This is a genomic window from Streptomyces sp. NBC_00637, from assembly GCF_045161545.1.
Classification (GTDB): Bacteria; Actinomycetota; Actinomycetes; order Streptomycetales; family Streptomycetaceae; genus Streptomyces.
This window is the reverse complement of the sequence record NZ_CP109046.1, coordinates 4,701,780-4,817,122: the sequence shown is the minus strand read 5'-3', so window position 1 is coordinate 4,817,122 and position 115,343 is coordinate 4,701,780. Positions and strand designations below refer to the sequence as shown.

Annotated in this window: 93 protein-coding genes and 1 pseudogene (2 of these 94 cut by a window edge); 36 read left to right on the top strand and 58 right to left on the bottom strand. The window is 72.7% G+C overall.

What is annotated here, in order from left to right:
• Together OG440_RS21175 and OG440_RS21170 are read left to right on the top strand one after the other, a co-directional pair.
• A protein-coding gene (locus OG440_RS21175; RefSeq protein WP_406008368.1) for a D-alanyl-D-alanine carboxypeptidase crosses the window boundary here: on the top strand, nt 1-2,548 show its 3' portion. Its footprint begins 8 nt before the window's first position; the window shows 2,548 of its 2,556 coding nt (coding positions 9-2,556); the start codon falls outside the window, past its left edge; the stop codon is at nt 2,546-2,548.
• A 170-nt stretch (nt 2,549-2,718) separates the two neighbouring features.
• Nucleotides 2,719-4,869: an MFS transporter gene (locus OG440_RS21170; RefSeq protein ID WP_406008367.1), complete on the top strand. Its 2,151-nt coding sequence runs from the start codon at nt 2,719-2,721 to the stop codon at nt 4,867-4,869.
• On the opposite strand, the gene OG440_RS21165 is transcribed toward OG440_RS21170, so the two are convergent.
• On the bottom strand, nt 4,870-5,721 hold the full coding sequence (locus OG440_RS21165; RefSeq protein ID WP_406011410.1) for a hypothetical protein: 852 nt from the start codon (nt 5,719-5,721) through the stop codon (nt 4,870-4,872).
• Between the two features lie 171 nt (nt 5,722-5,892).
• On the opposite strand from OG440_RS21165, the gene OG440_RS21160 reads away from it, so the two are divergent.
• Together OG440_RS21160 and OG440_RS21155 are read left to right on the top strand one after the other, a co-directional pair.
• Entirely contained in the window at nt 5,893-6,678 is a 786-nt protein-coding gene (locus OG440_RS21160; RefSeq protein WP_406008366.1) for an SDR family oxidoreductase, read from the top strand.
• Between the two features lie 138 nt (nt 6,679-6,816).
• Nucleotides 6,817-8,385 (top strand): sodium:solute symporter family protein, encoded by a 1,569-nt coding sequence (locus tag OG440_RS21155; RefSeq protein WP_406008365.1) that lies wholly within the window; start codon nt 6,817-6,819, stop codon nt 8,383-8,385.
• On the opposite strand, the gene OG440_RS21150 is transcribed toward OG440_RS21155, so the two are convergent.
• Nucleotides 8,382-9,500 carry an ADP-ribosylglycohydrolase family protein gene (locus OG440_RS21150; protein WP_406008364.1) on the bottom strand — a complete coding sequence of 373 codons (1,119 nt, stop codon included), beginning with the start codon at nt 9,498-9,500 and terminating at the stop codon, nt 8,382-8,384. The genes OG440_RS21155 and OG440_RS21150 overlap by 4 nt on opposite strands.
• A gap of 127 nt (nt 9,501-9,627) precedes the next feature.
• Between OG440_RS21150 and OG440_RS21145 the strand changes: the two genes are divergently transcribed.
• Entirely contained in the window at nt 9,628-10,155 is a 528-nt protein-coding gene (locus OG440_RS21145) for a DUF2165 domain-containing protein (RefSeq protein ID WP_406008363.1), read from the top strand.
• Nucleotides 10,156-10,188: 33 nt separating this feature from the next.
• Here the strand turns inward: OG440_RS21145 and OG440_RS21140 are convergent, their stop codons facing one another.
• The 5 genes from OG440_RS21140 to OG440_RS21120 all read right to left on the bottom strand — a co-directional run bounded on the left by OG440_RS21140 (nt 10,189) and on the right by OG440_RS21120 (nt 16,504).
• Nucleotides 10,189-10,776, bottom strand: a complete 588-nt coding sequence (locus OG440_RS21140) for a hypothetical protein (protein ID WP_406008362.1) — start codon at nt 10,774-10,776, stop codon at nt 10,189-10,191.
• A 156-nt stretch (nt 10,777-10,932) separates the two neighbouring features.
• Nucleotides 10,933-13,548 (bottom strand): bifunctional FO biosynthesis protein CofGH, encoded by a 2,616-nt coding sequence (locus OG440_RS21135; protein WP_406008361.1) that lies wholly within the window; start codon nt 13,546-13,548, stop codon nt 10,933-10,935.
• Nucleotides 13,549-13,624: 76 nt separating this feature from the next.
• A complete protein-coding gene (locus OG440_RS21130; protein ID WP_406008360.1) occupies nt 13,625-14,482 on the bottom strand; it encodes an LLM class F420-dependent oxidoreductase in 858 nt (285 codons plus the stop codon).
• A gap of 174 nt (nt 14,483-14,656) precedes the next feature.
• Nucleotides 14,657-15,448, bottom strand: coding sequence for a hypothetical protein (locus tag OG440_RS21125; RefSeq protein ID WP_406008359.1), 792 nt, complete (start codon nt 15,446-15,448; stop codon nt 14,657-14,659).
• 288 nt (nt 15,449-15,736) lie between these two features.
• Complete coding sequence (locus OG440_RS21120; protein WP_406008358.1) at nt 15,737-16,504, bottom strand: ALF repeat-containing protein; 768 nt, start codon at nt 16,502-16,504, stop codon at nt 15,737-15,739.
• A gap of 260 nt (nt 16,505-16,764) precedes the next feature.
• Between OG440_RS21120 and OG440_RS21115 the strand changes: the two genes are divergently transcribed.
• The gene (locus OG440_RS21115; RefSeq protein ID WP_406008357.1) at nt 16,765-17,244 is read left to right on the top strand and encodes a nuclear transport factor 2 family protein; all 480 of its coding nucleotides are present in this window, start codon (nt 16,765-16,767) and stop codon (nt 17,242-17,244) included.
• Here the strand turns inward: OG440_RS21115 and OG440_RS21110 are convergent.
• Nucleotides 17,241-18,083, bottom strand: coding sequence for an endonuclease/exonuclease/phosphatase family protein (locus OG440_RS21110; protein ID WP_406008356.1), 843 nt, complete (start codon nt 18,081-18,083; stop codon nt 17,241-17,243). The genes OG440_RS21115 and OG440_RS21110 overlap by 4 nt on opposite strands.
• Before the next feature lie 82 nt (nt 18,084-18,165).
• Between OG440_RS21110 and OG440_RS21105 the strand changes: the two genes are divergently transcribed.
• Entirely contained in the window at nt 18,166-18,561 is a 396-nt protein-coding gene (locus OG440_RS21105) for a nitroreductase/quinone reductase family protein (protein ID WP_406008355.1), read from the top strand.
• A 37-nt stretch (nt 18,562-18,598) separates the two neighbouring features.
• On the opposite strand, the gene OG440_RS21100 is transcribed toward OG440_RS21105, so the two are convergent.
• The 6 genes from OG440_RS21100 to OG440_RS21075 form a co-directional block, all read right to left on the bottom strand.
• Entirely contained in the window at nt 18,599-20,089 is a 1,491-nt protein-coding gene (locus tag OG440_RS21100) for an aldehyde dehydrogenase family protein (RefSeq protein WP_406008354.1), read from the bottom strand.
• A complete protein-coding gene (locus OG440_RS21095; RefSeq protein ID WP_406008353.1) occupies nt 20,086-21,816 on the bottom strand; it encodes an amidohydrolase family protein in 1,731 nt (576 codons plus the stop codon). The genes OG440_RS21100 and OG440_RS21095 overlap by 4 nt, the downstream gene beginning before the upstream one ends.
• A gap of 164 nt (nt 21,817-21,980) precedes the next feature.
• Nucleotides 21,981-23,099, bottom strand: coding sequence for an LLM class flavin-dependent oxidoreductase (locus OG440_RS21090; protein ID WP_406008352.1), 1,119 nt, complete (start codon nt 23,097-23,099; stop codon nt 21,981-21,983).
• 112 nt (nt 23,100-23,211) lie between these two features.
• Nucleotides 23,212-23,982, bottom strand: coding sequence for an SDR family NAD(P)-dependent oxidoreductase (locus OG440_RS21085; protein ID WP_406008351.1), 771 nt, complete (start codon nt 23,980-23,982; stop codon nt 23,212-23,214).
• A 91-nt stretch (nt 23,983-24,073) separates the two neighbouring features.
• Nucleotides 24,074-25,009 (bottom strand): LLM class F420-dependent oxidoreductase, encoded by a 936-nt coding sequence (locus tag OG440_RS21080; protein ID WP_406008350.1) that lies wholly within the window; start codon nt 25,007-25,009, stop codon nt 24,074-24,076.
• Nucleotides 25,006-26,268 (bottom strand): amidohydrolase family protein, encoded by a 1,263-nt coding sequence (locus tag OG440_RS21075; RefSeq protein WP_406008349.1) that lies wholly within the window; start codon nt 26,266-26,268, stop codon nt 25,006-25,008. Before OG440_RS21075 ends, OG440_RS21080 begins: the two co-directional genes overlap by 4 nt.
• Nucleotides 26,269-26,463: 195 nt before the next feature.
• Between OG440_RS21075 and OG440_RS21070 the strand changes: the two genes are divergently transcribed.
• A complete protein-coding gene (locus tag OG440_RS21070; RefSeq protein ID WP_406008348.1) occupies nt 26,464-29,442 on the top strand; it encodes an AfsR/SARP family transcriptional regulator in 2,979 nt (992 codons plus the stop codon).
• Nucleotides 29,443-29,642: 200 nt separating this feature from the next.
• Nucleotides 29,643-29,849, top strand: a complete 207-nt coding sequence (locus OG440_RS21065; protein ID WP_406008347.1) for a sigma-like protein — start codon at nt 29,643-29,645, stop codon at nt 29,847-29,849.
• Between the two features lie 79 nt (nt 29,850-29,928).
• Here OG440_RS21065 and OG440_RS21060 read toward each other — a convergent pair whose 3' ends face one another.
• Nucleotides 29,929-31,509 carry a FadD3 family acyl-CoA ligase gene (locus OG440_RS21060; RefSeq protein ID WP_406008346.1) on the bottom strand — a complete coding sequence of 527 codons (1,581 nt, stop codon included), beginning with the start codon at nt 31,507-31,509 and terminating at the stop codon, nt 29,929-29,931.
• Between the two features lie 107 nt (nt 31,510-31,616).
• On the opposite strand from OG440_RS21060, the gene OG440_RS21055 reads away from it, so the two are divergent.
• The 3 genes from OG440_RS21055 to OG440_RS21045 are packed head-to-tail and all read left to right on the top strand — an operon-like array spanning nt 31,617 to nt 33,984.
• Nucleotides 31,617-32,774, top strand: a complete 1,158-nt coding sequence (locus tag OG440_RS21055) for a lipid-transfer protein (protein ID WP_406008345.1) — start codon at nt 31,617-31,619, stop codon at nt 32,772-32,774.
• A gap of 23 nt (nt 32,775-32,797) precedes the next feature.
• The gene (locus OG440_RS21050; RefSeq protein ID WP_406008344.1) at nt 32,798-33,214 is read left to right on the top strand and encodes a Zn-ribbon domain-containing OB-fold protein; all 417 of its coding nucleotides are present in this window, start codon (nt 32,798-32,800) and stop codon (nt 33,212-33,214) included.
• Nucleotides 33,211-33,984, top strand: coding sequence for an enoyl-CoA hydratase/isomerase family protein (locus OG440_RS21045; protein WP_406008343.1), 774 nt, complete (start codon nt 33,211-33,213; stop codon nt 33,982-33,984). Before OG440_RS21050 ends, OG440_RS21045 begins: the two co-directional genes overlap by 4 nt.
• 100 nt (nt 33,985-34,084) lie before the next feature.
• Here the strand turns inward: OG440_RS21045 and OG440_RS21040 are convergent, their stop codons facing one another.
• On the bottom strand, nt 34,085-35,299 hold the full coding sequence (locus OG440_RS21040; RefSeq protein WP_406008342.1) for an amidohydrolase family protein: 1,215 nt from the start codon (nt 35,297-35,299) through the stop codon (nt 34,085-34,087).
• A gap of 118 nt (nt 35,300-35,417) precedes the next feature.
• Here OG440_RS21040 and OG440_RS21035 point away from each other — a divergent pair, with 118 nt between their 5' ends.
• Nucleotides 35,418-35,882, top strand: a complete 465-nt coding sequence (locus tag OG440_RS21035; RefSeq protein ID WP_406008341.1) for a MarR family winged helix-turn-helix transcriptional regulator — start codon at nt 35,418-35,420, stop codon at nt 35,880-35,882.
• Between the two features lie 245 nt (nt 35,883-36,127).
• Here OG440_RS21035 and OG440_RS21030 read toward each other — a convergent pair.
• The 4 genes and pseudogenes from OG440_RS21030 to OG440_RS21015 form a co-directional block, all read right to left on the bottom strand.
• Nucleotides 36,128-36,397: pseudogene (locus OG440_RS21030) on the bottom strand (hypothetical protein); the annotation flags it as partial.
• A gap of 413 nt (nt 36,398-36,810) precedes the next feature.
• Nucleotides 36,811-37,365, bottom strand: a complete 555-nt coding sequence (locus OG440_RS21025; RefSeq protein WP_406008340.1) for a hypothetical protein — start codon at nt 37,363-37,365, stop codon at nt 36,811-36,813.
• Nucleotides 37,366-37,595: 230 nt separating this feature from the next.
• Entirely contained in the window at nt 37,596-39,971 is a 2,376-nt protein-coding gene (locus tag OG440_RS21020) for a PQQ-binding-like beta-propeller repeat protein (RefSeq protein WP_406008339.1), read from the bottom strand.
• A 188-nt stretch (nt 39,972-40,159) separates the two neighbouring features.
• Nucleotides 40,160-40,882, bottom strand: coding sequence for a VOC family protein (locus OG440_RS21015; protein ID WP_406008338.1), 723 nt, complete (start codon nt 40,880-40,882; stop codon nt 40,160-40,162).
• A 134-nt stretch (nt 40,883-41,016) separates the two neighbouring features.
• Here OG440_RS21015 and OG440_RS21010 point away from each other — a divergent pair, with 134 nt between their 5' ends.
• The gene (locus OG440_RS21010) at nt 41,017-41,652 is read left to right on the top strand and encodes a TetR family transcriptional regulator (protein ID WP_406011409.1); all 636 of its coding nucleotides are present in this window, start codon (nt 41,017-41,019) and stop codon (nt 41,650-41,652) included.
• Nucleotides 41,653-41,739: 87 nt separating this feature from the next.
• Here the strand turns inward: OG440_RS21010 and OG440_RS21005 are convergent, their stop codons facing one another.
• Complete coding sequence (locus OG440_RS21005) at nt 41,740-42,192, bottom strand: Lrp/AsnC family transcriptional regulator (RefSeq protein ID WP_406008337.1); 453 nt, start codon at nt 42,190-42,192, stop codon at nt 41,740-41,742.
• Between the two features lie 82 nt (nt 42,193-42,274).
• Between OG440_RS21005 and OG440_RS21000 the strand changes: the two genes are divergently transcribed.
• Nucleotides 42,275-42,889 (top strand): LysE family translocator, encoded by a 615-nt coding sequence (locus OG440_RS21000; RefSeq protein WP_406008336.1) that lies wholly within the window; start codon nt 42,275-42,277, stop codon nt 42,887-42,889.
• Here the strand turns inward: OG440_RS21000 and OG440_RS20995 are convergent.
• Entirely contained in the window at nt 42,886-43,359 is a 474-nt protein-coding gene (locus OG440_RS20995) for a nitroreductase family deazaflavin-dependent oxidoreductase (protein ID WP_406008335.1), read from the bottom strand. The genes OG440_RS21000 and OG440_RS20995 overlap by 4 nt on opposite strands.
• Nucleotides 43,356-44,660: an acyl-CoA dehydrogenase family protein gene (locus OG440_RS20990; protein ID WP_406008334.1), complete on the bottom strand. Its 1,305-nt coding sequence runs from the start codon at nt 44,658-44,660 to the stop codon at nt 43,356-43,358. Before OG440_RS20990 ends, OG440_RS20995 begins: the two co-directional genes overlap by 4 nt.
• Before the next feature lie 113 nt (nt 44,661-44,773).
• Between OG440_RS20990 and OG440_RS20985 the strand changes: the two genes are divergently transcribed.
• The 3 genes from OG440_RS20985 to OG440_RS20975 all read left to right on the top strand — a co-directional run bounded on the left by OG440_RS20985 (nt 44,774) and on the right by OG440_RS20975 (nt 47,747).
• Nucleotides 44,774-45,943: a thiolase C-terminal domain-containing protein gene (locus tag OG440_RS20985; protein ID WP_406008333.1), complete on the top strand. Its 1,170-nt coding sequence runs from the start codon at nt 44,774-44,776 to the stop codon at nt 45,941-45,943.
• Between the two features lie 115 nt (nt 45,944-46,058).
• Nucleotides 46,059-47,054, top strand: a complete 996-nt coding sequence (locus OG440_RS20980; protein ID WP_406008332.1) for an expansin EXLX1 family cellulose-binding protein — start codon at nt 46,059-46,061, stop codon at nt 47,052-47,054.
• A gap of 27 nt (nt 47,055-47,081) precedes the next feature.
• On the top strand, nt 47,082-47,747 hold the full coding sequence (locus tag OG440_RS20975; protein ID WP_406008331.1) for a pyridoxal 5'-phosphate synthase: 666 nt from the start codon (nt 47,082-47,084) through the stop codon (nt 47,745-47,747).
• A gap of 157 nt (nt 47,748-47,904) precedes the next feature.
• Here the strand turns inward: OG440_RS20975 and OG440_RS20970 are convergent, their stop codons facing one another.
• Both OG440_RS20970 and OG440_RS20965 read right to left on the bottom strand, forming a co-directional pair.
• A complete protein-coding gene (locus OG440_RS20970) occupies nt 47,905-48,507 on the bottom strand; it encodes a GNAT family N-acetyltransferase (RefSeq protein ID WP_406008330.1) in 603 nt (200 codons plus the stop codon).
• A 25-nt stretch (nt 48,508-48,532) separates the two neighbouring features.
• Complete coding sequence (locus tag OG440_RS20965) at nt 48,533-48,952, bottom strand: Zn-ribbon domain-containing OB-fold protein (RefSeq protein ID WP_406008329.1); 420 nt, start codon at nt 48,950-48,952, stop codon at nt 48,533-48,535.
• A 290-nt stretch (nt 48,953-49,242) separates the two neighbouring features.
• Between OG440_RS20965 and OG440_RS20960 the strand changes: the two genes are divergently transcribed.
• The 6 genes from OG440_RS20960 to OG440_RS20935 all read left to right on the top strand — a co-directional run bounded on the left by OG440_RS20960 (nt 49,243) and on the right by OG440_RS20935 (nt 58,056).
• On the top strand, nt 49,243-50,850 hold the full coding sequence (locus OG440_RS20960) for a subtype B tannase (protein WP_406011408.1): 1,608 nt from the start codon (nt 49,243-49,245) through the stop codon (nt 50,848-50,850).
• A gap of 369 nt (nt 50,851-51,219) precedes the next feature.
• Nucleotides 51,220-52,410, top strand: a complete 1,191-nt coding sequence (locus OG440_RS20955; protein ID WP_406008328.1) for a flavin-containing monooxygenase — start codon at nt 51,220-51,222, stop codon at nt 52,408-52,410.
• Nucleotides 52,411-52,626: 216 nt separating this feature from the next.
• Entirely contained in the window at nt 52,627-54,147 is a 1,521-nt protein-coding gene (locus tag OG440_RS20950) for a flavin monoamine oxidase family protein (protein ID WP_406008327.1), read from the top strand.
• 165 nt (nt 54,148-54,312) lie between these two features.
• A complete protein-coding gene (locus OG440_RS20945) occupies nt 54,313-56,538 on the top strand; it encodes an acetate--CoA ligase family protein (protein ID WP_406008326.1) in 2,226 nt (741 codons plus the stop codon).
• A 40-nt stretch (nt 56,539-56,578) separates the two neighbouring features.
• Nucleotides 56,579-57,382 (top strand): enoyl-CoA hydratase/isomerase family protein, encoded by an 804-nt coding sequence (locus OG440_RS20940; RefSeq protein WP_406008325.1) that lies wholly within the window; start codon nt 56,579-56,581, stop codon nt 57,380-57,382.
• 62 nt (nt 57,383-57,444) lie between these two features.
• Nucleotides 57,445-58,056 (top strand): flavin reductase family protein, encoded by a 612-nt coding sequence (locus tag OG440_RS20935; RefSeq protein WP_406011407.1) that lies wholly within the window; start codon nt 57,445-57,447, stop codon nt 58,054-58,056.
• A gap of 34 nt (nt 58,057-58,090) precedes the next feature.
• Here OG440_RS20935 and OG440_RS20930 read toward each other — a convergent pair whose 3' ends face one another.
• Complete coding sequence (locus OG440_RS20930) at nt 58,091-59,626, bottom strand: multicopper oxidase family protein (RefSeq protein ID WP_406008324.1); 1,536 nt, start codon at nt 59,624-59,626, stop codon at nt 58,091-58,093.
• 181 nt (nt 59,627-59,807) lie between these two features.
• The gene (locus OG440_RS20925) at nt 59,808-61,136 is read right to left on the bottom strand and encodes an MFS transporter (RefSeq protein WP_406008323.1); all 1,329 of its coding nucleotides are present in this window, start codon (nt 61,134-61,136) and stop codon (nt 59,808-59,810) included.
• 71 nt (nt 61,137-61,207) lie between these two features.
• Between OG440_RS20925 and OG440_RS20920 the strand changes: the two genes are divergently transcribed.
• Nucleotides 61,208-62,257: a GlxA family transcriptional regulator gene (locus tag OG440_RS20920; RefSeq protein ID WP_406008322.1), complete on the top strand. Its 1,050-nt coding sequence runs from the start codon at nt 61,208-61,210 to the stop codon at nt 62,255-62,257.
• Nucleotides 62,258-63,544: 1,287 nt separating this feature from the next.
• Here OG440_RS20920 and OG440_RS20915 read toward each other — a convergent pair.
• From OG440_RS20915 to OG440_RS20905, 3 genes are all read right to left on the bottom strand, one after another.
• Nucleotides 63,545-64,594 carry a Zn-dependent alcohol dehydrogenase gene (locus OG440_RS20915; protein ID WP_406008321.1) on the bottom strand — a complete coding sequence of 350 codons (1,050 nt, stop codon included), beginning with the start codon at nt 64,592-64,594 and terminating at the stop codon, nt 63,545-63,547.
• A gap of 22 nt (nt 64,595-64,616) precedes the next feature.
• Nucleotides 64,617-65,765: an acyl-CoA dehydrogenase family protein gene (locus OG440_RS20910; RefSeq protein ID WP_406008320.1), complete on the bottom strand. Its 1,149-nt coding sequence runs from the start codon at nt 65,763-65,765 to the stop codon at nt 64,617-64,619.
• A gap of 117 nt (nt 65,766-65,882) precedes the next feature.
• Entirely contained in the window at nt 65,883-66,797 is a 915-nt protein-coding gene (locus OG440_RS20905; protein ID WP_406008319.1) for an SDR family NAD(P)-dependent oxidoreductase, read from the bottom strand.
• A gap of 102 nt (nt 66,798-66,899) precedes the next feature.
• On the opposite strand from OG440_RS20905, the gene OG440_RS20900 reads away from it, so the two are divergent.
• Nucleotides 66,900-67,826 (top strand): cyclase family protein, encoded by a 927-nt coding sequence (locus OG440_RS20900; protein WP_406008318.1) that lies wholly within the window; start codon nt 66,900-66,902, stop codon nt 67,824-67,826.
• Nucleotides 67,827-68,269: 443 nt separating this feature from the next.
• Here OG440_RS20900 and OG440_RS20895 read toward each other — a convergent pair whose 3' ends face one another.
• The 4 genes from OG440_RS20895 to OG440_RS20880 form a co-directional block, all read right to left on the bottom strand.
• Entirely contained in the window at nt 68,270-68,764 is a 495-nt protein-coding gene (locus tag OG440_RS20895) for an ATP-binding protein (protein WP_406011406.1), read from the bottom strand.
• A gap of 551 nt (nt 68,765-69,315) precedes the next feature.
• Nucleotides 69,316-70,200: an acyl-CoA dehydrogenase family protein gene (locus OG440_RS20890; protein WP_406008317.1), complete on the bottom strand. Its 885-nt coding sequence runs from the start codon at nt 70,198-70,200 to the stop codon at nt 69,316-69,318.
• Between the two features lie 9 nt (nt 70,201-70,209).
• Nucleotides 70,210-71,343, bottom strand: coding sequence for an acyl-CoA dehydrogenase family protein (locus OG440_RS20885; protein ID WP_406008316.1), 1,134 nt, complete (start codon nt 71,341-71,343; stop codon nt 70,210-70,212).
• A 34-nt stretch (nt 71,344-71,377) separates the two neighbouring features.
• On the bottom strand, nt 71,378-72,574 hold the full coding sequence (locus tag OG440_RS20880) for an amidohydrolase family protein (RefSeq protein WP_406008315.1): 1,197 nt from the start codon (nt 72,572-72,574) through the stop codon (nt 71,378-71,380).
• A 291-nt stretch (nt 72,575-72,865) separates the two neighbouring features.
• Between OG440_RS20880 and OG440_RS20875 the strand changes: the two genes are divergently transcribed.
• Nucleotides 72,866-74,380: a class I adenylate-forming enzyme family protein gene (locus tag OG440_RS20875; protein WP_406008314.1), complete on the top strand. Its 1,515-nt coding sequence runs from the start codon at nt 72,866-72,868 to the stop codon at nt 74,378-74,380.
• A gap of 131 nt (nt 74,381-74,511) precedes the next feature.
• Here OG440_RS20875 and OG440_RS20870 read toward each other — a convergent pair whose 3' ends face one another.
• Together OG440_RS20870 and OG440_RS20865 are read right to left on the bottom strand one after the other, a co-directional pair.
• Nucleotides 74,512-75,024 carry an EF-hand domain-containing protein gene (locus OG440_RS20870; RefSeq protein WP_406008313.1) on the bottom strand — a complete coding sequence of 171 codons (513 nt, stop codon included), beginning with the start codon at nt 75,022-75,024 and terminating at the stop codon, nt 74,512-74,514.
• A 174-nt stretch (nt 75,025-75,198) separates the two neighbouring features.
• On the bottom strand, nt 75,199-75,579 hold the full coding sequence (locus OG440_RS20865) for an STAS domain-containing protein (protein WP_351763147.1): 381 nt from the start codon (nt 75,577-75,579) through the stop codon (nt 75,199-75,201).
• A 321-nt stretch (nt 75,580-75,900) separates the two neighbouring features.
• Here OG440_RS20865 and OG440_RS20860 point away from each other — a divergent pair, with 321 nt between their 5' ends.
• Nucleotides 75,901-76,497 (top strand): RNA polymerase sigma factor, encoded by a 597-nt coding sequence (locus tag OG440_RS20860; protein WP_406008312.1) that lies wholly within the window; start codon nt 75,901-75,903, stop codon nt 76,495-76,497.
• Entirely contained in the window at nt 76,494-77,939 is a 1,446-nt protein-coding gene (locus OG440_RS20855) for an anti-sigma factor family protein (RefSeq protein WP_406008311.1), read from the top strand. The genes OG440_RS20860 and OG440_RS20855 overlap by 4 nt, the downstream gene beginning before the upstream one ends.
• 21 nt (nt 77,940-77,960) lie before the next feature.
• Here the strand turns inward: OG440_RS20855 and purU are convergent, their stop codons facing one another.
• Together purU and OG440_RS20845 are read right to left on the bottom strand one after the other, a co-directional pair.
• Nucleotides 77,961-78,845: a formyltetrahydrofolate deformylase gene (purU, locus tag OG440_RS20850; RefSeq protein WP_406008310.1), complete on the bottom strand. Its 885-nt coding sequence runs from the start codon at nt 78,843-78,845 to the stop codon at nt 77,961-77,963.
• A gap of 108 nt (nt 78,846-78,953) precedes the next feature.
• Nucleotides 78,954-79,454 carry a hypothetical protein gene (locus OG440_RS20845; protein WP_406008309.1) on the bottom strand — a complete coding sequence of 167 codons (501 nt, stop codon included), beginning with the start codon at nt 79,452-79,454 and terminating at the stop codon, nt 78,954-78,956.
• Between the two features lie 118 nt (nt 79,455-79,572).
• Here OG440_RS20845 and OG440_RS20840 point away from each other — a divergent pair, with 118 nt between their 5' ends.
• Nucleotides 79,573-80,901: an ABC transporter substrate-binding protein gene (locus OG440_RS20840; RefSeq protein ID WP_406008308.1), complete on the top strand. Its 1,329-nt coding sequence runs from the start codon at nt 79,573-79,575 to the stop codon at nt 80,899-80,901.
• A 106-nt stretch (nt 80,902-81,007) separates the two neighbouring features.
• Here the strand turns inward: OG440_RS20840 and OG440_RS20835 are convergent, their stop codons facing one another.
• Both OG440_RS20835 and OG440_RS20830 read right to left on the bottom strand, forming a co-directional pair.
• Nucleotides 81,008-82,852, bottom strand: a complete 1,845-nt coding sequence (locus OG440_RS20835) for a hypothetical protein (RefSeq protein ID WP_406008307.1) — start codon at nt 82,850-82,852, stop codon at nt 81,008-81,010.
• Between the two features lie 213 nt (nt 82,853-83,065).
• Complete coding sequence (locus OG440_RS20830; RefSeq protein ID WP_406008306.1) at nt 83,066-84,451, bottom strand: transcriptional regulator; 1,386 nt, start codon at nt 84,449-84,451, stop codon at nt 83,066-83,068.
• Between the two features lie 347 nt (nt 84,452-84,798).
• Between OG440_RS20830 and OG440_RS20825 the strand changes: the two genes are divergently transcribed.
• From OG440_RS20825 to OG440_RS20815, 3 genes are read left to right on the top strand one after another with little or no spacing between them, the layout of a single operon-like run.
• Nucleotides 84,799-85,461 (top strand): bifunctional DNA primase/polymerase, encoded by a 663-nt coding sequence (locus OG440_RS20825; RefSeq protein WP_406008305.1) that lies wholly within the window; start codon nt 84,799-84,801, stop codon nt 85,459-85,461.
• Nucleotides 85,462-85,504: 43 nt separating this feature from the next.
• Complete coding sequence (locus OG440_RS20820) at nt 85,505-86,275, top strand: ABC transporter ATP-binding protein (RefSeq protein WP_406008304.1); 771 nt, start codon at nt 85,505-85,507, stop codon at nt 86,273-86,275.
• Nucleotides 86,272-87,879: a transporter gene (locus OG440_RS20815; RefSeq protein WP_406008303.1), complete on the top strand. Its 1,608-nt coding sequence runs from the start codon at nt 86,272-86,274 to the stop codon at nt 87,877-87,879. Before OG440_RS20820 ends, OG440_RS20815 begins: the two co-directional genes overlap by 4 nt.
• A 130-nt stretch (nt 87,880-88,009) precedes the next feature.
• On the opposite strand, the gene OG440_RS20810 is transcribed toward OG440_RS20815, so the two are convergent.
• Together OG440_RS20810 and OG440_RS20805 are read right to left on the bottom strand one after the other, a co-directional pair.
• The gene (locus tag OG440_RS20810; protein WP_406008302.1) at nt 88,010-88,966 is read right to left on the bottom strand and encodes an alpha/beta fold hydrolase; all 957 of its coding nucleotides are present in this window, start codon (nt 88,964-88,966) and stop codon (nt 88,010-88,012) included.
• A gap of 514 nt (nt 88,967-89,480) precedes the next feature.
• Complete coding sequence (locus OG440_RS20805; RefSeq protein ID WP_020130217.1) at nt 89,481-90,173, bottom strand: metal-dependent transcriptional regulator; 693 nt, start codon at nt 90,171-90,173, stop codon at nt 89,481-89,483.
• A gap of 269 nt (nt 90,174-90,442) precedes the next feature.
• On the opposite strand from OG440_RS20805, the gene OG440_RS20800 reads away from it, so the two are divergent.
• On the top strand, nt 90,443-91,198 hold the full coding sequence (locus tag OG440_RS20800; protein WP_406008301.1) for an SIS domain-containing protein: 756 nt from the start codon (nt 90,443-90,445) through the stop codon (nt 91,196-91,198).
• 10 nt (nt 91,199-91,208) lie between these two features.
• Here OG440_RS20800 and OG440_RS20795 read toward each other — a convergent pair whose 3' ends face one another.
• Both OG440_RS20795 and OG440_RS20790 read right to left on the bottom strand, forming a co-directional pair.
• Entirely contained in the window at nt 91,209-92,687 is a 1,479-nt protein-coding gene (locus OG440_RS20795; protein WP_406008300.1) for a PAS domain-containing protein, read from the bottom strand.
• Nucleotides 92,688-92,794: 107 nt separating this feature from the next.
• Nucleotides 92,795-93,250, bottom strand: a complete 456-nt coding sequence (locus OG440_RS20790) for a GNAT family N-acetyltransferase (protein ID WP_406008299.1) — start codon at nt 93,248-93,250, stop codon at nt 92,795-92,797.
• 604 nt (nt 93,251-93,854) lie between these two features.
• Here OG440_RS20790 and OG440_RS20785 point away from each other — a divergent pair.
• Entirely contained in the window at nt 93,855-94,871 is a 1,017-nt protein-coding gene (locus tag OG440_RS20785) for an isopenicillin N synthase family dioxygenase (protein WP_406008298.1), read from the top strand.
• Nucleotides 94,872-94,922: 51 nt separating this feature from the next.
• Here OG440_RS20785 and OG440_RS20780 read toward each other — a convergent pair whose 3' ends face one another.
• Entirely contained in the window at nt 94,923-96,023 is a 1,101-nt protein-coding gene (locus OG440_RS20780) for a citrate synthase 2 (protein ID WP_406008297.1), read from the bottom strand.
• A gap of 389 nt (nt 96,024-96,412) precedes the next feature.
• Here OG440_RS20780 and pdxH point away from each other — a divergent pair, with 389 nt between their 5' ends.
• Nucleotides 96,413-97,111 carry a pyridoxamine 5'-phosphate oxidase gene (gene pdxH, locus OG440_RS20775; protein ID WP_406008296.1) on the top strand — a complete coding sequence of 233 codons (699 nt, stop codon included), beginning with the start codon at nt 96,413-96,415 and terminating at the stop codon, nt 97,109-97,111.
• 137 nt (nt 97,112-97,248) lie between these two features.
• On the opposite strand, the gene OG440_RS20770 is transcribed toward pdxH, so the two are convergent.
• From OG440_RS20770 to OG440_RS20710, 13 genes are all read right to left on the bottom strand, one after another.
• The gene (locus OG440_RS20770) at nt 97,249-97,896 is read right to left on the bottom strand and encodes a TetR/AcrR family transcriptional regulator (protein WP_406008295.1); all 648 of its coding nucleotides are present in this window, start codon (nt 97,894-97,896) and stop codon (nt 97,249-97,251) included.
• The gene (locus tag OG440_RS20765) at nt 97,884-98,630 is read right to left on the bottom strand and encodes an enoyl-CoA hydratase family protein (RefSeq protein WP_406008294.1); all 747 of its coding nucleotides are present in this window, start codon (nt 98,628-98,630) and stop codon (nt 97,884-97,886) included. The genes OG440_RS20770 and OG440_RS20765 overlap by 13 nt, the downstream gene beginning before the upstream one ends.
• Complete coding sequence (locus OG440_RS20760; RefSeq protein WP_406008293.1) at nt 98,627-100,195, bottom strand: 4-coumarate--CoA ligase family protein; 1,569 nt, start codon at nt 100,193-100,195, stop codon at nt 98,627-98,629. The genes OG440_RS20765 and OG440_RS20760 overlap by 4 nt, the downstream gene beginning before the upstream one ends.
• A 42-nt stretch (nt 100,196-100,237) precedes the next feature.
• Entirely contained in the window at nt 100,238-101,383 is a 1,146-nt protein-coding gene (locus OG440_RS20755) for an acyl-CoA dehydrogenase family protein (RefSeq protein ID WP_406008292.1), read from the bottom strand.
• Between the two features lie 80 nt (nt 101,384-101,463).
• A complete protein-coding gene (locus OG440_RS20750; protein WP_406008291.1) occupies nt 101,464-103,317 on the bottom strand; it encodes an acetyl/propionyl/methylcrotonyl-CoA carboxylase subunit alpha in 1,854 nt (617 codons plus the stop codon).
• Between the two features lie 5 nt (nt 103,318-103,322).
• Nucleotides 103,323-104,921: an acyl-CoA carboxylase subunit beta gene (locus OG440_RS20745; RefSeq protein WP_406008290.1), complete on the bottom strand. Its 1,599-nt coding sequence runs from the start codon at nt 104,919-104,921 to the stop codon at nt 103,323-103,325.
• On the bottom strand, nt 104,918-106,606 hold the full coding sequence (locus tag OG440_RS20740) for an acyclic terpene utilization AtuA family protein (RefSeq protein WP_406008289.1): 1,689 nt from the start codon (nt 106,604-106,606) through the stop codon (nt 104,918-104,920). Before OG440_RS20740 ends, OG440_RS20745 begins: the two co-directional genes overlap by 4 nt.
• Entirely contained in the window at nt 106,603-107,397 is a 795-nt protein-coding gene (locus OG440_RS20735; protein WP_406008288.1) for a TIGR03084 family metal-binding protein, read from the bottom strand. The genes OG440_RS20740 and OG440_RS20735 overlap by 4 nt, the downstream gene beginning before the upstream one ends.
• A 382-nt stretch (nt 107,398-107,779) precedes the next feature.
• A complete protein-coding gene (locus OG440_RS20730) occupies nt 107,780-108,736 on the bottom strand; it encodes an EamA family transporter (RefSeq protein WP_406008287.1) in 957 nt (318 codons plus the stop codon).
• Nucleotides 108,737-108,851: 115 nt separating this feature from the next.
• Nucleotides 108,852-111,182, bottom strand: coding sequence for an ABC transporter ATP-binding protein (locus tag OG440_RS20725; protein WP_406008286.1), 2,331 nt, complete (start codon nt 111,180-111,182; stop codon nt 108,852-108,854).
• Nucleotides 111,183-111,253: 71 nt separating this feature from the next.
• Nucleotides 111,254-111,379, bottom strand: a complete 126-nt coding sequence (locus tag OG440_RS20720) for a hypothetical protein (RefSeq protein ID WP_351763093.1) — start codon at nt 111,377-111,379, stop codon at nt 111,254-111,256.
• Nucleotides 111,380-111,546: 167 nt separating this feature from the next.
• Nucleotides 111,547-112,671 carry a lipid II:glycine glycyltransferase FemX gene (locus tag OG440_RS20715; RefSeq protein WP_406008285.1) on the bottom strand — a complete coding sequence of 375 codons (1,125 nt, stop codon included), beginning with the start codon at nt 112,669-112,671 and terminating at the stop codon, nt 111,547-111,549.
• A gap of 142 nt (nt 112,672-112,813) precedes the next feature.
• Nucleotides 112,814-115,343, bottom strand: the 3' portion of a protein-coding gene (locus OG440_RS20710; protein ID WP_406008284.1) for an FAD-binding and (Fe-S)-binding domain-containing protein. 476 nt of this gene lie beyond the right edge of the window; only the last 2,530 of its 3,006 coding nucleotides appear in the window; its start codon lies beyond the right edge, outside the window; the stop codon is at nt 112,814-112,816.

Here is a 115,343-nt window from a genome sequence, read left to right as displayed (position 1 = left end):
CGAGTCCCCCGACAGGTCGAAGCAGCGCGAGTCGTCGGCAGAACCGACGTCGGGGAGCGCGAACACGGTTCCCGAGGCACGTGATCCTCGCGAATCGCGCGAAGTCCGCGATCCGCGGGTGGCCGTGGCGCGGGAGGCCGAGCCGTCGGCGTCGCGGGGCGGCGTGGACACGGCGACGCGAGTGTTCTCGGTACGCGACGTGAAGACCGCGGAGTCCGAACAGCCCGAGGACGACGGCAAGCCGGAGCCCGACGGCAAGCCCGAAGCCGTCGAGGAGGGCGAGGAGTCCGCGCGCGCCGAGGACAGCCGCGAGGCCACGGCGGGCGACTCCGCCGAGGACGCCACGGCGGCCGAGCACGCCGACACCGAGGCCGAGCCCGAAGCCGAGGCCGAGGAGCCCGCAGACGCCGAGGAGCCCGCAGAGGCCGAGAACGGCGGCACGGCCGCCGGGACCGACTCCGAGGCGGCCGAGGACGCCGGGAGCGGCTCCAGGGGCGCTCAGGACGGCCCCGAGGGCGCCGAGACCGCCGCGAGCGGCTCGGGGACCACCGAGGACGCTTCCGAGGGCGGCGACGACCGTCTGCGGCAGGCCGTGGCCCAGTGGGTGGCCTCGGCGGACGACAAGAGCCCCGCGGCGAAATCCACGGCGGGCACGACGGACGCGACGGACGGCGGGAACTCCTCGGACGAGGACACCGACGGCCGGGCGGAGGAACGTTCCGCGAGCGACGCCGAGGCAGCCGACGAAGCCGACGAGCCCGCCGACGCGAAGCCCGAGGCCGAGCCCGCTGCCGAGCCCACCTCCAGGTCCGCCTCCAAGCCGGCGCCGAAGTGGGCGTCGGAATCCGCCGAGGCACCCGTCGCGGACGAGGGGTCCGACCGGGCCCAGGACGCCGAACCCGACGCCGCTGACACCGACACCGACGCCGACACCGACGCCGCCGAGCCCGACGACTCACCCGTCGACCAGCCCACCGCCGTCTTCAAGGCCCCCCGGCCGAAGCCCGCCGTCGACCAGCCCACCACCATGCTGAAGCTGGGCGGCGCCACCCGGCCCAAGGCGGACGAGGACGCGGTCACCCCGAAGGCCGACCCGAAGGTCGACGCGAAGGCCGACGCGAAGGCGACGCCCGAGGCTCCCGCCGAGCGGACCAGTAAGTTCGTCGCGCTCAAGCCGCTCGACGAGCCCCGCCCGCCGAAGCCGGCCGACGTCACCGCCCTCGTCCCGCAGATCGGTCCCGAGCGCACCACGCAGCAGCCGCTGCCGCCGAAGCCGCCGCTGGACCTGCTGGCCGAGCTGACGAACACCCCGCCGCCCCCGCCGACCCCGCTGCGCACGCTCGGCCGACGGCTCAAGATCTGGACGCCGCTGGTCATCCTGCTGTTGGTCGCGTTTGCGATCGCGCAGGCCGTACGACCGCTGCCGGCGACCGCTCTCACGCTCACCGCGAACGACTCTTACACCTTCGAAGGCGGCAAGACGCAGCTGCCCTGGCCGGGTGAGGGGCAGGGCTGGATCGACGCCGACGGCGTCGGCACCATGGGCAGCTTCGGCAAGCAGACCCCCGTGGCCATCGGCTCGGTCGCCAAGACCATGACCTCGTACATCATCCTCAAGGACCACCCGATGAAGGCCGGGGAGGAAGGTCCGGAGATCGAGGTCGACGCGACGGCGGAGAAGGAGGGCGGCTACGACGTCTCCGGCGACGAGTCGACGCTCAACACCGTCAAGGCGGGCGACCGGCTCACCGAGAAGCAGGCCCTGTCGGCCGTCCTGATCCCCTCCGCCAACAACATCGCGCGGCTGCTCGCGCGCTGGGACGCGGGGTCGGAGGCGGCGTTCGTGGAGAAGATGAACGCCACCGCCAAGGAACTGGGGATGAGCGACACGACGTACACCGATCCCTCGGGCCTGAAGGAGACCACCGTCTCCACGGCCGAGGACCAGGTGAAGCTCGGCCGCGCGTTCGTGAAGGTCCCGGCCCTGGTGTCGATCTCCAGCGCGGCCAGCTGGACCGACCCTTCCGGCAAGTACTGGAACAACTACAACGAGCTGCCGTACAACATGGGCGCGATCGGCATCAAGACCGGCAGCACCACCGCGGCCGGCGGCAACCTGCTCTTCGCCTCCCGCAAGAAGGTCGACGGGCAGACGGTGACCCTCGTCGGCGCGATCCTCGGCCAGCACAAGCCGAAGATCCTCGAGACGGTCAACGCGGTCAGCAAGACGGCACTGCTCGCCGCCCAGGACGCGCTCACCTCGGCGAAGATCCTGAAGAAGGGTGACGTCGTCGGATATGTGGACGACAAGCTGGGCGGCCGCACGCCCGTCGTCATCACCAAGGACGTCCCCGCGGTCGGCTGGGCGGGCATGACGGTGAAGCTGTCCTTCACCGCCGACGACGTGCCGCACAAGGCGAAGGCCGGCACCCAGGTGGGCACGCTCACCGTCGGGGACGGCACCAGCAGCGCGGTGAAGGTGCCGGTCGCGCTGCAGACGGACCTGGTCGAGCCGGGCTTCTCGGACAAGCTGACGCGCATCGGCTGACCCGCGACCCCGCTCGTACGCCTACGTCACCCCGTCGGGCAGCCGCCCGGCGGGGTGCGTGCTAGCGTCACGAAACGGGACAGGTCGCCGGTCGCAGGGACGCAGCCGTGAAGCGGACGCGAACGGCATGCGGCCGAGAGCAGAAGACGGGACACGGGGAGTGCCTTCAGGTGGCCACTGCGGAGCCGACACGCGCCGACGACACCGGTCAGGACCCGGACGCCGGCGCGCGACCGAGGGTGCCCGCTCCACAGTCGGGCGACCACGACCGTGACGACCGTGACCCGGTGGTAGAGCTCGAGCGGGACGGCGTCCCGGACCCCACGGCGACGGACGGGCGCGCGGACGCGCGTGTGGACGACGGGGACGGCGTCGACGGCCGTGCGGACGCCACAGACAGCCGTGTGGACGACATCGACAGCCATATGGACCGTATGGACGGTCATGTGGACAGCGTGGACTCCATGGACGGCCAGGTGGACGGCGATCACCGTGCACCGCATGTGGACGGCAATCGCCTCGAACCGCATGTGGACGGCACGGACGGCCCTGTGGACGATGCGGATCGTGCGCGTGAGCCGTCCAGGGTGAGATCCGCGGTCGACCGGATGGGCGGGTGGTTGCGACGTCACCCCGTGCTGTCCATGACGGGACTGTCCGGCGTCCTGCACCTCGTCTGGTTCTTCACGTTCGCGAACAGTGGCGGCGACCTCGCGGCGCAGGACGCCTGGGCCGAGTTCGTCGGCCGGCATCCCGACTCCGCGTACAACCTTGCCTGGTACGGCGGCATGCACCCGGTGTCGTACAGCATGGTGTCGCCGTACCTGATGTCCCTGCTCGGCGTCCGGACGACGATGATGATCGCCGGGACGCTCTCGGCAGGGCTGCTGACACTGATCCTGCTGCGCTGCCGGCCGGTGAAGAACCCGTTGTGGCCGGCGCTGGCCGGGGTCTTCGCCCTGCTGTGCAACGCGGCTTCCGGCCGGGTGACGTTCGGGCTCGGCAACACGTTCGCGCTGGGCGCGGTCGCGGTCGTGTTCTGCTGGCCGTACCGCTGGCGCTACAAACGGTGGGCGAAGGCGCTGTGCGCCGCCCCGCTCGCCGCGCTCGCCACGATGGGTTCGCCGGTGGCGGGGCTTTTCGTGGGGCTCGTCGCCGCCGCGCTGTTCCTCCAGAAGCGGCGGCCCGGCGCGTGGGCGCTGGGGCTCGCACCGACGGCCGTGGTGGCCCTGTCGGCCTGGCTGTTCCCGTTCTCCGGCACCCAGCCGATGTCCTTCGGGTCGGCGTCCCTGCCGCTGCTGTCCGCGGTGGCCGTCTTCGTCGCCGTCCCGCGTGACTGGAAGACGGTGCGGATCACCTCGGCGGTGTACGGGCTCGGGGTCCTGCTGGTGTGGCTGATCAGCTCGCAGATCGGGTCCAACATCACGCGGCTCGCCATGCTGTTCACGGGCGTGGTGCTGATGGCGGCGCTGCCGTTCGCCGTGCCGCGCAGCCGCAAGTGGTACGTGATCGTCCTGGCGTTCCTCGGCTTCGTGGGCTGGATCGGCTTCAAGTCGGTCGACGACGTCCTGCGGACGACCCCGGCGGCGTCCTGGGCGCGTGAGCTGGCGCCGCTCGTCAACGAGCTCCAGGAGATCGGCGCGGAGAAGGGGCGGGTGGAGGTCGTACCGGCCCGCTCGCACCGCGAGGCGTCCGCGCTCGCGCCGTACGTCAACCTCGCCCGGGGCTGGAACCGCCAGGCCGACATGGAGCGCAACCCCCTCTTCTACGACGACACCCTCAACTCGGCGAACTATCACGAGTGGCTCCAGCGGTGGGCCGTGCACTTCGTCGTCGTCCCGAAGGAGGCGCTGGACGGGGACGGCGGTGAACGGGAGCGGCAGCTGGTGCAGCGGGGGCTCCCGTATCTGGTGCAGATCTGGGGCGACGCCAACTGGCAGCTGTTCAAGGTCACCGACCCCGCCTCGCTCGCCGAGCCGAACGCGGTGGTGCAGCGGGCCAAGCAGGACGAGATGACGATCGACGTGAAGAAGGCGGGGCGGATCCTGATCCGGATCCCGTACTCGCCGTGGCTGAGTGTCGTGGACGCGCAGGGCAAGAGCCTCAAGCCGCCGCAGGAGACGGACGCGTCCAAGGACCGCGCCGAGGGGGAGCCGAAGACGTACGACAACGTCGACGGATGCCTGTTCGAGACGGAGGAGGACGCGGACGGGGACAAGTGGACGATGCTGGTCGCTCCGCGGGCCGGCGTGTACCGGCTGGCCGCGCCCTACCAGCTGCCGCGTGGCACCCCCTGCCCGGACGAACTCAAGCAGCCGTGATCAGCGCAGCTCGGTCACGTACCGGTCGGTGCCCGGCACCGTCGGGATGAACGGGGCGATCAGTTCCACGCGCCCCAGGCCCGACTCCGTCACCGCCTCCTCCAGGCCGGTGAAGTGTGGGTCCCAGCAGTCCCTCGGGTCGCTCTCCAGGAACCAGAGCAGGGTCAGGCGGGTGTCGACGCCCTCGACCTGCTTGACGTAGGTCATGCGGTCGCCGGGGAGGGGGGTGGGGCGGAAGACGGTGACCATGGCCGTCGGGGAGCTCGCCACCCGCCGGGGGAGGTGGCGGGCGCGCAGCCACTCCAGGAGTTCGGCGCGCCGCTGCGCCGAGTCCGCGTCGATCACCTCGAGCACCAGGCCCGCGTACGGGTGGTCCAGGGCGTGGAAGTCGCGGGGGCCGGCGGCGCCGTCCCGGTACACGGTGGTCTCGTGGTCCTGGAACGCCGTGAAGACGTGGGTGCGGTCCTGGTAGACGCGGGCGTCCCGGTTGAGGCGCTTGTTGATGGCGACGGTCCACTTCATGTGCTCGTCGTAGCGGCCGTCGGTGATCCAGTAGGTGGAGAGGTAGCAGCCGGCGGTGACCGGCTGGGCGATCGCCGACTTCTCCGGGCGGCGCAGGAGCTGGAGGTCGCGGGTCGCGACCCATCTGCGGCCCGCGTACATCCAGGGCATCGCCATCGCGCCGGCGTAGTAGTGGTCGTCCTCGTACCAGCGGTTGTACGCGTACTCGTGGCCGGGCCGCGGTTCGACCATGGTGATCAGGGCGTGGCCGGGGCGCACCCCGTACGGGCCGACGGCGGCCAGGTCGGCGTACGTCTCGCTGCGGGTGTCGCCCCGCGTGTCGCCGTGCATGTCGCCCGGCGTGTCGCCGTGCTTGTCGCCGTGCGTCTCGGTGCGCCTGTCGCGGTGCGTCTCCTCGCTCATGCTCTTCCCCATCCTCGGTGACTGGCCCATACTCTGACGCTCCGTCAGATAATTCGCCAGAGGCAGGCCACAGGCAGGCCGGCGGCAAGGGGGCTTGCGATGTCACTGCTCACCGGCAAGACCGTCGTCGTCTCGGGAGTCGGCGCCGGGCTCGGTCACCAGGTCGCCGCCGCGGTCGTCCGGGACGGCGGGAACGCCGTGCTGGGGGCGCGGACCGAGGCGAACCTCGCGAAGAGCGCGGCCGGGATCGACCCCGAGGGGGCGCGTACCCCGTACCGGGTCACGGACATCACCGACGAGGGGAGTTGCGAGGCGCTGGCGGAACTGGCGCGGGAGCGATTCGGGGGGATCGACGCGGTGGTGAACGTGGCGGCCTGGGACTCCTACTTCGGCGGGGTCGAGGACGCGGACTTCACGACCTGGCAGTCGGTGATCGACGTCAATCTGCTGGGGTCGCTGCGGATGACGCGGGCGTGTCTGGCCGGACTGCGGGTGAGGGGCGGGTCGGTGGTGTTCATCGGGACGCAGTCCGCCGTGGCGGCCCCCTCGCAGGTGAGCCAGGCGGCGTACGCGGCCTCCAAGGGGGCGCTGACCAGCGCCATGTACTCGCTCGCGCGGGAGTGGGGGCCGCTTCGGATCCGGGTCAACACCGTGCTGCCGGGGTGGATGTGGGGGCCGCCGGTGCAGGCCTACGTCCGGTTCACCGCGCAGACGGAGGCGGTGGCGGAGGAGGAGGTGCTGGGGCGGCTCACGGCGCGGATGGCGTTGCCCGAGCTGGCGACGGACGCGGATGTGGCGGACGCGGCGGTGTTCCTGGCGTCGGACCGGGCGCGAGCGATCACCGGACAGTCGTTGCTGGTCAACGCCGGGGAGCTGATGCGTTGAGTTCATATAGATGAACGCGAACCACCATACCGAATTCCTTTACCTCCCCTTGACCTTACGGTTACTTGTCGTGTTCACGCGGCAGCGCCCACGATGAGCGCCGGGCCGAACGCCGGGCTGAACTATGGGAGGGCGCACATGAACGGTCTCGACTGGACCGTGCTCATCAGCTATTTCGGCGTGATGGTCGCGATCGGCGTCTGGTCGCACAAGCGCGTCGACGACGTGAGCGACTTCTTCACCGCCGGCGGCAAGATGCCGTGGTGGCTGTCCGGCATCTCGCACCACATGTCGGGCTACAGCGCGGTGATGTTCACCGGGTACGCGGGCATCGCCTACACCTACGGCGTCACCTCCTTCGTCACCTGGTCCTTCCCCATCGCGCTCGGGATCGCCATCGGCTCGAAGCTGTTCGCGCCGCGCATCAACCGGCTGCGGTCACGGCTCCATGTGGCTTCCCCGCTGGAGTATCTGAAGAACCGCTACGACCTCAAGACCCAGCAGGCGCTGGCCTGGTCGGGAATGCTGCTGAAGATCGTGGACGTCGGCGCGAAGTGGGCCGCCATCGCGACCCTGCTGTCCGTCTTCACCGGGATCTCCCTCAACCAGGGCATCCTCATCACCGGCGCGATCACCGCCGTCTACTGCACCATCGGCGGCCTGTGGGCCGACGCGCTGACCGAACTGGGCCAGTTCGTGATCCAGTTGCTGGCCGGCGTCGCGATGTTCGTCGCCGTCGTACTGAAGCTGAACGACAAGGGCATCGGGTTCCTGGACGCCTGGGACCAGCCGGCGCTCCAGGGCCACGACAAGCCGCTGGTCGCGCAGTACGGCACGGTGTTCCTGCTCGCGTTCCTGTTCATCAAGCTCTTCGAGTACAACGGCGGGATGCTCAACCAGGCCCAGCGGTACATGGCCACGGGCAGCCCGAAGGAGGCCGAGCGCTCCGCGCGGCTGTCGGCGGTGCTGTGGCTGGTCTGGCCGCTGGTGCTGTTCTTCCCGATGTGGATGTCGCCGCTGCTGGTGACGTCGAACAAGCCGGACGGCTCCGACTCCTACGCGCTGATGACCGAACAGCTGCTGCCGCACGGCCTGCTGGGGCTCGTCATCGTCGGCTTCTTCTCCCACACGATGGCCATGTGCTCGTCCGACGCCAACGCCATCGCCGCCGTCTTCACCCGGGACTGCGCGCCCGTGATCTGGGCCAGGGCGCGGGAGTGGAACCAGCGGTCGGGGCTGATCGCGGCGCGCGTGGCGACCGTCGTCTTCCTCGGCCTCTCCATGGCGGCGGCCACGCAGGTCAACTCCCCCGCCTTCAAGGACATCATCACGGTCGTCATCAAGTGGGTGGCCGGTCTGATGGGCCCGATGGCGATCCCGATGATGCTGGGCCTGTTGCGCCCGTTCCGCCGCTCCGGCCCGACCGCCGCCCTGACCAGCTGGTCGATGGGTCTGCTGGCCTTCTGGCTGGTCAACTACCCGATCAACTGGAACGTCGACGGCGGAGTGCCGCTCCAGTACCAGGTGTCGATCCCGCTGGCCGTGTCGCTGGTCCTCTACATCCTCGTCGGCTTCATCAAGCCCGAGGACACCCCGGAGCGCCTCGCGATCATCGAGCGGATCAACACGGACGGGGACGGCGACTCTTCGGCCGCCGCACGGCTGCCGCGCCCCAAGGACGAGGTCCCCACGGCGGTGACGGACTAACTCCCCCTGGGGTACCTGGCCAGCCAGCCCGGTGAGGCACCGGCGGGACCGTGCAGAGCGGGCCCCTGGGTCATCTCCATGGCGAAGTCGTCGGCCAGTTCCAGGATCGTGGGACGGCCCTCCAGCTCGGCCAGCCAGGCCGGCGGGAGGGCCGTCTCGCCGTGCAGGGCCCCGAGCAGACCGCCGGCGAGCGCGGCGGTCGGCCCCGAGGGCGCCCCGTGGTTCACCGCGAGCCGCAGCCCGTGCCGGACGTCCTCCGCGACGAGGGCGCAGTAGACGGCACCCGACAGCACGGCCTCCGCGGTGCCCGCCGCCGCGAGCTCCTCCACCCGCGCGGGACCCGGCAGCCCCTGCCGTACGGCACCCAGCGCGCGCTGCAAGGCCTCCGACACCACCTCGTGTCCGGGCCGCGCGGCCAGCAGGGCGAGCGCCCGCTGCACCCCGCCGTCGAGACTCTCGCCGCAGGCCAGCGCATGCACGGTGACGGCGTACGCGGCCGCCGCGAGGTAGGCCGTGGGGTGGCCGTGGGTCTGGGCCGCGCACTCGACGGCGAGCTGGGCGACCAGGTGCGGCTCCCAGCCGACGAGCAGCCCGAAGGGCACCGAGCGGGGAACCACCTCGGGCCCGGCCGCGCCGGGGCTCTTGGGCGAGTCCAGGGTGCCCATGACCTCGTCGCCGAGCCCGAGCAGCAGTGTCCGGGTCGGATCGCGCCGGGCGTACAGCCACTCCTCGTGGGCCAGCCAGCCGTCGTCCTTGCGGCGCAGGTCGGGCCCCCAGTCGCGCTGGGTGGCCGCCCATCTCAGATAGGCCCGGTGCAGATCGGTCGGCGGATGCCAGGCGCCGGTGTCCCGCCGTACCTGGGCGCGGATCAGGCCGTCCACGGTGAACAGGGTCAGCTGGGTGAGATGGGTGACCGCGCCGCGCCGTCCGTGCGCGGGGGCCAGGTCCACGACCCCCTCGGGCCCGTGGGCCTGCCGGATCTCGTCGATGCCGAGCCCGTCGACGGGCGCCCCGAGCGCGTCCCCGACGGCCGCGCCCAGCAGCGTGCCGCGCACCCGGCTGCGGAAGTCCTGCTGTTCGGTACGGCCCCAGACCGGCCCGGCAGTCGCGCCCACCAAGTCCTCCCGCACTGTCCGTACGTACGACGTTCGTCACTGTAATCGAACAGCGCTCCGTTCCGGCCCCGGGCCCGGGCTGTCCGGTGGAGGGGTGATGAAGACCTGGTGGGGTAAGGACACCGGCATGACCACCCCCACCACACGTATCCCCCACGCGTCACGCGTGCTTCCACTCACCGCCACCCTCCTCACCGGGACGGTCGCGCTCTACATGCTTCTGGTCGCCTTCGGGAACATCACCGACTTCGGCACGAACCAGCAGTTCGTGCGTCATGTGCTGGCGATGGACACGACGTTCAAGGACGACGACGTGATGTGGCGGGCGGTGACGAGCAAGGGGCTCCAGGACGCCGCCTATGTCGTGATCATCGCGTGGGAGACCGTCGCGGGAGTGGTACTGGCCGCCGGAACGTGGTTCTGGGCGCGGCGGGACCACATACGCGGTCGGGCGCTGTCGACGTACGGCCTGGTCATGCTGATGCTGCTGTTCGGCGCCGGGTTCATCGCGATCGGCGGGGAGTGGTTCGCGATGTGGCAGTCGGACACCTGGAACGGGCTGGACGCGGCGACCCGGGCGTTTCTGTTCGGCGGGGTGGTGCTGATCGTCAACCAGCTGCCGCCCGGGCGGGCGGGGGACGACGCGGGGGCGTGACGTCCGGGCGCACGGAACCCGGTCGCCCACGGCCTATTCGACGACCCTGACCTTCGTTCCCGTCTCGCCGAACGCCCACAGCGCCGTCCCGTCCGCCTTGGCCATCCGGATGCCGCCGGTCTGCGTGCCGGCGGCGGCCGGGGGCGGGGAGGACCCGTCGACGGCGTTGGAGAAGGCGATGTTGACGCCCGAGGTGGCGGAGAAGTAGACGATGTGCTCGATCGCCACGCCGTCGGAGCCCGTGGTGGCGTCCTTGCGGAGCGACACCGTGAAGCTGCCGACGGCCGGGTTCACCGTGCCGGGCCAGACCGTGAAGGTGCGGCGGGCCGTGTCGTCGGCGTCGACAAGCCAGACCCGGTGCTGCCCCAGCGAGTAGACGATCCGCCGACCGGTGCCCGAACTGCCGGGCACCTCGGCCGTCTTGGGCGTGGCCGACGGTTTCGGCGAGGCCGAGGGCCGCGCGCCCGCCGACGCCGAGGCGCTCGGGCGGTTCGCCGCCGACGCCGTCGGGTGCGGGCCCCGCTCGGCCTGTGTCGTCAGGAAGACGACCCCGGCGATCGCGCCGGCCGTCAGGCCGGTGACCCAGACCCAGGAGGGAAGCCGTCGGGCAGGCACGGGCACGCATCTCCTCAGCTACGGGACCCCTCCGGTCGGGGCCCGATCATCGTACTGCGAGGGGCCCGCCCCGCAGTCCCACCGTGGTGCCTCGGTGGCCCCTCAGCGATCCCTCGGTGGCCCTCGGTGGCCCTCGGCGGTGGCTCGGTCAGCCCGGTCAGCTCAGTCCAGTACCGGCAGCAGTTCCGGCAGGTGTCCGTCCGACGCCGTGGCCGCCCGCTGCCGCTCCTCCGGCACCTCGCCGTACAGCGTCGTCCGGGGCCTCGCCGCGCGGCCCGCCGCGTCCGCGACCGCGATCAAATCCTTGACGGACTTGTAGGAGCCGTACGACGAGCCCGCCATCCGCGAGATCGTCTCCTCCATCAGCGTCCCGCCCAGGTCGTTGGCGCCCGAGCGGAGCATCTCCGCGGCCCCCTCCGAGCCCAGCTTCACCCAGCTGGTCTGGATGTTGGGGATGTGCGGGTGCAGCAGCAGCCGGGCCATCGCCGTCACCGCCCGGTTGTCCCGCATGGTCGGGCCGGGGCGGGAGATGCCCGCCAGGTACACCGGCGCGTTCGTGTGGATGAAGGGGAGCGTGACGAACTCCGTGAAGCCGCCGGTCCGCTGCTGGATCCCGGCCAGGGTCCGCAGGTGGCCCAGCCAGTGCCGGGGCTGGTCGACATGGCCGTACATCATCGTCGAGGACGACCGGATCCCGACCTCGTGCGCCGTCGTGACGACCTCGATCCAGGTCGCCGTCGGCAACTTGCCCTTGGTCAGTACCCAGCGGACCTCGTCGTCCAGGATCTCGGCCGCCGTGCCGGGGATGGAGTCGAGCCCGGCCTCCTTCGCCGCCGTGAGCCACTCGCGGATCGACAGGCCGGTGCGGGTCGCGCCGTTCACGACCTCCATCGGCGAGAAGGCGTGCACATGCATGCCGGGGACCCGTTCCTTCACCGCCTTCGCGATGTCGAAGTAGGCGGTGCCGGGCAGGTCCGGGTGGATGCCGCCCTGCATGCAGACCTCCACCGCGCCCAGGTCCCAGGCCTGTTGGGCGCGGTCGGCCACCTGGTCGAGGGAGAGCGTGTACGCGTCGGCGTCGGTGCGGCGCTGCGCGAAGGCGCAGAAACGGCAGCCGGTGTAGCAGACGTTGGTGAAGTTGATGTTCCGCGTGACGATGTACGTGACGTCGTCGCCGACGGCCGAGCGGCGCACGTCGTCCGCGACGCGGGTCAGGGCGTCGAGGGCCGGGCCGTCCGCGTGGAGCAGGGCGAGGGCCTCGTCGTCGGTGAGCTTCGTCGGGTCGTCGGCGGCCGTCGCGAGGGCCTGGCGTACGTCGGTGTCGATGCGCTGCGGCACCATGCCGGGGGCGGCCGCCTCGCGCAGGGCGCCCCAGTCGCCGTACACCTCGTCGAAGTCGTCGCGGCGGTCGGAGGTCCGGCCGTCGGTGTCGATGGTGCGGTGCAGATCGGTGCGGCCGGACGGCACGAACACCTCCTCCGGCTCCTGCCAGGGGTGTCCCTCGACGACCGCGTCCGGCACCGCCAGTCCCGTCTCCGGGTCGGCCAGCGCGCGGACGTGCGGCAGCAGCCGCGGGTCCAGCCACGGCTCGCCGCGCCCGACGAACTCCGGGTACACGCACAGGCGTTCCCGCAGCTCGAAGCCGGCCGTCGCCGACTTCTCGGCGAGCTCGTCGATCTGCGGCCAGGGACGCTCGGGGTTGACGTGGTCGATGGTGAGCGGGGACACCCCGCCCCAGTCGTCGATCCCGGCCCCGATCAGCCGCTCGTACTCGCTGTCGACGAGGTTGGGCGGGGCCTGGAGGCAGGCGGCCGGGCCCATGATGTGGCGGGCCACGGCCACCGTCGCGACCAGTTCGTCGAGTTCCGCGTCCGGCATGCCGCGCATCGCCGTGTCCGGCTTGGCGCGGAAGTTCTGGATGATCAGCTCCTGGATGCCGTGGTAGGCGCGGGAGATCTTGCGGAGCGCGAACAGCGACTCGGCGCGCTCCTCGTACGTCTCGCCGATGCCGATCAGGATCCCGGAGGTGAACGGCACCGAGGAGCGGCCGGCGTCCTCCAGGACGCGGAGCCGGACGGCGGGCTCCTTGTCCGGGGAACCGTGGTGGGGGCCGCCGGGCTCGGACCACAGCCGGGTCGCGGTCGTCTCCAGCATCATGCCCATGCTGGGCGCGACGGGCTTCAGCCGCTGGAAGTCGGTCCACGACATGACACCCGGGTTGAGGTGCGGCAGCAGCCCGGTCTCCTCCAGGATGCGGATGGAGATGGCGCGGACGTAGGCGATGGTGTCGTCGTAGCCGTGCGCGTCGAGCCATTCCCTGGCCTCGGGCCACCGCTCCTCCGGCTTGTCGCCGAGGGTGATGAGGGCTTCCTTGCAGCCGAGGGCGGCACCGCGCCGGGCGATGTCGAGCACCTCGTCCGGCGACATGAACATCCCGTGTCCGGCCCGGCGCAGCTTGCCGGGCACGGTGACGAAGGTGCAGTAGTGGCACTTGTCACGGCACAGCCGGGTGAGCGGGATGAAGACGCTCTTCGAGTACGTGATGACACCGGGACGGCCGGCCGTCTCCAGGCCGGCGTCCCGCACCCGGGCGGCGGAGGCGGTGAGCTCCTCCAGCGCCGCGCCGCGCGCCTGGAGCAGCACGGCCGCCTCGCCGACGTCCAGGGCGACGCCGTCCCGAGCCCGTTTGAGCGCGCGACGCATGGAGTTCTCGGTGGGGCCGGGGGTCGGGCCGGGCTTCGGGCCGTGGCCGGTTCCGGAGCTCTCGGAAGTCGTCATCCACTGAGCATACGTTCGCACTGATCAGGCCCGGCGGAGAGCCCGAACCGTCCCCACGGCCGGTCGTCGCACGGTGTCACCGGCGCGCGGTCACGTACTCGCCGTACCCGTCGAGCAGGCTCAGCGCCTCCGCCTCCCCCACCGGCGGCAGCTGCACCACGACCTCCTCGATGCCCAGCTCGGCGTAGTACGCGAGCTTGCCGGGGGACGGGTGGACGGCGTACGGCACGACCTGGAGGGCGTCCGGTTCGCGGCCCGCGTCCGCCCACGCCGAGCGCAGCACGGGGAGCGCCTCGGAGAGGCCGCGGCCGCCGATCGGCAGCCACCCGTCGGCGTACTCGCTGATGTGTGAGAACAGCTTCGGCCCGGCGGAGCCGCCGACGAGGGTGCGGGGGCCGGTGACCGGGCCGCGCGGCTTCTGCACCGGCTTGGGGTAGGCCGTGCTGGCGCGGACGCTGCCGAACTCGCCCTCGTACGCCGTCGGTTCCTCCGCCCACAGGGCCTGCATCAGCCGCATCCGGTCCCGGACCAGCTCACGGCGGGTACGCCATTCGACGCCGTGGTCGGCGGCCTCCTCCACGTTCCAGCCGTAGCCGAGCCCGAGGGTGAGCCGGCCGCCCGACAGGTGGTCGACGGTGGCGATCTGCTTGGCGAGGTCGATCGGGTCGTGCTGGGCGACGAGCGTGATGCCGGTGCCGAGGCCCAGCGTCTCGGTCACCGCCGCCGCCTGGCCGAGGGCGACGAAGGGGTCGAGGGTGCGGCCGTACTCGCGGGGCAGGTCGCCGCCCGCGGGGTAGGGGCTGGTGCGCTCGACGGGGATGTGCGTGTGCTCGGGCAGATAGAGCCCGGCGAAGCCGCGCTGCTCCAGCTCACGGGCGAGGCGGGTGGGGGTGATCGTCTCGTCGGTGAGGAAGATCGTGACGGCGATGCGCATGGGGGGCCTTTCGCTGCGTACGGCTCTGTCGACGGCGTCGTCGCGGGTGACGCCCTCATCTCTACCGGCGGAACGATCGCCTGTCCATACCGACTGGTCGGCATCGACGTCGATTCGGCCTCGACATCGACATGGGGATCGGCTGCCGGCATCGACGTCTGCTTCGACACGGGCTCAGAACGCGCCGGGGGTGTCGAGCGGCCACCTGTCCGGCTCCGTCGGAGCCCTGTAGGCCATGGCCCGGTCGAGCTGTCTTCGCTGCCCGGCGTCGAGGGCGGCCTCGGCCGGGTGCGGCGGCAGACCGCGGCAGTACTGCGCGAACCGGTCCCGGCGTTCCGGCCACACGATCATCACCACCACGTGCAGGACCAGCGCGAACACCGCCCACACCAGCAGCACCAGGAACAGGGCGACCACGACCTCGACGGCGGACCCGGAGAACGCCCCGATCACGTACATGAGTTGGGCGGCGCACCAGCCCGCGAACAGTGCGGCGGTCAGGATCGCGGCGATCTGGAGGCGGTCCTCGGCATGCTCGGACCAACGCGGCCACCTGGCGTCCTCGGCCCGCAGGAAGGGGTCGCGCCGCGCACGGTGTCCGGAGTCCCCGCACAGCAGGTTCAGCGGCCACGGCCCGGCCCGGCCACGCAAGGTGGCCAGCACGGCGGCCGGTACCGGGTGCTCCGGTGTCAGGGCGGGATCGGCGCCCCTGCTGGTGACCACCGCCTGCCCGTCCTCCTCGATCCGGATCAGGCCGGCCCGCAGCAGTTCGGCGGCCCCGGCACGGTCCGCGCCGTGGAGACCGTCGACCGTGGCGGCCGCGTGGTACGGGTCGACGTCCACTCCGTCCAGACCCGCGACGACGGCCCGGTCGGCCCGGTCCGTCATCCACCACATCACCCCGAGCACGGCGTACACCCCACAGACGACCGCCGACACGGCCGCGAACAGGTCGAGTTGACTCACAGCGGGCTCCCTCTCGGACGGGGGCCGCCGACGCGGGGACGACGACGGGAACTCGGCGGATCAGTCCACTCGTCGGAGCTTCCCAACGGGCCGAACCGAAGCACGACCCCTCCCCGTTCGCATCGACTCGTGACATCTCCCTGCCCACCGACCGCCGCCCCTTCCCGCGGGCTTCTGGATGAACGCCCTTCCCGGCCGACGGAGGTCGGGGACGCGTCGGCGTCGGTCATCGGCTCGCCGTGTCGGTCCTGGCCGCCGGGAGGGTGGTGCCCGCCCGGCGGGCAGGGGTCAGCCGGCCACCTCGTACTGTCCGAACTCCAGGAAGTAGCGCAGTTGCTCCGGCGTTCCGTCGATGACCTTCTCGGCGGCCGCGCGCACGGCGGCGCTGGTCTTCGGGTCGGCCAGGATGCGGGCCACGGCGACACGGTCGTCCTCGGCCCGGGCCAGGCGGTAGCCGGTCTCCAGGAAGGCGCGCAGGGCCTCCGGGGTACCCGCGTCCAAGGCCTTGTTGGCCTCCCGGACGACCCCCTTGCCGGAGGACTTGTCCGCCAGAATGCGGCCGATGGCGACGGCGTCGTCCTCGGCCCGGGCGAGGCGGTAGCCGGTCTCCAGGAAGGCGCGCAGGGCCTCCGGGGTACCCGCGTCCAGGGCCTTGTTGGCCTCCCGGACGACCCCCTTGCCGGAGGACTTGTCCGCCAGAATGCGGCCGATGGCGACGGCGTCGTCCTCGGCCTGGGCGAGGCGGTAGCCGGTCTTCAGGAAGGTGCGCATGTCCTGCGCCGTGCCGTCGAGGGCCGCGCTCGCCTCGCGGAGGACACGAGTGCCGGAGTCGTCGTCCGCCAGGATGCGCGCGATCGCGATACGCAGCTCCTCGTCGGACATCTCGTCCACCGGCGTATCGGTCGTCACCACCGACGCCGTCGTGCTGGTCGCCGGGACCGTCGCCGCTGTGTTGGTGGCGAACGCCGGGGTGGTGAGGAGGAGGGCCGGGGTCAGGGCGGTGGCGGTGACGAGCAGGGCGGCGCGGTGCCGTCTCGGGGAGTTCATGGGGCTCATGGGTGGGTGCCTCCGTGGTCGGGCGGTCGGTACGAAGATCCTCGCCGCTCCGCGCCATCGATGTCATTGCCGGATGTCGGCACTCCTTGCCGGTTTTCGTTGCCGTACCCGCACCCGGCGGACCGCTCGCCGGGCAGCGCAACTCCCCTTGCGGGGACAGTGGTTACGTCGGAGGTAATCGCTTCGAGCCGTCCCGGCCGGTGATGATGGCAGCCTCGTCGCGTCAGTGGGACGCGGCTTGTGCAGGGAAGGGATCCACCGTGTCCTCAGCCACGCCGGCCACGTCGGCCACGCCCCTCACTCCTCGCGCCGTGGTCGGGGAACTGCTGCGCCGGATCGGCGAAGGGGACCCCGAGCACATCGCGGCGTTGTACGCCGAGCGGAGCGACTGGAAGCTGGACTGGCCTCAGGCCGAGCACGGGCGGGCCCGGAGTGCCACCCCGTGGATCCGTCGGCGGGCCACCCGTGCCGACGTGGCCGACCACTACCGCGAGCTCGCCGAACACCACGTGCCCGGGCAGGCGGCCACCGAGATCGAGCGCGTCCTCGTCGACGGCGAGGACGCGGTCGTGCTCGGCGAGATCCGTCAGACCGCCCGCTCCACCGGGCGGGCCTATCGCGCCCGGTTCGCGCTGCACCTCACGGTCGAGGACGGTCTCGTCACCCGGCACCACGTGTACGAGGACAGCCTCGCCGTCGCCCGGGCGTTCGGTTCGGAGCCGGACCGCACGACGTTTTAGACGATCGCCGTCTCCTCCTCCGCCAGGTCCGCTACCACCGCCGCGTGGTCCGAGGGCCAGACGCCGTCGACGGGGCCGAGGCCCGCCCGGCCGACGTGCCGGACGTGGCCCTCGCCGATCGGGCCGGGTGGACCCACGTGGATGTAGTCGATGCGGGCGGCGGGTTCCAGCAGGCGGGCCGCGTAGGGGTTCTCGGGGAGCCAGGTGGCGCCGGGGGCGGTCGGGTCGGCGTAGTCCCAGGCGTCGAGGAGGACCTGGCCGGGGACGGCCGGCGCGGTCCTCGTCCCGCCGAGGAGGCGCACCTCGTCGGAGTCCGGCCGGGCGTTGAGGTCACCCGTGACGACGGGCGGGAACGGCGTGCCGTGGCGGTGCCGGGCGACGAGTTCCGCGAGGGCGGTGACCTGGGCGCGGCGCACGGCCGAGGCGTGCGCGGCCGAGGTGAGGTGGGTGGTGAAGAACGGGATGTCGAAGGAGGGGGCGGCCACGCGCGCGTAGAGGGCCGCGCGGCCGTCGGCCAGGTCGGGGGGCGCGGGCAGCAGCAGCGTCTCCCGTTCCACCACCGGCCAGCGGCTCAGGACGGCGTTGCCGATGTCGACCGAGCCGGCGTCGGGGTCGGCGATCCGCCGGCGCCAGCGTTCGGGGGCCGGTGAGGGGGCCCAGGCGCAGTACAGGCCGAGTTCGTCGGCCAGCCACTCGGCGAGGTTTTCTGCGCCGGCCGCCCACACCTCCTGGAGGCCGACCACGTCGGGGTCCAGCTCGCGCAGGACGGCCAGGACGGCCTTCTGACGTTCCCGCCACGGGCCGAACCGCCACCACAGGTTCCAGGTCACCACTCGCACGTGCAGCCACCCGCTCTCGTCACGCCGACGGCGTCGGGGACCATTGAAGCAACAAACCCGTGCGCGAAGGAGCCCCCGGATCATGGCCCGTTCCAGCGACCTCCGTTTCCGCGCGACCACCGCCGTCCAGCGGTACGTCGCGAACCCGCTCATGCGCCGTCTGCCGTTCCACACCCTCCTGGAGACCACCGGCCGGGTCTCCGGCCTGCCCCGGCGCACCCCGCTGGGCGGCCGCCGGGTCGGCGACACGTTCTGGCTGGTCTCGGAGTTCGGGGAGCGGTCGCAGTACGTCCGCAACATCCGGGCCGATCCGCGGGTGCGGGTCCGTGTGGGCGGCCGGTGGCACTCCGGTACGGCCCACCTGATGCCCGACGACGACCCGGTGGCGCGCCTGCGCACCCTGCCCAAGGGCAACAGCGCGGCGGTTCGGGCTCTGGGGACGGGACTGCTCACCGTGCGGGTGGACCTGACGGACTGACGTCCGTCCTACGCTCGGCAGGACTGGCCGGGCAGGCCTAGCCCGGCCAGACGATCGACTGCACCTCGCTGTACGCGTGCAGCGCGTACGAGCCGACGTCCCGGCCGACGCCGCTGCGCTTGAAGCCGCCGAACGGGGCCTCCATGTTGCGGCCCACGGTGTTGATCCCCACGCCGCCGGCCCGCAGCTGCCTCGCCACCCGGAAGGCGCGGGCCACATCGGCCGACCAGACGTAGTCGATCAGGCCGTAGTCGCTGTCGTTGGCCAGGGCGATGCCCTCTTCCTCCTCGTCGAAGGGGACGACCGTGACCACCGGGCCGAAGATCTCCTCGCGCGCCACCCGCATGTCGTTCGTGCAGTCGGCGAGGAGCGTGGGGGCGACGTAGAAGCCCCGCTCCAGGGGCGGGCGTTCGCCGCCCGCGACGACCACCGCGCCTTCCTTGCGGCCGAGTTCGACGTACGCCTCGACCCGGTCCCGGTGGGCGGCCGAGATCACCGGGCCGACCACCGTGTCCCGCGCCCGGGGATCGCCCACGGTCAAGCGGCCCGCGTACGCGGCGAGTTGCTCCACCAGGCGGTCGTAGACCGGGCGCTGCGCAAGGACCCGCGTCGGGGCGGTGCAGATCTGGCCGCTGTAGAAGGAGAAGGTGGTGCCGATGCCGGCCACCGCCGAGGCGAGGTCCGCGTCGTCGAGGACGACCGCCGCGCCCTTTCCGCCCAGTTCCATCAGCTGGCGTCGCATGTCCCGGCCGCACACCTCGGCGATGCGCTGCCCGACGACCGTCGAGCCGGTGAAGCTCACCATGTCGACGTCCGGCGACGACACCGCCGTCTCGCCGATCCCGACGGCACGTCCGGAGACGACGTTCACGACCCCGCGCGGCACACCCGCCGCCTCCAGCGCCTCCGCCATCCGGTAGACGGACAGGGGGTCCTGCGGGGCCGGTTTCACGACCACGGTGTTGCCCATGGCGAGGGCGGGGGCGACCTTTCCGGCCGGGTTCGCCCACGGGTTGTTGTAGGAGGTGACGCAGGTGACGACGCCGACCGGCTGCCGTACGGCGACGGCGCCCATCACCCCCGCCCGCCCCATCGGCCCGGCCTCGTTGACCTGCGGCGGGATCGGCCACTCGGCGGGCTCCACGCGCGCGTAGCGCCGGAAGCGGGCCACCCCCACCCCGACCTGCATCCCGCGCGCGGTCCCGATCGTGGCGCCGGTCTCCGCCTGGGCCAGCTCGGCGTACGGCAGCAGCCGGGCGCGCATGATGTCGGCCGCCCGGGCGAGGATCGCGGCCCTTTCCTCGGGCGGGGTGCGCGACCAGGGCCCGAAAGCCTCCCGGGCCGCCGCGCAGGCGGCGCGCACCTGCTCCCGGGAGGCCTCCGGAGCCAGACCGACGGTCCCCTCGGTCGCCGGGTCGACGACCTCGTAGTGCCCGCCGTCGGGCTCCACCCAGGCGCCACCGACGAACAGTCTCTGCCCGTCGCCGCCGCCGTGGCCGCCGCCGCTGTCGTCGATCGCGTCGGTCACCTGGTGCTCACCGTCCTGGTGTCCCGGCCCGAGCGCAGCACCCGGCCCGGTACGGCGCCCGTCACGACGTCGTCCCGGATGGCCGCCACGCCGTTGACCCAGACCGCCCGTACGCCGATCGCCTTGGAGTCCAGCCGCGGACTGTCGCCCGGCAGGTCGTGCACCAGGGTGGCCTTGCCCGCGTCGATCCGCTCCGGATCGAACAGGACGAGGTCCGCGTGCCAGCCCTCCCGGATCCGGCCCCGTTCCCTCAGGCCGAAGAGCCGCGCCGGGTCGTCCGTCAGCATCTTCACCGCCTGTTCCAGGCCCGCCAGCTTGCGGCCGCGCAGACAGTCGCCGAGGAAGCGCGTGGTGTACGGCGCCCCGCACATCCGGTCCAGGTGCGCGCCCGCGTCGGAGCCGCCGAGCAGGACGTCCTCGTGGCTCCAGGTGTCCGCGCGCAGGGCCCAGGAGTCCGGGTCGTTGTCCGTCGGCATGGGCCACAGGACCGTACGCAGTTCGTCGGCGGCGCAGATCTCGACCAGGCAGGCGAAGGGGTCCAGGCCGCGTTCGGCGGCGATGTCGCGGACGACCCGCCCGGTGAGGCCCTCGTTGGCGGCGCTGTAGGTGTCGCCGATGACGTACCGCCCGAAGTTCACCAGCCGCCGGAAGACGCCCGCCTCCTTGGAGTTGGCCCGCCGCAGCAGCTCCGCCCGCACCTCCGGGTCCCGCAGCCGCTCGATCCGCTCCGGGACCGGCAGGCCGAGGACGGGCCCCCACCCCGGGATCAGGTTCAGCGCGCAGAACGTGCCCAGGGACATGTTCATCGGCGTGAGGATCGGCATGGTCAGCGCGACGACCCGGCCGCCGGCCTTCCGCGCCCGTTCGCTCGCCATGAGCTGCCGGGGCACGCGTTCCGGAACGGCCGCGTCGACGGTGAGGACGTTCCAGTTCAGAGGGCGTCCGGCGGCCGCGCTCATCTCCACGAACAGATCGATCTCGGCGTCGCTGAACTGGTCCAGGCAGCCCGCCACGATGGCCTCGATCTGGGTGCCCTCGTGTTCGCCGACGGCCCGGGACAGCGCGAGCAGCTCCTCCGGCCGGGCGTGCCGGGAGGCGACCGGCTGCCCGTCCCCGTCGGAGTGGGTCGAGGACTGTGTGGTGGAGAAGCCCCACGCGCCCGCGTCCATGGCCTCGTGCAGCAGCCGGACGATCTCGGCCAGCTGCTCCTCGCTGGGCTGCCCGCCCACCGCGTCCGCGCCCATCACGTACCGGCGCAGCGCGCAGTGCCCCACCATGAATCCGGCGTTGACGGCGATCCGCCCCTCCAGCGCGTCCAGGTACTCCCCGAAGCCGTGCCAGCTCCAGGGCGCCCCCTCCTCCAGCGCGACCAGGGACATGCCCTCCACCTTGGACATCATCCGGCGCGTGTAGTCGGCGTCCTCGGGGCGGTCCGGGTTCAGCGGCGCGAGGGTGAACCCGCAGTTCCCGGCCGCGACCGTGGTCACCCCGTGGTTCAGGGACGGGGTGGCGTACGGGTCCCAGAAGAGCTGGGCGTCGTAGTGGGTGTGCGGATCGACGAACCCGGGGGTCAGGACGAGGCCGTGGGCGTCCTCGGTCGTCCGCGCCTCCTCGGTGACCGACCCGACGACGGCGATCCGCCCGTCGCGGATACCGACGTCGGCGGTGAAAGCAGGCGCACCGGTCCCGTCGACGACGGTCGCGCCTTTGATGACGTGATCGAGCATGAGGGCTCCTTCTCGGTTCCGATGCGGTGGGCGCCCCGAAGGGGCGCGGGGCTGTGTCGATGTGCGGCTGCGCCGCGTGGGCGCGACCGGCCACGACGGACCCGCGGTCGCCCGGACCGCCCACCCCTCAGGGCGACGCGACGCCCGCGAGTCCGCTACAGCGGCTACGCGCCCTGGCGGAACCGCGTGGTCCGGTGGACGGGGTCCGTGTCGATCTTCGGGATCACATGCTCACCGATGAGCCGGATCGTCTGGAGCGTCTCCTCCTTCGGCACGCCGACCGGCAGTCCGAAGGACAGCTGGTCGGCCCCCGCCTGCTCCCACCGCTTGCACTGCCGGGTCACCTCGTCCGGGTCGCCGCAGATCAGCAGCTCCTCCTCGACGAGGAGTTCGACGAACTCGGCGTTGTACTCGGGCAGCGTCTCCGGCCAGACCGGGAAGCCCTCGGGCCGCGGGAAGGTGTCGTGGTACCGGAACACCAGCGAGGGCAGATAGTGCAGCCCGCCCTCGACGGCGATCCGGATCGCCTCGTCGTGTGTCGGCGCGCAGATCGCCGTCGTCGTCACCATCACGTTGTCGTTGACGAAGTCGCCGATCGGCTCGGCGTTCACCACGGCCGTCTTGTACTGCTCCAGCGCCCACTCCATGTCGGACACCTTCTGGATGCTGAAGCCCAGCACCCCGAGGCCCTTGCGGGCGGCCATCGCGTACGAGGGCGGTGAGCCGGCCGCGTACCACATCGCCGGGTGCGACTTCCCGTGCGGCTTCGGCAGGATCTTGCGCGGCGGCAGCTGCCAGTGCTTGCCCTGGAAGCCGACGTACTCGTCCTGGAGCCACATCTTCGGGAACTCGGCGATCGTCTCCTCCCAGATCTCCTTCGTGAAGTTCATGTCGGTGATGCCGGGGAGGAAGCCGAGGATCTCGTGCGAGCCGGCGCCGCGACCGCTGCCGAACTCGAAGCGGTTCTCGGTGAGATGGTCGAGCATGGCGACCTTCTCGGCGACCTTCACCGGGTGGTTGACCTGGGCGAGCGGGTTGAAGATGCCCGAGCCGAGGTGGATGCGGTCGGTCGCGTGGGCGAGGTAGCCGAGGAAGACGTCGTTGGCGGAGAGGTGCGAGTACTCCTCCAGGAAATGGTGCTCGGACGCCCAGGCGTACTTGAAGCCGGACTTGTCCGCCTGGATGACGTACTCGGTCTCCTCCATCAGCGCCTTGTGCTCGGCGAGCGGATCGGTCTCGGCGCGCTTGCCCACGTATCCCTGTACAAAGAGCCCGAATTCCACGGAGGTTCACCGTCCCGGTTCCTGGATCGCGATTAACTGACGGTTCGTCAGATTCAGCGGATGCCGCCGACTGTGGCACCGGGCCCCCGGATGGTCAATAGCCGACGAACGGTCAGATGACCGAAACGCCCGCCAGCCATCCCCCGTCGATCACGAACGGCTGCCCGGTGATGTACGACGAGTCCCGCGAGGTGAGGAAGAGGGCGAGCCGGGCCACCTCGTCCGCGCGGCCGATCCGGCCCAGGGGGACGAGCTTGCGGTAGAGGGAGTCGAGGGCGCGGGTCGTCTCCTCGGGGTCGGAGTCCGGCTCCAGCCGGGACGGGTTGGACATCGCGGTGTCGATCGCCCCGGGACAGACCGCGTTGACCCGGATACGGCGGGGCGCCAGCTCCAGGGCGGCGACCCGGGTGAGGCCGAGTACGGCGTGCTTGGTCGCCGCGTAGGCGCCGACCGCCGCCATGCCGGTGAGCCCGGTGTAGGAGGCGGTGTTGACGATGGTGCCGCCGTCGGACAGCTCCGGCGCGGCGGTCCGGATGCCCAGGAAGCAGCCGACCTGGTTGACCCGCACGACCTGCATGAACTCGTCGAGGGGGGTGTCGACGAGGGCGTTGAACCGCAGGATGCCGGCGTTGTTGACGAGCCCGTCCAGATGGCCGTACGCCTGCTTGGCCTCCCGCACCGCCGCGGTCCACTCCTCCTCCACCCCCACGTCGAGGTGGACGTACAGCGCGCCGATCTCGTCGGCGAGCGCCTTCCCCTGCTCGTCGAGCACGTCGGCGACGACCACCTCGGCGCCCTCCTGCCGGAACAGCCGCGCCTCCTGCTCGCCCTGGCCACGCGCCGATCCGGTGACGAGGACCACCCGTCCGTCGAGCTTGCCCATGCCGGCTCCCTTCGCATCGGTGGAGCTCGGCATCGTATCGCCGTATCTGACGAAGCGTCAGATACGTGCGCGGGGGAAGATGGCCCCCGTGTCAGCCGGCGCCGTCGAGCAGGGGCCCCACCTCGGCTCCGAACAGGGCGATCTGGTCGGTGAGTTCGGTACGGCCGCGGCAGCGGAAGCGCACCTGGATCTGGTGGACGCCCATCGCCCCGTAGGCCCGCAGCGACTCGGCGAGGGCCTCCGGCGGCCCGGTGAGGGTGCGGCGGCCCACCTCCCAGCCGGGGGCGCCGACGTACAGCGGCTCGGTGATCGCGCCGACGGTGAGGGGGGCGCCGTCCCCCCGGCCTTCCTCCCGCAGCCGTCGCAGCGTCTCGATCCGCGCGGGCAGCCGGTCCCTCGGATCGCCCTGCGGCAGCCAGCCGTCGCCCTTGAGCGCGGCCCGGCGCACGGCGGCCGGGGAGGATCCGCCGACCCAGATCGGCACCCGCGCCTGGACCGGCCGGGGCCGCTGCCCGAGCCCCTCGAAGTCGTACGACTTGCCGTGGTGGGAGGGGAACTCGTCCGGCCCGAGCGCGGCGCGCAGCGCGTCGATCGTCTCGTCGAGCACGGCGCCCCGCCGCTCGAAGTCCACCCCCAGCGCCTCGAACTCCTCGCGCACGTGACCGGCGCCGACGCCGAGGATGAGCCGGCCGCCGCTGAGGTGGTCGAGGGTCGCGTACTGCTTGGCGGTGAGCAGGGGGTGACGCAGGCCGACGACGGCGACGTGCGCGAGCAACCGGACCCGTTCGGTCACGGCGGCCAGGTGGGCGAGGGTGGCCACGGGGTCGTACCAGACGGTGCTCATGGCCCCGGCCAGCCGGCGCGGGATCGCCACGTGGTCGCAGGCGGCGACGTAGGCGAATCCGGCGCGGTCGGCGGCACGGGCGACCTCGACGAGGTCGGCGGGGCCCGCGTCCGCCTCCCAGGGCTCGGCGTAGAGCGTGGACTGGGACTGGACCGGGAGCTGGATGCCGTAGTCGAGGCTCACCGCGGGCTCCAGAGTCCGTCCGGGGTCAGCCCCAGCAGGTCGATCGCGTTGCCTCGCACGATCCGCTCCACCACGTCCGGCGCCAGGTGGCCCATCTGCGCCTCGCCGACCTCGCGCGACTTCGGCCAGGTGGAGTCGGAGTGCGGGTAGTCGGTCTCGTACAGGACGTTCCCGACGCCGATGGAGTCGAGGTTGCGCAAGCCGAAGGCGTCGTCGAAGAAGCAGCCGTAGACATGGTCGGCGAACAGCTCGGACGGGGGACGGTGGACCTTGTCCGCGACCCCGCCCCAGCCCCGGTTCTCCTCCCACACCACGTCGGCGCGCTCCAGGATGTACGGGATCCAGCCGATCTGGCCCTCCGCGTACATCACCTTCAGGTTCGGGAAGCGCTCGAACTTGCCGCTCATCAGCCAGTCGACCATCGAGAAGCAGCAGTTGGCGAAGGTGATGGTGGAGCCGACGGCCGGCGGGGCGTCGGCGGAGGTGGACGGCATCCGGCTCGACGAGCCGATGTGCATGGCCACGACCGTGCCGGTCTCGTCGCAGGCGGCGAGGAAGGGGTCCCAGTCGTCGGTGTGGACGGAGGGCAGGCCCAGGTGCGGGGGTATCTCGGAGAAGGCGACCGCGCGGACCCCGCGGGCGGCGTTGCGCCGGACCTCCGCCGCCGCCAGTTCGGCGTCCCAGAGCGGGATGAGGGTGAGCGGGATCAGCCGGCCCCGCGCCTGCGGGCCGCACCACTCCTCCACCATCCAGTCGTTGTAGGCGCGCACACACAGCAGGCCCAGGTCGTGGTCGGCGGCCTCGGTGAAGGTCTGGCCGCAGAAGCGGGGGAAGGTGGGGAAGCAGACGGCGGACTGGACGTGGTTGACGTCCATGTCGGCGAGGCGGGACGGAACGTCGAAGGACCCCGGGCGCATCTGCTCGTAGGTGATGACCTCCAGCTTGATCTCGTCCCGGCTGAAGCCGACGGCCGTGTCCAAGCGGGTGAGGGGACGGTGCAGGTCCTCGTAGATCCACCAGTCGCCGATCGGGCCGTCGTCGCCGGGCTCGCCCATGACGGGCTTGAAGCGGCCGCCGAGGAAGGTCATCTCCTTCAGCGGGGCCCGCACGACCCGGGGCCCGGTGTCGAGGTACTTCTTCGGGAGGCGGTCCTGCCAGACGGTGCTCGGCTCCACGGTGTGGTCGTCGACGGAGATGATCAGCGGGAGGTTCTCCGTGGCCTTCGCGTTCTCCGATGCGTTCTCCAGTGCGTTCTCCATGGGGGCACGGTAGCGCCGATCTGACGGATCGTCAGCTAGCGGGTGCGAAGCCGGAGTCGATCGGCTCTGTGGGGATGTGTGCGCATCGGATGTGTGGGGCGTGTGGACTCCCGTGCACCTCCCGGGCAAGCTGACGGTTCCGGCATGGACAGGGCAAACTGGGCCCGGTAACACGGATGCCTAAAGGGAGCCCTGATGGACGACCGGGTAGGACACCGCGACCCGCGTGTGCCGGAGCAGAGACGTCCCGGTTCCCCCGAGGAACCGGCGACACTGCACTTCGACGTTCTCGGCCCGGTGCGCGCACGTCGCGGCGACGAGCGGCTGGCCACCGGTTCACCACAGCAACGAGCCCTGCTGGCAGCCCTGTTGCTGCGCGAGGGCCGTACGGCGACGGCCGCCGAGCTGATCGACGCGCTGTGGGGCGAGGAACCTCCGTCACAGGCGCTGGCGGCGGTAAGGACCTACGCCTCCCGGCTGCGCAAGGTGCTCGACCCGGGCGTCCTGGTGAGCGAGTCGGGCGGCTACGCGGTGCGCGTGCCGGCCGAGGGCGCGCTGGACCTGGCGGTGGCGCAGGAGTGGGCGGCGGAGGCGGAGAAGGCCCGGACCGCCGGCGATCTCTCCCACGCGCGTGAGGTGCTGAACCGGACGCTCGGGCTGTGGGACGGGGAGGCGCTGGCCGGCGTCCCCGGGCCGTACGCGGAGGCCCAGCGCGTCCGGCTGGAGGAGTGGCGGCTGGGGCTGCTGGAGTCCCGGCTGGACATGGACCTGGAGCAGGGCTGCCACGCGGAGGCCGTCTCCGAACTCACCGCGCTCACCGCGGCGTACCCGCTGCGCGAGCGGCTGCGCGAACTGCTGATGCTGGCGCTGTACCGCAGCGGCCGGCAGGCGGAGGCGCTCGCGGTGTACGCGGACACCCGGCGGCTGCTCGCGGAGGAACTCGGGGTGGATCCGCGGGCCGGGCTGCGGCAGTTGCAGCGCCGCATCCTTCAGGCCGACCCGGAACTGGCGGAGCCGTCGGCACCCGCGGCCCAACCGGCCGTGGTACGCGTACGGCCCGCCCAGCTCCCCGCCACCGTGCCCGACTTCACCGGCCGCTCCGCCTTCGTGCGGGAACTGGGCGAGGTACTGGCGCGGGCCGGTGACGGCACCGGTGGGGGCGGCCGGGTGATGGCGGTGTCCGCGCTCGCGGGCATCGGGGGCGTGGGCAAGACGACCCTCGCCGTGCACGTGGCCCACCAGGCCCGGCCGGCCTTCCCCGACGGGCAGCTGTACGTCGACCTCCAGGGCGCGGGACCGCGGTCGGCGGAGCCGGAGACGGTCCTCGGATCGTTCCTGCGCGCCCTGGGCACGGCGGACTCGGCGATCCCCGACTCCCTGGAGGAACGGGCCGCGCTCTACCGCTCGGTGCTGGACGGCCGCCGGGTGCTGGTGCTGCTGGACAACGCGAAGGACGCGGCCCAGATACGCCCGCTGCTGCCGGGCACGGAGGGCTGCGCGGCGCTGGTCACCTCGCGGGTGCGGATGGTGGACCTGGCGGGAGCGCATCTCGTCGACCTGGACGTGATGTCCCCCGAGGAGGCCCTCGCCCTCTTCACCCGGATCGTCGGCGAGGAGCGGGTGGCGGCGGAACGCAAGGCCGCGCTGGACGTGGTGGCCGCGTGCGGTTTCCTGCCGCTCGCCATCCGGATCGCGGCCTCCCGGCTGGCCGCCCGCCGCACCTGGACGGTGTCCGTCCTCGCCGCCAAGCTGGCCGACGAACGACGCCGGCTGGACGAGCTCCAGGCGGGCGACCTGGCGGTGAAGGCGACCTTCGAACTCGGCTACGGCGCCCTGGAACCCGCCCAGGCCCGCGCGTTCCGGCTGCTCGGCCTGGCGGACGGCCCGGACACCTCCCTGGCCGCGGCGGCGGCGGTGCTGGACCTGCCGGTGGAGGACACCGAGGACCTGCTGGAGTCCCTCGTCGACACCTCCCTGCTGGAATCGGCGGCCCCGGGCCGCTACCGGTTCCACGACCTGGTCCGGCTCTACGCGCGTGCGTGCGCCGACCGCGACGAGCCGCCCGGCGAACGCGACGGGGCGCTGTCACGGTTGCTGGACTTCTACCTGGCGACGGCGGCGGGGGTCTACGCGATCGAGCGGCCCGGCGACCGCACCGTCGTCCACCTGGAACCCACCTCGTACCGGGGGCTCTCCTTCGGCGAGCGGACGCAGGCCCTCGACTGGCTCTTCGCGGAGGCGCAGTGCCTGCTGGCGTGCGCACGGCAGCAGCAGACGGGCAGCGGGCTGCGCCGTGCCGTCGATCTTCTCTGGGCCGCCAAGGACCTGGCGGAGTCGGGGGCCAACGCGAAGCAGTACGAGTGGGCGGCGACAGCCCTGCGGGACGCCGCGCAGGACGCCGCCGACATCCGCGCGGAGAGCCGTGCCCGCACGGCGCTGTCCAACGTCCACCTGGCCGCCGGACGGTACTACGAGGCCGACGAGGAGGCCGGGCGCGCGATCGAACTCGCCACGGCGGCGGACGACGCGACACCGGTCAGCTGGGCGGCGACGGACCGGGGGATCATCGCCCTCAACCAGGGACGGTACGAGGAGGCGGAGCGGCTTCTGACGACGGCTCGGGACGGCTATCGCGCCGACGGCAACCGTCCGGGAGAGGCCAGCGCGCTCTGCAACCTCGCTCAGCTGCACCAGCGCATGAACCGTGCCGACAGCGCCGTCTCGCTGGCGCAGCAGGGCGTCGAGATCTTCCAGCAGCTCGGTCTCAGCCTGCGCCTCGCGAACGGCCGCTACTCCCTGGGAGTGGCGCTCACCCGCGCCGGCCGGCTGCCGGAAGGCCTGGCCCAGCTCACGGACGCCATGCTGATCTTCGCCTCCAACCGGCAACGGCTGTGGGAAGGCACCACACATCTGCGCATCGCCCAGTTGCACCTGGCCGCCCATCGCCCCGCACAGGCCGCTCAGCACGCGGAGCAGTCCCTCGCCATCGGGGTCATCGGGGGCGACCTGATCCGGGGCAGCGTCCTGAACACGCTGGGCAAGAGTCTGCGCGCGCTGGGCCAGTCGGACCGGGCGCGCGCCTGTTGGCACGAGTCCCTGCTCCTGCTGGAGAATGCGGGAGCGCCCGAGGCCGCGGAGGTGCGCCGGCTGCTGAGCCCGCTGGACGCGTCTTAGCGGGCCGCGGACGGCGTTCATCAAACGTTTATGCCCGGTCGGCAGAATCGACTCAACGGTCCGTCGCGTCGGGGGGCAAGCGGGCCGGGGAGTCCATGGGGGTGGGCTCCGGTCCACGTCTCTGTCCGGCGATACTCGGGGGAATCGCCGGTCAGAGGCGTCCCATTCACTTGAACACCATTCACAGGGGAAGCGTGAACATGAGCAGCACCGAGAAGCAGACGCCGGACATCACCACGCTGGAGAACCACTCGCCCGTGCCGCCGGCCCTCAAGGACGCGGTCACGCAGCCGCCCACGCCGACGCCGACGACCACCACGTCCACCGCGTCGGTCGGCGACGAGATCACCACGCTCGAGAACCACTCGCCCGCCCCGCCCGCCCTGGACCTGGACGGCGGCAAGTAGGCACCGGCTCACGGGGATCGGCCGCGGTGGCGCGGAGGGGAAGCCGCCGCGGCCGAGGCGTGTCCGGGAGGACGCGCGGTCACCGGGAGCGCAGTTCGCCCTTCACCACCTTGCCGCTCGCGTTGCGGGGCAGTTCGGCGACGAACTCCACCGCCCTGGGCACCTTGTAGTTGGCCATCTCGCGGCGGGCCCAGGCGATCAGGTCGTCGGCCGTGGAGACCGCGCCGGGCCGCCGGACCACGTACGCCCTGCCCACCTCGCCCAGGCGCGGATCCGGGACGCCGATCACGGCCACGTCGGCCACGTCCGGGTGCAGGCCGAGGCGCTGCTCTATCTCCGCCGGGTAGGCGTTGAAGCCGCCGACGATGAACATGTCCTTGAGGCGGTCGGTGATCCTCAGGTTGCCGGCGGCGTCCAGGACGCCCACGTCGCCGGTGCGCAGCCAGCCGTCCTCCGTGAGGGCCTCCGCCGTCGCCGTCTCGTCCTCGTAGTAGCCGCGCATCACGTTGAAGCCGCGGACCAGGATCTCCCCGGGCCGGCCCGGGGCGGCGTCCACCCGTACCTCGGTGCCGGGGATCGCGCGGCCCGACGTCGAGGCGATGACCGTGGGATCGTCCCCGCGGCGGCACATGGTGACGACTCCGCTCGCCTCCGAGAGCCCGTACGCGGTCAGGACGGTCTCCACGCCCAGTTCGCCCCGCAGGCGTTCGACGAGCCGCAGCGGCACCACGGCCGCGCCCGTGACCACCAGCCTCAGCGCGGACAGGTCGTGCTTGTCCCGGGACGCGTGGTCGAGGAGCGACTGGTGCAGGGTCGGCGGCCCGGGCAGGACCGACACCCGTTCCGACGCCACGTTCGCGAGGACCGTGTCCACGTTGAACACCGGCTGGGGGATCATCGTCGCCCCCCGCATCAGACAGGCGATCACGCCCGCCTTGTAGCCGAAGGTGTGGAAGAAGGGGTTCACGATCAGGTAGCGGTCGCCCTGCCGCAGCCCGGCCAGGTCGGTCCAGATTTCGTACGCCCGCAGCGTCTGCGCGTGGGTGATCACCGCGCCCTTGGGGCGGCCCGTGGTGCCCGAGGTGAAGACGATGTCCGAGGGCCACTCCCCCGCGACCCGGTCCGCCCGCGCCCGGACCTCCGCCGCGCCGACGCCCTCCCCGCCCGCCAGGAAGTCCTTCCAGGTCAGGAAGTCCGCCGGGGCGTCGTCCGAGAGCACGACCACCCGCTCCAGCGCGGGCAGCCCCGGCAGCGGGCCGTCGCCGGGGCCGTCCGCCGCCGCCCGCCGCAGCGACGCCACGTACGACGTTCCCAGGAAGGTGCCCGTCACGAACAGCAGACGCGTGCCGCTGCGGCGCAGTACGTCCGCCGCCTCGATGCCCTTGAAGCGGGTGTTCAGCGGCACGAGCACCGCGCCCGCGCTCACCGCGCCCAGCGCCGCCACCATCCAGTCGAGGGAGTTCGGGGCCCAGAGGGCGACGCGGTCGCCCGCCCGCACCCCGTGCGCCAGACAGGCCGCCGCCGCGCGTTCGACGCGGGCGCCGAGTTCGCCGTAGGAGATCCGGGTGCGGCCCTCCACCACCGCCTCGGTCGTCGCGTACCGCTCGGCCGCCCAGCGGACCAGGCCGGGGATCGTCCCCCACTCCATGTCACCACGCATGAGCGGTCTCCCCACTAGCCCAGGGCCCAGTAGCTGACTGACCGTCAGATTAGCGGTAACCTGACGGACTGTCAGCAGCACTGTCGCCGTGTGGAGGTGCGTGCAGCATGCCCGCAGTGACCGGAATCAAGGACGCCACGGCCATCGTCGGAATCGGGCAGACGGCCTTCGCCAAACACCTCCCCGAGGACGAGCGGACCCTCGCCTGCCGGGCCGTCCTGGCCGCCCTCGACGACGCCGGGATCGCCCCCGGAGAGGTCGACGCGCTCGCCTCCTACACCATGGAGGAGACGGACGAGGTCGAGCTCGCGAAGGCCGTCGGCTTCGGCGACCTGAGCTTCTTCGGCAAGATCGGGTTCGGCGGCGGCGGTTCCTGCGCCACCGTCGCCCACCTCGCCACCGCCATCGCCTCCGGGCAGGCCACGGTGGGCGTCGCCTGGCGGTCGCGGAAGAGGGGCTCCGGGCCGCGCCCCTGGACCAGCACGGCCGTCCAGCTCCCCACCCCCGCCCAGTGGACCCGGCCCTTCGGGCTGCTGCGGCCCGCCGACGAGATAGCCATGCTCGCCCGCCGCTACCTGCACGAGTACGGCGCCACCCGCGACCACCTCTTCAACGTCGCCCTCGCCTGCCGCAACCGCGCCAACCAGAACCCGGCCGCCGTGATGTACGAACGGCCCCTCACCCGCGAGATGTACATGTCGTCCCGGTGGATCAGCGAGCCCCTGTGCCTGTACGACAACTGCCTGGAGACGGACGGGGCGTTGGCGTGCGTGGTCGTGAGCGCCGAACGGGCCCGGGACTGCCGCCGGGCACCGGTGTACGTCCACTCCGCCGCTCAGGGCCTGCCCGCCCAGCACCACGGCATGGTCAACTACTGGAACGACGACCCGCTCACCGGCCCCGCCTGGGCGGCCGCCCGGCACCTGTGGAAGCACGCCGACTTCACCCCGGCGGACGTCGACGTCGCGCAGATCTACGACGCCTTCACGCCGCTCGTGCCGCTCTCCCTGGAGGGGTACGGGTTCTGCGGCCGGGGCGAGGGCGGGGCGTTCACCGAGGGAGGCGCCCTGGAGACCGGCGGACGGCTGCCCCTCAACACCGGCGGCGGCGGGCTCAGCGAGGCCTACGTCCACGGCTTCAACCTCATCAACGAGGGCGTCAAACAGCTGCGCGGCACCAGCACCGCCCAGGTGCCGGGCGCCGCGACCTGCCTGGTCACCGCCGGCGAGGGCGTCCCGACCTCCGCCCTGCTGCTCCGGAACTGAACGCCCCGAGGAGTTGATCCGCGATGCTCACCCCCGTCACCGACGCCGACGGCGCCCCCTTCTGGCGGTACGCCGTCCAGGGCGAACTCCGCGTCCAGGCCTGCGCCGACTGCGGCGAACCCCGCTTCCCGCCCCGCCCCTGCTGCCCGCACTGCCAGTCCTTCGCGAGCGAGTGGCGGCGGATGTCGGGACGCGGCCGCATCTGGTCCTACGTCGTCCCGCACCCACCCCTGCTGCCCGACTACGCCGCGCTCGTCCCCTACAACGTGATCCTCGTCGAGCTGGCCGAGGCACCCCGCATCCGGATGGTGGGCAACCTGGTGACCGAACCGGGGGCCCCGCTCGGCTCGTTCCCCGCCGACCGCATCCGGATCGGCGCCCGCGTCCAGGTCGTCCTCGACGGCGACAGGCTTCCGCAGTGGGTCCTGGAGCGGCCGTGAGCGTGCGCCTGGACGCCGACAAGGACACCGGGGTCGCCGTCGTCACCCTCGACCGGCCGGCCCGGCTGAACGCCCTCGACCTCGACGCCGTCCGTGAACTCAAGGACATCTGGCGCGAGTTGCGCTTCGACGACTCGGTGCGGGCCGTCGTCCTCACCGGGGCCGGGCAGCGGGCGTTCTGCACCGGCCTCGACCGGGACGCCGTCGTGCCGCAGCCCGGCTCCCCGTACATGCAGGACGACCCGCTGCTCACCGTCGGCCCCAAGGCGAACGACCTGTGGAAGCCGGTCGTCGCCGCCGTGGAGGGGATGGCCTGCGGGGGCGCCTTCTACCTGCTCGGCGAGTGCGAGTTCATCGTCGCGGGCGCCGACGCCGTGTTCTTCGACCCGCACACCACGTACGGGATGGTCAGCGCGTACGAGTCGGTGCTGCTGGCGCAGCGGATGCCGTACGGGGAGGTCGCCCGGATGATGCTCATGGGGACGGCCGAACGGATCTCCGCCGGGCGCGCCTTCGGCATCGGGCTGGTCTCCGAACTCACCGGCACCGGGGAGGCGTCGCGGGCCGCCGTCGCCTGCGCCACCGTCATCGCCGGATACCCCGCCGCCGGGATCCAGGGCACGGTACGGGCCCTGTGGGCGGCGAAGGAGACGGCCCGCACGACGGGCTTCGCACAGGCGCCGCACCTCATCTCGCTGGGAAACCTGCCGAGCGAGGAACAGGCGCGCCTGTTCACGGGACGGTCGGCCGCCCGCCCGCGAACGCGCTGAACCTGCCGCGGTCCGGGGCGCTGCCGCCCTTCGCACTCGCCGGGTCCGCCACGCGGGGCTCACGGCGACCCGCCTCCTCCCGCATGGGATGACGCGGACGTCAGGCCGCCAGGCGGGTGCCGCGGCGCCAGACGGCGCGGGTGTTGAGGGTGTCGCCGATGGTGCTCGTCGGGTCTCCGTCGACCAGCAGCAGGTCGGCGCGGAGGCCCTCGGCGATGCGGCCCCGGTCGCCGAGGCGGAAGCGGCGGGCCGTGGTCGCGGTGGCCGCGCGCAGGGCCCGCGCGGGGGTGAGGCCGGCGGCCACGAGGTACTGCAGTTCGTGATGGAGGCTCGCTCCGTGCGCCAAGCCGCCGAAGAACGTCTCGGGCATGGAGACGTCGGACCCGGCCAGCACGTCGACACCGGCGGCGTCCAGAGCGCGCACGGTGTCGTACACGTCGTCGAGCCTGCCCTGCGGGTGGCGGTTGTAGCTGGAGCGCAAGGTCCGGTCCCACTCGCTGTCGAGGCGTGCGGCGACCCGGGGGTCGTCGGCGAGTGCGCTGCCGGTGATCCCCATCATCGAGGCGTTGAGAGTGATGCAGGGAATGACGAACATGCCCGCGTCCTTGATGATGCCGATGATCTCGACGGTGTGCGGCTGGTCCATGAACACGTGGGTGAGGCCGTCGACGCCTGCTTCGGCGGCCATCAAGGTGGCCTCCACGGTCAGTGCGTGGGCCACGGTCAGCGCGCCGTACTTCTTGGCCTCGGCCACACCGGCGTTCACGGTGGCCTGGTCGAGCGAGGGCAGTCCGGGGTGCCCCTCCACGCTGCCGTCGTCGATCATGAACTTGATGAAGTCGGATCCCCGGGCGAGGAGCTGGGGCACGAAGCGGGCCGCTTCCTCGGGGGTGGTGGAGAACGGCATCAGGGGCATCACGGGCGGGAGATCCCACTTCGGCCGGAACCCTTCGGGCATCAGCTCGCTCGGGTGACCACCGGGCGGTGTGATGGCGAAGCCGGAGGAGCGCACGTCGGCCTGGGTGTCGTCGTCGGCGATGAGCCCCCGGTTCTCCCGGGTGTTCATCCCCTGCATCTCCAGTTCGGTCGTCACCCCGAACCGCAGGGCGAGCGCCAGGGAACCCGGGGCGGAATGGACATGGGCGTCGATCAGTCCCGGCAGGAGTGTGGCACCGGCGCCGTCGACGATCTCGCTGTCGCGGGGGGCGTCGCCACCGACACGCGCGATCCTTCCGCCGTCGATGACCACGGTCTGCACACCTGTCGCCTTCTCTCCGTCGAAGATCTGCGCGCCGGTGATCGCGGTGAGGGTCATAGCGGTCCGCCTCGTTCTCTCAGGTGCCGTTTTACATACCTAATGCTATGCAGTTACCTGGCATCATGCAAATGCCGGATGGTATGCAAGTGCGCGCATCGGCCCTAGACTCGGTCCCATGAGCCGCGTGTCCTTCCCCGAACCCTCCGACGACACGGCGCTGGACCAGATCGGCCCGGCGCTGTCACGGCTGCGCCGACGCGCACCGGCATCGAGGAAGGACCTCTCCCGCAATCTCGTGCTCAACGTGATCACCGACGCGCCGGGCGAGATGACCGTCGGCAGCCTCGCCGCCGAGATGGGCGTCGCCCAGCCGGTGGCCAGCCGGACCGTGGCCGCCTGCATCGAGGACGGACTGCTGCGCCGGGCCGCCTCCCAGTCCGACGGACGCCGTACCGTGCTCGAACTCACCGAGCACGGCGAGGCCGTACGCGACCGCTTCGCCGCCGAACAGCGAAAGGCGTTCCTCGAGATCACCGCCGCCTGGTCGCCGGAGGAGCAGCTCCAGTTCGCGCGGCTCCTGGCCCGATACGGAGCCGACGCCACAGCGTGGTCCAGGAGACAGGCCACGAGCCCCGAGTGAACGGGCGCGTCCCGACCTCGGGTCACGGCCGGGAGTGCGGGCATCGGCCGCGCCGACGCGCCGGGAACCTCATCGCGCCTCCCGCCCGCGGGCGGGCCGCGCGCCCGGCCGTCGGGGCCCTCGGCTCAGCCGGCTGCGAGGAGCCGCTCCCGGGCCCGGCAGTCGCGGCAGCGGCCGGGTTCCGTCGTACGGAATCCGCGGTCGCAGCCGTCGCAGTTCCGCATGCGCACGACCGCTGGGCTTACGGCGGCCTCCAGCTCCCTCAAGGCTCGCGAGATCAGGATCTTGCCCTCGCTGAAGTGCTCACACAGTGCGGTGATGGTCACGAGGGAGCCGTCGGGCAGGGAGGAGATGTACGCCGCGACGCCGACCGTGACCGCGCTGCCGCGTCGCTGGGCGAGGGCGTTGGAGATCACCGCGAAGTCGGCGGTGAGTCGGGTGCGGACATGGATCACGCCGGAGGACGGAGCTCCGGCGTCGGCGCGCAGGGGCGCGTTAGACTGCGATTCAGCCATTGGGAAGGTTGACGCTTCCTGATCGGTCAGGCCCTCGTTCGGGATGCCAGTCCCGGCCGGGGGCCGTCCTCTGTCTGCGGTTGTCGCGGCGAACGTAGCCGCCCGTATCCCGCGCCTGCAAGCCGGTCACTCGGACGGGTGACGCGGGCTTCGCGGCCGGGGAGGGTGGGTGGGCGGGTAGTTCTTTCCCCCGGTTCTTTCAGGAGGTCAGTGGCCCGCCGGACCCTCGCGAACAAGGGTCCGGTGAGCCCGGAACGCGGACGGCGTCCGGGACCCGGCGGCCTCAGGAACGGCGGCCCGCGCAGGCCGCCGCCGCGTCGGGCGGCCGCACCGACCGCCTCCCGCGTGCCCGTGATCAGGGCGGTGTGGGCGGAGGTGCCCGTGGTGGCGTCGGTCCGCCGCGGGGCGTCCGGTCAGCGCGCCGGGGCGTACGGCTGCGGGTCGCAGTGGTCGACCTTCGTCGCGCCGGCCGGGGCGGACAGGTCGACGCGGACCGTCGCCGTGCCGTTGCCCTCGACGTACGTTTCCTCGTTCTGCTCCTCCACGCGGCCGGAACCGGCGTCGAGGAAGTCGACCGTGACGGTGAAATAGCCGCCGGTCGCGTTGGGATTGGTGACCTCGACCGTCGCGTACGGCTCGCTCGGCGTCGCGCAGTCGACCAGCTCCACCGTGGCGTCCCGCAGCGTGGTGGACGTGCTCGACGAGCCGCCGTCGCCGTAGGTGTCGTCCGTGTAGTCGTCATCGTCGTCGTAGTCGTGGTACGTGCTGCCGGACGAGCCGCCGGACGTCGAACCCGACGTCGACGACGAGCTGTCGTGGTTCTGGCTGGAGCTGCTGCACCCGCCGCCCCCGCCGCTGTGACCGCTGCTGTGGCCGCGCCCCTTGCTCGTCGTCGAGAAACCGGTCAGCGCCAGCACGACGAACACGGCCACCGCTGCGAACTTGAGTTTCTGCCCCCGTCGATCCATACCGCCAGCCTAGGCAGTGCCTGTCACGACCATGTCACCGCGTGGCGACCGGCCGGTCCCCGGCGTAGCGTCGGCGGTGGCGGCCGCCGTCCGGACCCTTCCGTGCCCCCGGCACGACGGCCGTCCCGGCGCGCGGGCCACTGCGGACGGCGGCGGCCGGCGGGCGCGCCGACCGTGGGCGGGCATGACGGCCGTCCCGTGGGCGGCCGTCCGGGCGGTGGGCGACCGGCTCAGGCCGTCCGCGCCGTGCCCGTGCCCTTCTCCGCGTCCAGCGCGTACACGCAGCGGTCCTTGCTGGAGGCGTACACGACGCCGTCGCGGACCACCGGGGAGCCGGTGATCTCGCCACCGGTCGCCAGCTTCCAGCGCAACCGGCCGTCGTCTGCCTTCAGGGTGTACAGCAGGTGGTCCGTCGAACCGAAGTGGATACGGCCCTCGGCGACCGCCGGGGCGCCCACGATGTCGCCGCCCGCCTGGAAGCGCCACTTGGGCGTGCCGGTGACCGCGTCCAGCGTGTAGAGCCCCTTGCCGCTGCCGACGTGGACATGGCCGGCGGCCACCAGCACCGGGTCGACGGACGCCCTGGCCTCGGTGGCGATGCGCCAGCGGTCGCGCCCGTCGGTGGCGTCGATGGCGTACACCGTGCCGAGGTAGTCGGCGAGGTAGACGCCGCCGCCGGTCACCGCCGGGCCGGGCACGAAGGTCGGCGGGGACAGGAACACGGCCGGAGCCTCGAAGTGCCAGCGCACCATGCCGCTCGCCACGTCGACGGCCAGGACGCGGGTACCGGCGGACAGGTAGACATAGCCGTCCGGAGCGGGGGTGACGCGGACCGGGACACCGCCGCAGGAGGCGGTGTCGCCGATCGGGTACGACCAGCGTTCCTCGCCGGTGCGGGCGTCCAGGGCTCTGAGCCGGGCGTCCTGCCAGACGTAGACCGTGCCCTCGTGCAGCACCGGGCCGGCCTCCGGGGACTCGAAGTCGGTCTGGCAGCCGCTGATCTCCCACAGCTTCTGCCCGGCCGAGGCCTCCCAGGCCTGGACCCCGCCGCCGCGCGTGCCGGTGACGACCGTGCCCCGGTCGGCCTTGAGCGAGTACACCCAGGCGTCCGTCGACAGCCGCCACAGATCGCCGCCCTCACGGGCGTCCAGGGCGAACAGGGTGGGGCCGTCGGAGGCGTGCACCCTGCCGTCGGCGACCGCCATCGACCAGGCCACGTCCCGCGTCTTGAAGCGTCGGCGGCCGGTGGCCACATCCAGGGCGTGTACCTCGAAGGAGGTGACGTAGACGAGGTCCCCGGCGACGGACGGCGTCCCCCACACATCGTTCGACATGCGGAACCGCCAGGGCCGCCAGCCCGCCGGGGTCTCCGAGGGCGCGCTCTGCGGGGCCGGCACGGTCGTGTCGGCCCCGTTGACGCCGGGCTGCGGCCGCGACCAGTTGGCGACCAGGCCGGGCTCGGCCACCGGCGCCTTCACGGCGGCCGTGGCACGGACGTCGGCGACGCGCGGACCCGGCCCGATCGGCACGGCGGCGCCCGCCAGCCGGACGGGACCGATGTCGGGGGCGCCGACGGCCGCGGGCGCGGGGCGGGAGAGGACCACCGGGGCGTGGGACGGCGGGGGCGGTACGGCCGGCACGGCGGGCCGGGCCATGCCCACGCCGCCTCCGCCGCCGCTGCGGGGGCTCGGGGGCGCCGGTTTCGCCGGACGGCCGCCTCGGCGCGTCTCGATGAGGGTGACCGCCTTCTCGGGCAGCCACGCCGACGCCGTACCGCTGTCGTCGGAGCCGGAACCGAAGAGGTGGGGGGCGAGCTGGGCCTGGAGGTCGGCCGGGTTGGGCCGGGCCGTGGCGTCCATCTGCATACAGGACTCGATGAGCGGGCGCAGCTCGTCGGGCAGGCCCTCCAGGTCCGGTCCCTCACGCAGCAGCATGAAGACCGTCTCGACCGGGTTGGCGCCGTGGAAGGGCGGGTGCCCGGTGGCGGCGAAGACCAGCATCGAGCCGAGCGAGAAGACGTCGCTCGCGCCGGTCACGCTCCGCGAGTCCTTCGCCTGCTCGGGGGACATGTAGGCGGGGGTGCCGACGGCCACGTTCGTCATCGTCAAACGCGTGTTCGAGACACCGGACGCGATGCCGAAGTCGATCACCCGGGGGCCGTCCTCGACGACCAGCACGTTGGACGGCTTGAGGTCACGGTGGACCAGCCCCGCGCCGTGGATCGACTGGAGCGCCTCGGCGACGCCCGCCGCCAGCCAGCGCACGGCCTGGGCCGGCATCGGCCCGCAGTCGTTCACTATCTCCTCGAGGGAGGGCGCGGGAACGTACGCGGTGGCCAGCCAGGGCACGGCGGCGCGGGGATCGGCGTCGACGACGGCGGCCGTGTAGAAGCCGGAGACCGCCCGGGCCGCCTCCACCTCGCGCGTGAAACGCACCCGGAAGAGCTGGTCCTCGGCGAGTTCGGTCCGGACCGTCTTGATCGCCACGCGCCGGCCCGAGGCCGAACGGGCCAGATAGACCAGCCCCATGCCGCCGGCCCCCAGCCGTCCCAGCACCTCGAACGGCCCGATCCGCCGCGGATCGTGCTGCGTCAGCTGATCCACCACTTGCCTGCCACCTCCCCGTACGAACCGCGTCACCCGCTTGTGCACACGGCCCCGTGCAGCGTCTCACCACCGCACCGCCATGGCGGCACGCACCCTGATTCTTCCTGGCCGGACGGCCGGTTGCGAACCCGGGGGCAATCGGGGTGTCTCATTTCATATCCGCGCATACAGCACGGGTACGGCACCGATCAGCGCTGGAGAAGCGCGAACGACGCCCCTTGATTGTCCGTGACGACCGCCACGATTCCGTACGAGGCGGTGAACGGACCCGCCTGGACCCGCCCGCCGAGCCGGGCCACCGCGCCGAGCGCCGCCTCACAGTCCCGCACGCCGAAGTGGACGAGGAAGTGCGGCGGCATCATCTCCGGGAAGACATCGCCGACCGGCGCCCGCCCGAAGTCGGGTTCGGCGCCCGGCCCGAACAGCGCCTCGTGGAAGAGATGGCCGTAGAAGGTGTTGGCGGCCGCGGTGTCCCGGGCGTAGAGCTGCGCCCAGGCGAAGGTGCCGGGGCGGTGCCGTACACCGAAACCGGGGTGGTCCGCCGGCTGCCACAGGCCGAAGACCGCGCCCTCGGGATCGGCGGCGAGCACCGCGGTGCCCGCCCCACCGACCGGCAGCGGCCCCATGACGACCTGCCCACCGGCGTCGCGGACGCGGCCGACGGTCCTCTGCGCGTCCGGGGTCGCGAAGTACACCGTCCAGACGGTGGGCATCCTGCCGTCCGTCTTGTGGGCGAGCGCGGCCACCGGGGCGCCCTCCAGCCGGGCCCACACCGAGGAGCCGTACGCCTCCTCGAAATCCCACCCGAAGAGCTCCCCGTAGAACCGCCTGCCCGCGTCCACGTCGGGGAGCTGCGCGTCCACCCAGCAGGGGACGCCCTCTGCGTACACCGATGCCCTGTTTTCGGCCATGCAGCCAAACTAACGGCGCCGCACGCAAGCCGCAGACCAGGCACACCCGCCTCCGCACCCCCTCGCACCCCATTTGCAGTCGGCCGAATCGCGCTCCGATCACCCCTCGGTAAGCTGACGGCATGACAGGACAAGTGCGTACCGTCGACGGCCGCGTGGCCGGTCGGCGCGGGCAGGCGACGCGGCAGAAGCTGCTCGAGTGCCTCAGCGAGATGCTCAGCTCCTCTCCGTACCGCGACGTCAAGGTCATCGACGTCGCCCGGAAGGCAGGCACTTCGCCCGCGACCTTCTACCAGTACTTCCCGGACGTCGAAGGCGCCGTCCTGGAGATCGCCGAGCAAATGGCCACCGAGGGAGCCGAGTTGACCGGCCTCGTCGCGGGTCGTTCGTGGGTCGGCAAGGCGGGCTGGCAGACGGCGCAGGAACTCGTGGACGGCTTCCTGGAGTTCTGGCGGCGCAACGACGCGATCCTCCGGGTCGTCGATCTCGGCGCCGCGGAGGGGGACAAGCGCTTCTACAAACTCCGCATGAAGATCCTCAACTCGGTGAACAACTCCCTTTCGGACGCGGTCGCCGAGTTGCAGTCCAAGGGCAAGGTCGACAAGGACGTGAACCCGGCCGCGGTCGCGGGCGCCCTCGTCGCGATGCTCGCGGCGGTCGCCTCGCACCAGAAGGGCTTCCAGACGTGGGGCGTCAAGCAGGCTGAACTCAAGCCGAATCTCGCCCTGTTGGTACACCTCGGCATCACCGGCAGGAAGCCGACGAAGTAGCCCGGCCTCCCACGGTCCTTACGGTCACGTCCTGTCTGTCAGGCGGCAGCTCACCCCGGTGAGCTGCCGCCTGCCGCGCTGTCGGCCTCAGGCGGGCAGCGCCCGGTCCTTCACCACGTGCTTCATCACCAGCGTCGACGTCAGCCGCTGCACCCCCGGCAGGGTGGCCAGGCGCTCGTCGTACAGCCGCTGGAAGGCCGCGAGGTCGGCGGTGGCCACCCGCAGCAGATAGTCGGGCTCCCCGAACAACCGCTGCGCTTCCAGGACGTGTTCCACCTCGCCCACCGCCCGCTCGAACCCGGCGACCGTGTCCCGGTCCTCCTGCCGCATCGAGACGAAGACCAGCGCCTCGAAGGTCAGCCCGACGGCGGCCGGGTCCACGACCGCCCGATAGCCGCTGATCGCCCCGGACCGCTCCAGCTCCCGCAGCCGCCGGTGACAGGGCGAGACGCTCAGCCGCACCCGCGCGGCCAGCTCGGTCACGGTCAGCCGCCCGTCCTGCTGGAGCTCGGCAAGAATCTTCCGGTCCACGTCATCCATGGGGTAGATCTTCCCCCGGATACCCGCGATCCGCGAAAACTTCGGGAACACTTTCGACCGCATCGCGCCTAATGTCCCCGGTATGGACTCGGGAACGCTGATTTCTTTCCTCGCCGTCGACCTGCTGCTGGTCTGCGTGCCGGGCGCCGACTGGGCGTACGTGATCTCCGCCGGGCTGCGCGGCCGGTCGGTGGGCGCGGCGGTGGGCGGCCTGGTCAGCGGGTACGCCCTGCACACGGTGCTGGCCGCGGCGGGCCTCGCCGTGCTGGTCGCGGGGTCGCCGGCGCTGCTCACCGGGCTGACGGTGGCGGGCGCGGCGTACCTGGTGTGGCTGGGGTGGGCCGTGCTGCGGCGGCCGGGGATCCAGGGCGCCGGGGAGGAGATCACCGCGGGCGGGACGCGGGTGTTCCTGCGCGGGGCCACGATCAGCGGCCTGAACCCCAAGGGCCTGCTGCTCTACCTGTCGATCCTGCCGCAGTTCCTCACCACGGGCGACGGGCAGCCACCGGTGGCCGTGCGGACGGCCGTCCTCGGGCTGCTGCACATGGCGTGCTGCGCCGCCGTCTATCTGACGGTGGGCGTCACGGCCCGCAGGCTGCTGGGCGCCCGCCCGGCGGCGGCCCGCGCGGTGACCCGCACCTCCGGGGCGGCGATGCTGGGAATCGGCACGTTCCTGCTGATCCAGCGCGCGTTCTAGTCCTTCGGGGTGAGCCGGAACAGCCGGATCTCCCGTTCCACCCGTGCCTGGTAGGTGGCGTACGGCGGCCAGAACGCCAGCAGCGCCTTCCAGACGGCCGCCCGCTCCTCCCCCGTCAGCAGCACGGCCGTGACGGCGATGTCCGTACCCTTCCAGCTGATCTCGGCGTCCGGGTGGGCCAGGAGGTTTCCGGTCCAGGCGGGGTGCCCGGCGCGGCCGAAGTTGGAGCCGATCAGGATCCAGCTCCCGCCGCCCTCCTCGGGCATGCAGGCCAGCGGCGCACGGCGCGGCAGCCCGCTTCTCGCGCCGGTGGACGTCAGGACCACACCGGGCAGCATCTGGGCGCTGAGCAGCACCTTTCCCCGGGTGAGCCGGTGCACGGCGCGGTCGAGGGCGGGGACGACATGCGGCGCGACCTTCGCGAAGGCCCGCGTCGAGGAGACCTTCTGCACCATCCGGACGCCGATCACACCGAGACCTCCGTCCGCTCGAAGAGCCCGGCTCCGGCGGCCGCGTGCGCCCGCAGCCGGTGCACGGGCCCGAACAGCAGTTCGTCGCCGGCGGCCCGCTTGAAGAACAGGTGCGCCTCGTGTTCCCAGGTGAAGCCGATACCACCGTGCAACTGGATCCCCTCGGCGGCGGCCCGCCGCAGCGCCTCCAGCGCTTGTGCGAGAGCCAGCCCGCCGGCCCGCTCCCCGCGACGCCCGGAGCCGATCCGGCCACCCGTATCGTCCGCACCCTCGGGACCGCCGGGACCGCCGGGACCGACTGCACCGACCGGAGCGACTGCGGCCTGCGGGCCGCTTCCGGCGCCGTGACCGCCCGCCGCCCAGGCGGCGTAGTACGCGGCGGATCGGGCCGCCTGGAGCTGCACGTACACGTCGGCCAGCCGGTGCTGGACCGCCTGGAAGGAGCCGATCACCCGCCCGAACTGCTGCCGGCGGCCGAGGTACTCGACGGTCCGTTCCAGCACCCGGTCGGCGGCGCCGACGGCCTCGCAGGCGAGGAAGGCGGCCGCGAAGTCACCGGCGTGGGCGAGGGCCTGCGGTACGCCCGTCTCCTCGTCGCCGAGCAACTCGGCCCGCACGTCACGAAGTTGGATCCGGGCCTGCGGGCGGGTCGCGTCCAGTGCCGTCTGCCGGGTGCGGACGAGCCCGACGGCGTCCCCGGCCACGACGAACAGCAGGGTGCGCGACCGCACGAACCCCCCGGCGTGGGCGGCGACCACCAGCGTCCCCGCACTGTGCCCGTCGAGCACCTGCGCGGCCTCGCCGTACAGCCGCCAGGCCCCTTCGGCCCGCCGGGCCTGGATACCGCCCGCGCGTCCGCCGCCGGCCCAGTCGCCGTCCTGGGCGCCGGTCAGGGCGAGGGCGGTGGCCAGGGCGGGCGCGGGCACGGCGAGGGCGGCGGTCAGGGTGCCTTCGGAGATCCGCGGCAGCAGGCCCGCGCGCTGGGCGTCGGTGCCGAGGGCGAGGATCAGCGGCGCGGCCAGCACCGAGGTCGCGAGGAGCGGGGAGGGGGCGAGCGCACGGCCGGTCTCCTCGGCGGCGAGGGCGAGGTCGGTGACCGGGCAGCCGACACCGCCGTACGTCTCGGGGAGCGCGAGGCCGGGCAGCCCGAGCTGCTCGGCGAGGGCCGCCCAGAGGGCGGGATCGTGCCCGCGGGGGGTGTCCAGGGCGGCACGCAGCTCGTCGGGGCCGCAGCGTTTGTGGAGCAGGTCGCGCAACGTGCGGCGGATCCCGTCCTGTTCGGCGGTGAAGCCGGGGTTCATGGCCACCCCTCTCATCCGGATCTGACGGTGCGTCATGTTAGGGCGGGGGAACGTGAATGCCCAGAGAGACGGCACCTGTCAGGGCACCGGTTATCTGATGTACCGTCAGATCCATGGCATCCGGCACCCGGAAAGTGGCCGTGGTCGGCGTCGCCCTCTCCGACTGCGGCCGAGTGGACGACGCCACCCCCTACGCCCTGCACGCCCAGGCCGCCCGGCGGGCGCTGGCGGACGCGGGGCTCGACCGGTCGCGGGTGGACGGCTTCGCCTCCGCCGGGCTCGGCACGCTGGCCCCCGTCGAGGTGGCGGACTATCTGGGCCTGCGGCCCACCTGGGTCGACTCCACCTCCGTGGGCGGCGCGACCTGGGAGGTCATGGCGGCGCACGCGGCCGACGCGATCGCCGCCGGCCACGCGAACGCGGTCCTGCTGGCGTACGGCTCGACGGCCCGCGCCGACGTGAAGGCGGGCCGCCGCACCGGCACCTTCGCCTTCGGCGGGCGCGGTCCGCTCCAGTTCGAGGTCCCCTACGGCCACACCCTGATCGCCAAGTACGCGATGGCCGCCCGCCGGCACATGCTCCAGTACGGCACGACGATCGAGCAGTTGGCGGAGGTGGCGGTCCAGGCGAGGGCGAACGCGGCCCCGAACCCCGACGCGATGTTCCGCGACCCCGTGACGGTGGACGACGTCCTGTCCGGCCCGATGATCGCCGACCCCTTCACGAAACTGCACTGCTGTCTGCGCTCCGACGGCGGCGCGGCGGTGCTCCTGGCGGCCGAGGAGTACGTACGCGACTGCCGCACGGCGCCGGTGTGGATCCTCGGGACGGGGGAGCACGTCTCGCACGCCTCGATGTCCGAGTGGGACGACTTCACGGTCTCCCCGGCGGCGGTCAGCGGCCGGCTGGCATTCGAGCGGGCGGGACTGCGTCCGGCGGAGATGGACTTCGCCGAGATCTACGACGCGTTCACCTACATGACGCTGGTGACCCTGGAGGACCTGGGCTTCTGCGCCAAGGGCGAGGGCGGCGCGTTCGTGGAGAAGGGACGGCTGACCTTGTCCGGCGCCCTGCCGGTGAACACCGACGGAGGCGGACTCTCGGCCCAGCATCCGGGCATGCGGGGACTGTTCCTGCTGGTCGAGGCGGTACGGCAGCTGCGGGGCGAGGCCGGGGAGCGACAGGTGAGGGCGCCGGACGGCGGCCTGCCCCGGCTGGGCGTCGCCTCCGGGACCGGCGGGTGGTTCTGCTCCTCGGGGACGGTGGTCCTGGGCCGGGAGTGACGGCGGGCACGGCAACCTTTCCGGACGCGGCGGTCACTGAGAAGTCGGAGGCTCTTCCGCCTCCTGGAGCCGCGTTCGCCGGACGTGCTCCGCCGAACCGCGTAAGGATTCATCCGTGGCATCCTCCTCGCACCGCCGATCCCGCCCCGAGAGGCGCGGGGGCCGTGTCCCCGTCGTCACCGTGGTCGCGGTGGCGGCCGTCGCCCTCGTCGTGTCCCTGGTCGTCGCCTTCCGTCCCGACGGCGGGGCGGCGGACGGCGGGGCGCGCGCGGTCGAGCCCGCGGCCGGCGCCCCGGTGAGCGGCTCGCCGACGGCGAGCGGGACCACCGTGTCGCCGTCGCCGAAGCCGAAGCCGTCCTCGGCGTCCCCGAGCGCGACGGCCGGTGCGACGGCCACCGCCCGGGCCACCGCGAAGGGCTCGTCGGGCACCTCGGGCACGTCGGGCGGCTCCTCGGCCGGGTCCGCCGCGCGGGCCGCGTCCGGCACGGCGCCGCAGGCGGGACGGATCCGGCCCGGGGCCGCGTACCAGGGGGTCGCCACCTCCTACGACATCGGCAACGGCGACGGCGCCTGCTCCTACGGCCCGACCTCCGACGTCATGACCGCGGCGATGAACACCGCCGACTACGAGACGTCCAAGGCGTGCGGCGCGTACGTCCTCGTCCGGGCCGGCAGCGGAACGTCGATCACGGTCCGGATCACCAACGAGTGCCCGGCGCCCTGCGAGCCCGGTCAACTCGACCTCAGCCGACAGGCCTTCGCCAAGCTCGCGCCCCTTTCGGCGGGCCGGATCGCGATCACCTGGAGCCTGCTGAGCCCCGCCACCTCCGACACGGTCTCGATCCGCTACAAGACCGGCTCCAGCCAGTACTGGTGCGGGATCCAGGCGATCGGCCACCGCAACCCGCTGGCCCGCCTCGAGGTCCGCACCGGCGCCGGCTGGACCCGCCTGGCGCGCACCGGATACAACTACTTCCTCTCCGAGCAGGGCACCGGCTGCGGCGCCGCGATCCGCCTCACCGACATCTACGGGGAGCGGGTGACGGTCGAGGGGATCGCGGTCCGGGCGAACGTGACGCAGTCGACGCAGGTCCAGTTCGCCCGGCACTGACCGCCCGGGTGACCGCATACTCGCTGCATGGCCAAGGATCTTCATGAGCTGCTGAGATCGCTGCGGGTCTGGGACCCGGAGGTGACCGACCTGCCCCCCTTCGACCCGGAGACGGCGCCCGCCGAACCGCTGTCCCTCTTCACCGACTGGTTCGCGCGGGCGGTGGCGGCGGGCGAGCGGGAGCCGCACACGATGACGCTGTCGACCTCGGACGAGGAGGGCCTGCCCGACGCCCGCATCGTGATGCTGCACGGCGCGGACGCGGACGGCTGGGCCTTCGCGACGCACGCCACCAGCCGCAAGGGCCGCCAGCTCGCCGCCCGCCCGTACGCGGCCCTCACCTTCTACTGGCCGGTGCTCGGCCGCCAGGTCCGGGTACGCGGCCCGGTCACCTCCGCCCCCTCCGAGGAGGCCCAGGCCGACCTGCACGCCCGCTCGACGGGCGCCCTGGCGGCCGCGCTGACGGGACGCCAGAGCGAGATCCTGTCCTCGGCGCAGGACCTGGCGAGGGCGTCGGAGGCCGCCTGGGAACACGCCCGCGAGCACCCGACGGCCGCGTCACCGACCTGGACGCTGTACCGACTGCGCCCGGACGAGGTGGAGTTCTTCCAGGGCGACGCCCGGCGCCGGCACGCACGCCTCAGGTACCGGCGGGGAGCCGGGGCGTGGGACAGGGAGCAACTGTGGCCGTGAGAGCGCCTTGCAGGGGGATCCCTCACGCGTAGGAGGGGGCGGCACTCAGGTGGACGTCGGGCGGCGGCGCTCCTCGCCCGTGCCCTGCCACCTCCCTGCCCCTCCCTGCCCTCACGGCCGCACCCGGGCCGGTGAGCGCCTCCGCGGCACACGACGTTCACGGCGCCTTCGGCTCCGGGTCCGTCGTCAGCCGTCCGTGCAGGTGGACGTCCCGGAAGGCGTCCCGGCGGCCCTCCTCCCACATCGCGCCGCGCAGGGTCCCCTCGTACCGGAATCCGCAGCGCTCGGCGATCCGGCAGGAGGCGTCGTGGCCGAGTGCGTGGCCCAGTTCCAGCCGGTGCAACCCGACGTCGGTGAACGCCCAGTGCGAGGCCAGGAGCAGGGAGCGGGTGGCGACATGCCGGCCGCGCGCCTCCGGGAGGACCCAGTAGCCGACCCTGGCGAAGCTGAGCACGCGGTCGATCATGTTGACGGAGATCTGCCCGAGGACCGTGCCGTCGGCGGTGTCCGTCACGCAGAACGTCCTGGAGCTCCCGGCCGTCGTGTCCGCGGCCCTGGCCGCCAGCGACGCCCGGGCGCCGGCGGTGTCGGTGATCGTCCGCAGCGGGGTGTTCCAGCGCCGGAAGCCGGGGTCGGTGTGTCCGCGCAGCCAGGCGTCCACGTCGGTGGCGGACTCCGGGTCCCAGGGTCGCAGGGTCAGTCCGTGGCCCTGGAGACCGGTGGCGGCAGGCGCCGGGTCCGGCTCGCGTATGTCGGTCATCCGGCCATTGAACACCGCCGGTCTTTCAGGGCGCGGGCCGGAACACCGGGACCCCTTCCCGGAACGCGACCGCGAGCTCCAGCCCGGCCCGCAGTCCTGCCCGCGGGTCCTCCCCCGGCTCCCCGGGGGCGGCGCCCACCACCTCCGTCGACATCCGCGGCCCCTCCGCCAGGTCGACCACCGCCGCGACGTACGGCGTCCGTTCCCCGAAGGGCGGCAGGTCGTTGCGGTGGACGACGGACCAGGTGTAGAGGGTGGCCAGGCCGCTCGCGTCCTCCCAGGCCACGTCCTCGCTCCAGCAGTGCGGGCAGAACTCGCGGGGGTAGTGGTGGGCCCGCCCGCAGGCCCCGCAGCGCCGGATCAGCAGCCGGCCCCCGGCGGCCGCGTCCCAGTACGTGCGGGTGAAGGCGTCGGCCTCGGGGATGTCATAGCGCTTCGCGGACATGAATCTGACGGTACGTCAGCGAATCGATTCCGGGAACCCCGTGCATTTCGCATGAGAGAAGACTGTGCGGCCGCCATGAACCTGTGCGCCGCCCGTGAATGCCCCGCAGATTGTTGACGATTTTGTCGGCCACACCTTACGTTCGCAACCGCAAGCCGGACGACACGCGGCGGCCGACCCCGGCAGTCGGCACCTCGTCGTCGGCGCGCACCGTCGGCTCGCAGTCAGCACGCCATCCGCGAAGGGGCAGCATCGTGAAGCACAGGGCAGTCAAGCGCAGGTCGGTCGTCTTGGGGCTCGGCGCCACCGCCGGCGTCGCGGCAGTGGGCGGCATCGCCCTGAGCGCGCAGGCCTCCAGCGACACGTCGAAGTCCTCGACCTCGGACGCGGGCGCCCTGGCCTTCGACCCGGACGCCTACACGAAGCTCACGACGACCGTCACGGACACCGCCGGCGTCGAGCACTCCGTGACGTACCACTTCTGGAAGGCGATCACCTACGTCACCAAGCCGGTGGACGCCGCCTACCAGTCCCTCGTCGTCAGCGTCCCGGTCGAGATCGACGGCACGGCGGTCGACGCGAGCAACGCGCCGATCCTGTTCGCGAACTCCGTCGGCGGCTACATGCCGTCCTCCGTGGCGGACGCCACCGGGATCGGCGCGGGGGGCATGGGCGGCGGCGGGGGGGCTCCCAGCGGTGCGCCCTCCTCGAGCGCGTCGGCCGGTGCGTCGGCCGCCGCCTCCGCCCCCGGCGCCAACGGCAACACCAACGCCACCGGCGGCGCCCTGGCGAGCAACCAGCTGCTGGCCCTGGCCGCCGGGTACGTCGTCGTCGAGCCCGGCGCGCGTGGCCGTACGAACAAGAACGCGGCCGGCGAGTACTACGGCGTGGCACCCGCCGCGATCGTCGACCTCAAGGCCGCCGTGCGGTACGTGCGGGCCAACAAGGGAGTCATCCCCGGCGACACCGACCGCATCGTGTCCGCCGGCACCAGCGCGGGCGGCGCGCTCTCCTCGCTGCTCGGCGCGTCCGGCGACAGCCCGCTCTACGCCGAGTACCTCGAGGAGCTCGGCGCGGCCGACGCCTCCGACGCGATCTTCGCGACCGGCGCCTGGTGCCCGATCACCGACCTGGAGCACGCCGACGGCTCCTATGAGTGGAACTGGGGCGGCAACGCCCTCAGCACCGGCAAGCAGGTCGACCAGACGGTGTCGAAGACGCTCCGGTCGCAGTTCGCCGAGTACCAGGCCGGGCTGAAGCTCAAGGGCCTCGGCGGCTTCGGCACGCTCAACGCCCGCAACTACGACGAGTACCTGGTCAAGCAGTACCTGGAGCCGTCGGCCACCACCTACCTGGCGGCCCTCTCCGACACCGACCGCGCGACCTACCTCGCCGCCAACACCTTCATCACCTGGAAGAACGGCAAGGCCACCTTCACCTGGGCCGACTTCCTCACCCACGTCGGCGCCCGCAAGAAGGACACCCCGGCGTTCGACCCCTTCGACCTGTCGTCGGGCGAGAACAACGAGTTCGGCACGGGCACGACCCTCGCCCGTCACTTCACGGCGTTCGGCCAGAAGAACGACACCACCGGGCTCACCTCCACGCGGCTCGACAGCGACATCCCCGAGTTGCTGCGGCTGATGAACCCGATGTACCACCTGGTCGACAAGCCCAACCAGGGCCGCACCAAGCACTGGTGGATCCGCCTCGGCACCAAGGACTCCGACACCTCGCTGACGGTCGCCGCCAACCTGGCCGCCGCCGCGGCCGGCCTCGGCGACGACGTCAACCACCTCTACTACTGGGACCAGGGCCACGGCGCCAACACCGACCCGGGCGACTTCATCACCTGGATCGCCAAGGTGACGGGCCACAGGACCAAGGTCGAGAAGTAGGTTTCCGCGCGCCTCCCCGCCCGTCCGGGAGGCACCCCGAACGCGGCGGTGCCGGTTTCCCGTCACAAGTGACCGGCACCACCGCACGCGACGACGTCCGTTTCCCGTCATGAGTCACCGACGCCGTTCGCACGCGACGCCCGACCCCAGCGCACCTGGGCCGGGCGTCGCACCGTTTTCCCACGGCATCCGCGCCGCCGCCCCACCCGGGGCCCTCGCCACGATTCCCCACCGCCTCGCCCCGTCGCACACAACCAAGTGGCCTACGTCACCGGTCCTCCCCGCACTTCCCCCATGCGTGATCGATCCGCAACCAATTCCGGTCTTGACCGAGACCCATCAACGGTCCGCGTGATTACGCTCGCGCTCATGGAAGACTCCGCACCCCGCCCGACCCCTCAGGCGATCACCACCGCGAACCCCGCCGACCGCCCCGTCTACGTCATCGGCGGCGGTCCCGGTGGTCTCGCCACCGCGTACGCGCTGCGTGCCCAGGGCATACGGGCCGTCGTCGTGGAGAAGTCCGACGGGGTCGGCGCGTCCTGGCGGCGCCATTACGACCGGCTGCATCTGCACACCACCCGGCGCCTTTCGGCCCTGCCCGGGCTGTCGATGCCCCGCCGGTTCGGCCGGTGGGTGGCACGCGACGACATGGTGCGCTACCTGGAGAAGTACGCCGAGGTGCACGAGCTGGAGATCGTCACCGGCGTCGAGGTCTCCCGCGTCGAGCGCACCCCGGACGGCACCGGCTGGCTGCTGCACGCCACCGGGGGACGGGAACTCGCGGGCTCGGCGGTGGTCGTCGCCACCGGCTACAACCACACCCCGCACCTGCCCGACTGGCCGGGGCGCGAGGCGTTCACGGGCGAGCTGGTGCACGCCGCCGCCTACCGCAGCGGCAAGGAGTACGCCGACCGGGACGTCCTCGTCGTCGGCGTCGGCAACACCGGCGCCGAGATCGCCGTTGACCTGGTGGAGAGCGGTGCGGCCCGGGTGCGGCTGTCCGTGCGCACCGCCCCGCACATCGTGCGCCGTTCGACGGCCGGCTGGGCCGCGCAGTACACGGCCGTGCTGGTCCGGCGGCTGCCGGTCCGGCTCGTGGACCGGCTCGCGCGGCCGATGGCCAGGCTCAGCGTGCCGGACCTGTCGGCGCACGGTCTGCCCCGCCCCGACAGCGGCCTCTACTCCCGCGTCAGGGAGGGGGCCATCCCGGTGCAGGACGTCGGCCTGATCGACGCCGTGCGCAAGGGCAGGGTGGAGGTCGTGGCCGCCGTGGCGGGCTTCGGGGAAAGCGGCGGGATCGTCCTCGCCGACGGCTCGCGGATCACCCCGGAGGCGGTCGTCGCCGCCACCGGTTACGTCCGCGCCCTGGAGGACCTGGTCGGCCACCTCGGGGTGCTCGACGACCGCGGCAGACCCGTCGGCCACGGCGCCCGCGCCCCGAAGGACACCCCCGGCCTGTACTTCACGGGCTTCACCACCCCCATCAGCGGCACGCTCCGCGAGCTGGCGATCGACGCGGAGAAGATCGCGAAGGCCGTACGCCGCCACCTCCGGTAGTCCGGCCCGGCAGGCCGGGGCACCGGCTCCCGCCTGCCGGCTTCCCCCGGCCTGTCCTTCCGCTCTCCTCAACTCCCGTCATCTCGCTGCCCGTTACACCTGTGTCGGATGTGGCGAGAACGTTGTCCCGTGCCCTCTCACGGAGCCAGAATGTGAGCCCTGTTCATCTTTCTGGTTCCACCCCCGCTCGCTCCCGAAGCTCGACGGAGGACGCACGTGGCAAGTGAAAGACAGCACCCCCGCCGGTCCGGTGAAGGCGGCCTGTCCCGCCGTTCCCTGCTCGGCCGCACCGCCGCCGTGGCCGCCGGCGCCACCGCTCTGACGGCGACCGCCGCCGGGACGGCCGCCGCGGCCACCACCCGGGACGTGGACGTCGCGATCGTCGGCGGCGGACTCGCCGGCCTCACCGCGGCCCGCGACCTCGTGGCCGCCGGCCGGACGGTCACCGTCCTGGAGGCCCGCGACCGCGTGGGCGGCCGGGTCGTCAACCTGCCCCTGGCGGGCGGCGGAGTCACCGAGGGCGGCGGTGAGTTCATCGGCCCCACCCAGGACCGCATCAAGGCGCTCGCCGACTCCCTGGGCGTGGCCACCTTCGCCACCTACAACACCGGCAAGAACCTCCTCTACAAGGACGGCAAGAAGACCCCGTACGCCACCGACGGCCTCCTCGGCTCGGTCCCGCCCGTCGATGTGGCCGGCCTCGCCAACGCCGCGATCGTGCAGGCCTCGCTGGACGACATGGCCAAGCAGGTGCCGGTCGACGCGCCCTGGACCGCCGCCAAGGCCGCCGAGTGGGACAAGCAGACCTTCGAGAGCTGGCTGAACGCCAACGCGGTGGTCCCGTCGGCGAAGTTCCTCCTCGACGTGGCCTGCACCTCGATCTTCTCGGCCGAGCCCCGCGAACTCTCGCTCCTCTTCGTCCTCTTCTACATCGCGGCCGCCGGCAACGCCTCGACCCCCGGCACCCTGGAACGCCTCACCGAGACCGCGAACGGCGCCCAGGAACAGCGCTTCGTCGGCGGCTCCCAGCTGGTGCCGATCAAGCTCGCCGCCACCCTCGGCGACCGGGTGGTGGTGAACGCCCCGGTGCGCACGATCACCCGCTCCGGCGGCAAGTACGTCGTCACCGCCGACGGCATCACCGTCACCGCCCGGCGGGTGGTCGTCGCCGTGCCCCCGCCGCTCGCCGCCCGCATCCAGTACGACCCGCTGCTGCCCGCCGCCCGCGACCAGCTCACCCAGCGCCTGCCGATGGCCTCGGTCGGCAAGGCGATCGCGATCTACGACACCCCCTTCTGGCGGGCGGACGGCCTGAACGGCCAGGTCGTCAGCGACACCGGGGTGATCAGCTCCACCTTCGACAACTCCCCGCCCGACGCCTCGTACGGCGCGCTGATGGGCTTCATCGAGGCCGACGAGGCCCGCAAGCTGGACGCCGCGAGCGAGGCGGAGGTCAGGGCGGCCGTACTGAAGGACTACGTGACGTACTTCGGCGAGAAAGCCGCCTCCCCTTCCTCCTTCGTCCTGCAACGCTGGAACAACGAGGCCTACACCCGCGGCGGCCCCGTCTCGATCGCCGCGCCGGGTGTCCTGACGCAGTACGGCCCGGCCCTGCGCGCACCGGTCGGCGGGATCCACTGGGCCGGGACGGAGACCTCCGTCTACTGGATGGGCTTCATGGACGGAGCCGTACGGTCGGGCGAGCGGGTGGCGAAGGAGGTGCTGGCGGCGCTGTAGTCGCGGTCCGCGTCCGCGGGCCGTCCGCTCCTTTCTGTGTGCACGACCATTCCTGACACTCCGTCAGGTATGTAATCTGACAGAGCGTCAGTTACTTGGCGGTCACTCATGACGGCCACATCCATGGCAGTCACACATGGCAGTCACACAGGAGCGGGCGGACCGATGCTTGGATCAACCCACGGCACCCTCACCACCGACTCCCGCCGGGCCCGGGTCATCGCGTGCGGCGAGCACCCCGGGCCCGCCGTCCACGGCCGGCCGGCCGAGGCGGACGACCTCGACGTCAGCGGCCGTCCGCTGTACGCGGACGTCCCCGATCTGGACCGGTTCTTCCGGCCGGAGTCGGTCGCGGTCATCGGCGCCTCGGACGCCGAAGGACGCCCGAACACCGGTGTCACCCGGCAACTGGTGGACTGGGCGGAGCGGGTGGGGGCGCGGCTGCATCCCGTGCACCCCACCCGCGCGAGCGTCTTCGGCCTGCCCTGCTCGCCGTCCGTGGCCGACCTGCCCGAACAGGTCGACCTGGCCGTCCTGCTGGTCGCCGACCCGCTGCCGGTCATCGAGCGGCTCGCCGAGACGAAGGTGAGGTTCGCCGTCGTCTTCGCCTCCGGATTCGCCGAGACCGGCGAGGAGGGCGCGGCCGCGCAGGCCCGGCTCGCGGCGGCGGTGGCCCGCTCGGGCATCCGTCTGCTCGGCCCCAACACCAACCTCAACGCCTTCGAGCGGTTCCGCGACGATCTCCCGGGCCCGTCGATCGCGCTGATCACCCAGTCCGGCCACCAGGGCCGCCCGGTCTTCGCCCTCCAGGAACTCGGCATCCGCCTCTCCCATTGGGCGCCGACCGGCAACGAGGCCGACCTGGAGACCGCCGACTTCCTCTCCTACTTCGCCGAGCGTCCCGAGGTCGGCGCGATCGCCTGTTACGTGGAGGGGCTGAAGGACGGCCGGTCCTTCCTCCTCGCCGCCGACCGGGCCGCCCGGCGCGGGGTCCCGGTCGTCGCGGTCAAGGTCGGCCGCACCGAGACCGGCGCCCGGACCGCCGCCTCCCACACCGGCAAGCTGACCGGCGCGGACGAGGTCGTCGACGCGGCGATGCGCCAGTACGGCGTGATCCGGGTGGACGGTCTCGACGAACTCCAGGACACCGCGGCCCTGTTGGCCCGCGCCCGGCCGCCGCAGGCCGACGGCGTCGTCGTCTACTCGATCTCGGGCGGCACCGGCGCCCACGCGGCCGACCTGGCGACGGCGGCGGGCCTGAGCCTGCCGACCCTGTCGGCGGACCGGCAGGCGCGGCTGCACCAGTGGATCCCCGGGTACCTGAACGTGGCCAACCCGATCGACAACGGCGGGCACCCGGTGGGCGACGAGCGCGGCCGGAAGATCATCGACGCGATCCTCGACGACCCGGCCGTCGGCGTCCTGATCTGCCCGATCACCGGCCCGTTCCCCCCGTTGAGCGACCGCCTGGTCCAGGACCTGGTGGACGCGGCGGAACGGACGGACAAGCTGGTGTGCGTGGTCTGGGGCTCGCCGGTGGGCACCGAACCGGCCTACCGCGAGGTCCTGCTGGGCTCCTCCCGGGTGGCGACCTTCCGCACCCTCGCCAACTGCGTCTCGGCCGTCCGCGCGCACCTCGCACACCACCGCTTCGTGAACGACTACCACTCCCCCTTCGACCAGGCCCCGCGCACCCTGTCCCCGTCCTTCCGCAAGGCACAGCTGCTGATGCGGCCGGGACAGCAGCTGAGCGAGCACGCGGCGAAGCAGCTGCTGCGGGCCTACGGCATCCGGGTCCCGCGCGAGCAGCTGGTGACCAGCGCGGCGGCCTCGGTGCGGGCGGCGGGGCTGGTCGGCTACCCGGTGGTGATGAAGGCGTCCGGCGGGCAGATCGCCCACAAGACCGAGCTGGGCCTGGTGAAGGTCGGCCTGACCTCGGCCAGCCAGGTCCGGGACGCCTACCGCGAACTGACCGACATCGCGCGCTACGAGGGGGTCGCGCTGGACGGCGTCCTGGTGTGCCAGATGGTCGAGCGGGGCGTGGAGATGGTGGTCGGCGTGACCCACGACGAGCTGTTCGGCCCGACGGTGACGGTGGGCCTCGGCGGGGTCCTGGTGGAGGTCCTGCGGGACGCCGCCGTACGTGTGCCGCCGTTCGGCGAGGACCAGGCCCGCGACATGCTGGCCGAACTGCGCGGAAGGGCACTGCTGGACGGCGTGCGGGGCCGTCCTCCGGCCGATCTGGACGCCCTTGTCGAGGTGATCCTGCGCGTGCAGCGGATGGCGCTGGAGCTGGGCGACGACCTCGCCGAACTCGACATCAACCCGCTGGTCGTCCTGCCCTGCGGACAGGGCGCGGTGGCGCTGGACGCGCTGGCGGTGTGCCGGTGAGGACCCTGTCACCGCCGAGAGCCGGAAACGGAGCGTGACCGTGCCCGAGTCCGATCCCGAGCCGTCGATCCTTCACCGGTCCGACGACCACGTCACCCACCTCACCCTCGACCGTCCCGCATCCCTCAACGCCCTCACCCCCGGCATGCGGGACCAGCTGATCGACCTCCTCGCGCGGGCCTCGGCCGACCCGGACGTCCGGGCCGTGGTCCTCACCGGCACCGGTCGCGGCTTCTGCGCGGGAGCGGATCTGCGGGGCGGCTCCGCGGGCGGCGAACGGGTCGCCGGGGACGTGAGCCGGACGCTGCGTCTCGGCGCGCAGCGGCTGATCTGCGCCGTGCTCGACTGCGAGAAGCCGGTGATCGCCGCGGTGAACGGCACGGCGGCCGGCCTGGGCGCGCACCTCGCGTTCGCCTGCGACCTGGTGCTGGCGGCGGAATCGGCCAGGTTCATCGAGGTGTTCGTCCGCCGGGGTCTGGTCCCGGACGGCGGCGGCGCCTATCTCCTCCCCCGGCTGATCGGCCCCCGGCGGGCCAAGGAGCTGATGTTCTTCGGCGACGCGCTCACCGCGCCGGACGCCGAACGCCTGGGCCTGGTCAACCGGGTGGTCGCGGACGCCGAACTGGACAAGACCGCCCGCGCGTGGGCGGCCCGCCTGGCCGCCGGCCCCACCCGTGCCCTGTCGCTCACCAAGCAGCTGGTCAACGCCTCCCTGGACGCCGACCGGGCCGGCGCCTTCGCCGCCGAGGCCGCCGCGCAGGAGATCAACATGACGACGGCGGACGCCCGGGAGGGCCTCACGAGCTTCGTGGAGCGACGCGAGCCCGGGTTCCGGGGCCGCTGACGTGGTCCCGGCTGCCGCGACCCTTCCTATCTGACATGCCGTCAGTTTCAATGGAACACATGATGGGACATGTGGGCATGGCGGCCGCGGCCGTCCGTTACCTCAGGGCCGACCACCCGGTCGAGGCACTGCCGCGCCCGGAGCTGCGCTGTGTCCGCGAGGACGAACGCGCACCGGTGGACCCGGGCGAGTTCCGGCGGGTGCTGGGCAGCTTCGCGTCGGGCGTGACGGTCGTGACGGCACCGGCCGTCGAGGGCGAGGACGTCGGCGTGGGCGGAGGCGCGGGTCCCGCCGGCTTCGCCTGCCAGTCCTTCTCCTCCCTCTCCCTCGATCCGCCGCTGGTCGCGTTCATGGTCGGCCGCACCTCCACGACCTGGCCGCGCATCGCCCGCGCGGGCGTCTTCTGCGTCAACGTGCTGAGCGCCCGCCAGGCCGGTCTGTGCCGGGCCTTCGCGGCGAGCGGCACCGACAAGTTCGCCGGTGTCGCCCACGACGCGGCCCCGGTCTCGGGGGCGCCCCGCCTCACCGGCACCCTCGCCTGGATCGACTGCGCGGTCCACGCCGTCCACACCGGCGGCGACCACCTCGTCGTCGTGGGCCGGGTGAACGCCCTGGGGACGGGCGAGGGGGCGGACGAACCGCCCCTGCTGTTCCACAAGGGCCGCTTCCTCTGAGCGGTGGCGGCCGGTACGCCCCGCTCGCCGCACGTCAGCTCACGTAGTCGACGATCTGCATCATGCCCTCGTCTCCGTGCTGGAGCTGATGGCAGTGCAGCATGGAGCGGCCGGTGAAGTCCTCGGCGCGCAGCCGGAAGGTGACCGAGCCGTTCGGCGGGATGCCGACGGTGTCGTGCCAGACCGGCGTGGCCAGCCGGCGGTTGTCGACCGCAGTGACGAGGAAGTGGTTGGTGTGCAGGTGGAAGGGGTGATGGCTGTGGGCGTGGGAGTCGTTGACGACGGTCCACTCCTCGACCTCGCCCAGCCGGACGCGCTGGTTGACGAAGTCAACCGCCATGCGGCCCCAGGCGAGGTCGCGGCGGCCGGCCGCCGGATCGGCGGGCGGGGTCTCGCCGTCGCCCAGGATGCGGTAGGCGTTCGGGAAGGCGCCTGAGAAGACGTTCTCGTAGCTGCGGAAGATCAGGGTCCGGCTACGGGTGGGCTCGGGCAGGCTGGTGGGCCTGCCCGGCAGGCGGGCCGGCAGCGACATCTCGCGGGGCTCTCCGGTGACGACGAGCGTCAGCAGGGTCTGCGAGGGGCCGCCGCCGGACAGCTTGTAGGTGCCGGGCTCGCCCCCGCGGACCAGCAGGTCGACCCGCCCGCCCATCGGCAGCGTCACTCCGGTGCTGGCGACCGGTTCCATGAAGGTGATGCCGTCGCAGGCGATCTGGTACAGCTCGTGCCCGCGCAGGCTCAGGAAGTGAGCGGTGATCGCTCCGGCGTTGACGACCCGCCAGCGCTGGACCTCCCCCGGCGCGATGGTCAGCACGGGATTCTTCGCGCCGTTGACCAGGAACGTCGAGACGATGCCCTCGTAGGCGCCGTGTGACGTCAGGTCCGGCACCCGGCCGTCGGCCAGCTTGAGCTCGTTGATGCAGACGACGACGTCCTTGGCGGCGGCGATCTCGGGCACCTCGTCGACGTCCCCCTCGACGACGAGGACACCTCCCATGCCGTTCAGCAACTGGGTCGCCGTGGAGCCGTGATGGTGCGGGTGGTACCAGAACGTACCGGCCGGATGATCCGGCGGAACGTCGACAGCGCTGCGGTGGGTGGTGGTCTTCCCCGCCGTGTCGGAGGGCTCGAACACGCGGTAGATGTTGTCCGACTCGCCCGTGGGGTCCACGTGCATGCCGTGGGTGTGCAGGTTGAAGGTGTTGAAGTGATGCGGGAGGTTCATGTCCTGGTGCGCCGCCGCCGCGGCGTCGTTCGGCGGCAGCGCGTTGACGTGCGTGATCTCGAGCGAGTCTCCCGGACGCACCCGCAGCGTCGGCCCGGGGATCGTCCCTTCGTAGGTGCGCGTGGTGACCGTGCCGACCCCGGGGATCATCCGTTCGGTGAACCCGACGGTCAGACGGGTCTCCAGCCGCCCGGTGTCCGGCGCCGTGCCGCGGATCTCCGGCTGCGGGAAGGAAGCGGCGGTCTCCTGTCGTGCCACCGCTCGCGGACTCGCCGCCAGGCCGGTCATGACCGCCCCGGCAGCGACCGGCAGGCACTTGAGCACGCCACGACGGGCCAGAGAAGTCACGTATCGCCTCCATGGGCAGAGAGCAGCGGAGAACAGCGGACGGCAACGAACGGCAAGGAACGGCAGAGCGACGACACGGAGGCCGCACGACGCAGCCATCCGTGTCGAAATGCACCCATATCGTACGTAAAGGAGCTCCGAAACCGCCTTCGCCTCACCGGCCCCGCCGCCGGTCCTCGGCTCAAACGGCCACCGGGACGGGGAGCACCGGCCGCCGCCGGATCACCAGCGCCATCAGCGCCGCCGCGGCGCACAGCGCCCCCGACGCGTACCAGACCATGTCGTACGAGCCGAACGCGTCCCGCGCCAGACCGCCCAGGAAGGCCACCAGAGCCGCGCCCACCTGGTGGGATGCCAGGACCCAGCCGAAGACGATGGCGCTGTCGTCGCCGTACTGCTCGCGGCACAGGGCCAGGGTCGGCGGGACCGTGGCGACCCAGTCGAGGCCGTAGAACACGATGAAGAAGAGCATCGGCGGGTGCACGGAAGGGGCCATCAGCATCGGCAGGAACAGCAGCGAGACACCCCGCAGCGCGTAGTACACAGCCAGCAGGCGGCGCGGCTCGAAGCGGTCGGTGAACCAGCCGGAGGCGATCGTGCCGACCACGTCGAAGACACCGATGACCGCGAGCAGCGAGGCAGCCGCCGTGATCGGCATGCCGTGGTCGTGGGCGGCGGGCACGAAGTGGGTCTGGATCAGGCCGTTCGTGGAGGCGCCGCAGATCGCGAAGGTCCCGGCCAGCAGCCAGAACGGACCCGTGCGGACCGCCGAGGAGAGCACCCGCAGGGTGCGGCGCGCCGCGCCCTGCACGGGGGCCGGCTTCGGGACGAACTCCGTCGCGCCGTACGGCTTCTGGTCCACGTCCGCCGGATGGTCCCGCAGCAGCAGCCACACGAAGGGGACGACGGCCAGCGCGGCCAGGGCGACCGTGACCGCCGCGGGGCGCCAGTCGTACCGCGTGATCAGCCAGGACAGCAGCGGCAGGAAGATCAGCTGGCCGGAGGCGGAGGCCGCGGTCAGGATGCCGGTGACCAGACCCCGGCGCTCGGTGAACCAGCGGTTGGTGACCGTCGCGGCGAAGGCGAGCGCCATCGAGCCCGAGCCGAGGCCCACCAGCAGGCCCCAGTACAGCAGCAGCTGCCAGGCCGCCGTCATCCAGACCGTCAGGAGTGAGCCGGCCGAGATCACGGTGAGGGCCACCGCGACGACCCGCCGGATCCCGAACCGGTCCATCAACGCCGCCGCGAACGGGGCGGTGAGGCCGTACAGCGCCAGGTTGACCGAGACCGCGGCACCGATCGTGCCGCGTGACCAGCCGAACTCCTGGTGCAGCGGGTCGATGAGCAGGCCTGGCAGCGAACGGAAGGCCGCCGCGCCGATGATCGTGACGAAGGTGACGGCGGCGACGAACCAGGCGCGATGGATCCGGCCGCGGCGGCGGCCGGCGACACGGTCGGAGAGGGGCTGCTGGTCCTCGGCGGACGCCGGGGTTTCGGTTGTCTGGGTCACGTCACAGAGCCTCCGATACCGGGCCCCGGCAGGCGAGTGGCCCGAGGGACAGCATTCGCTAGGATCGGGCCATGGCCGCACCGCACGCAGTCTCCCGCCATCGCGTCGTCGTCCTCGCCCTGGACGGGCTGATGCCCTTCGAGCTGGGCATTCCGCAGCGCATCTTCGGCAAGGCGCGCGACGCCGCGGGCCGCCGCCTGTACGACGTCGTCACCTGCTCCGTCCGGCCGCCGGGCCCCGTCGAGACGGACGCCGACTACGCCGTCCTGGTCGGCAACGGCCCCGAGGCACTGGCCACCGCCGACACCGTCGTCGTCCCCACCTCCTACGAGCTGGGCCCCGTCTACGAGCAGGGCGTGCTCACCCCCGAACTGGCCGCCGCCCTCGCCCACGTGCGCCCCGGCACCCGCCTCGTGTCGATCTGCACCGGCGGATACGTCCTCGCCGCCGCGGGCCACCTGGACGGCCGCCCGGCCACCACGCACTGGATGCACGCCGAGCACTTCCAACGGCTCTTCCCGAAGATCCGGGTCGACGCGGACGTGCTGTTCATCGACGACGGCGACGTCCTCACCTCCGCCAGCGTGGCGGCCGGGATCGACCTCTGCCTCCATCTCCTGCGCCGTGACCACGGCGCGGCGGTCGCCAACGACGTGGCCCGCCGTACGGTCGTACCGCCGCACCGCGACGGCGGCCAGGCGCAGTACATCGAGCGCCCCGTGCCCGACCCGCAGCAGGCGACCACGACCGCCGCCCGCGCCTGGGCGCTGGGCCGCCTGCACGAGCCGATCCAGCTGCGCGACATGGCCGAGCAGGAGGCCATGTCGGTACGGACGTTCACCCGCCGCTTCCGCGAGGAGGTCGGCATCAGTCCCGGCCAGTGGCTCACCCAGCAACGGGTCGAACGGGCCCGGCACCTGCTGGAGTCCAGCGAGCGGTCCGTCGACCAGATCGCGCGGGACGCCGGTTTCGGTACCGCCCAGTCGATGCGGCAGCACCTACAGGCGGCCCTCGGGGTCACACCGACCGCGTATCGCCGCACCTTCCGCACCGTCCGCACCGGGAGCGGCGAGCCCGGCGAGAGCGGTGGTCACGGCGTCTTCGGCGCCGCCCTGCGGTGACGTCCCGGCGGTGCGCGCCTCGCCCCACCAGCCGACCGCCGTGAGCAGCATGGTCACCCCGACGCCGGCCAGCATCGCCGTCGACGGGGCGACCACTCTCAGCAGCGCCCCGGCGAGGGAGCCCGTCACCGCGTACCCGGCGCCCGCGGCCGCGTACATGACGGAGTACCCCGCGGCCAGGGCATCGGGCGGCAGCGCCTCGCGCAGGGACAGGTTGCGGGTGAGCATCGCGCCGGACTGGAGCGTGCCTCCCACGGTCAGCGCCACGGCGATCCCCGCCGCGCCCGGGGCCAGCGCGGCGGACGTCACGCAGACCGAGGTCCCCGCCATCAGCACCACGCTGCGGGTGCGCAGCCGTCCCGGCCAGGCCCGCAGACCGTAGGCGAACGCGCCGAGCCCGCCGCCCACCGCCATCCCGGTCAGCAGCGGACCCGACCAGCCGACGCCCACGCCGCGCTGTTCGAGCAGCGCGGGAAGGACGAGTTCGGCGAGCCCAAGCAGGGTGAGGCTGGCCGCCCCGGTCACGTACACCGGCCAGGCACCGGCCAGGAGGCTCAGCGACGACGCGCCCGCGCGTTTCCCGCCCCGCGGGTCGCCGGGGTCCCCCGCGTCCCCCGTGCCGGGCGCGCCCCAGGCCGCCGGGAGCAGCCACAGGCCCGCGACCGACCCGGCCATCAGGGCGGCCGCGAGGAGCAGCGGGACGCGCGGTGCGACGCCGAGGGCCAGACCGGCGACCGCCGCCGGGGAGACGGCCCACACCCCGGCCGTCAGCATCGACTCGACGGACAGCGCCTGTGCCGCGGCCCGCTCCGGAACCAGCGCGGTGAGCAGGGTGCGCAGCCCTCCGGTGGCGGCGGCCGGGGCGGCACCGGCCACGGCCGCGAACCCGCCGAGAACCAGCGGATGCGCGGCCGGGAACGCCCCGAGCCCCGCGAATCCGGCCGCCCCGGCCGCCAGCCCGGCGGCCAGCTGGACGCGGGCCCGCTCGGGGCGCAGCCGCATCCCGAGGACGGGGGCGCCCACGATCTCACCGACGACGTAGGCGGCCGCGAGGATCGCGCCCCACGAATAGCCGCCGGGACGCTCGCGCACCAGGAACACCAGCGCGAGCGGCGCCATGGCGACCGGCATACGGGCGCCGACCGCGGTGCAGCACCAGACCAGCACCTGTCTGTTGGCGACGTCGCGGTAGGTCATGCGAGAACCGTAGGGTGCGGCACCGACACCGCCCCAAGGGTTTTCCGGTCAGCCGGACGCGGCTTTGCGGAGGACTGACGGGCTGTCCGGTCAGAACGTGAGCACCGCTCGCGCCACCCTCCCCGCCTCCGCGTCCGCCGCGGCCTTGGCGAAGTCCTCCACCGGGTAGGTGTCCGTCACCAGTTCGTCGAGCAGCAGGCGACCGGCCCGGTACAGGTCGGCGTACAGCGCGATGTCCCGCTGCGGGCGCGACGAGCCGTACCGGCAGCCCATGATCGACTTGTCCAGGTACATCGACGAGACCAGGAAGGAGGCCTCGGCGGTGGCCGGCGGGACCCCGAGGAGGACCGCCTGGCCGTGCCGGTCCAGCAGGTCGATCGCCTGCCGGATCAGCTCGATCCGGCCGACGCACTCGAAAACGTGGTCGGCGCCCGTGGGCAGCGACTCCCGCACCGCGTCCGTCGAGGTCAGGAAGTCGGTGGCGCCGAACTGCCGGGCCACCGCCTCCTTCGCCGGGTTCGCGTCCACCGCGACGATCCTCGACGCGCCCGCGATCCGCGCCCCCTGCACCACGTTCAGCCCGATCCCGCCCGTCCCGATGACGACGACGCTCTCCCCCTGCCCCACCCGCGCGCGGTTGAGCACGGCCCCGACCCCGGTCAGCACCCCGCACCCGATCAGCGCGGCGGACGTGAGCGGGAGGTCCTTCGGGATCCGGACCGCCTGGACGGCCTTCACCACCGTGCGCTCGGCGAAGGCGGAGTTGGACGCGAACTGGTACACCGCGCCTCCCGCGCGCGTGAAGGGCTTGCGCGGGCGCCCGATGGCCTGCCGGCACATCGTCGGGCGGCCGCGGTCGCACTGCGCGCACGTACCGCAGTTGGCGAGCGTGGACAGCGCGACATGGTCCCCCGGCACCACATGGGCGACCCCCGCGCCGACCGCCTCGACGACCCCCGCGCCCTCGTGCCCGAGGACGACGGGCGCCGGGAAGGGAATCGTCCCGTCGACGACCGAGAGGTCGCTGTGACACAGCCCGGCCGCCGCGATCGCGACGAGCACCTCACCCGGCCCCGGATCGCGGACGGCCAGATCGTCGACGACCTCGGCCCGCTTACCGTCGAACACCACGCCTCGCATCGCGTTCCCTCCGTCCCGTCCGCTATCCCTTGGGCTGCCGGGGCAGGCCCAGCACCCGCTCGGCGATGATCGTGCGCTGGATCTGGTCCGAGCCGCCGTAGATGGTGTCGGCCCGGGAGAACAGGAACAGGTGCTGCGCGTCGTCGAGTTCGTACGGCGAGGACGGTGACCAGTCGGCGGGCCCGGCACTCGCCGCCGCCCCCCGCACCTGCACCGCCAGCTCCCCCAGCCGCTGGTGCCAGCCCGCCCACAGCAGCTTCGCCACGCTGGGCGCGCCCGGCCCGCCGGAGCCCCCCAGCGTCCGCAACGCGTTCCACCGCATGGTGCGCAGCTCGGCCCACAGCCGCACCAGCCGCTCGCGTACGACGGGGTCGTCGGCCGCGCCGGTCCGCACCGCCGTCCGCACGACCCGCTCCAGTTCCTGCGCGAAGCCGATCTGCTGGGCGAGGGTCGACACCCCGCGTTCGAAGCCGAGGAGGCTCATCGCCACCCGCCAGCCGTCGCCCGCCGCGCCGACGACGTGCTCCACGCGCGCGTGCGCCCCGTCGAAGAAGACCTCGTTGAAGTCGCTGGTGCCGGTCAGTTGCCGGATGGGCCGTACCTCGATCCGTCCCGGCTGGTCCATGGGCAGCAGGAGAAAGGTCAGCCCGTGGTGCCGTCCGGACTCCGGCTCGGAGCGGGCGAGCACGAAGCACCAGTCGGCCTCGTGGGCGAGGGAGGTCCAGATCTTCTGTCCGGTGACGCGGTACGACCGCCCGTCGGGGCCGGGTTCGGCCTTGGTACGGATTCCGGCGAGGTCGGACCCTGCGCCCGGCTCGCTGTACCCCTGGCACCACAGTTCGGTGCCGGCGGCGATCGGCGGCAGGAAGCGCGCCTTCTGCTCCGCCGTGCCGTGCACGAGGAGGGTCGGCGCGAGCAGGTTCTCCCCGATGTGGCCGGAGCGGGCCGGGGCCCCCGACCGCGCGTACTCCTCGGCCCACGCGACCTGTTGGGTGAGGGTCGCGCTCCGGTTGCCGTACCCGCCTTCCCCCCACCCGAGTCCGATCCACCCGGCCGCACCGAGCGCCCGCTCCCAGGACCGCCGGTCGCCGGCTCGCGGAGCGTGCTCGGCAAGCCAGTTCCGCGCCTCGGCCCGGAACGAGTCGTCCGCCGCCGTGAATCCGAAATCCACGTTCCCCTCCTCGAGTCAGGGCCGACCGATGCTCCCCAGGGGCGCGGGGAACTGCGCGACCAGCCACCACGCACGCACCGCACCCGCACCCGCACCGCCGAACCACGCGTCCGCGAGCTACTGGGCGTTGGGCCGACTCCCGTCCCGCGCGGCCCGCGCCATCTCGTCCAACCGCGCGAGCATCGGCATCGGATCCACCCCGACGGTCCCCGGCAGCGCATCGGCGATGGTCTCCGGCGTCCAACCGCCGGAGGCGTACGCCGAACGCAGTTCCCTCGGCTGTGCCCACACCGCGATCTTCGGCCCCGCGACGGTGTACACCTGCCCGGTGACCTGGGCGTCCCGCGCCCGGTCCGACAGCAGATACACCACGAACGCCGCCACGTCCTCGGGCTCACCGATCTCCGCCAGCTCCGTGGGCACGCCCGCGGACATCCGCGTACGGGCCACGGGGGCCACCGCGTTGGCCGTCACGCCGTACTTGTGCAGGCCCAGTGCGGCGCTTCGCACGAGCGAGATGATCCCGCCCTTGGCGGCGCTGTAGTTGGCCTGCGAGACCGAGCCCTGGTGGTTGCCGCTCGTGAAGCCGATCAGGGTGCCGGAGCGCTGTCCGCGCATCACCGCCGAGGCGGCCCGGAACACGGTGAAGGTGCCCTTGAGATGGGTGGCGACGACGGGGTCCCACTCCTCCTCGGACATGTTGAACAGCATCCGCTCCCGCAGGATCCCGGCCACGCACACGACGCCGTCGAGCCGTCCGTACGAGGTCAGCGCGGTGTCGACGACCCGCTGTCCACCGGCCATCGTCGAGATGTCGTCGGCGACGGCGACCGCCTCCCCGCCCGCCGCCTCGATCTCCTTGACGACGGTTTCGGCGATCTCGCTGGTGGGCGAGGCGCCGTCCACCGAGACCCCGTAGTCGTTGACGACGACCAGGGCGCCCTCGGCCGCGGCCGCGAGCGCCACCGCCCGCCCGATGCCTCGTCCCGCCCCGGTGACGGCGACGACCTTGCCGGTCAGGAAGTTCCCCACGTCCGGCCCCCTCCCGCAGTTTCTGACGGACCGTTAGATTTGAGATTCGAGGTCTAGATTGACCCGTCCGTCGGTCGGGGACAAGCCCCGGGGAGGCACGGAATGACACTGCCGGTCGAGTTCCACGACATCGCCAAGCGCGTCAACAACTGGGGGCGCTGGGGGGCCGACGACGAGATCGGCACCCTGAATTTCATCACCGACGACGTCGTCCGCGCGGCCGCCGCCGAGATCCGCACCGGCCGCCGCGTGCCGCTCGCGCTGCCCCTGCGCGAGGACGGCGTGCAGACCGGGCTGATCCCGGGGCGGGTCAACCCCCTGCACGCCATGGTGCAGATCAACCAGGAGATCTTCGGTCCGGGCACGGTGGCGTGCAGCGACGACTCCGTGACCATGGGCCTCCAGGCCGGCACCCACTGGGACGCGCTGACCCACGTCTCGCACTCGGGGAAGCTCTACAACGGCCGGCCGGCCGGCACCGTCACCGCGCACGGCGGCGCCGAGTTCAGCGGCATCGACAAGGCGCGGCACGTGGTCTCGCGCGGGGTGCTGCTGGACGTGGCACGCGTGCGTGGCGTCGACCGGCTGGACGGCGGGCACGCGGTCACCCCGCAGGACCTGGCGGCGGCCGAGGAGCTGGCCGGCACCAAGGTGCGCGCCGGCGACATCGTGCTCGTACGGACCGGGCAGATGCAGGTCTACCTGGCGGGCGACAAGCAGGGGTACGGCTACCCGTCACCGGGGCTTTCGGTCCGTACGCCGGAGTGGTTCCACGCGCGCGAGGTGGCGGCGGTCGCCAACGACACCCTCACGTTCGAGATCTTCCCGCCCGAGATCGACGACCTGTGGCTGCCGGTGCACGCGCTCCACCTGGTGGAGATGGGCATGCTCCAGGGCCAGAACTGGAATCTCGAAGAGTTGTCCACAGCCTGTGGACAAACCGGCCGCTACGCGTTCCTGCTGTCGGCGATGCCCGAGCCGTTCGTCGGCGGGACGGGGACTCCGGTGGCCCCCGTGGCGGTGCTGTAGAACGGGCGCCCCCCTCACGTCGGCTGGCGGCGCGCGGCTGTCCGCCCCGAGCACGGCACCGCGCACCGCCATCCGACTCCGGCGCACCCTCCCCCACTCCCGGCATCGCCCGAGCGGGAGGGACCCCCACCGACTCCCCTCGGCCCTGAGGGAACCGGCGCCGAATCACGACCCACACTCGCCGAGAGCCTCCGTCACCGAAGCCCTCGCCGTCCCCTCACGGCGAATCGCTGACCACAAGCGTGATCAAATGGACACGCCTCGTCAACACCTGAACGGCGATTTATTACGTACGTCCCCTTTGCGATGGGCGCGCACGGAAGCACAGCCGGGCGCACCGATGCCGATCGGGACCGTTCGCGACAGCGCTTTCTGCGCCCCTGCACCGCGGCCCACGGGGCGCTCCACACCCGTGCGCCCTGGCCCGCCGCCCCCGTCGCCGGTCAGGCGACCTCGTACGCGAGCCCTCCGTAAGCCGGTTCGGGCGTCACCGGGCCCGCGCTCCGGCACTCTTCCGCGCCCCCGTGGTCCGTCTCGGCCCCACCGGGCCGCGCACAGCGGTCCAGTTCGCACCAGATGCGCTTGCCCGCACCCTCGACGCTCCAGCCCCAGCGGTCCGCCAGGCAGTCGACGAGGGCCAGACCACGGCCTCCGGTCGCCTCGTCGCCGGCACACCGGGGCACGGGGGCCCGGTCGCTGGTGTCGGCCACCTCCAGGCGGACGGTGGACGGCTCGGCCGTCCCGCCCGGCAGGGAGAGCCGCAGCACGGCCGGACAGCCGGTGTGCACCACGGCGTTGGTGACCAGTTCCGAGACGAGCAGGATCAGCGTCTCGGCGAGCGGCTCCTCGTCCCCTATCCCGGACCCGGCGAGGCGCGAACGGGCCCACCTGCGGGCGCGCCCCACCTCAGCGGGGTCGGGCCGGATCTCCAGCTGCACTTGAAGCACCTGCACCGCTCACACCATCCGAACCGGCGGACACATGGCCGTGCGCCACGCAAGCCACGCGAGCCGCGTGTGCACCATGACGACGGGGGCCACGATCGTAGCCATTTTCTGCATGGCCAGAACAACAGCCAGAGGCAGGGTGACGGAACGTGAATCCCTTACGAGACAGCTTGGTTGACATACAGTCACCTCAACAAGCGCTTCGGGCATATTCCAGCGCGAAGGAGTACCCGTGCGGCATACTGTGCGACGCTCGTTGCGGGGAGTCGAACAGGCGGGCGCGAGAAGCCCGTCCGCCCTGCGAGCGGCGGCGCGCACCGCCGGATCCGGCACCGCCCCAGGGGCACCGCCGGCATGGCTCATGCTCGGAACCACTCGCATCCCACAGAAGGTACCGGAGAGGTCCGCCGACTCCGGGCCGTGACGGGTCACGCATCGGACACAACCCGGTCTCAACGCTCCGTGATTCCGGTATGCCACAATCCGCGACAGCCGTGCGGCCGTGCGCGCGGCACGCACGCCGTCACCGCAGGCGCGTGCCGCTAACGCCCCGCTCCCGACAGCAGGTCGGCCGCGAGCAGCTCCTCACTCTCCGTGCCGCCGCCCGCACGCCGGGTGCGCAGCCAGGCCCGCTTGAGCAGCAGATGCACGTCCGCCTCCCAGGTGAAACCCATCCCGCCGTGCACCTGGAGGCAGTCGCGCGCGCCGCGCACGGCGGCCTCGTCGGCGAGCAGCCGGGCGGCCGCGATGTCGGCCGGGTCGGCGGTGACGGCGGCGGCGTAGACCGCCGCGCGGGCCACCTCGACCCGCACCAGCAGTTCCGCGCACAGATGCTTGACCGCCTGGAAGGCCCCGATCGGCTGCCCGAACTGCTCGCGCGCCCGGGCGTGTTGCACGGCCAGCTCGCACGCGCGCGTGGCGGTGCCGAGCTGCTCCGCCGCGGTGAGGAGGACGGCGACCGGATCGGCGGCGGCCGAGACGCCCGGTACGCGGTGCAGCGGCGTCAGCGGGTCCACCGACCGCAGCGGCACGGCCCCGCCGGTCTCCCCGCACACGACGTCCGCCTCCGTCATCCACTCCACCAGCCCGCCGGCGTCCACGGCCGCCACGACGGTCTCGCCCTCGGCCGCGCCGGGCACGTGGCCCGCCGCGAGGTGGGTGGCCACGAGCGGCCCCGGCAGCAGGGCCCGGCCGGCCTCCTCGAAGGCCAACACGGTCTCGGGCAGCCCGAGTCCGACCCCGCCGTCCGCCTCGGGCAGCCGCAGGGCGAAGAACCCGGCCGCCCCCAGCTCCCGCCACAGCGCCCGGTCCAGCCGCCCCGGCCGGTCCACCGCGGCCCGCAGCGCCGCCCGGTCGAAGCGGCGCGTCAGCAGAGCGCGCACCCCGTCCCGCAGCGCCCGCTGGTCCTGCGTCGGTCGAAAACGCATGGCGGCCGTTCACCGTCCCTTCGGCAGGCCGAGGATCCGCTCGGCCACGATGTTCCGCTGGATCTGCGAGGTGCCGGCCGCGATGGTGTACGAGAGGGAGGAGAGCCGGTCGTGGACCCACGGGTGGTCGAGATCCAGGGAGTCGTCGCCCAGGACGTCCGCGGCCACGTCGTACAGCTCCTGGCGGGCCTGCGAGTACCTCAGTTTGAAAACCGAACCCCCGACGCCCGGCAGACCGCCCTTGGCCTCCGCCTCGCTCACGTTCCACTGCGTCAGCCGCCACAGGGCCCGGAACCCGGCGTTGAGGGCGCCCAGCCGCCGCCGCAGGACGGGATCGTCCCAGCGTCCGTTCCTCCGTGCCTCCACGGCGAGTTCGCCCAGCACGCGCCGGCAGGCGACGACCTCGCCCACGAAGGCGGTGCCGCGCTCGAAGGACAGGGTCACCATCGTGACCCGCCAGCCATCGTTCTCGTCCCCCACCCGATGGCCGGCAGGCACCCGCACCTCGTCGAGGAACATCTCGGCGAACTCGGCGGACCCGGCCAGGGTGCGCAGCGGCCGTACGGTGATGCCCGGGGCGTCCATGGGCATGGCCAGCCAGGTGATGCCCCGGTGTCTGGGTGCCGCCGGGTCCGTGCGGACCAGCAACTCGCACCAGTCGGCGACCTCCGCGTGCGAGGTCCAGATCTTGGACCCGCTCACCACGTAGTCGTCGCCGTCGCGCCACGCGCGCGTGCGCAGCGCCGCGAGGTCCGACCCGGCGTCCGGCTCGCTGAAGCCCTGGCACCACACCTCCTCGCCGCGCAGGATGGGCGGCAGCCAGCGTTCGCGCTGGCGCGCCGTTCCCTCGGCGGCGATCGTCGGCCCGGCGTGCAGCAGCCCGACGAAGCCGGCCCCCACATAGGGCGCGCCCGCCCTCTCCGTCTCCTCCAGGAAGATCAGGCGGACGCCCGGCGGGGCCTGCCAGTGCACGTCGGCGTAGCCCGCGTCGTGCAGCGTCCGCTGCCAGCCGAGGTCGTAGGCGCGGCGGCCGGGCCAGTCGTCCGGGGACGGCTTCGGCGGGAGCGTGGGCAGCACCTTGCCGAGCCACTCGCGCAGCCGGGCCCGGTACTCCGCGTCCTCGGGGCTGTCCGCGAGGTCCATGGTCGTGATCCCCCCTGCCCTGGTCCCGGCCCGGCTACTTGTCGAGGTCCAGGTCCAGCATGCGGATCGCGTTGCCCCGCATGAGCTTGTAGACCGTCTCGTCGTCGAGGCCCTTGACGTGGTCCAGGGCGACCTCCTTGGTGTGCGGGAAGGTCGAGTCGACGTGCGGGTAGTCGGTCTCGAAGGTCGCGTTGTCGCGCCCCACCACGTCCAGGGACGCCACCCCGTGCTTGTCGCGGAAGAAGCAGCAGAAGATCTGCCGGTAGTAGTACGTGGACGGCGGCTCGGGGATGAGGTCCCTGACCCCGCCCCACGCGCGGTGCTCCTCCCAGACGTCGTCGGCACGCTCCAGGGCGTACGGGATCCAGCCCATCTGGCCCTCGGAGTAGGCGAGTGTGAGGCGCGGGAACCTCACCAGCACCCCGCTGAAGAGGAAGTCCATCATCGAGGCCATCGCATTGTTGAACGACAGGGACGCCTGGACGGCCGGCGGCGCGTCCGGCGAGGCGGCCGGCATCTGCGAGGACGAACCGATGTGCATGTTGACGACGGTCCCGGTCTCCTCGCACACCGCGAAGAACGGATCCCAGTAGCCCGAGTGGATCGACGGCAGCCCGAGGTGGCTGGGGATCTCGGAGAAGGTCACCGCGCGCACCCCGCGGGCCGCGTTGCGCCGGATCTCGGCGACCGCCAGGTCGATGTCCCACAGGGGGATCAGACAGAGCGGGATGAGCCGCCCGCCGCTGTCCCCGCACCACTCCTGGACCATCCAGTCGTTGTAGGCGCGCACACAGGCCAGCGCGACCTCCTTGTCGTGCGCCTCGGCGAAGGTCTGCCCGCAGAAGCGGGGGAACGACGGGAAGCAGAGCGAGGCCTCGACATGGTTGAGGTCCATGTCCGCCAACCGGGCCTTCGGGTCCCAGCAGCCGCGCCGCATCTCCTCCCGGGTGATGCCCTCCAGCGTCATCTCGTCCCGGTCGAAGCCGACGGCGGCGATGTTGCGCTTGTACGGGAACTTCAGGTCCTCGTAGATCCACCAGTCGGTGGGCTGGCCGTCCGGGTCCATCGTGATCTGGTACTTCCCGGCGACGTAGGCGAGCTCGCCGATGCCGGCGGTGAGCGGCTGCGGCCCCCGGTCTTGGTACTTCCGCGGCAGCCAGGTCGCGAAGAGGTGCGCGGGCTCGATCACATGGTCGTCGACGCTGACGATGCGCGGCAGTTCGGTGCTCATGGCTTCCCCTCCGCCTGGCGGAACGCCAGTTGTCCGATGGACGTGTCCGGTGCGCTGGTCCGACGGGCCGGCCCCACCGGCCGCCCGGCTTGCCGACGGGTCGCCCGCGGCCCGCTCGGCGATCCGGCCCGCCCGCCGGCCCGGCGACCGGCCTGCCGCCAGGCGGCTATCTGATGACCCGTCAGATTGACTCTCCCCAGCAGGCTAGCCCCCGCCCCCTGGACCGACAAGGCGACCAGCCCTACGCTCTGCCAAAATCTGACAGTCCGTCAGTTACGTCAGGGGGCCGACGTGAACGACACCGCCACCGCCACCGCCCACGAGCTGAGCGCGTCCCGCACCCTCTGGGACCTGCTCGCCCGCCGCGCCGGCCTCACCCCCGGCCGCCGGGTCCTCCTCCAGGACGACCGGGCCCTGACCTTCGGCGAGCTGCGCGAGCGCGCCGAGCGGGTCGCGGCCGGGCTGCACGACATGGGCGTACGCCCCGGCACGGTCGTCGCCTGGCAGCTGCCCACCCGCCTCGAGACGGCCGTCCTGTCCTTCGCGCTGGCCCGCCTGGGGGCCGTGCAGTCGCCCGTCATCCCCTTCTACCGCGACCGCGAGGTCGGCTTCGCCCTGCGCGAGTCGAAGGCGGAGTTCTTCGCGGTGCCGGGCGTCTGGCGCGGCTTCGACCACACCGAGATGGCACGGCGGCTTGGTGCGAAGGGCGTCTTCGAGGCCTACGACGAGCTGCCGGAGGGCGACCCGGCCGTGCTTCCGCCGCCCCCCGCCGAAGGCACCTCGGTGCGCTGGATCTACTGGACCTCGGGCACCACCTCCGATCCCAAGGGCGTGCTGCACACCGACCGTTCACTGATCGCGGGCGGCTCCTGCCTCGCCCACGCGCTGCGCCTCACCGCGGACGACGTCGGCTCGATGGCGTTCCCGTACGCCCACATCGCCGGCCCCGACTACACCGTCATGCTGCTGCTCTACGGCTTCCCGGCGGTGATGTTCGAGCACTTCGCGCTGCCGGACGCGCTGGAGGGGTACCGGCGGCACGGGGTGACGGTCGCGGGCGGGTCGACGGCGTTCTACTCGATGTTCCTCGCCGAGCAGCGCAAGCGGCCGGGCGCGCCGCTGATCCCCTCTCTGCGGCTGCTGGCGGGCGGCGGAGCGCCCAAGCCGCCCGAGGTGTACCACGCCGTCGTGCGCGAGATGGGGGTGCAGCTGACACACGGGTACGGGATGACCGAGGTGCCGATGATCACCATGGGGGCGCCCGACGACAGTGCGGAGAACCTCGCGACGACGGAGGGCCGGCCGCCGGAAGGCATGCGCATACGCGTGGTGGAGGGCGAGGTGCGGCTGCGCGGCGAGGCCGTGTGCCAGGGGTATCTGGATCCCGCCCAGACGGCCGAGGCGTTCGACGCGGAGGGGTTCCTGCGCACCGGCGACCTGGGGCACGTGACCGGCAGCGGGCATCTGGTCCTCACCGGGCGGCTGAAGGACGTCATCATCCGCAAGGGGGAGAACGTGTCGGCCAAGGAGATCGAGGATCTGCTCGCCGCGCACCCGGCCCTCGGGGACGTGGCGGTGATCGGCCTGCCCGACGCGGAGCGCGGGGAGCTGGTGTGCGCGGTGGTGGAACAGGCGCCGGGCACCGGGGAGCCGTTGACGCTCGCCGCGATGACCTCGTATCTGCGCGCGGGCGGCCTGTCGGTCCACAAGCTGCCTGAGCGGCTTGAGGTGGTGGACGCCCTGCCGCGCAACGAGACGCTGCGCAAGGTACTGAAGTACAAGCTGCGCGAGCGGTTCTCCCGGTGAGCGATGCTCGGCCGGAAACCGCCTGCCCGAGGGCTGACGACCGAGGACCGGCCGACCTGGGGCTGTGACCGACCGGGGGCTGACCGACCGAAGAACGACCGAAGCAGATCCGGGCGTCGCAGGACCGGGCGTTACTCGGCGACGGTGAAGTAGCGGGCGAAGGCGGGGACGATCTCCGCCTCGCCGACCTTGCCGTCCGCGTCGGCGTCGAGGACGGCGGCGGCCCCCCGGGCGACCTCTTCGGGCGCTCCCAGCGCCCTGAGCACCCGTACGGTGTCCGCGACCGTCGCCCGGCCGTCGCTGTCGGTGTCGGCGATGTCCAGGGCCGCGTGCAGGAAGGGGCGGGCGATCTCGGCGAACCGCTCAGGGCTGTCGCGCAGCCGCTTGACCGCGCCGTTCACGAACTCGTCCCGGGTGATGCGCTGGTCGCCGTCCCGGTCGGCGATGCCGGCCATGCCCTGCCAGAACGCCTCGGCGCCCGCGTACAGCGCCTGCCCCTTGTCGGACCGGGCCGCGGTGCCGAACTCGGCGAGCAGCGCCTTGGCCGCCGCGGCGAAGTCCGCCCGGTCGATGTAGCCGTTGCCGTCCTGGTCGAAGGTGGCGAACCGGGCGGCGATCCTGCGTTCGTACTCGCTGCTGACCATGTCTTCTCGGGCCGCCTTACGTCGTCGCGTGGAGCTGCTGCTGGGAGTGGTTCCGGCAGGGAGCGTACGACGCCGGCGACTCCCGGGCAGCGGGAAAGCGACGCCTGTGCCCAGACCGGGGGAATTCCGGGACGAGGATGTAGCGCGGCGGGCCCCCGTCGGGCCCGGGCGGAGCTACGCCGAGAGCGGTTCCGTCCCGTCGTCGACGGCGGCCGCGAGGTCACCGTAGACGTCGAAGAGACGGCGGACGCCCAGTGCGCCCAGCACCCGGTTGACGTGGGAGCCCTCCGCCGCGCCCCGCGCGGGGAGTATCAGGCGCAGGCGGCCCCGGCAGGAGCGGATGAGGCGGCGCGAGGCGATGAGGACGCCGACGCCGCTGGAGTCGCAGAAGTACACCTCGGAGAGGTCCAGGACGAGACTGTGGCGCCCCTCGGCCACCTCGTCGTGCACCTTCTGGCGCAGTACCGGCGACGTCACCAGGTCCAGCTCGCCCGACACATGGAGCACGGCCCATCCGCCCTGCTCCCCGCCGGTCACTTTGAAGGCCACCACCACGCCCTTCGCTCGCTGTAGCTCGCGGAAAAAACGGAAGCCGTCCCTTCGCTTCCTTGCAGCGCGGCTGCCCAGCGGCCGTGCCCCGAAACTCCGAGGGAAAAACAGAAAGAGAGAGAAAGAGGCTTGTTTCAGTCACATACCGTCCGGTTCGATCCTTCTCTGTCGGGTAGGCACCGCCCATACCACCCTCTCGCGGACAGGGGGCGCACATTGAAACAAAGGGGCGTGCGTTGTCGGACGTGCCGACTACATTCGAGGTGACGGTGGACGCAGGCTGGACACACGCACAGGCAGAGGCACGCGCAGGGGTGAGGGGGCCGCATGGCGAAGCAGGACGCACCGCCCCGCTGGGACCGCAAGATGCAGCAACGGCTCGCGCGCGGTGAGGCGGCCGCCCTCGGCGAGCTCTATGACCGGTTCGCTTCGCTCGTGCACGGTCTCGCCCATCGCGTGCTCGGAGACGAACGGGCGGCCGACGGCATCACCCGCGAGGTCTTCGCCCATGTCTGGGAGCACCCCGACACCTACGACCCGAAGCAGGGCCCGTTGCGTACCTGGGTCGCCGCCTTGACCCACCGCCTCGCCGTGCAGCGCCTGCGCGCCACCGAGACCGCCGCGCTGGCCGAGGCCGGTTCCGGTTCCGGCTCGGCCGAGGCGACCGCGGAGCTGGAACGCAGGGTGCGGCACGCCTCCGTCGCCGCCCGTGCCGACTACATCGTCCAGGCCATGCCCGCCCCGCTGCGCGCCGCCCTGGAACTGGCCTACTTCCAGCGGCGCGACTACCGCCAGACCGCGGCAGACCTCGGCGTCACCGAGGACGAGGCCCGCCGCCGGCTCCGCCTCGGCCTCCAGCTCCTGTCCACCGCCCACGACTCCGCGGCCCCCGGGGCACCTCCCGGGTACGGGGGTGCGGCATGAGCGGCGAGAGCGGGTTCCGGCCGCCCGAAGACGGCGAAGACGAAGAGGACATGAACAGCGACAACGGCGACAACGGCGACGTCCCGGGCGGCGCCGGCCGTCCGCCGCGCATCCCGCTCCCGCGCGTCTCCGTGGAGGACGGCGGCCTGCCGCTGCCGCCCGTGGAGCCCGCCGCCCCGGGACCGCTCGCGCTCGAGCACCCGGTGCTCAAGTCCCTGCTCGGGGCATGGGCGCTGGCGGCCTGCTCGGCCGAGGAGACGGCGGCCGTCGAGGACCACCTCGGCGACTGCGGAGCCTGCGCGGACGAGGCACGGCGGCTGCGCGAGGCGGTCGGCCTGCTCCAGCGCCCGGAGAGCCTCGACCTCGACCCGGGCCTGCGCACCCGCGTCCTCGACGGCTGCCTCGACCGGCGTCCGCCCCGCATCCCGGTACCCGTCTGGGCGGCGTCGTACGACGCCGAGACCGCGCGGCTCGACGCCCTGCTCCAGGACTTCGGTGACGCCGAGTGGCACGCGCCGGTACGGCTGCGCTGGTTCCGCGGCGAGGGCGCCACGAGCCGCCGGACCACCGTCGCCGGAGTCATCGCCCACCTGCTCGCCGTGGACGGGCTGGTGGCCGTCGCCCTGGGGCTGGACGACCCGCTGGACCCGCTCGCGCCCGGCGACGGGCCGGGCAGGGCCCTCAACACCGGCGCCACCGGCGATCAGGACAAGGAGGGCGAGCCGGACGGGTCCGACGGGCGGGGCGGGTCGCCCCGGGCGAGCGGTCCGGTGGACACGCCGGCCCGGCGTACCGAGTCGTTCTGGGCGGGCTCGCACTTCCCGCCCACCCGTTCCGTGCGCGGCCCCTGGCGTGAACAGACCCACGCCCTCGTACGGACGGTGTCCTTCACCGGCGGGGGTACCTCCGGCGCGGGCGAAGCCGAGCGTGGGGGAGGCCCCGGCACCAGGCCGGTGTCGTACGGCGGCTTCGAACTGCCCCTGCGGGACGCGATGCTGGACCGGGCCTTCGAATGCTGGGTGCACGCCGAGGACATCGCCGACGCGGTCGACTACCCCTACGCGCCGCCCGCCCCACGCCATCTGCACGGCATGATCGACCTGGCCGCGCGGATGCTGCCCGAGACCCTCGCGGCCCGCCGCCGCGCGGGGCTCGCCGCTCCCGCGCGCACCCGCCATCTGGTGACCGCCGGCCGCCCCGGCCGCAGCCTGCGCCTGGAGATCGAGGGCTCGGGCGGCGGCCAGTGGCTGATCCCGCTGGACTCGCCGGGCGCGGTGGGCTCCGCCGACCACGAGGTGGCCCATGTCGCCCTGGACGACGTGGAGTTCTGCCGGCTGGCCGCCGGGCACGTCTCCCCTGAGGAGGCGGCGGCGGGCCAGCTGGGCGACCGCGACGCGATCAGGGACGTACTGTTCGCGGCGGCGTCGCTGAGCCGGATGTAGGGCCCGGACGGACCGTCAGGGCTACGCGAAGACGACCGTACGGCGCCCGTTGAGCAGGATCCGCCGCTCCGCGTGCCACTTCACGGCCCGCGCCAGCGCCTGGCACTCCACATCCCGCCCGACGGCGACGAGCTGGTCCGGCGTGACGCCGTGCCCCACGCGCTCGACCTCCTGCTCGATGATCGGTCCCTCGTCGAGGTCGGCCGTCACGTAGTGCGCCGTCGCCCCGATCAGCTTCACGCCCCGCGCGTGCGCCTGGTGGTACGGCTTGGCACCCTTGAAGCTCGGCAGGAAGGAGTGGTGGATGTTGATGATCCGGCCGCTGAGCTGCTTGCACAGGTCGTCGGAGAGGACCTGCATGTAGCGGGCGAGGACGACGAGCTCGACGTCCTCCTCCCGGACCAGTTCGAGCAGCTCCGCCTCGGCCTGCGCCTTGTTCTCCCTCGTCACCGGGATGTGGCGGAAGGGGATGTTGTACGAGCCCACCAGCTCGGCGAAGTCGGTGTGGTTGGACACCACGGCCGCGATCTCCACCGGCAGCGCGCCGATGCTGGCGCGGAACAGCAGGTCGTTCAGGCAGTGCCCGAACTTGCTGACCATCAGGACGACGCGCATCTTCTCGTCGGCCCGGTTGATCTGCCAGTCCATGTGGAAGGAGTCGCCGATCGCCGCGAAGCTCGCCCGGAGCTTGTCCACGGTGACCGGGGGCTCGGCCGAGAAGTGGACGCGCAGGAAGAACAGACCCGTGTCGTGGTCGCCGAACTGCTGACTGTCCTCGATGTTGCAGCCGGTCATGAAGAGATAGCTCGACACGGCGTGCACGATGCCCTGCTTGTCGGGGCAGGAAAGGGTGAGGACGTACTGGTCGGCGGCGGTCGCCGCGGCTCGGGTGGGCTGCGCGTTCATGCCCGACAGGGTCGCACACCGGCCACCGCCGTGGGCAATCGTCCCGCAGGACGGAACACGCCGTCCGGCCCGCTCCCCCCAGCCCCGCAGCCCGGCCCCGCCCGCGGGTTACGCGGCCCGCGTCATGATGCGCAGCACCTCGAGGGTGCGCGGCGGCGCGTCGGCGTCGTCACCGTCGCTCGCCGCCATCCGCACGTGCGCGTCCCGGGCCGCCCGCACCGCCTCCGGCCACGCCTCGTGGTCGACGTACGCGGAGACCTGGGCGTCCGGCCCGACCTGGTGCATGATCCGCAGCACCCGCAGCACGGCGGTGTCCACCAGGGCCGCCTCCTGCGAGTCGCGGAAGATCGTGCCGACGTACTTCTCGGCGGACCAGTTGTCGAGCCAGGTGTCCTCGACGAGGCGGTACACGGCGTCGGTGACGTCCCCGTACCCCTCGACGCCGGCCAGCCAGACGTTCTGCTGGAACACCGGGTCGGAGAGCATGTGCAGCGCGGAGCGCACATTGCTGCGCCAGCGCCACCACGGCATGTCGTTGAGTGGCATGTCGCCCATGGTGGAGGAGCGACGGCCGCGACGGGAAGAGTTCTCCGAACCTTGCACGGTCATAGATCGTACGTTTCCCCCTCCCCCGCGCCTCGGGTGCCCCCGCAATTCACCTTGCCGTCACCACCCGTCGACCGTGCGTCACCTCCAGGTTGGTGATGTGACGGAATCGTGCGTGTCCATGACCGGCAAGCGACGCACACCCACGCGAAGCACCTTCCTCCCCAGGTCCTTCCGCTTCACCAGGTCCGTCAGAGCGACCGCCGTCTCGGCGGGTGCCCTGGCCGCCTGCGCGTCACTCGCCGTCGGCTGTGGGGTCGTCCCCGGTGTCCCGGGGGGTTCCGGGGACGACTCGATCGTCGTCATGACGTGGGCGCCCGAGGGGACGTCCGCCACCAACAAGCCGGGCATGCCGGCCTTCGCCCTCGCCTACGCCCGCTGGATCAACGCGAACGGCGGCCTCGACGGCCGCAAGCTCAAGGTACTGACCTGCAACGACCACAACGAGACCGTGTCCGCCGCGGCGTGCGCCCGGCGCGCGGTCAAGGAGGACGCGGTCGCCGTGCTCGGCTCCTACAGCCAGCACTCCGCCTCCTTCTTCCCCTACCTGGAAGGCGCCGGCATCCCCTACATAGGCGGCTACGGCGTCACGAACGCGGAGTTCACCAGCCCGCTGTCCTACCCCGTCAACGGCGGCCAGCCCACGCTGCTGGCCGGTCTCGGCAAGGAGCTCGGCGCCAGCTGCGGCCCGGTCTCGCTCGTCCGCCCCGACACCATCGCCGGCGACGCGCTGCCCCCGATGCTCGACGCCGGACTGACCGCGGGCGGGCACGGCACGGCCACTGACCAGCTGGCGCCGGAGGACGCCACCGAGTACGGGACGCAGGCCGAGGCCGCCCTGGAGAACGCCACCGGCGACAAGCCCGGGGACGGGAAGGGGTGCGTGGTGACCGCGCTCGGGGACCGCACCGCCACCTTCATGGACTCCTTCCGGCGCACCCGCGAGGACTACCCCGGGGTGCGCACCGGCACCGTCCTCGGCAGCGTCGACCAGACGGTGATCGACGCCGCCGGCGCCGCCTCCGGACCGTTCGAGGGGGCGTACGTCACCGGCTGGTACCCGGTGACGAGCGACCCCGCCTGGGCGGCGATGAAGACGGTGATCAGCGAGGAGGCGTTCTCCGACACCCGGATCGACCCGACCGACACCGGCGTGCAGACCACCTGGATCGCCTACACGGTGTTCCGGCAGGCGGTGGAGTCTCTGGACGGCGGCGAGGTGAGCGCCGACTCCGTCCGGGGCGCCCTGGACGACGGCCTTCAGGTCACCACGGGCGGACTCACGCCGACGCTCCGCTGGGGATTCACCAACCGGCTCGCCTCCATCGGCTTCCCCCGCCTGGTCAACGCCGACGTCACCCTCCAGGCCGTGCGCAAGGGCCGGCTGGTGGCCGCCAGGAAGGGCTTCGTGGACGTGACCAAGACCCTGGAGAAGGCCGACGTCGACTGACCCCGCCCGACCGGCCCGGCGCTGCCGCCCGCTCGCGTGACGGCGTCGGCCGGCCCGCCCGCCACCCTCGCATGGGTGGCGACCGGCCGGCCCGCGTCCACTCCGTCTACAGCTGGGTGGGCTGGCGCTCCGTCAGTCCGTAGGTCCGCGCGATCTTGTTCCACAACTTCGCGGCCTGCGTCTTCTGGCCGCTGGCGGTGCCGCTCGCGCGGTTGCCGGCCTGGGTCTCGGAGGTGGTGCGGGCCGAGCCCTTCTTGCAGCTCTTGTTCTTGCCGGCGGCGACCTGGTCGGCCCAGGCCGCGTAGTGGTCGTCGGCGGACGCGGACGCCTGCCACGCCTTGGTGAGGGCGGTGGTCAGCGCCGTGTGGTCCGGCAGCTGGTCGACCTTCAGCGCGGCCAGCCTGGTGACCAGCTCGCCGCGCTGTTTCGCCGCGTCCCGCAGGTCCGTGGCCGCCTGGGCGAGGTTGCCGCACGCCTTCACGTCGGCCACCGCGCTGATCACACTGGCCCGGCTGCTGCCGCTGTCCGCGAGCAGCTTGTCGAGTTCGACGGCCTGCTGCTCGGCCGCGCCCGTGGACGCCGACGCGGATCCCTCGGTCGCGGGGGCCGACGCGGCGACGGTCTGGTTGTCGTCACCCTCGCCGCCGCCCCCGCCCGCGAGCATCGCGCCCGCGCCGACGCCGACGACCGCGAGAGCGACACCGACCGCCGCGAACAACGGCAGCCGCGAGCCGGTACGGCCTCCCCGGCCGCCGCCGTCGTCACGCGCCCCACGCCGCCCGCCCGCCGCCGGGTCACCGGGCGGGGTGTAGGCGGCCTGCGGGGAACGGGCGGCGGGTCCGGCGCCGTAGCCCGGCGCGCCGCCGTGCCCGCCCGGGCCGCCGTGGCCGCGCCCGGGGCCGTCCGGCTCGGAGAAGCGCGGGAGCTGCTGTGTGGATCCCGCCGGGCTTCCGCTGCCCGGCCCGCTGCGGAAGAGGTTCTCGAACTCGGCGGGCGGCTGCCGGTCCCCGCCGTCCTGCGCGGCGACGGGCGGGATGTACTGCGTGGGCTCGGAGTCGGAGTACGCGCCCGGCTGCGGTCCCGGGGCCGGCATCGGACCCGGGCCGCTCTGCGGGGTACGGCCCAGGTACTGGGTCGACTCGGCCGGAACCTCGGGCGGCAGCGCGCCCGGTGCGACGGGCGGTATGTACTGCGTCGCGCCTTCGTCGACCGGCGCGGCGGGGACGGGCGGCAGGTACTGGGTGGCGCCCTCGTCGGCGGCACCGGGCGCGGCGAACGGCGGGGGGTAGTGGCCACGGCCGTCGGCGGTCGGATCGGCCGGGACCGGCGGTATGTACTGCGTCGCGCCTTCGTCGACCGCAGGGGCAACCGGCGGCAGGGGTGCGCCCGGCGCCGGTGCGCTCTCCGGCGGAAGCGGACCCGCGCCCGCCGGGGCGCCGCCGTTCCAGGGAGCCGACTGCCCGCCGTTCCACTGGTCCTGCTGTTGGTGCGGGTGCTGTGGCTGGTGCGGGTGCTGCGGCTCGTGCTGCCGGTGCCCCTGGTCCGCCGGGAGCGGCCAGCCCTGGGCGTCCTGCTGCGGGGCGGACGCCTGGCCGCCGGGACCCCAGGGGTCCCCCCAGGTCTGTCCGCCGGCCGGCCCCTGCTGCCCGTACTCGGGCTGCCCCTGGGGCGCGTGCTGCCCGTGGCCGCCCTGCTGCCCGTAGTCCGGTTGCCCGTACTGCTGCTGCCCGTATTCGTCCTGTCCGTACTGCTGCTGCCCGTACTGCTGAGCGCCGTACCGGCCGGACTCGTGGCCCGGCGGCGGTCCGGGCGGCGGTCCCTGGCGGGGCGCCTGCCGCGGTGCGTTCGTCGTCATTCCCGGCAGCAGGGGTTCCCCGCCGTCGGAGGGCAGCACGATGCCTTCGCGCGCGGGTTGCGCCGAGGGCTCCTCGCCCTGTCCACTCTGCGTCACCGGGACTCCTACGAATGGGGGACCTTCGGAATCATCGGCTCACGCTACCGGGTCCCCGGAACCCCGTGCCACGCAGCTCAGAACGTGATCTCCCTCCCACCGGATTCGGCGGTGACATAGGTGACGGATCCGGAGCGCCGTGCGCTGTATCCGTGACTCCTTCCGCGTGACCACGCCGTTCGCCGCGTGTTCACGCCACGGCGCCCCGTCCGTTCACGCCGCGGTCTGCAGCTCCAGCCGCGCGCCGAACTCCCTTACCACCGACTCCTCCCGGAACGGATCCAGGCGCTGCTGAAGGTCCTCCAGATACTCCGCGCCCCGGTTGGAGCGGAGCGACTCCAGGAGCTCGACCGCCTTCAGCCCCGTGTGGCAGGCCTGTTCGATCTCGCGCTGCTGCACCTGGGCGGTGGCCAGCAGGACGTACCCGATCGCGCGCCGGCGCGCCCGGCTCTCCGGGTGCCCGGCCAGCGACTGTTCGGCGCAGCGCGCCGCCGCCTCGGCCTGGCCCAGGTCGCGGTGGCAGTGCGCCAACTCGTCGGCCAGATAGGCCTCGTCGAAGTGCGCGATCCACGCGGGGTCGTCCCCGGCGGACGGATCGGCCGCCTCCAGCGCCGCCACCGCGCGTCCGGACGCCGCCTGTGCCCCGCGCGCGTCCCCGAGCAGCGCGTGGCCGCGCGCCTCCGCCGCGAGGAACATCGCCTCCGCGCGCGGCGTCACCCGCCCCCGCGCCCCCTCCTGCGCCGCGCGCGCCAACTGCGCGATCTCCCGCGGGTTTCCGAGCTGCGCGGCCAGGTGGCTCATGGACGCGGCGAGGACGTATCCGCCGTACCCTCTGTCGCCCGCCGCCTGGGCGAGCCGCAGGGCCTGGATGTAGTAGCGCTGGGCGAGGCCGGGTTGGCCGGTGTCGACGGCCATGTAACCGGCGAGTTCCGTCAACCGGGCCACGGAAGCGAAGAGTTCCCGGCCCACCGCCTCCCGGTAGGAGCCGGCCAGCAGCCCCGAGACGACGCTGTTGAGGTAGTGCACGACGACCGGGCGCACATGTCCGCTGCCGTACTGGTGGTCCAGGTCGACGAGCGCCTGGGTCATCGCCTTGACGGCCGCGACGTCGGAGAGCCCCACCCGTGGCCCGGCCGACCGCGCCACCTGCGCGTCGGGGGAGGAGATCAGCCAGTCGCGGCTCGGCTCGACCAACGCCGAGGCGGCCACGGACGACCCGGAGAGGAAGTCGCGTCGGCCCACGTCACTGCGCCACAGTTCGCAGACCTGCTCGATGGCCCCCAGTACCGTCGGCGAGAACTGGAGACCCACGCCCGAGGCGAGGTTCTTGCCGTTGGCCATGCCGATCTCGTCGATCGTGACCGTACGGCCGAGCTTGCGGCCCAGCGCCTCCGCGATGATCGCCGGGGCGCGGCCCCGCGGCTGCTGTCCACGCAGCCAACGGGCCACGGAGGTCTTGTCGTAGCGCAGGTCGAGACCGTGCTCGGCGCCGCACATGTTGACGCGGCGGGCGAGCCCGGCGTTCGAGCACCCCGCCTCCTGGATGAGCGCCTGCAACCGTTCGTTCGGCTGTCGCGCGACTAGCGGCCTTGCGGCCATGGGCACTACCCCCTGTGGCTGCGGTGACCGGGACGGCGGGTGCCCGTCCACACACCGAGTTGACGTGTCTTCCACCGAAAAGTTCCGGCCGGAAGTTCCGGCCGAGAAGATCAATGCCCCACAGCCACAGTGAAAATGCGAGGCATGTGAGGATTGCCGAGACTTACCGAGGAATACAGAGAATTGCCGGGTTACCGACGGATGCCCGCCCCCTCTACCTGGTTACCCGCTCCCGCGCCCGTTCCTCCCGCGCGCCCCCGCCCGTGCACCCATGCGCCCCGGACGCGGAATCGATGCTCCTCCCCCGCGCAATGTGACGGGCGTAACCCCTGGTGACGGCTAGAGTTGTGTTCATCGTGGAAGAGACCATCGCTAGCGCCGAAGCCACCCAAATCCCGAAGCAGCGCGGGGAATCGCTGCTCGAGACCGCTGTTCGTTACGCCGAGGAACGTCATTGGGACGTGTTCCCCGGCACCTGGCTGGAACCCGTCGACGGAACGCAGCGCTGTTCCTGCGGCGACGGCGCGTGTGCGGCGCCGGGCGCGCACCCCGCGCGCCCCGACTGGGCGTCCCAGGCCACCGGCAGCGCGACGGTCGCGCGACGGATGTGGCAGAAGCAACCGACCGCCTCGATCCTGCTGCCGACCGGGCGTACGTTCGACGCGATCTCCGTTCCGGAGACGGCCGGGTTCCTCGCGCTTGCGCGGATGGAGCGGATGGAGTTGACGCTCGGTCCCGTCACGTTGACGCCGGACCGGCGGATGCAGTTCTTCGTGCTGCCGGGGGCGTCGGCGAAGGTGCCGGACCTGGTGCGCAAGCTGGGCTGGTCGCTGGACGCGCTCGATCTCCTGACGCTCGGCGAGGGCACGTACGTCGCCGCGCCGCCCACGCGGTTCGGCTCCCGGGGGGCCGTGCAGTGGGCCTGCCGCCCCACCGCCGCGAACCGGTGGCTGCCGGACGCGGAGGAGTTGATCTCGCCGCTCGCCTACGCCTGCGGCCGAGACCGCTGACGAGGCCCCCGTGGGCCGCTTCCCCCGGCCGTAGAGTTCATCCATGACGTCCGTACGCGTGCGCAACCTCTGGAAGCGGTTCGGGCAGCAGGTCGCCGTCGCCGGTATCGATCTCGACCTGCCGTCCGGGAAGTTCATCGGGCTCGTCGGGCCGAACGGAGCCGGGAAGACCACGACCCTGTCGATGGTGACCGGGCTGCTGCGGCCCGATCAGGGTTCCGTCGAGGTCGTCGGGCACGACGTGTGGCGCGATCCCGTCGAGGTGAAGGCGCGGATCGGGGTGCTGCCTGAGGGGCTGCGGCTGTTCGAACGGCTGTCGGGGCGTGAACTCCTCGTCTACAGCGGACGGTTGCGGGGGCTGCCGGGCCCCGAGGTCGACAAACGGGCCACGCAGCTGCTCGACGTCCTCGATCTGGCGGGGGCGCAGCACAAGCTCGTCGTCGACTACTCGACCGGCATGCGGAAGAAGATCGGGCTCGCGGCCGCGCTGCTGCACAACCCCGAAGTGCTTTTCCTCGACGAGCCGTTCGAGGGTGTCGACCCGGTGTCCGCGCAGATCATCCGGGGGGTGCTGGAGCGGTACACCGCGTCCGGGGCGACGGTCGTCTTCTCCTCGCACGTCATGGAGCTCGTCGAGTCGCTGTGCGACTGGGTGGCGGTGCTGGCGGCGGGGCGGATCCGGGCGCACGGGACGCTGGAGGAAGTGCGCGGCTCGGCACCCTCCTTGCAGCAGGCGTTTCTCGAACTCGTCGGGGCGCAGGGGCGGGACACCGGCTCCGACCTCGACTGGCTGGGCGGCGGGGCGGCCCGGTGAGCGAGCCGACCTCCCCGCAGGGCCTCGTCCGCACCTTCGTACGGCTGAAGTTGTCGCTGCTGCGCAACGGGCTGCGGCAGTCGGGTGGGCGACGGGCCGCGTACGTCGCCTCCGCCGTCGTCGCGCTGCTGTTCGCCGCGCTTCAGCTGCTCGGGCTGATCGCCCTGCGCGGGCACGACCACGCGGTGTCGCTGGTGGTGCTGCTCGCGGCGGTCCTGGGGCTGGGCTGGGCGGTGATGCCGCTGTTCTTCCCCAGCGGTGACGAGACCCTCGACCCGACCCGGCTGGTGATGCTGCCGCTGCGGCCCCGGCCGCTGGTGCGGGCGCTGCTGGCGGCCTCGCTGGTGGGCATCGGGCCGCTGTTCACCCTGCTGATGTTCGTGGGGTCGGTGGTGTCCGTGGCGCACGGGGCCGCCGCGTGGGCGGTGGGCGTGCTCGCCGTCGCCCTCGGGCTGCTGGTGTGCGTGGCACTCGCCCGGGCCGTGGCCGCCGCCAACATCCGGCTGCTGAGCAGCCGTAAGGGACGCGATCTCGCGGTGCTGAGCGGGCTGGTCGTCGCGATCGGCGCGCAGTTCGTCAACTTCGGGGTGCAACGGCTCGGGTCGTCCGGTCTCGGGCAGCTCGATCCGGCGGCGGACGTCCTGCGCTGGCTGCCGCCGGCCTCGGCGATCGGCGCGGTGGACTCGGTGAGCGAGGGCGCGTACGGGACGGCCGCGGCGCAGATCGCCGTCAGCGCGGGCGCTCTGGTGCTGCTGGTGCGGGTGTGGACGCGGAGCCTGACCCGGCTGATGATCTCGCCCGACGGTTCCACCCTCCAGGCGGCCGAGCCGGCCCCGCGGGAACGGCGGAGCTCGGCGGGGCTCGGGCGGCTGCTGCCGGGCGGGCGCACCGGCACCGTCATGGAGCGCGTCCTGCGCTACATCTGGCGCGACCCGAAGACGAAGGCGGCCTGGGTGACGTCGCTGGCCATCGGGCTGATCGTGCCCGTCTTCAACGCCTTGCAGGGCACCGGTTCGATCTACTTCGCCTGCTTCGCCGCCGGGATGCTCGGCATCCAGATGTACAACCAGTTCGGGCAGGACACGTCCGCGTTCTGGATGGTCGCGATGACGATCTCCTCGCCCCGGGACGCGTATGACGAGCTGCGGGCGCGGGCGCTGGCCCTGCTGCTGATCACCCTGCCGTACGCGACGCTGGTGACCGTGCTGACGACGGCGATGCTCGGCGACTGGCCGAAGCTGCCCGAGGCGCTGGGACTGTCCCTCGCACTGCTCGGCGCGATGCTGGGGACGGGCGCCTGGACCTCGGCCCGCTTCCCCTACTCGGTTCCGCAGGAGGGCTACAAGAACGTCGCCCCGGGCCAGGCGGGCCTCGCCTGGATCGCGGTCTTCGGCGGGATGGTCTCGGCGGCCCTGCTGTGCGCGCCCGTCATCGCGGTGACGATCTGGCTGCACGTCACCGAGGGCGGCGACTCCTGGACCTGGCTGCTGCTGCCGGGCGGCGCGGCCTACGGCGCGGCGCTCGCGCTGCTGGGACTGCGCCTGGCGGCTCCCCGGACGGCGGCACGCCTCCCGGAGATCCTGACGGCGGTGAGCAAGGGCTGACGCCCCGCCGCGCCACCGCGAGCCGTCCCACCGCCCTGCCGTCCGCCGCCATGCCGTCCCGCCGCCCTGCCGCCCCCGGCCCGGTGAGGTCTCCTGGGGGCGGTCGGGGCTCCTGAGCCGCCCCGGGGCCTCAGGGGGCTTCGGGGGCGAGTACGGCGTCGAGGAACGGTTCGATCGCCGTACGCCATCCCTCCGGCTGGTCGTAGTGCACGAGGTGCCCGGCGTCGGCGACCTCCGCGTACGCGCCGCGCGGCAGGACCCGCACCATCTCCTGGGCCTCGGCGCGGCCGAGCTCGCCGTCCAGACCACGCACCACGAGCGCGGGGCACTGGACCTGGGTGAGCTCCTCCCAGTGCGCGTCGTAGACCCAGGTCTCGCGGGACTTGAGCATCTGCTCGGGCTCGAAAACGGGACGCCAGCCGTCCGGCGACTCCTGCATCACCTCGGCGTAGAACTCGCCCCGGGACGGGTTCGGGCGCTCCACCCAGGGGTCGTCCTCGCCGAACCACTTGCGGACGTCGGCGAGCGTGGCGAAGGGGGCCGGCCAGGACCGGAACCAGTCGCCCCACTCGCGCTGCGAGGCCGCTCCCAGTGCGGAGGCCCGCATGTCGCAGACGATCAGGCCCTGGACCAGGTCGGGGCGCTTGGCGGCCAGCTGCCAGGCGGTGAGCGCGCCCATGGCGTGGCCGATGAGCACGGCGGGGGCGAGGCCGAGCTGCTCCAGGGCGGCCTCCGCGTCCTCGACATAGGCCTCGCGGGTGAAGGCCGCCTCGGGCAGCTTCGCGCTCTGGCCGTGCCCTCGCTGGTCGAGGGCGACCGCGCGGTGCCGCTCGGAGAGCCAGCGGGCGGTGGACGCCCAGTGCGAGGCCCGGCCCATCAGACCGTGCAGTAACAGGACACCCGGCCTGCTTCCGGCGCCGTCGTCGATGGGCTCGGCGGGCCGGCTCCCCTTCCGCTTCCGCCCGGGCTGGGACGGGATCGCGGGTTCCGTCACCGCTTTCGCCGGGTCACCCTTGGGCGGGTCACCGAACTCCCAGGCCGCCAGGCGTACGCCGCCCGCCCCGGTCACGTCGATGCGTCGCGCCATAGGTCCTGGCACCCCCTAGCCGTCGTACCACTGCGCTTCCGATGCCTTCGTACTGCCTTCAATCACCCGCAGGCTATCGAATGGCCTTTCGAGAAATGCACTCTCCGCGCACAACACCCCTCGTTCGAGTGACCACGCTCAAGGAATGATCGCCGCTGCCGAGGGGAGACCTTCAGCGGGAGGCGGACCGCTCGGGGAAATCGGTCCGAGGGGAATGACCCTGAGAGCTCGGGGCTCCGGGTCAGTACAGGGGAGGACAGGCCCCGGTGCCGTACGGCACCGGGGCTCTCCACTGCTCCGCGGCATGGCATCCGGCCCCCCTCAGGTCATATGCCCACGCGACAGCCTGGCACGTGAAGCGCCGGAGCGCTGCGATTCGACACAGGGAATCTGCGATTCGACGAGATCGACGGGACACCTCAACTTCCCCGTGTTCCCCAGGAGTTGAGCAATACTCAGCGTTTCGGCGACGACCTGCGGTCGCCCTCGAAAACGTCCCGTGCCCGAGGAGAACTCAGCGCTTCGCGACGAACACGTGGGACGCGACGTCCGACTCCAGCTCGGCCGCCTCGCCGCCGCTGCCCACCAGGACACCGCCCGCCGACTCCGTCACGCTGACCACCGAGCCGGGCTGCACGCCCGCGCGGCGCAGCGTGTACATCAGCTGCGCGTCCGTCTGGATCGGCTCGCCGATCCGGCGCACGACGACCGTCTTGCCCTCCAGACCCGGGTCGAGGTCGGCCAGCGAGACCATGCCCTCGTCCAGGAACGGGTCGGCGCCGTCCTTCTCGCCCAGCTCCTCCAGGCCCGGGATCGGGTTGCCGTACGGCGACTCGGTCGGGTGCCGCAGCAGCTCCAGGACGCGACGCTCGACGGCCTCGCTCATCACGTGCTCCCAGCGACAGGCCTCGGCGTGCACCTGCTCCCACTCCAGGCCGATCACGTCGACGAGGAGACACTCGGCGAGGCGGTGCTTGCGCATGACACGCGTGGCCAGCCGGCGGCCCTCGTCGGTGAGCTCGAGGTGCCGGTCGCTGGCCACGGAGACCAGACCGTCGCGCTCCATGCGCGCCACCGTCTGGCTGACCGTCGGCCCGCTCTGGTCGAGGCGTTCGGCGATCCGGGCACGCATGGGCACCACGCCTTCCTCTTCCAGCTCGAGGATGGTGCGGAGATACATCTCCGTGGTGTCGATCAGTCCGGACATGTGTGCCCCTCGATTAGCTCTGCTGGCTCTGCCGAAGGCTGGACGGCTCTCCGGCACGTGCGCTGGCCCTGGACTCAATTCTGCCGGATACCACTGACAAGCGTGCCGCGCCGTCCGAACGAGGCGGTCACATCGGGGCCCGCACCCCGCCGCGAGGCCGGCCCGCGCCCCGGGCGCCCCACCGTCACCGGGCATGTTGACAGCGCACTGGTCCAGACCGCACGGTGATCCGCGACACGGACACCCGCTACGGCAAAGGGGCCCCACGGATGAGCGACCGCAAGCTCGCCGCCCAGTTCTTCGACGCCGCGATCGCCCTGCTCCAGCGGGCCCGCGACGAGGAGGCCGGCTCCGTCGACGCGGCCGGCACGCTCCTCGCCGACACAGTGGCCGCCGGCGGCCGCCTCTTCGCCTTCGGCGCCGGTCACTCCTCGCTCGCCGCCCAGGACGTCGTCTACCGCGCGGGCGGCCTCGCCCTGATGAACCTGCTGGCGGTCCCGGGCGTCGTCGGCGTCGACGTCACCCCCGCCACCCTCGGCTCCGCCCTGGAGCGCGTCGACGGCCTCGCGAGCGCCGTCCTGGAGACCTCGCCGCTGCGCGCGGGCGACGCCCTCGTCATCGTCTCGCTGTCCGGCCGCAACGCCCTGCCGGTGGAGATGGCCCAGAAGGCCCGCGCCCTGGGCGTCCGGGTCATCGGCCTGACGTCGGTGGCCTACGCCTCGCAGACGACGTCCCGGCACGTCTCCGGCACGTTCCTCAAGGACCACTGCGACGTCGTCCTCGACTCGAAGATCGCGGTGGGCGACGCCGAACTCACCCTGGACACCGTCCCCGCGCCGTTCGCGCCCGCCTCCACGGTCGTCACCTCGGCCCTCCTCCAGGCCGTGATGGCCACCGCGGCCGGTGTCCTCGCCGAGCGCGGTGTCGAGCCCCCGCTGCTGCGCTCCGGCAACGTCGACGGCGGCCACGACTGGAACGGGCGGATCATGGAGGAGTACCGGGACCGGATCTTCTACCGCCACTGACCCCGCGGGTTCAGGCGTCGTCGCCCCGGCCCGCCGCGTCGGCCGCTCCGGTCAGATCGGCGAGGTCCAGGGCCGCGGCCATCCGGACGGCGACGTCCTCGGCGTAGGTCGCGTCGGAACGCTCGAAGGCCGTGCGGCCGGCGCCGCGGAGGAACGTCACGACCCCCAGGGTGCGGCCCCGGCTGCGCAGCACCGCGCACAAGGCGTGCACGGTGTCGTCCGGCCACAGGCGCGCCCTGGCCCACTCCCGTGCCTCGTCGGCCGACGCGGAGCCCACCCCGGCCCGCACCGAACCGGCCCGTGCCACGCACTGGAGCGCCGGATGCGCCTCGCCGTAGCGGACGGGCAGGCCGCGGTGCCCGGTGAGCGCGCTGGGCCCCGGCCCGCCCGACGGGGTGGCCGCGATCCGCATCAGCCGCGCGGGGCCGGCCCCCTCCGCGTCGGCCGAGGCGCTTCCCATCACCCGGTCGACCAGGGCGTGGTCGGCGAATCCGGCGAGCGCGAAGTCGAGGTGCACGGTGGCCGCCTCGGCCGGGTCCTCGCACTCGGCGGCCGCACGGGCCGCCCGGTGCAGCTGGTTGGCGCGGAAGCGCAGCAGCGAGGCCTCCTGCTCGCCCTGCTTGGCCTCGGTGACGTCCTGGAAGATCCAGCCGACCCCGAGGGGCACCGGCTCCTCCGCGAGCGGCGAGGCCAGCCTCAGGAAGCCGCTGCGCCAGCAGCGCCGCTTCTCGCCCTCCGGGGTGCGCACCCCGACCCACAACTCGGCGGGGGCCGGCGGGGCGCCCTCGGCGAGGACGTGCGTCAGCGCGTTCTCCAGCTCTTCGACGCCCCGCGTGAGCAGATCGCCCAGAGGGCGGCCCAGGGCGGCCGTACGGCCCGTGCCGAGCGCGCGGGCGGCGTGCGCGTTGACGACGGCGGGACGCAGGTCGGCGTCGACCAGGACGACCCCCCAGGAGGCGTCGTCGAAGAGGGCCTCGCTGAGCGCGATGGAGCGTTCGAGGTCGATCTGCGCGTGCACCTCGCTGAACGCGAAGTACAGCCCCGCGGGTTTGCCGTCGGGCCCGCGCACGGCGGCGGACTGGCTGCGCACCAGGACGCGGCCGCCGTCCTTGGTCAGCAGCGCGAACTCGTGCACCTGGCGGCCCGGGGCGTGCATGGCGGACATCAGCCGCGCCTCGATGTCCTCGGCGTCGGCCTCGCGCACGGCCCAGCCCGCGAAGCCGTGCCGGCCGACCGCCTCGGCGCCGGTCCAGCCGAGGATCCGCTCGGCCTCGCGGTTCCAGTGCGTGACGATGCCGTCGCCGTCGAACGCGCAGAGCGCCGCGTCCATGCCGTCGAGCAGCGCGGCGAGCAGATCGGTGCCGTCCGGGCCGACCGGGCCGACCGCCGGTTCCGCGCCTTCCGGGGGCGTGGGGCCGTCGCCGCCCGGCCGCTCGGGCTCGTCCGGCCCCAGCTCGTCGGTGGTCCCACTACGTCGGGAAGCACTCACCTGGACCCCCTGCAGGTTCGCTCACTTGCCCTCATTCAACTCGAACGTGACGCAGCCCACATATGGTTCCCGCAAGATTGCAGAGGAATCGTTGTACCGCGCCCCGGTCATGCCGGGGCAGGAGCCCGCAGGTCGACCCATTCCGCCGTTTCGCCGTCGAGCACGTACCGCTCGACCTCGGCGAATCCGCGTGCCCGCGCGAACCGCAGCCCGTCCTCGTTGACGGCCAGTACGCAGGTCTCGATCACGCGGGCGCCGAGCACGCGCGCGTGGGCGAGAGCGTGGTCGTACAGGGCGGCGCCGTGGCCCCGCCCCCGGTGACCGGGCAGCACGCGCGCGATGACGGTCGCCACCGCCCGCTCGCCCTCGGGCGGCCGCACGGTCGAGCAGCCGACGAGGACGTCACCGGCGTAGGCGTTCTCCAGCCGGTAGCGCCCCGCGCGCTCCCGCACCTCGTCGAGGGACAGCGCGGCCGGCGGCACGATCGTGTTGTGGACGTGCCGCCACTGTTCGAGCGCGGGCTCACCGGCCACCACCTCGATGCGCAGTCGAAGATCGGTCACGCCAGCAGGGAATCGTCTCGGGGTCCGCCGAGTCAACATCCGAAAAAAAGACTTGAGCGACCGGAGACGGGTTCCTAGTGTGTGACGTACCGAAGGAAAGGAGGTGGTCCGCAGCATGTATGCACACCGGACGTCGGAGGTGGCTGCGGGCTAGTGGCCCGTCGCCCACTGAGTGCGGTGCCGGACCGGCGTGTGTGAGTTGCACGCAACCGGCCAATTCAACGCAGTCACCCGACCCGCGAGTCGCCGGTACGTCCGGCCGGCCCTCCTGAGCGAGGACCAGACTCGCGGGTCGCCTGCTTTTCCGGCCCGTCCCTTCCGATCGCCCGCTTCCCGGCCCTCCGTCCGCAGGGTTTGCGGGGAGTGATCCGCGCCACGTACGGATCTTTCGTCAGGGCGTACCCTGGGCGCATGCTTTCGCTCGTTCGACGCCGCCACGTGGACTACGTCCGCGTCACGAGCATGGGCTGTCGACGCTCCCTCTGAGCCTCCGGCCCCTCCCGCGGTTCACCTCCGCCCGCGTTCTCTCCCTTTTGCCCACTTGGCACCCGTGCGCCGCCCCACCCACGGCGGCGGCCGGGCCCCGTACACCTGCGGACACACCATGACGAACCCGTCGTACCAGCAACTGCCGATCATCGATCTCTCCGCCGCCGACCGTGGTACCCAGGCGCGGGCGCTGCTGCACGCGCAACTGCACAGCGCCGCGCACGACGTCGGGTTCTTCCAGCTCGTCGGGCACGGGGTCGGTGAGCGGGAGACCGGCGCGCTGCTGTCCGCCATGCGGGCCTTCTTCGCGCTGCCCGAGGCCGAGCGGCTCGCCATCGACAACGTGAACTCGCCGCACTTCCGCGGCTACACGCGCACCGGTGACGAGCGGACCGGCGGGCGGCAGGACTGGCGGGACCAGCTCGACATAGGCGCCGAGCGGCCCGCCCGGATCCCCGGCCCCGGCGAACCCGCCTACTGGTGGCTGGAGGGGCCCAACCAGTGGCCCGCCGGGCTGCCGGAGCTGCGGGCAGCCGCGCTGGCGTGGGTCGAGCGGCTGAGCGCCGTCGCCGAGAAGCTCCTGCACGAGCTGCTCGCCTCGATCGGGGCGCCCGTCGACTTCTACGACCGGGCTTTCGGCGAGCGGGCGCATCCGCATCTGAAGCTCGTGCGGTATCCGGGGAGCGCGGGCGACGGCGCCGCCCAAGGTGTCGGGGCGCACAAGGACTACGGGTTCCTGACGCTGCTGCTCCAGGACGAGGTCGGCGGGCTCCAGGTGCAGCGCGCGGACGGACTCTTCCACGACGTCCCGCCGCTGCCGGGCGCCTTCGTCGTCAACCTGGGCGAGCTGCTGGAGGTGGCGACCGACGGATACCTCGTGGCCACCAACCACCGGGTCGTCTCACCGCCCAGCGCCGTCGAGCGGTTCTCCGTGCCCTTCTTCTACAACCCCCGCCTGGACGCCCGCGTCGAACCGCTGCCCTTCCCGCACGCCTCGGCCGCGCCCGGCGTGACCGACGACCCGGCCAACCCGCTCTTCGCCGAGTACGGCTTCAACGAGCTGAAGGGCAAGCTGCGGGCCCACCCGCTGGTGGCCGAACGGCATCACGCGGAGCTGCTCAGCCCCGCGTGACGCCGTGTGGACGCCACCGGTGACGAGGTGTCCTCGTCGTCCGGGGTCGTCCTAGCCGCTGATGTCCCCGTAGCCCTCGATCTCCCGGGGGCTGCGGGAGCCCGGGCCGATGTAGCGGGCCGACGGGCGGACCAGGCGGCCGGTGCGCTTCTGCTCCAGGATGTGCGCCGACCAGCCCGCGGTGCGGGCGCAGGTGAACATCGAGGTGAACATGTGCGCCGGGACCTCGGCGAAGTCCAGCATGATGGCCGCCCAGAACTCGACGTTCGTCGCCAGGACCCGGTCGGGACGGCGGGCGTGCAGTTCCGCGAGGGCCGCCTTCTCCAGTGCTTCGGCGATCTCGAAACGGGGCGCGCCCAGCTCGCGGGCCGTACGGCGCAGCACGCGCGCGCGTGGGTCCTCGGCGCGGTAGACGCGGTGTCCGAAGCCCATGAGCCGCTCGCCCTTGTCGAGGGCCTGCTTGACGTACGCCTCCGCGTCCCCGGTCCGCTCGATCTCCTCGATCATGCCGAGGACGCGGGAGGGGGCGCCGCCGTGCAGCGGGCCCGACATGGCTCCCACCGCGCCGGACAGGGCGGCGGCGACGTCGGCGCCCGTGGAGGCGATCACCCGGGCCGTGAACGTGGACGCGTTCATGCCGTGCTCGGCGGCCGACGTCCAGTAGGCGTCGACCGCGGCCACGTGCCGGGGGTCCGGCTCGCCCCGCCAGCGGATCATGAACCGTTCGACGACGGACTGCGCCTTGTCGATCTCCCGCTGCGGGACCATGGGCCGGCCCTGGCCGCGCGCGGACTGGGCGACGTAGGAGAGGGCCATGACGGCGGCGCGGGCCAGGTCCGCGCGGGCCTGCTCGGCATCGATGTCGAGCAGGGGCTTGAGGCCCCAGACGGGCGCGAGCATGGCGAGCGCGGACTGCACGTCGACGCGGATGTCACCGGAGTGGACGGGGATCGGGAACGGCTCGGCGGGCGGCAGGCCGGGGTTGAAGGCGCCGTCGACGAGCAGGCCCCAGACGTTGCCGAAGGAGACATGGCCGACCAGGTCCTCGATGTCGACGCCCCGGTACCGCAGGGCGCCGCCCTCCTTGTCGGGTTCGGCGATCTCCGTCTCGAACGCGACGACTCCTTCGAGTCCGGGTACGAAGTCGGACATCGGGCGGCTCCTCGTGATGTGTGCGACGGGATGTGCGGGACGGAAGGTACGGAAAGGGAGGTGCGGGAGGTGCGGAACGGACGGTACGGCCGTCGGGTGAGGGACTGCGGCTGAGGGGGTGAGGGGGTGCGGCGGTCGTGGGTGGCGGCGGGTGTGCGACGGGCGGCGCCGGAGGTTCCGCGGTCCTGTGCACCTGGGGTGCGAAGACTCGCGGTCCTGGGCGGTACTCCAGTCATGCCCCGTACGGCCGTCGGTCACCCGACCGGCACCCCACCGGGGACGGGACGGCGGCTACGGGTGCCTCTGCACCATATCCCCGAGTGCCACCTTTGGGGAGTGGTTGCGGCACTCAGTGCCACCTTTGGTGGGTCGGTCTGCGGTGGCGGGCCATGCGGCAAGATGACCACGTGACCGACGCAGACGCCGTCTCCCCCGGCCCCGCCCCCGATCCCGCCGCCATGCGCAAGCAGTACCGGGCCGAGGGGCTCTCCGAGGCGGACCTGGCCGCCACGCCCGTGGAGCAGTTCGCCCGCTGGTTCAAGGACGCGGCCGTCGAGGCCCACCTCTTCGAGCCGAACGCCATGGTCGTCTCCACCGCGGACGCCGAGGGCCGGCCCGGCTCCCGCACCGTGCTGCTCAAGCACTTCGACGAACAGGGCTTCGTCTTCTACACCAACTACGACTCCCACAAGGCCCGCGACCTCGCCGAGAACCCGTACGTCTCGCTGCTCTTCCCCTGGCATCCGATGGCCCGGCAGGTCATCGTGCGGGGCGTGGCCCGGCGCACCGGGCGTGACGAGACCGCCGCCTACTTCCGGACCAGGCCGCACGGCTCCCAGCTCGGCGCCTGGGCCAGCGCCCAGTCCTCGGTGATCGCCACCCGCGCCGAGCTCGACGCCTCCTACGCCGAGCTGGCGGCCCGCTACCCCGAGGGCGAGCAGGTACCGGTGCCGCCGCACTGGGGCGGCTTCCGGGTTGCTCCGCAGTCCGTGGAGTTCTGGCAGGGCCGCCTGAACCGGCTGCACGACCGGCTGCGGTACGCGGCGGAGGCGGACGGGAGCTGGCGGGTGGAGCGGCTCGGCCCGTGACGGGACCGCCGCGTCACTGACAGCGGGGCCACTGACAGCAGGGCGGGAGGCGTCGGGGCGGTGGCGTCGCCGGATGGCGGGCGCGGGGCGCGGGCGGACGCGCGGGCGGGCGGGCGGGCGGGCCGTCGACGGTGGGTTCAGCCGAGCGTGTCGTCCAGCAGCCCCGCCCACTGCGTCACCACGCGCTCGCGGCGTCCCGCGTCGTCGGTGAGGAGGTTGGCGAGGCCGAGGCCGCGGGCCATGTCCAGCAGGCCCTGGACGGTCTCGCGGACGCCGGGCGCGGACTCGTCGGCGCCCAGGAGCTCGACGGCTATGCGGTGGCTCTCGCGGCCCACGCGGGCCTCCAGCTCGGTCACGCGGGGGCGCAGCTGCTCCTCGTTGGAGGCGGCCACCCACAGGTGCAGGGCGGCGCGGAAGAGGGGGCCGGTGTAGAGGCCCACGAGGGCACCGACGACCGCGCGCCGGTCGCCGGCCGCGCCCTGCGGGAACAGCGCGCGCAGCGCTTGCGAGCGTTCCTCGGCGACGTACTCGACCGCGGCGGTGAAGAGGTCCTCCCGGGTGGGGAAGTGGTGCTGGGCCGCCCCCCGGGAGACGCCCGCGCGTTCGGCGACGACGGAGACCGTGGAGCCCGCCCAGCCGCGTTCGGCGAGGCAGGCCACGGCGGCCGCCAGGAGCCGCTGCCGGGTGGCCCGGCTGCGGTCCTGCTTGGGCACCCGGTCACCGGGCCCCCGGTCTGCCGGGGCGCGGTCGTCCGGGGTGTGGTCGTCCGTGGTCACAACACCCATGGAGGGTCCCGTCGTTCGAGGAAGGCCGTCAGTCCCTCGCGGGCGTCGGGGCCGGCGAACAACGAGGCCGAGAGCCTGGTCATCTCGCCCGCGTCCTCGACGAAGGCCTCCAGCACCCTAGCCGTGAGCAGCTCCTTCGTCCTGGCCAGGGCCGTGGGTGCGGCCCGGCGCAGACCGTCCAGGACGGGTGCGAGGGTCTCGTCCAGGTCGTTGTCGCCGGCCGACCGGGTGACGAGGCCGATCCGGGCCGCCTCGGCCGCGCCGAAGGTCTCGCCGGTGAGGCAGTAGCGGGCGAGGGCGCGCGGCTCGACGCGGGGCAGCAGCGGCAGCGAGATGACGGCGGGCGCGACCCCGATGCGCACCTCCGTGAACGCGAAGGTCGCCGTCCCGGAGGCGACCGCGATGTCGCAGGCGCCGAGCACGCCCAGGCCGCCCGCCCGCACATGCCCGTCGACCCGGGCCACCACCGGTTTGCGCAGTTCCAGGATCCGCCGGAGCAGCGCGGGCACCGCGTCGGGCGGCGGCGGGTCCTTCAGGTCGGCGCCGGCGCTGAAGGTGTTGCCGGTGTGGGTGAGGACGACGGCGCGTACGTCGTCGTCCTTCTCGCAGCTCCCGAGCGCGTCCGTCAGCTCGCTCACGAGGGCGCGCGAGAGGGCGTTGCGGGTGGCGGGCGAGTCGAGACCGAGGGTCTCGACTCCTCGGACGCGGGTCCGTCCGACCAGGGCGGTCGTCATGCACGCTCCCTCAGTTGGCGGCGCAGGATCTTCCCGGAGGCGGCGCGCGGCACGGCGTCGATGAAGGTGACCCGGCGGACGCGCTTGTAGGGGGCGACCCGCTCGGCGACGTACATCGCGATCTCTCCTTCGGAGAGGCCGGGTGACGTGGGCTGCCGGACCACGTACGCGTGCGGGACCTCGTTGCCGTCGTCGTCGTAGGCGCCGATGACGGCCGCGTCCGCTATGCCGGGATGGGTGAGCAGGAGGGCTTCGAGCTCGGCGGGGGCCACCTGGAAGCCCTTGTACTTGATCAGTTCCTTGACCCGGTCGACGACGAACAGCCAGCCGTCCTCGTCGACCCGGCCGACGTCGCCGGTGTGCAGCCAGCCGTCGCCGTCGATCATGTCGGCGGTGGCGTCGGGACGCCCCAGGTAGCCCTTCATGATCTGCGGGCCCCGGATGAGGATCTCGCCGGGCTCGCCGGCGTCGAGGTCCTTGTCGGGGTCGTCGAGGGAGACGATCCGCATCTCGGTGCCGGCGATGAGCTTGCCGACGGTACCGGCGGGGGCCTCCCGCATGGCGTCGAGCGGGACGACATGGGTGCCCGGGGACAGTTCCGTCATGCCGTAGGCCTGGCCGACCGGGGGCAGGCCCAGGCGCTCGGCGCAGGCGGCGGCGAGGCCGGCGTCCAGGGGCGCGGCCGCGCTGACGACATACCGCAGGGACGACAGGTCGTACTGTGCCACCGCCGGGTGCTTGGCGAGGGCGAGGACGATGGGCGGGGCCACGTACAGGCCGGTGATGCGGTGGTTCTGGATGGCCGCGAGGAAGGTCTCCAGGTCGAAGCGGGGCAGCACCACGACGGTGGCACCCTGCCGCAGCGGCGCGTTCATCAGGGCGGTCAGGCCGTAGATGTGGAAGAAGGGCAGCACGGCGAGGATGCGGTCGCCGGGGCCGGCGGACATCGCCGGATGGAGCTGCGCGAGGTTCGTCGCGATCTGCCGGTGCGTGAGCATCACGCCCTTGGGGACGCCGGTGGTGCCGGAGGAGTACGGCAGGGCCGCCACGTCTTCCACCGGGTCGATGTCCACCTGCGGTTCGGGGGCCGCCGAGGCGAGCATGTCGACGAGCGAGCGGTGCCCGGTGGCGGTGTCGCAGACGAAGATCTCCGCGATGCCGCCCGCGAGTTCGGCCGCCCGCCGGGCCGTCCCGAGCAGCGGCGAGACGGTGACGATCCAGCGGGCGGCGGAGTCGCGGAGCTGTTTGCCGAACTCCTCTGCGGTGGCGAGCGGGTGCACGGTGGTGACCGTGGCGCCCGCGCGGGTGGCCGCATAGAACGCGAGCGGGAAGGCGACGGTGTTGGGGCTGTGCAGGGCCAGTACGTCGCCCTTGCGGACCCCGGCCTCGGCGAGCGCCGCGGCGACCCGCCGGTGGAACCGGTCCACCTGGTCGTACGTGAGGGTGGTGCCGTCCGTGCCGTCGACCAGCGCCGGCAGTTCGCCGAACTCGGCGGCACGGCCCAGCACGGCGTCGTGGATCGGCAGTTCTACGGGCGGGACGTCTGCGAACTCGCTGCGGAACATGGTTCCTCCTCGCGCGCCGGACACGACGGTTGCCGGCTGCGGTCAGTACGACTTGGGCAGGCCCAGGGTCTGATGGGAGACGTAGTTGAGAATCATCTCCCGGCTCACCGGGGCGATACGAGCCACCCGGGAGGCGGTTATCAGCGAGGCGAGGCCGAACTCGCGCGTGAGGCCGTTGCCGCCGAGGGTGTGCACGGCCTGGTCGACCGCCTTCACACAGGCCTCCCCGGCCGCGTACTTGGCCATGTTGGCGGCCTCGCCCGCGCCGACGTCGTCCCCCGCGTCGTACAGGTGGGCCGCCTTCTGCATCATCAGGCGGGCCAGTTCGAGGTCGATGTGGGCCTGCGCGAGGGGGTGGGCGATGGCCTGGTGGGCGCCGATCGGGCTCTTCCAGACGGTGCGCTCGCGCGCGTACGCGATCGCCTTGGAGAGCGCGTGACGCCCCATGCCGATCGCGAAGGCGGCCGTCATGACGCGCTCGGGGTTGAGTCCGGCGAAGAGCTGGAGCAGGCCCGCGTCCTCGTCCCCGACGAGCGCCTCCGCCGGGAGCCGTACGTCGTCCAGGACGAGCTCGAACTGCTTCTCGACGCTGTTCAGTTCCATGTCGATGCGGCGGCGGGAGAAGCCTTCGGCGTCGCGCGGGACGATGAACAGGCAGGGCTTGAGACTGCCGGTGCGGGCATCCTCGGTCCGGCCGACGATCAGGGTGGCGTCGGCGATGTCGACGCCCGAGACGAAGACCTTGCGGCCGGTCAGCAGCCAGTCGCCGCTCGCCGGGTCGCGGCGGGCGGTGGTGGTGATGCGGTGGCTGTTGGATCCGGCGTCGGGTTCGGTGATACCGAACGCCATGAGACGGCTGCCGTCGGCCAGCGCGGGCAGCCACTCCCGCTTCTGGGCCTCGGTGCCGAACCGGGCGATGACCGTGCCGCAGATCGCCGGGGAGACGATCATCATCAGCAGCGGGGCCCCCGCGGCGCCGAGCTCCTCGAGGACCAGGGAGAGCTCGGCGATGCCGCCGCCCCCGCCGCCGTACGCCTCCGGCAGGTTGACGCCGATGTAGCCGAGCTTGGCGGCCTCCTGCCAGAGGCCGCTCTTCTCCGCGTCGGAGTCGTCGACGTGGCTCTTGGCGAAGGACGAGACCGCCTTGCGGAGGGCCTTGTGCTCGTCGGATTCGATCAGCGTGCTCACTGTGTCTCCTTCGTCTGCGGATGCGTCGTGGCCGGTAGCGCCCACGCGGCGGAGCCCCAAAGACGGGGCGCCTGCGTCCCTCAGGGCCCGCTTCCCTCGACGACGGCCAAGAGGGTGCCGAGCTCCACTTGCTGTCCTGTCGTGACCGGCAACACGGTCACCGTCCCCTCCACCGGCGCCGCGATGACGTGTTGCATCTTCATCGCTTCGAGCCACAGCAGCGGTTCACCGGCCCGGACACTCGATCCGGTGATCAGACCGTCCGCGAGCTTGACGACCGTGCCGGGCATCGGCGCGAGCAGGGAGCCGGGGGCGTGCTGGGCCTCCGGGTCGGGGAAGCGGGGCAGCGCCGTGAGGACCTCGCCGTTGACGTGCACGCGGTCGCCGTAGCGGGCGACCTCGAAGCGGCGCCGTACGCCGTCGATCTCCAGGACGACCAGGCCGGGTTCGGCGCGCACCACCTGTACGCCCTCGGCCGTGAGGCCGGTCCGGGTGCGGTGGTAGCGGACCTCCGTCTCCGCGCCCGCCGCCGCGTACCGCTTCGTCTGCGGCTGCGACGGCAGGTTGCGCCAGCCGCCCAGCGGCGAGCGGGTGGACGCGTCCGCGAGGGCGGCGGCCAGCGGGGCATAGGGGTCGGGGGCCGGGACGGTGAGGTCGCCGAGATGCCGGTCGTAGAAGCCGGTGTCCATGCGGGCGGAGGTGAACTCCGGGTGGCGCAGGGAGCGGACGAGCAGGTCGCGGTTGGTGACCGGGCCGTGCAGGACCGTGCGTTCCAGGGCGCCCGCGAGCTTGCGGATCGCCTCCGCGCGCGTGGGGGCGTGGACGACGACCTTGGCGAGCATGGGGTCGTAGTGGACGCCGATGTCGTCGCCGTCGCCGAAGCCGGTGTCCAGGCGGACGCCCTCGGGGACGGTCAGGCGGTGCAGGGTGCCGGTCTGCGGGGTCCAGTCGTTCGCGGGGTCCTCGGCGTAGAGACGGGCCTCGACGGCGTGGCCACGCGCGCGTGGCGGCTCGACGTCCAGGGCGGCGCCCTCCGCGATCCGGATCTGTTCGGCCACCAGGTCGAGACCGAAGACGGCCTCCGTGACGGGGTGTTCGACCTGGAGGCGGGTGTTCATCTCCAGGAAGTGCGCGCGGCCGTCGGCGACGAGGAACTCGACGGTGCCGGCGCCGACGTACGAGACGGCCCGCGCGGCGCGCACGGCGAGGGCGCGCAGTTCCTCCGCCGACCGCTCGGACAGGCCCGGCGCCGGCGCCTCCTCGATCACCTTCTGGTGGCGTCGCTGGAGGGAGCAGTCGCGGGTGCCGAGCGCCCAGACCGTGCCGTGCGTGTCGGCGAGGATCTGCACCTCGACATGGCGGCCGTTCTCGACGTACGGCTCGACGAACACCTCGCCGTCGCCGAACGCGCTCGCGGCCTCGGCTCGGGCCCCCTCCAGGGCGGCGCCCAGCTCCGCCAGGCGGCGCACGACGCGCATGCCGCGACCGCCACCACCGGCGGCCGCCTTCACCAGCACCGGCAGGTCGGCCTCGGTCACCTCGTCCGAGGCGAGCGGGGCGAGTCCCATGAGCTGTTTGGCCCGGGTCTTGGACGCCATCGCCTCGATCGCCTCGGGTGGCGGCCCGATCCAGACGAGCCCCGCGTCCAGGACGGCGCGCGCGAAGCCGGCGTTCTCGGACAGGAAGCCGTAGCCGGGGTGCACGGCGTCCGCGCCGGCGCCGACGGCGGCCTTCACCACGAGGTCGGCGCGCAGGTAGGTGTCCGCGGGCGAGCTGCCCGGCAGCCGTACGGCCGTGTCGGCCACGCGCGCGTGGAGGGCGGTCGCGTCGGCGTCCGAGTGCACGGCGACGGTGCGGATGCCCGCCTCGCGGCAGGTGCGGAAGACGCGGCAGGCGATCTCGCCGCGGTTGGCCACCAGAACGGAAGTAATCATGAGCCTCACATCCGGAAGACGCCGAAGCCACCCCGCGCACCCTCGAAGGGCGCGGTGTGGACGGCCGACAGGCACAGGCCGAGAACGGTGCGGGTGTCGCGCGGGTCGATGACACCGTCGTCGTACAGCCGCCCGGACAGGAACATCGGCAGCGACTCGGACTCGATCTGCTGCTCCACCATGGCGCGCAGGGCGGCGTCCGCGTCGTCGTCGTAGGGGTGGCCCTTCGCGGCAGCCGACTGCCGGGCGACGATCGACAGGACCCCGGCGAGCTGCTGCGGGCCCATCACCGCCGACTTGGCGCTCGGCCACGCGAAGAGGAACCGCGGGTCGTAGGCGCGCCCGCACATGCCGTAGTGGCCGGCCCCGTACGAGGCGCCCATGAGGACGGACAGGTGCGGGACCTTCGAGTTGGCGACCGCGTTGATCATCATCGCGCCGTGCTTGATGATGCCGCCCTGCTCGTACTCCTTGCCGACCATGTAGCCGGTGGTGTTGTGCAGGAAGAGGAGCGGGATGTCGCGCTGGTTGGCGAGCTGGATGAACTGGGCGGCCTTCTGGGACTCCGCGCTGAAGAGCACGCCCTGGGCGTTGGCCAGGATCCCGACCGGGTAGCCGTGCAGATCGGCCCAGCCGGTGACGAGGCTCGTCCCGTAGAGCGGCTTGAACTCGTCGAAGTCGGAGCCGTCGACGATCCGCGCGATGACCTCGCGCGGGTCGAAGGGGGTGCGCAGATCCCCGGGGACGATGCCCAGGAGTTCGTCCTCGTCGTACTTGGGAGGGACGGCCGGGCCCGGATCCGGGTACGCCTTGCGGTGGTTGAGGCGGGCGACCACGCGGCGTGCCTGCCGCAGCGCGTCCAGCTCGTCGACGGCGAAGTGGTCGGCGAGGCCGGACACGCGCGCGTGCATCTCCGCGCCGCCCAGCGACTCGTCGTCGCTCTCCTCGCCGGTCGCCATCTTCACCAGCGGCGGCCCGCCGAGGAACACCTTCGCGCGCTCCTTGACCATGATCGCGTGGTCGGACATGCCGGGGATGTACGCGCCGCCCGCGGTCGAGTTCCCGAAGACGACGGCGACGGTCGGGATCCCGGCGGCGGAGAGCCGGGTCAGGTCGCGGAAGACGGCCCCGCCCGGGATGAAGATCTCCTTCTGCGACGGCAGGTCGGCGCCGCCCGACTCGACCAGGCTGACGCAGGGCAGCCGGTTGGCCAGGGCGATGTCGTTGGCGCGCAGGGCCTTCTTCAGGGACCAGGGGTTGCTGGCGCCGCCGCGCACGGTCGGATCGTTGGCGGTGATCAGGCACTCCACGCCCTCGATGATCCCGATGCCGGTGACGAGCGAGGCGCCCACCGTGTATTCGCTGCCCCAGGCGGCCAGCGGCGACAGCTCCAGGAACGGCGTGTCGGGGTCGACGAGCAGCTCGATGCGCTCGCGGGCGAGGAGCTTGCCGCGGCCACGGTGCCTGGCGACGTATTTCTCGCCGCCCCCCGCCAGCGCCTTCGCGTGCTCGGTGTCCAGGTCGGAGAGCTTGGCGAGCATCGCCTCGCGGTGCGCGCGGTAGTCGGGGCCCTGGGTGTCCAGGGCGGACGTCAGAGCCGTCACAGGAGGGCCTCCGGGATGTCCAGGTGTCGGGAGCGCAGCCATTCGCCGAGTGCCTTGGCCTGCGGGTCGAAGCGGTGCTGGGCGGCGACCCCGGCGCCGAGGACGCCCTCGACCACGAAGTTCAGGGCGCGCAGCCGGGGCAGGGCGTGACGGGTGACGGTCAGCTCACGGCTCTCGGGGACGAGCTCCCGGAACCTGTCGGCCGTCAGTTCGTGGGCGAGCCAGCGCCAGGCGTCGTCGGTCCGCGCCCACACGCCCACGTTGGCGTCGCCGCCCTTGTCGCCGCTGCGGGCGCCGGCGACGAGACCGAGCGGCGCGCGCCGGACCGGGCCGGGGGGCGGCGGATCCGGCAGCTCCGGTTCCGGCAGCTCATCGAGGGCGAGGGTGCCGGCGGCCGGGGGCGGGGCGATGGGCAGGCGGCGGCCGTCGTCGAGGACGGCGAGGTGCTCGACGTCCTCCTGCGGCACGTACGCGGCCTCGAACACCCCGTAGGGGGAACCCCTCCCGGGCGGCGCGAGCACATGGAAGCCGGGGTAGCTCGCCAGCGCCAGCTCCACGGCGGCCCCGCTCAACGCCCGTCCCACGGCGTCCTGTTCGGGGTCGCGCACGACGAGCCGCAGCAGTGCGCTCGCGGTCTCCTCGGTGTCGGCGTCGGGCCGGTCGGTACGCACCAGATCCCACCGCACTTCCGCCGGACGGGACTTGAGGAACACCTGCGCCATCTGTTCGCGCACGAGGGCCGCCTTGGCCTCGATGTCCAGGCCGGTGAGCACGAAGACGACCTCGTTGCGGAAGCCGCCGAGCCGGGTCCGGCCGACCTTGAGGGTCGGGGGCGGGGCCTCCCCTCGCACGCCGTCGATCCGTACCCGGTCGGGGCCGTCCTGGGTGAGCCGTACGGTGTCCAGACGGGCGGTGACGTCGGGGCCGGCGTACCGGGCGCCCGTCGTCTCGTACAGCAGCTGGGCGGTCACCGTGCCGACGTCGACGAAGCCGCCGGTGCCGGGGTGCTTGGTGATGACGCAGCTGCCGTCCTCGTGGATCTCGGCGAGCGGGAAGCCGGGCCGCCGCAGGTCACGGCCGCCCTCGGCGAAGAAGGCGTAGTTGCCGCCGGTGGCCTGCGTCCCGCACTCCAGGACGTGTCCGGCGACGACGGCGCCCGCGAGCCGGTCGTACTCCCCGGGCCCCCAGCCGAAGTGGGCGGCGGCGGGGCCGGTGACGAGGGCCGCGTCGGTGACCCGTCCGGTGACGACGATCTCCGCGCCCTCGCGCAGGCACGCGGCGATACCGGAGCCGCCGAGATACGCGTGGGCGGTGAGGCTGCCCGGATACCGGGCGCCGAGGTCGTCGCCCTCGACGTGCGCGACGCGTACCGGGATACCGAGCCGGTCCGCCAACTGCCGTACGGCATCGGCGAGTCCGGCCGGGTTGAGGCCTCCCGCGTTGGTGACGACACGTATGCCGCGGTCGTGGGCGAGGCCGAGGGACTCCTCCAGCTGCCGCAGGAAGGTGCGGGCGTATCCGGCGGCGGGGTTCTTCAGCCGGTCGCGGCCGAGGATCAGCATGGTCAGCTCGGCGAGGTAGTCGCCGGTGACGACGTCGAGTTCGCCGCCGGTGAGCATGTCGCGCAGGGCGTCGAAACGGTCGCCGTAGAAGCCGGACGCGTTGCCTATCCGCAGGACCGTCACCGGACGGCGCCCTTCGGCGGACGGCCGCCGCCGGGCGGGCCCGCGAAGGCCTGGGCGATGTCCAGCCAGCGGTCGGCGTCGGGCCCCTCGGCGCGCAGGGCGAGGTCGGCTCGGTGGGCACGCTGGGTGACCAGGAGACAGAAGTCGAGGGCGGAGCCCGTCACGCGGTCCGCGGCGTCCTCGGGGCCGTACGTCCACAGCTCGCCGGACGGGCCGTGCAGTTCCACGCGGAACTCCTCGAACGGCGTGGGCAGTCCGTGGACGCCGAAGGCGAAGTCCCGGGTGCGGACACCGAGGCGGACGATGTGCCGGAGCCGGTCGGTGGGTGCGAGTGTCTCGCCCAGCGCGTCCGCCACGTCCTGGCCGTGGGCCCAGGTCTCCATGAGCCGGGCGGTGGCCATCGAGGCGGCCGACATGGGCGGGCCGTACCAGGGGAAACGCGCTCCCGCCGGGGCCGCGCGCAGGGCGTCCGCGAGCGCCTCGCGCCCGGCCCGCCAGTCCGCGAGCAGCCGCTCGGGCTGCTTCTCGGCCCCCTCCCGCGCGCCGTTGTCGACGAAGTCCCCGGGCGCGGCGAGCGCCTTCTCGACCTCGCGGGTGAACGCGTCCTGATCGGTCACGGCCAGCGTGGAGGAGCGGTCGGTCCAGGCGAGATGCGCGATCTGGTGGGCGACGGTCCAGCCGGGGGCGGGCGTCGGGAGCGTCCACCGCTCGGGGCTCAACTCGGCTACCAGCCGGTCGAGTTCGTCGCTTTCGGCACGGAGATCGTCGAGCACGGGCGTCGGGTCGGCCATGGGGTGGAGCATGGCAGCGAGGCCAGAAACAATCAAGCATGCTTGCATGAATTTCCGCGCGGGCCCCGCTCCGGCCGACCCGGGGGGGCGGGGGGCGGTCGGGGTCACGGGGGCGGTCGGGGCGGTCGGGCGGTCGGGGTCACCGGGGCGGCCGGGAGCCGAGGTAGCCAGGGCGGCCAGGGTGGTCCGGGCCGCACGGCGGACTCAAGCCGCCGTCAGGTCTGACTCGACGCCCGCGCCCCGGTCCGGCAACGCCTGTGCGTCCCGCTCACGCAACGCCCGCGCGGCCCTGGCAACGCCCGCGCGAGCGCTTCACGCAACGCCCAGGCGCCCCCTCACGCAACGCCCGCGCGAGCGCTCCCGTGAGGCCTCCGTGTTCGGCTCACGCCTCCGGGACGGCCCGTTTCGGCCGGCCGACCTGGGTCCGGACCGCGCCCATGCTCGCCGCGACGACGAGGGCGATCGCGGCCGCCTGGATCGCGGTCAGGGCCTGGTCGAGGATGAGGAAGCCCGCGGTGGCGGCGACGGCCGGCTCCAGGCTCATCAGGATCGCGAAGGTGGAGGCGGGCAGGCGGCGCAGGGCGAGGAGTTCGAGGGTGTAGGGGAGGACCGAGGAGAGCATGGCCACGGCCGCGCCCAGGCCCAGCGTCACCGGGTCGGCCAGTTTCGCGCCCGACTCGACGAGGCCGAGGGGGAGGAAGAGCAGCGCGCCCACCGCCATCGCCAACGCCAGTCCGTCCGCCTGGGGGAAACGCCGGCCGGTGCGAGCGCTGAAGACGATGTACGCCGCCCACATCACCCCCGCACCCAGGGCGAACGCGACACCCGCCGGGTCGAGGCCACCGCCGAACCCTCCACCGTCCCCGCCGCTCCCGCTGAGCAGGAACACCCCCGCGAGAGCCAGGGCGGCCCAGACGAGGTTCAGCGCGCGGCGCGAGACCACGACCGACAGCGCGAGGGGGCCGAGGACCTCCAGCGTCACCGCCGCACCGAGCGGAATGCGGTCGACCGACTGGTAGAAGAGGCCGTTCATCGCGGCCATCGTGACCCCGAAGACGACGACCGTGCCCCAGTCGGCGCGGGAGTGGCCCCGCAGCCGTGGCCGGCAGACCACCAGCAGGACCAGCGCCGCCACCAGCAGCCGCAGCGCCACCACGCCCAGCGCGCCCGCCCTGGGCATCAGCGTCACCGCCAGCGCGCCGCCGAACTGCACCGAGATGCCTCCGGCGAGCACGAGGCCGACCGGGCCGAGTGCACCCAGGCGGCCGGCGGCCCCGGGGGCGCCGGTCGCCGTGGCACCGGGGGCGAGCTGAGGTGTGGTGGTGTCGGGGGCAGTCACGGGCGGTCCTGGTCTCGACTCGAGGTCTGTACATCACGCTGCACTGTCAAGTTCAGGGTAATGGACTTCGTCAGGTGTGTGAACCCGTTATGCCGCTGTCTCGGGCTGTGAGACGTCAACTGCCCGACGGCGCCCCGTACTCCTCGTCGCGAAAGAGCGGGCGGCCGTAGGCGAGGGTCGTCGGGACGGTCCCGTACATCCCGGAGGCGGTCGGCCGCACGGCCCAGGCGGCGGCGTACGCCGGCGGGGCGTAGGCCTCCTGGGCGGGCCCGTACGCACAGGCCTGCGCGTGTCCGACCCCGACATCGACCCCGGCCCCGGCCGGCCCGGCCGCGAGACCGTAGTCGTGCCCGTAGGGGGCAGCGAGGTCCGCCTGCTCGGCGTATCCGTGGTCGACGGCTCCGGAAGGGGCGGCGTATCGGGGATCGGATCCGTTGCCGTACCCGTACGACTCGTACCCGTACGACTGGTCCGCGTACGGCCGGCCCCCATGCGGCTGGTATCCGTACGCCTGGCCCCCGTAGGGCTGGTCCCCGTACGACCCGCCCCCGTACGGCTGCGCTGCCACAGGCGCCGCTGCCGCCGTGGCCGCTGACGCCGGTTCCGCCAGGAACAGGGGCAACCGCAGTTCGCCCGTGTCCATCACCGCGTTGTTCTGTGAGCGGTGCAGCCGGGCGTAGGCGCCGCCGCGGGTCAGGAGGTCCTCGTGGCGGCCCGCCTCCACGACCCGGCCGCCGTCCACGACGAGGATGCGGTCGGCGTCGGGAGCGAGGTTGAGGTCGTGGGTGATCATGATCGTGGTGCGGCCCGCCATCAGCCGGCGCAGGGGCTTCACGACCCGGCGGGCGGCCATCGCGTCCAGGCCCGTCGTCGGCTCGTCCAGGACCAGGACCGGGGCGTCGCGCAGGATCGCCCGGGCGATCGCCAGTCGTTGCAGCTGACCGCCGGACAGGCGGGCGGAGTTGGGGTCGACCTTCGTGTCGTAGCCGTCGGGGAGCGCGGTGATGAAGCCGTGCGCGTCGGCCGCCCGGGCCGCCTCCTCGATCGCCCGGTCGCTGGCGCCGGGCCGGCCGCAGGCGATGTTCGCGCGGACGGTGTCGTGCAGGACGAGCGTCTCCTGCGGGAGCAGCGTCACGTACTCGCGCAGCCGGGCCAGGGGGAAGTCCCGTAGGGGGACGCCGTCGAGCAGGACGTCGCCCGCGTCGGGGTCGTAGAAGCGCAGCAGCAGCTTGGAGACGGTGGACTTGCCCGCGCCGCTCGGGCCGGTGATGATCACCAGCTCGCCCGGGCGCACGGCGAACGACAGCCCCTCCAGGGCGTGCCGGTCCGCGCCGGGGTAGCGGAAGCCGACGTCCCTGACCTCGACCGTGCCGTCCGGGCGGCCCACCTCCACGCCGCCCGCGGGATCGCCGACCGAGGGTTCGACGTCGAGGATCTCGATCAGCCGTTCCGCGCCGGCCGTGGCCGCGGTGACGGTCAGGCCGAGCTGGGCCAGGCCCTGGACGGGCGGGTAGAGGTAGCCGAGGAAGGCGGCGAAGGCGAGGAGCTGGCCCAGGGTCATCCGGCCGGTGGAGATCTCCCAGGCGCCGATGCCGATCACCGCGAGCACGCAGACCGTCTCGATGACCTGCACCAGCTGCTCGTACGCCTCGTTCAGCCGGGTCGACCGGACGGAGGCGCGGAACCAGGCCGTCGCCTCCTCGTGCAGGCGCCGGCGTTCGGCGTCGCGACGGTCGTAGGCCTGGGTGAGGACGATGTTGCCGAGGGACTCCTCGACGACGGAGGTGATCGCGCCGTCCGCCACCCGGCCCGCCCTCGACACGTCCTTGATGGACCCGGAGAAGCGGCGGGCGACCAGCCAGAAGAGGGGTGCCAGGACGAAGGTGGCGGCGGCCAGGTCCCAGCGCAGCCAGAAGGCGGCGGCCGCGTAGAAGAGCGCGCTGAAGAGCGCCGAGGCCGCGCCCACCAGCCCGGACACGACCAGCGTCTCGATCGCCTCGACATCACTCGTCAGACGGGACAACAGGTCGCCCTGGCGGTGGCTTTGGAAGAAGTGGGGCGGCAACCGCTGTACGTGGTCGAAGACATGCTCGCGCAGCCGCATCACGAAGCGTTCGGTGGCCCATGCGGCCAGGGAGTTGCCCGCGTAGGCGACGAGCGCCCCGACGACGGCGACGCCCAGCCACTTCGCGGCCGGCGTCCAGAACGCGCCGAGCGAGCCCTCGCGCAGGGCGTTGTCCGTGAGTTCGCCGAAGAGCAGGATCGCCTCGGTCTCGGCGAGCGCGGCGAGGACCGTGCACACCCAGACGATCACCAGCCATTTCCGCAGGCCTCTGGTCAGCGGAAAGAAACGACGGAATGCGGTGCGGGCCGGAATGGTGGGGGTTTCGTATTCGAATTCATCGCCCTCCGCACCCTCCCCCCCTTCCTCATATTCCTTGCCCATTTCGCCTCCAGCTCAGGGACAATAAAACAAGAAGGGGCCGATGGTGCACCATCGGCCCTTTCTGCAGCTGCTCAGTTGTCCCGGCCGGGCAGCGGCGGCTGCGGCTGGAGCTTCTTCTTGGGCTTGGGCTTCGGCGGCGGCGGAAGCTGCTTCGACTTGGGCTTGGGGGGCAGCGGGGCCAGCTTCTTGAAGCTCATTACGACTCCTATGGGGGAGATGGCGCTTTACTTTCGTCCACTGTCCGGAATTCCGCGTCCGGTTCCCGACATCCAGAAACTTACACGGTTCTCATTCGGGCGAACAGCGAAACAAGCAAAGCCCTCCTGTGAATACCCTTGGAGAAGCTGGGAGTTGGCGACGGCAGCTATCTGCGGGCCATGTAAAGGTCCAGCACCCTGTGCAGAAGCTTGTTGAGCGGGAAGTCCCACTCACCCAGGTATTCCACGGCCTGTCCGCCTGTGCCCACCTTGAAGCGGAGCAGGCCGAGCAGGTGGTTGGACTCCTCAAGGGTGTCGGTGATGCCCCTCAAGTCGTAGACGGCGGCGCCGAGTTCATGAGCGTCGGTCATCATGCGCCACTGCATGGCGTTGTTCGGCTGGACCTCGCGCCTTCGGCTGGTGGAGGCGCCGTAGGAGTACCAGACGTGCTCGCCGACGGTCAGCATGGTCGCCGCGGCGAGGACCTCGCCGTCGTGGTGGGCGAGGTAGAGCCGCATCCGGTCGGGGTGTTCGGCGTTCAGCGCGCTCCACATGCGCTGGAAGTAGGCGAGGGGACGCGGCAGGAAACGGTCGCGCTCGGCGGTCTCGGTATACAACCCGTAGAACGCCGGAAGGTCCTCCGCGCCACCCCGGACGACCTTCACGCCCGCCTTCTCGGCCTTCTTGATGTTGCGCCGCCACTGCTGGTTGAGGCCTCCGTGGACGTCCTCCAGCGTGCGTCCGGCGAACGGGACCTGGAAGACGTAGCGGGGCTGGCCGGCCGCGAAGCCGTCCTCTCCGCCCGGCTCGGTCTGCTGCCAGCCGGCCCGGCGCAGCCGTTCGGCGATCTCCAGGGCGCCCGGCTCGTACGAGCTCGGCTCGGCGTCCCGCAGCCGGTGGGCGCCCGGGTCGGCGACGGCCGCCTTGACCGCGTCGGCGCTCCAACGCCGTACGACGACGGGCGGGCCCATCTTCACCGAGAACGCCCCGCGCGCCTTCAGCCACGCGAGCATCGGTTCCAGCCAGCTTTCGACGAGGTCCGGCGCGTGCCAGTCGACGAGCGGCCCCTCGGGCAGATACGCCAGGTACTTCCGCAGCCTCGGCAGCGGCCGCAGCAGCACCAGCCCGACGCCCACGAGCGCACCCGTCCCGTCGGTCCAGCCCAGGCTCTCCGCCCGCCAGTCCGGCTTCACGTCGCCCCACGACGGGACCTGCATATGGCTGGCGGAAGGGCGGGCCGCGACGAAGGCCAGATGCTCGTCACGGGTGATGGACTGGACACGCAGGCTCATGCGCGAGACTCCTTCGAATGGACGTTCGCATCACGGGGGCGGATCGTGGTGCGCCGGACGACCGTCCCGGCCAGCGTAGGAGTCGGCCCCGCCCATCCCGGCCTCAGCCACGCCCACCACCGCCCGCGCGGATCACCGTCTCTCAGTGCTCGCGCCCGTCGTCGTCCAGGCCCTCGGTCAGGCCCTCCGCCAAGCCCTCCGCCAGTACCTCCGCGAGGTGTTTCCCGCGGGTCCCCGCCAGTTGCTCCAGTTGGGTGCGGCACGAGAAGCCGTCCGCCAGGACCACGGCCGTCCCGGGGGCGTCCCGCACGGCCGGCAGGAGCTGCTCCCGCGCGCATGCCGCCGACACCTCGAAGTGGCCCTTCTCGAAGCCGAAGTTGCCGGCGAGGCCGCAGCACCCGCCGCTCAGGTCGCCGGTGAGACCCGCGGCCTCGCGCAGCCGCCGCTCGGCCGCGTCGCCCAGGACCGCGTGCTGGTGGCAGTGGGTCTGGCCGACCGCCGGACGGTCCAGGCGGGGCGGGGTCCAGTCGGGCGCGTGCCGCTCCAGCGCCTCCGCGAAGGTGAGGACACGGGCGGCGAGGCGGGCCGCGCGCGGGTCGTCGGACATCAGCTCGGGCAGGTCGGTGCGCAGGGTCGCCGCACAGCTCGGCTCCAGGACGACGACCGGCGCGGCCGTCTCCAGCACCGGTTCCATCAGGTCGAGCGTGCGGCGCAGCACCACGCGCGCGTGGTCGAGCTGGCCGGTGGAGACGTACGTCAGCCCACAGCAGACCCGGCCCCGGCGGGCGGAGAGCAGCCCGGCCGCGCTCCTCGACCGGCCGTCGCCCACCGGCCTGCCCCGCATCCGCAGGGTCGGCGGCAGCGCCACCCGCAGCCCCGCGGCCTCCAGGACCCGCACGGCGGCCCGGCCCACGGAGGGTGAGAGATGCTCGGTGAAGGTGTCGGGCCACAGGACGACCAGCTCGCCGCCCTGTTCCGCCCCGGGTGCGGCCCCGGGTGCGGCCCCGGGTGCGGCCCCGGGCGCGGGCCTCCTGCGCCGCCACCACCCGCTGAACGTCTGCCGCGCCAGCCGCGGGAGGTCCCGCTCGGCCGCGATCCCGCCCAGCCGCTTGGCGACGCCCGCCAGGGGGCCGACGGAGGCGAGCGCGTTGAGCGGGGCGGCCGCCCGCAGCCGGCTCGCCCACCGCAGCCACACCGGCAGCCACCCCATGCTGTAGTGCGCGGCCGGGCGCCGGCGGCCCGCGTAGTGGTGGTGGAGGAACTCCGCCTTGTAGGTGGCCATGTCGACCTCGACGGGGCAGTCGGAACGGCAGCCCTTGCAGGACAGGCACAGGTCGAGCGCGTCCCGGACCTCCGTGGAGCGCCAGCCGTCGGTCACCAGCTCACCGGCCAGCATCTCGTGCAGCAGCCGGGCACGCCCGCGCGTGGAGTGCTCCTCCCGCCCCGTGACCCGGAACGACGGACACATCACTCCCGCCCCCGGCCCCGCTCCGGCACCCGCCCCGGCCTCCGGCGCGGCCGTCGTACGGCACTTCGCGACGCCGACGCAGCGGCGCACCGCCGCCGAGAAGTCGCCGCCGTCGGACGGGTAGCCGAAGGCCACGTCGACCGGCTCGCGCGGCAGCACGGCGAAGCGCAGACCGGCGTCGAGGGGCGCGGGACGCACCAGCATCCCCGGGTTGAGGAGGTCGTCCGGGTCCCACACCCCCTTGGCCCGCTCGAACAGCGCGACCATCTCCGGCCCGTACATCCTCGGCAGCAGCTCGGCCCGGGCCTGTCCGTCGCCGTGTTCGCCGGAGAGCGAGCCGCCGTGGGACACGACCAGGCCGGCCAGTTCCTCGGAGAAGCGACGGAAACGGGCGATCCCCGGCGCCGTCAGCAGGTCGAAGTCGATGCGGACGTGGATGCAGCCGTCCCCGAAGTGCCCGTACGGCGTGCCGCGCAGGCCGTGCTCGGCGAGCAGCGCCCGGAAGTCCCGCAGGTACGCGCCGAGCCGGGCCGGCGGTACCGCGCAGTCCTCCCAGCCGGGCCAGGCCTCCTTGCCGCGCCCGGCCCCAGGGGGCTGGGAGGTGCCCCCGGGCATGCGGGTCGCCCTCCCGCTCGCGTCCTCCCGGATCCGCCACAGGGCCCGCTGCCCGGCGGGGTCCCGTACGACCCGCGCGTCCAGGACGTCCGCCGCGCGCACGATCGCGTCCGCACGCGCGCGTGCCTCGCTCTCAGACTCCCCGCCCGTCTCCACGAACAGCCAGGCCCCGCCGCGCGGCAGCCCGGCCGCCGCGCCCGGCGGCACCAGGTCGGCCGCCATCCCCTCCACCGTCAGCGGCCCGTACGGCAGCAGCCCGGCCGCGGCCTCGGCGGCCGCGCCCTCGTCGGCGTACCCGAGCACGGCGAGCACGCGCGCGCGTGGCGCCTCGACGAGCCGAACGACGGCCTCGGTGAGCAGGCCCAGGGTGCCTTCGCTGCCGCAGAAGGAACGGGCGACGTCGGCGCCGTTCTCCGGCAGCAGCGCGTCCAGCGCGTACCCCGAGATACGTCGGGGCAGCTCGGGAAAGCCGGTCCGCAGCCGGGCGAGCTCCCCGTCCACCAGCGCGCGCAGCCCGTCCGGCGCCCCCGCCCACCCCCGTCCGAGCCGCAGCCGCCGGCCGCGCGCGGTGACGACCGCCAGCTCGCGC

Excerpts from the sequence above, each read along its gene's own strand:
- OG440_RS20985 (WP_406008333.1), top strand. The coding sequence starts at position 44,774 with ATGGCATCCGGCACCCGGAAAGTGGCCGTGGTCGGCGTCGCCCTCTCC.
- OG440_RS20915 (WP_406008321.1), bottom strand. The coding sequence starts at position 64,594 with ATGCGAGGCGTGGTGTTCGACGGTAAGCGGGCCGAGGTCGTCGACGAT.
- OG440_RS20965 (WP_406008329.1), bottom strand. The coding sequence starts at position 48,952 with ATGTCCGCGAAGCGCTATGACATCCCCGAGGCCGACGCCTTCACCCGC.
- OG440_RS20715 (WP_406008285.1), bottom strand. The coding sequence starts at position 112,671 with ATGAGCCTGCGTGTCCAGTCCATCACCCGTGACGAGCATCTGGCCTTC.
- OG440_RS21120 (WP_406008358.1), bottom strand. The coding sequence starts at position 16,504 with ATGAGCCCCATGAACTCCCCGAGACGGCACCGCGCCGCCCTGCTCGTC.
- OG440_RS20885 (WP_406008316.1), bottom strand. The coding sequence starts at position 71,343 with ATGGACCTCGCGGACAGCCCCGAGGACGCGGAGTACCGGGCCCGGCTG.
- OG440_RS21160 (WP_406008366.1), top strand. The coding sequence starts at position 5,893 with ATGTCACTGCTCACCGGCAAGACCGTCGTCGTCTCGGGAGTCGGCGCC.
- OG440_RS20920 (WP_406008322.1), top strand. The coding sequence starts at position 61,208 with ATGGCCGCACCGCACGCAGTCTCCCGCCATCGCGTCGTCGTCCTCGCC.
- pdxH (WP_406008296.1), top strand. The coding sequence starts at position 96,413 with ATGCGGCAAGATGACCACGTGACCGACGCAGACGCCGTCTCCCCCGGC.
- OG440_RS21145 (WP_406008363.1), top strand. The coding sequence starts at position 9,628 with ATGACCACCCCCACCACACGTATCCCCCACGCGTCACGCGTGCTTCCA.
- OG440_RS20765 (WP_406008294.1), bottom strand. The coding sequence starts at position 98,630 with ATGACGACCGCCCTGGTCGGACGGACCCGCGTCCGAGGAGTCGAGACC.
- OG440_RS20735 (WP_406008288.1), bottom strand. The coding sequence starts at position 107,397 with ATGGCCGACCCGACGCCCGTGCTCGACGATCTCCGTGCCGAAAGCGAC.
- OG440_RS20890 (WP_406008317.1), bottom strand. The coding sequence starts at position 70,200 with ATGCGTTTTCGACCGACGCAGGACCAGCGGGCGCTGCGGGACGGGGTG.
- OG440_RS20785 (WP_406008298.1), top strand. The coding sequence starts at position 93,855 with ATGACGAACCCGTCGTACCAGCAACTGCCGATCATCGATCTCTCCGCC.
- OG440_RS21060 (WP_406008346.1), bottom strand. The coding sequence starts at position 31,509 with ATGCGTGGTGACATGGAGTGGGGGACGATCCCCGGCCTGGTCCGCTGG.
- OG440_RS21040 (WP_406008342.1), bottom strand. The coding sequence starts at position 35,299 with ATGACCCTCACCGCGATCACCGGCGCGCAGATCTTCGACGGAGAGAAG.
- OG440_RS21065 (WP_406008347.1), top strand. The coding sequence starts at position 29,643 with ATGAGCAGCACCGAGAAGCAGACGCCGGACATCACCACGCTGGAGAAC.
- OG440_RS21070 (WP_406008348.1), top strand. The coding sequence starts at position 26,464 with ATGGACGACCGGGTAGGACACCGCGACCCGCGTGTGCCGGAGCAGAGA.
- purU (WP_406008310.1), bottom strand. The coding sequence starts at position 78,845 with ATGAACGCGCAGCCCACCCGAGCCGCGGCGACCGCCGCCGACCAGTAC.
- OG440_RS21055 (WP_406008345.1), top strand. The coding sequence starts at position 31,617 with ATGCCCGCAGTGACCGGAATCAAGGACGCCACGGCCATCGTCGGAATC.
- OG440_RS21165 (WP_406011410.1), bottom strand. The coding sequence starts at position 5,721 with ATGCACGGCGACACGCGGGGCGACACCCGCAGCGAGACGTACGCCGAC.
- OG440_RS20720 (WP_351763093.1), bottom strand. The coding sequence starts at position 111,379 with ATGAGCTTCAAGAAGCTGGCCCCGCTGCCCCCCAAGCCCAAGTCGAAG.
- OG440_RS21105 (WP_406008355.1), top strand. The coding sequence starts at position 18,166 with ATGGCCCGTTCCAGCGACCTCCGTTTCCGCGCGACCACCGCCGTCCAG.
- OG440_RS21155 (WP_406008365.1), top strand. The coding sequence starts at position 6,817 with ATGAACGGTCTCGACTGGACCGTGCTCATCAGCTATTTCGGCGTGATG.
- OG440_RS20830 (WP_406008306.1), bottom strand. The coding sequence starts at position 84,451 with ATGGCCGCAAGGCCGCTAGTCGCGCGACAGCCGAACGAACGGTTGCAG.
- OG440_RS20840 (WP_406008308.1), top strand. The coding sequence starts at position 79,573 with ATGACCGGCAAGCGACGCACACCCACGCGAAGCACCTTCCTCCCCAGG.
- OG440_RS21000 (WP_406008336.1), top strand. The coding sequence starts at position 42,275 with ATGGACTCGGGAACGCTGATTTCTTTCCTCGCCGTCGACCTGCTGCTG.
- OG440_RS20780 (WP_406008297.1), bottom strand. The coding sequence starts at position 96,023 with ATGTCCGACTTCGTACCCGGACTCGAAGGAGTCGTCGCGTTCGAGACG.
- OG440_RS20760 (WP_406008293.1), bottom strand. The coding sequence starts at position 100,195 with ATGTTCCGCAGCGAGTTCGCAGACGTCCCGCCCGTAGAACTGCCGATC.
- OG440_RS20880 (WP_406008315.1), bottom strand. The coding sequence starts at position 72,574 with ATGAGCACCGAACTGCCGCGCATCGTCAGCGTCGACGACCATGTGATC.
- OG440_RS20935 (WP_406011407.1), top strand. The coding sequence starts at position 57,445 with ATGGGACATGTGGGCATGGCGGCCGCGGCCGTCCGTTACCTCAGGGCC.
- OG440_RS20800 (WP_406008301.1), top strand. The coding sequence starts at position 90,443 with ATGAGCGACCGCAAGCTCGCCGCCCAGTTCTTCGACGCCGCGATCGCC.
- OG440_RS21035 (WP_406008341.1), top strand. The coding sequence starts at position 35,418 with ATGAGCCGCGTGTCCTTCCCCGAACCCTCCGACGACACGGCGCTGGAC.
- OG440_RS21025 (WP_406008340.1), bottom strand. The coding sequence starts at position 37,365 with ATGGATCGACGGGGGCAGAAACTCAAGTTCGCAGCGGTGGCCGTGTTC.
- OG440_RS20860 (WP_406008312.1), top strand. The coding sequence starts at position 75,901 with ATGGCGAAGCAGGACGCACCGCCCCGCTGGGACCGCAAGATGCAGCAA.
- OG440_RS20975 (WP_406008331.1), top strand. The coding sequence starts at position 47,082 with ATGGCCAAGGATCTTCATGAGCTGCTGAGATCGCTGCGGGTCTGGGAC.
- OG440_RS20990 (WP_406008334.1), bottom strand. The coding sequence starts at position 44,660 with ATGAACCCCGGCTTCACCGCCGAACAGGACGGGATCCGCCGCACGTTG.
- OG440_RS21050 (WP_406008344.1), top strand. The coding sequence starts at position 32,798 with ATGCTCACCCCCGTCACCGACGCCGACGGCGCCCCCTTCTGGCGGTAC.
- OG440_RS20770 (WP_406008295.1), bottom strand. The coding sequence starts at position 97,896 with ATGGGTGTTGTGACCACGGACGACCACACCCCGGACGACCGCGCCCCG.
- OG440_RS21095 (WP_406008353.1), bottom strand. The coding sequence starts at position 21,816 with ATGCTCGATCACGTCATCAAAGGCGCGACCGTCGTCGACGGGACCGGT.
- OG440_RS20900 (WP_406008318.1), top strand. The coding sequence starts at position 66,900 with ATGACACTGCCGGTCGAGTTCCACGACATCGCCAAGCGCGTCAACAAC.
- OG440_RS20870 (WP_406008313.1), bottom strand. The coding sequence starts at position 75,024 with ATGGTCAGCAGCGAGTACGAACGCAGGATCGCCGCCCGGTTCGCCACC.
- OG440_RS20820 (WP_406008304.1), top strand. The coding sequence starts at position 85,505 with ATGACGTCCGTACGCGTGCGCAACCTCTGGAAGCGGTTCGGGCAGCAG.
- OG440_RS20955 (WP_406008328.1), top strand. The coding sequence starts at position 51,220 with ATGGAAGACTCCGCACCCCGCCCGACCCCTCAGGCGATCACCACCGCG.
- OG440_RS20945 (WP_406008326.1), top strand. The coding sequence starts at position 54,313 with ATGCTTGGATCAACCCACGGCACCCTCACCACCGACTCCCGCCGGGCC.
- OG440_RS21005 (WP_406008337.1), bottom strand. The coding sequence starts at position 42,192 with ATGGATGACGTGGACCGGAAGATTCTTGCCGAGCTCCAGCAGGACGGG.
- OG440_RS20845 (WP_406008309.1), bottom strand. The coding sequence starts at position 79,454 with ATGACCGTGCAAGGTTCGGAGAACTCTTCCCGTCGCGGCCGTCGCTCC.
- OG440_RS21130 (WP_406008360.1), bottom strand. The coding sequence starts at position 14,482 with ATGCGCATCGCCGTCACGATCTTCCTCACCGACGAGACGATCACCCCC.
- OG440_RS20855 (WP_406008311.1), top strand. The coding sequence starts at position 76,494 with ATGAGCGGCGAGAGCGGGTTCCGGCCGCCCGAAGACGGCGAAGACGAA.
- OG440_RS20725 (WP_406008286.1), bottom strand. The coding sequence starts at position 111,182 with ATGGGCAAGGAATATGAGGAAGGGGGGGAGGGTGCGGAGGGCGATGAA.
- OG440_RS21015 (WP_406008338.1), bottom strand. The coding sequence starts at position 40,882 with ATGGCCGAAAACAGGGCATCGGTGTACGCAGAGGGCGTCCCCTGCTGG.
- OG440_RS21085 (WP_406008351.1), bottom strand. The coding sequence starts at position 23,982 with ATGGGCAAGCTCGACGGACGGGTGGTCCTCGTCACCGGATCGGCGCGT.
- OG440_RS20750 (WP_406008291.1), bottom strand. The coding sequence starts at position 103,317 with ATGATTACTTCCGTTCTGGTGGCCAACCGCGGCGAGATCGCCTGCCGC.
- OG440_RS20805 (WP_020130217.1), bottom strand. The coding sequence starts at position 90,173 with ATGTCCGGACTGATCGACACCACGGAGATGTATCTCCGCACCATCCTC.
- OG440_RS20970 (WP_406008330.1), bottom strand. The coding sequence starts at position 48,507 with ATGACCGACATACGCGAGCCGGACCCGGCGCCTGCCGCCACCGGTCTC.
- OG440_RS20810 (WP_406008302.1), bottom strand. The coding sequence starts at position 88,966 with ATGGCGCGACGCATCGACGTGACCGGGGCGGGCGGCGTACGCCTGGCG.
- OG440_RS21075 (WP_406008349.1), bottom strand. The coding sequence starts at position 26,268 with ATGGAGAACGCACTGGAGAACGCATCGGAGAACGCGAAGGCCACGGAG.
- OG440_RS21135 (WP_406008361.1), bottom strand. The coding sequence starts at position 13,548 with ATGACGACTTCCGAGAGCTCCGGAACCGGCCACGGCCCGAAGCCCGGC.